The organism is Litorimonas taeanensis (assembly GCF_003634015.1).
GTDB classification, from domain to species: domain Bacteria; phylum Pseudomonadota; class Alphaproteobacteria; order Caulobacterales; family Maricaulaceae; genus Litorimonas; species Litorimonas taeanensis.
Window position 1 is genome coordinate 456,955 of the sequence record NZ_RBII01000002.1, and the last position, 115,343, is coordinate 572,297.

At 47.7% G+C, this 115,343-nt stretch carries 111 protein-coding genes, 1 tRNA gene and 2 riboswitches (2 of these 114 only partly in view); of the genes, 65 read left to right on the plus strand and 47 right to left on the minus strand.

The genetic code is table 11. The features are described 5' to 3' along the window. A protein-coding gene (locus DES40_RS10090; RefSeq protein WP_121101589.1) for a dihydrolipoyl dehydrogenase family protein crosses the window boundary here: on the minus strand, positions 1-258 show its beginning. Its footprint begins 1,182 nt before the window's first position; only the first 258 of its 1,440 coding nucleotides appear in the window; the start codon lies at positions 256-258; the stop codon falls past the left edge of the window. A gap of 10 nt (positions 259-268) precedes the next feature. Further along, positions 269-1,024 (minus strand): TVP38/TMEM64 family protein, encoded by a 756-nt coding sequence (locus DES40_RS10095; RefSeq protein ID WP_121101592.1) that lies wholly within the window; start codon positions 1,022-1,024, stop codon positions 269-271. Positions 1,025-1,394: 370 nt separating this feature from the next. Here DES40_RS10095 and rpmH point away from each other — a divergent pair, with 370 nt between their 5' ends. The 12 genes from rpmH to truA all read left to right on the plus strand — a co-directional run bounded on the left by rpmH (position 1,395) and on the right by truA (position 10,769). Beyond that, positions 1,395-1,529, plus strand: a complete 135-nt coding sequence (rpmH, locus tag DES40_RS10100) for a 50S ribosomal protein L34 (protein WP_121101595.1) — start codon at positions 1,395-1,397, stop codon at positions 1,527-1,529. 31 nt (positions 1,530-1,560) lie between these two features. Beyond that, complete coding sequence (gene rnpA, locus DES40_RS10105) at positions 1,561-1,974, plus strand: ribonuclease P protein component (protein ID WP_121101598.1); 414 nt, start codon at positions 1,561-1,563, stop codon at positions 1,972-1,974. Further along, positions 1,971-3,755 carry a membrane protein insertase YidC gene (gene yidC / locus DES40_RS10110; RefSeq protein WP_121101601.1) on the plus strand — a complete coding sequence of 595 codons (1,785 nt, stop codon included), beginning with the start codon at positions 1,971-1,973 and terminating at the stop codon, positions 3,753-3,755. The genes rnpA and yidC overlap by 4 nt, the downstream gene beginning before the upstream one ends. A 44-nt stretch (positions 3,756-3,799) precedes the next feature. After that, on the plus strand, positions 3,800-4,465 hold the full coding sequence (gene yihA, locus DES40_RS10115) for a ribosome biogenesis GTP-binding protein YihA/YsxC (protein WP_121102912.1): 666 nt from the start codon (positions 3,800-3,802) through the stop codon (positions 4,463-4,465). A 5-nt stretch (positions 4,466-4,470) separates the two neighbouring features. Beyond that, positions 4,471-5,331, plus strand: a complete 861-nt coding sequence (argB, locus tag DES40_RS10120; RefSeq protein ID WP_121101604.1) for an acetylglutamate kinase — start codon at positions 4,471-4,473, stop codon at positions 5,329-5,331. Then, on the plus strand, positions 5,328-6,455 hold the full coding sequence (locus tag DES40_RS10125; protein WP_121101606.1) for a DUF1036 domain-containing protein: 1,128 nt from the start codon (positions 5,328-5,330) through the stop codon (positions 6,453-6,455). Before argB ends, DES40_RS10125 begins: the two co-directional genes overlap by 4 nt. 66 nt (positions 6,456-6,521) lie before the next feature. Next, a complete protein-coding gene (locus DES40_RS10130) occupies positions 6,522-7,232 on the plus strand; it encodes a pyrimidine 5'-nucleotidase (RefSeq protein ID WP_121101609.1) in 711 nt (236 codons plus the stop codon). Positions 7,233-7,656: 424 nt separating this feature from the next. Next, the gene (locus tag DES40_RS10135) at positions 7,657-7,962 is read left to right on the plus strand and encodes a hypothetical protein (RefSeq protein ID WP_121101612.1); all 306 of its coding nucleotides are present in this window, start codon (positions 7,657-7,659) and stop codon (positions 7,960-7,962) included. 104 nt (positions 7,963-8,066) lie between these two features. After that, entirely contained in the window at positions 8,067-8,585 is a 519-nt protein-coding gene (def, locus tag DES40_RS10140; protein WP_121101615.1) for a peptide deformylase, read from the plus strand. Positions 8,586-8,596: 11 nt separating this feature from the next. Next, on the plus strand, positions 8,597-9,514 hold the full coding sequence (gene fmt, locus DES40_RS10145; protein ID WP_121101618.1) for a methionyl-tRNA formyltransferase: 918 nt from the start codon (positions 8,597-8,599) through the stop codon (positions 9,512-9,514). Continuing rightward, positions 9,511-9,990, plus strand: coding sequence for a GNAT family N-acetyltransferase (locus DES40_RS10150; protein ID WP_121101621.1), 480 nt, complete (start codon positions 9,511-9,513; stop codon positions 9,988-9,990). The genes fmt and DES40_RS10150 overlap by 4 nt, the downstream gene beginning before the upstream one ends. A 14-nt stretch (positions 9,991-10,004) precedes the next feature. Then, the gene (gene truA / locus DES40_RS10155) at positions 10,005-10,769 is read left to right on the plus strand and encodes a tRNA pseudouridine(38-40) synthase TruA (protein WP_121102914.1); all 765 of its coding nucleotides are present in this window, start codon (positions 10,005-10,007) and stop codon (positions 10,767-10,769) included. Positions 10,770-10,783: 14 nt separating this feature from the next. Here truA and DES40_RS10160 read toward each other — a convergent pair whose 3' ends face one another. The 7 genes from DES40_RS10160 to gcvT all read right to left on the minus strand — a co-directional run bounded on the left by DES40_RS10160 (position 10,784) and on the right by gcvT (position 19,403). Further along, a complete protein-coding gene (locus DES40_RS10160; protein ID WP_121101624.1) occupies positions 10,784-11,350 on the minus strand; it encodes a hypothetical protein in 567 nt (188 codons plus the stop codon). An 89-nt stretch (positions 11,351-11,439) separates the two neighbouring features. Beyond that, complete coding sequence (locus DES40_RS10165; protein WP_121101628.1) at positions 11,440-13,410, minus strand: Hsp70 family protein; 1,971 nt, start codon at positions 13,408-13,410, stop codon at positions 11,440-11,442. Next, a complete protein-coding gene (locus DES40_RS10170; RefSeq protein ID WP_147405894.1) occupies positions 13,407-14,333 on the minus strand; it encodes a hypothetical protein in 927 nt (308 codons plus the stop codon). The genes DES40_RS10165 and DES40_RS10170 overlap by 4 nt, the downstream gene beginning before the upstream one ends. Before the next feature lie 502 nt (positions 14,334-14,835). Beyond that, positions 14,836-16,410 (minus strand): aminomethyl-transferring glycine dehydrogenase subunit GcvPB, encoded by a 1,575-nt coding sequence (gcvPB, locus tag DES40_RS10175; protein WP_121101636.1) that lies wholly within the window; start codon positions 16,408-16,410, stop codon positions 14,836-14,838. Further along, the gene (gene gcvPA, locus DES40_RS10180) at positions 16,407-17,744 is read right to left on the minus strand and encodes an aminomethyl-transferring glycine dehydrogenase subunit GcvPA (protein ID WP_121102916.1); all 1,338 of its coding nucleotides are present in this window, start codon (positions 17,742-17,744) and stop codon (positions 16,407-16,409) included. The genes gcvPB and gcvPA overlap by 4 nt, the downstream gene beginning before the upstream one ends. Before the next feature lie 115 nt (positions 17,745-17,859). Next, positions 17,860-18,231: a glycine cleavage system protein GcvH gene (gcvH, locus tag DES40_RS10185; RefSeq protein WP_121101639.1), complete on the minus strand. Its 372-nt coding sequence runs from the start codon at positions 18,229-18,231 to the stop codon at positions 17,860-17,862. Continuing rightward, positions 18,228-19,403, minus strand: a complete 1,176-nt coding sequence (gene gcvT / locus DES40_RS10190; protein WP_121102918.1) for a glycine cleavage system aminomethyltransferase GcvT — start codon at positions 19,401-19,403, stop codon at positions 18,228-18,230. Before gcvT ends, gcvH begins: the two co-directional genes overlap by 4 nt. Positions 19,404-19,563: 160 nt before the next feature. Beyond that, a riboswitch (glycine riboswitch) is annotated at positions 19,564-19,671 on the minus strand. A gap of 121 nt (positions 19,672-19,792) precedes the next feature. On the opposite strand from gcvT, the gene DES40_RS10195 reads away from it, so the two are divergent. Further along, positions 19,793-20,161, plus strand: a complete 369-nt coding sequence (locus DES40_RS10195; RefSeq protein WP_147405895.1) for a hypothetical protein — start codon at positions 19,793-19,795, stop codon at positions 20,159-20,161. A gap of 8 nt (positions 20,162-20,169) precedes the next feature. Here DES40_RS10195 and argS read toward each other — a convergent pair whose 3' ends face one another. Both argS and DES40_RS10205 read right to left on the minus strand, forming a co-directional pair. Next, on the minus strand, positions 20,170-21,948 hold the full coding sequence (argS, locus tag DES40_RS10200; RefSeq protein ID WP_121101646.1) for an arginine--tRNA ligase: 1,779 nt from the start codon (positions 21,946-21,948) through the stop codon (positions 20,170-20,172). An 82-nt stretch (positions 21,949-22,030) separates the two neighbouring features. After that, positions 22,031-22,630 carry a hypothetical protein gene (locus tag DES40_RS10205; RefSeq protein ID WP_233345565.1) on the minus strand — a complete coding sequence of 200 codons (600 nt, stop codon included), beginning with the start codon at positions 22,628-22,630 and terminating at the stop codon, positions 22,031-22,033. A gap of 178 nt (positions 22,631-22,808) precedes the next feature. Between DES40_RS10205 and ispH the strand changes: the two genes are divergently transcribed. Together ispH and rnhA are read left to right on the plus strand one after the other, a co-directional pair. Next, positions 22,809-23,816 (plus strand): 4-hydroxy-3-methylbut-2-enyl diphosphate reductase, encoded by a 1,008-nt coding sequence (gene ispH, locus DES40_RS10210; RefSeq protein WP_121102921.1) that lies wholly within the window; start codon positions 22,809-22,811, stop codon positions 23,814-23,816. Between the two features lie 12 nt (positions 23,817-23,828). After that, on the plus strand, positions 23,829-24,302 hold the full coding sequence (gene rnhA, locus DES40_RS10215) for a ribonuclease HI (RefSeq protein ID WP_121101649.1): 474 nt from the start codon (positions 23,829-23,831) through the stop codon (positions 24,300-24,302). 51 nt (positions 24,303-24,353) lie between these two features. Here the strand turns inward: rnhA and DES40_RS10220 are convergent, their stop codons facing one another. The 3 genes from DES40_RS10220 to DES40_RS10230 are packed head-to-tail and all read right to left on the minus strand — an operon-like array spanning position 24,354 to position 26,282. Then, positions 24,354-24,830: an NfeD family protein gene (locus DES40_RS10220; RefSeq protein WP_121101651.1), complete on the minus strand. Its 477-nt coding sequence runs from the start codon at positions 24,828-24,830 to the stop codon at positions 24,354-24,356. Beyond that, positions 24,827-25,753, minus strand: coding sequence for an SPFH domain-containing protein (locus DES40_RS10225; RefSeq protein WP_121101656.1), 927 nt, complete (start codon positions 25,751-25,753; stop codon positions 24,827-24,829). Before DES40_RS10225 ends, DES40_RS10220 begins: the two co-directional genes overlap by 4 nt. A 40-nt stretch (positions 25,754-25,793) precedes the next feature. Further along, the gene (locus DES40_RS10230; RefSeq protein WP_121101660.1) at positions 25,794-26,282 is read right to left on the minus strand and encodes a peroxiredoxin; all 489 of its coding nucleotides are present in this window, start codon (positions 26,280-26,282) and stop codon (positions 25,794-25,796) included. A 103-nt stretch (positions 26,283-26,385) separates the two neighbouring features. Between DES40_RS10230 and DES40_RS10235 the strand changes: the two genes are divergently transcribed. Beyond that, entirely contained in the window at positions 26,386-26,976 is a 591-nt protein-coding gene (locus tag DES40_RS10235) for a YqgE/AlgH family protein (RefSeq protein WP_121101663.1), read from the plus strand. Positions 26,977-26,982: 6 nt separating this feature from the next. Here DES40_RS10235 and DES40_RS10240 read toward each other — a convergent pair whose 3' ends face one another. The 9 genes from DES40_RS10240 to coxB all read right to left on the minus strand — a co-directional run bounded on the left by DES40_RS10240 (position 26,983) and on the right by coxB (position 34,263). After that, positions 26,983-27,555, minus strand: a complete 573-nt coding sequence (locus tag DES40_RS10240) for a GNAT family N-acetyltransferase (protein WP_121101667.1) — start codon at positions 27,553-27,555, stop codon at positions 26,983-26,985. Further along, positions 27,555-28,301, minus strand: a complete 747-nt coding sequence (locus DES40_RS10245) for an SURF1 family protein (protein ID WP_121101670.1) — start codon at positions 28,299-28,301, stop codon at positions 27,555-27,557. The genes DES40_RS10240 and DES40_RS10245 overlap by 1 nt, the downstream gene beginning before the upstream one ends. Continuing rightward, positions 28,301-28,696: a DUF983 domain-containing protein gene (locus tag DES40_RS10250; RefSeq protein WP_121101673.1), complete on the minus strand. Its 396-nt coding sequence runs from the start codon at positions 28,694-28,696 to the stop codon at positions 28,301-28,303. The genes DES40_RS10245 and DES40_RS10250 overlap by 1 nt, the downstream gene beginning before the upstream one ends. Positions 28,697-28,714: 18 nt before the next feature. Then, a complete protein-coding gene (locus DES40_RS10255) occupies positions 28,715-29,671 on the minus strand; it encodes a cytochrome c oxidase subunit 3 (RefSeq protein WP_121101676.1) in 957 nt (318 codons plus the stop codon). 148 nt (positions 29,672-29,819) lie between these two features. Beyond that, positions 29,820-30,395, minus strand: a complete 576-nt coding sequence (locus DES40_RS10260; RefSeq protein WP_121101678.1) for a cytochrome c oxidase assembly protein — start codon at positions 30,393-30,395, stop codon at positions 29,820-29,822. 31 nt (positions 30,396-30,426) lie between these two features. Beyond that, complete coding sequence (locus DES40_RS13240) at positions 30,427-30,576, minus strand: hypothetical protein (RefSeq protein WP_170144958.1); 150 nt, start codon at positions 30,574-30,576, stop codon at positions 30,427-30,429. Then, positions 30,576-31,526 carry a heme o synthase gene (gene cyoE / locus DES40_RS10265; protein WP_407656791.1) on the minus strand — a complete coding sequence of 317 codons (951 nt, stop codon included), beginning with the start codon at positions 31,524-31,526 and terminating at the stop codon, positions 30,576-30,578. The genes DES40_RS13240 and cyoE overlap by 1 nt, the downstream gene beginning before the upstream one ends. A 205-nt stretch (positions 31,527-31,731) precedes the next feature. Continuing rightward, complete coding sequence (gene ctaD / locus DES40_RS10270) at positions 31,732-33,357, minus strand: cytochrome c oxidase subunit I (protein ID WP_121101685.1); 1,626 nt, start codon at positions 33,355-33,357, stop codon at positions 31,732-31,734. A 54-nt stretch (positions 33,358-33,411) separates the two neighbouring features. Continuing rightward, a complete protein-coding gene (gene coxB / locus DES40_RS10275; RefSeq protein ID WP_121101688.1) occupies positions 33,412-34,263 on the minus strand; it encodes a cytochrome c oxidase subunit II in 852 nt (283 codons plus the stop codon). A gap of 173 nt (positions 34,264-34,436) precedes the next feature. On the opposite strand from coxB, the gene tldD reads away from it, so the two are divergent. Together tldD and DES40_RS10285 are read left to right on the plus strand one after the other, a co-directional pair. After that, a complete protein-coding gene (tldD, locus tag DES40_RS10280; protein ID WP_121101691.1) occupies positions 34,437-35,852 on the plus strand; it encodes a metalloprotease TldD in 1,416 nt (471 codons plus the stop codon). Between the two features lie 421 nt (positions 35,853-36,273). Further along, on the plus strand, positions 36,274-36,951 hold the full coding sequence (locus DES40_RS10285; RefSeq protein ID WP_233345566.1) for a DUF937 domain-containing protein: 678 nt from the start codon (positions 36,274-36,276) through the stop codon (positions 36,949-36,951). Between the two features lie 73 nt (positions 36,952-37,024). On the opposite strand, the gene DES40_RS10290 is transcribed toward DES40_RS10285, so the two are convergent. Continuing rightward, positions 37,025-39,148 carry a peptide MFS transporter gene (locus tag DES40_RS10290; RefSeq protein ID WP_233345568.1) on the minus strand — a complete coding sequence of 708 codons (2,124 nt, stop codon included), beginning with the start codon at positions 39,146-39,148 and terminating at the stop codon, positions 37,025-37,027. 238 nt (positions 39,149-39,386) lie between these two features. Between DES40_RS10290 and DES40_RS10295 the strand changes: the two genes are divergently transcribed. Together DES40_RS10295 and DES40_RS10300 are read left to right on the plus strand one after the other, a co-directional pair. Beyond that, positions 39,387-41,489, plus strand: a complete 2,103-nt coding sequence (locus DES40_RS10295) for a TonB-dependent receptor plug domain-containing protein (protein ID WP_147405896.1) — start codon at positions 39,387-39,389, stop codon at positions 41,487-41,489. A 97-nt stretch (positions 41,490-41,586) separates the two neighbouring features. Continuing rightward, on the plus strand, positions 41,587-43,698 hold the full coding sequence (locus tag DES40_RS10300; protein WP_121101696.1) for a TonB-dependent receptor plug domain-containing protein: 2,112 nt from the start codon (positions 41,587-41,589) through the stop codon (positions 43,696-43,698). On the opposite strand, the gene DES40_RS10305 is transcribed toward DES40_RS10300, so the two are convergent. Then, the gene (locus tag DES40_RS10305) at positions 43,695-45,062 is read right to left on the minus strand and encodes a glutamate--cysteine ligase (protein WP_121101699.1); all 1,368 of its coding nucleotides are present in this window, start codon (positions 45,060-45,062) and stop codon (positions 43,695-43,697) included. The two genes, DES40_RS10300 and DES40_RS10305, sit on opposite strands and share 4 nt — an antisense overlap. 104 nt (positions 45,063-45,166) lie before the next feature. After that, entirely contained in the window at positions 45,167-45,910 is a 744-nt protein-coding gene (locus DES40_RS10310) for a 16S rRNA (uracil(1498)-N(3))-methyltransferase (RefSeq protein WP_121101701.1), read from the minus strand. A 42-nt stretch (positions 45,911-45,952) separates the two neighbouring features. On the opposite strand from DES40_RS10310, the gene ubiA reads away from it, so the two are divergent. The 9 genes from ubiA to DES40_RS10360 all read left to right on the plus strand — a co-directional run bounded on the left by ubiA (position 45,953) and on the right by DES40_RS10360 (position 54,632). Next, entirely contained in the window at positions 45,953-46,942 is a 990-nt protein-coding gene (gene ubiA / locus DES40_RS10315) for a 4-hydroxybenzoate octaprenyltransferase (protein ID WP_121101704.1), read from the plus strand. A gap of 108 nt (positions 46,943-47,050) precedes the next feature. Next, on the plus strand, positions 47,051-47,602 hold the full coding sequence (gene msrB, locus DES40_RS10320) for a peptide-methionine (R)-S-oxide reductase MsrB (RefSeq protein WP_121101707.1): 552 nt from the start codon (positions 47,051-47,053) through the stop codon (positions 47,600-47,602). 41 nt (positions 47,603-47,643) lie between these two features. Then, positions 47,644-48,216: a hypothetical protein gene (locus tag DES40_RS10325; protein ID WP_121101710.1), complete on the plus strand. Its 573-nt coding sequence runs from the start codon at positions 47,644-47,646 to the stop codon at positions 48,214-48,216. 449 nt (positions 48,217-48,665) lie between these two features. Continuing rightward, positions 48,666-49,100 (plus strand): MarR family winged helix-turn-helix transcriptional regulator, encoded by a 435-nt coding sequence (locus DES40_RS10335; protein WP_121101716.1) that lies wholly within the window; start codon positions 48,666-48,668, stop codon positions 49,098-49,100. 86 nt (positions 49,101-49,186) lie between these two features. Beyond that, positions 49,187-49,870 carry a DsbA family oxidoreductase gene (locus tag DES40_RS10340; RefSeq protein ID WP_121101719.1) on the plus strand — a complete coding sequence of 228 codons (684 nt, stop codon included), beginning with the start codon at positions 49,187-49,189 and terminating at the stop codon, positions 49,868-49,870. 10 nt (positions 49,871-49,880) lie between these two features. Continuing rightward, on the plus strand, positions 49,881-50,285 hold the full coding sequence (locus DES40_RS10345; RefSeq protein WP_121101722.1) for an MAPEG family protein: 405 nt from the start codon (positions 49,881-49,883) through the stop codon (positions 50,283-50,285). 49 nt (positions 50,286-50,334) lie between these two features. Beyond that, positions 50,335-51,714, plus strand: coding sequence for a TldD/PmbA family protein (locus tag DES40_RS10350; protein WP_121101725.1), 1,380 nt, complete (start codon positions 50,335-50,337; stop codon positions 51,712-51,714). Positions 51,715-51,730: 16 nt separating this feature from the next. Further along, the gene (locus DES40_RS10355; protein ID WP_121101728.1) at positions 51,731-52,834 is read left to right on the plus strand and encodes an inositol monophosphatase family protein; all 1,104 of its coding nucleotides are present in this window, start codon (positions 51,731-51,733) and stop codon (positions 52,832-52,834) included. Further along, positions 52,827-54,632 (plus strand): ABC transporter ATP-binding protein, encoded by a 1,806-nt coding sequence (locus tag DES40_RS10360; protein ID WP_233345570.1) that lies wholly within the window; start codon positions 52,827-52,829, stop codon positions 54,630-54,632. Before DES40_RS10355 ends, DES40_RS10360 begins: the two co-directional genes overlap by 8 nt. 25 nt (positions 54,633-54,657) lie before the next feature. On the opposite strand, the gene DES40_RS10365 is transcribed toward DES40_RS10360, so the two are convergent. From DES40_RS10365 to DES40_RS10375, 3 genes are read right to left on the minus strand one after another with little or no spacing between them, the layout of a single operon-like run. Continuing rightward, on the minus strand, positions 54,658-55,554 hold the full coding sequence (locus tag DES40_RS10365) for a class I SAM-dependent methyltransferase (RefSeq protein WP_121101731.1): 897 nt from the start codon (positions 55,552-55,554) through the stop codon (positions 54,658-54,660). 40 nt (positions 55,555-55,594) lie between these two features. After that, positions 55,595-56,581 (minus strand): complex I NDUFA9 subunit family protein, encoded by a 987-nt coding sequence (locus tag DES40_RS10370; RefSeq protein ID WP_121101733.1) that lies wholly within the window; start codon positions 56,579-56,581, stop codon positions 55,595-55,597. Positions 56,582-56,641: 60 nt separating this feature from the next. Continuing rightward, complete coding sequence (locus DES40_RS10375) at positions 56,642-57,106, minus strand: low molecular weight protein-tyrosine-phosphatase (protein ID WP_121101736.1); 465 nt, start codon at positions 57,104-57,106, stop codon at positions 56,642-56,644. 8 nt (positions 57,107-57,114) lie between these two features. On the opposite strand from DES40_RS10375, the gene DES40_RS10380 reads away from it, so the two are divergent. From DES40_RS10380 to dapD, 4 genes are all read left to right on the plus strand, one after another. Further along, entirely contained in the window at positions 57,115-57,831 is a 717-nt protein-coding gene (locus DES40_RS10380) for an NAD-dependent deacylase (RefSeq protein ID WP_121101739.1), read from the plus strand. Positions 57,832-57,915: 84 nt separating this feature from the next. Then, complete coding sequence (locus DES40_RS10385; RefSeq protein WP_121101741.1) at positions 57,916-60,369, plus strand: zinc-dependent metalloprotease; 2,454 nt, start codon at positions 57,916-57,918, stop codon at positions 60,367-60,369. A gap of 3 nt (positions 60,370-60,372) precedes the next feature. After that, complete coding sequence (locus tag DES40_RS10390; RefSeq protein WP_121101744.1) at positions 60,373-60,819, plus strand: YaiI/YqxD family protein; 447 nt, start codon at positions 60,373-60,375, stop codon at positions 60,817-60,819. Positions 60,820-60,935: 116 nt separating this feature from the next. Next, a complete protein-coding gene (gene dapD / locus DES40_RS10395) occupies positions 60,936-61,766 on the plus strand; it encodes a 2,3,4,5-tetrahydropyridine-2,6-dicarboxylate N-succinyltransferase (RefSeq protein ID WP_121101747.1) in 831 nt (276 codons plus the stop codon). An 86-nt stretch (positions 61,767-61,852) separates the two neighbouring features. Here dapD and DES40_RS10400 read toward each other — a convergent pair whose 3' ends face one another. Both DES40_RS10400 and DES40_RS10405 read right to left on the minus strand, forming a co-directional pair. After that, positions 61,853-62,383, minus strand: coding sequence for a hypothetical protein (locus tag DES40_RS10400; RefSeq protein WP_121101749.1), 531 nt, complete (start codon positions 62,381-62,383; stop codon positions 61,853-61,855). A 227-nt stretch (positions 62,384-62,610) separates the two neighbouring features. Further along, complete coding sequence (locus tag DES40_RS10405) at positions 62,611-62,850, minus strand: DUF5710 domain-containing protein (protein WP_121101752.1); 240 nt, start codon at positions 62,848-62,850, stop codon at positions 62,611-62,613. 176 nt (positions 62,851-63,026) lie between these two features. Here DES40_RS10405 and DES40_RS10410 point away from each other — a divergent pair, with 176 nt between their 5' ends. The 3 genes from DES40_RS10410 (at position 63,027) to DES40_RS10420 (ending at position 66,162) form a co-directional block, all read left to right on the plus strand. Then, entirely contained in the window at positions 63,027-64,235 is a 1,209-nt protein-coding gene (locus tag DES40_RS10410) for a vanadium-dependent haloperoxidase (protein ID WP_170144960.1), read from the plus strand. Positions 64,236-64,289: 54 nt separating this feature from the next. Further along, a complete protein-coding gene (locus DES40_RS10415) occupies positions 64,290-65,144 on the plus strand; it encodes a phosphodiesterase (protein WP_121101758.1) in 855 nt (284 codons plus the stop codon). Between the two features lie 76 nt (positions 65,145-65,220). Further along, positions 65,221-66,162, plus strand: a complete 942-nt coding sequence (locus tag DES40_RS10420; RefSeq protein ID WP_121101761.1) for a bestrophin family protein — start codon at positions 65,221-65,223, stop codon at positions 66,160-66,162. A gap of 24 nt (positions 66,163-66,186) precedes the next feature. Here DES40_RS10420 and DES40_RS10425 read toward each other — a convergent pair whose 3' ends face one another. From DES40_RS10425 to DES40_RS10440, 4 genes are all read right to left on the minus strand, one after another. Continuing rightward, positions 66,187-68,487, minus strand: a complete 2,301-nt coding sequence (locus DES40_RS10425) for a CHASE2 domain-containing protein (protein WP_121101764.1) — start codon at positions 68,485-68,487, stop codon at positions 66,187-66,189. Between the two features lie 55 nt (positions 68,488-68,542). Further along, complete coding sequence (locus DES40_RS10430) at positions 68,543-69,454, minus strand: FecR family protein (RefSeq protein ID WP_121101767.1); 912 nt, start codon at positions 69,452-69,454, stop codon at positions 68,543-68,545. 19 nt (positions 69,455-69,473) lie between these two features. Further along, the gene (locus DES40_RS10435; RefSeq protein WP_147405897.1) at positions 69,474-70,868 is read right to left on the minus strand and encodes a hypothetical protein; all 1,395 of its coding nucleotides are present in this window, start codon (positions 70,866-70,868) and stop codon (positions 69,474-69,476) included. A 312-nt stretch (positions 70,869-71,180) separates the two neighbouring features. Next, positions 71,181-71,264 (minus strand) — tRNA-Leu (locus tag DES40_RS10440). 120 nt (positions 71,265-71,384) lie between these two features. Here DES40_RS10440 and DES40_RS10445 point away from each other — a divergent pair. Continuing rightward, positions 71,385-71,990, plus strand: coding sequence for a YqaA family protein (locus DES40_RS10445; RefSeq protein ID WP_121101773.1), 606 nt, complete (start codon positions 71,385-71,387; stop codon positions 71,988-71,990). Between the two features lie 7 nt (positions 71,991-71,997). Here DES40_RS10445 and murI read toward each other — a convergent pair whose 3' ends face one another. Then, on the minus strand, positions 71,998-72,819 hold the full coding sequence (gene murI, locus DES40_RS10450; protein ID WP_121101776.1) for a glutamate racemase: 822 nt from the start codon (positions 72,817-72,819) through the stop codon (positions 71,998-72,000). Positions 72,820-72,950: 131 nt separating this feature from the next. On the opposite strand from murI, the gene DES40_RS10455 reads away from it, so the two are divergent. Then, positions 72,951-74,432, plus strand: coding sequence for an ArnT family glycosyltransferase (locus DES40_RS10455; protein WP_121101779.1), 1,482 nt, complete (start codon positions 72,951-72,953; stop codon positions 74,430-74,432). 15 nt (positions 74,433-74,447) lie between these two features. On the opposite strand, the gene msrA is transcribed toward DES40_RS10455, so the two are convergent. The 3 genes from msrA to DES40_RS10470 form a co-directional block, all read right to left on the minus strand. Then, positions 74,448-75,089, minus strand: a complete 642-nt coding sequence (gene msrA, locus DES40_RS10460; protein ID WP_233345572.1) for a peptide-methionine (S)-S-oxide reductase MsrA — start codon at positions 75,087-75,089, stop codon at positions 74,448-74,450. A gap of 128 nt (positions 75,090-75,217) precedes the next feature. After that, complete coding sequence (ubiE, locus tag DES40_RS10465) at positions 75,218-75,982, minus strand: bifunctional demethylmenaquinone methyltransferase/2-methoxy-6-polyprenyl-1,4-benzoquinol methylase UbiE (protein WP_121101782.1); 765 nt, start codon at positions 75,980-75,982, stop codon at positions 75,218-75,220. A 37-nt stretch (positions 75,983-76,019) separates the two neighbouring features. After that, positions 76,020-76,985 carry a LysR family transcriptional regulator gene (locus DES40_RS10470; protein ID WP_121101785.1) on the minus strand — a complete coding sequence of 322 codons (966 nt, stop codon included), beginning with the start codon at positions 76,983-76,985 and terminating at the stop codon, positions 76,020-76,022. Positions 76,986-77,158: 173 nt separating this feature from the next. Here DES40_RS10470 and DES40_RS10475 point away from each other — a divergent pair, with 173 nt between their 5' ends. The 13 genes from DES40_RS10475 to ilvA all read left to right on the plus strand — a co-directional run bounded on the left by DES40_RS10475 (position 77,159) and on the right by ilvA (position 91,418). After that, positions 77,159-77,548 (plus strand): DUF983 domain-containing protein, encoded by a 390-nt coding sequence (locus DES40_RS10475; protein ID WP_170144961.1) that lies wholly within the window; start codon positions 77,159-77,161, stop codon positions 77,546-77,548. A 63-nt stretch (positions 77,549-77,611) separates the two neighbouring features. Continuing rightward, positions 77,612-77,735, plus strand: a riboswitch (SAM riboswitch). Between the two features lie 74 nt (positions 77,736-77,809). Further along, positions 77,810-78,781 (plus strand): homoserine O-succinyltransferase MetX, encoded by a 972-nt coding sequence (metX, locus tag DES40_RS10480; RefSeq protein WP_121101791.1) that lies wholly within the window; start codon positions 77,810-77,812, stop codon positions 78,779-78,781. An 81-nt stretch (positions 78,782-78,862) separates the two neighbouring features. After that, positions 78,863-80,008 (plus strand): cystathionine gamma-synthase, encoded by a 1,146-nt coding sequence (gene metB, locus DES40_RS10485; protein WP_121101795.1) that lies wholly within the window; start codon positions 78,863-78,865, stop codon positions 80,006-80,008. 154 nt (positions 80,009-80,162) lie between these two features. Further along, positions 80,163-80,306 carry a hypothetical protein gene (locus DES40_RS13245; protein ID WP_170144962.1) on the plus strand — a complete coding sequence of 48 codons (144 nt, stop codon included), beginning with the start codon at positions 80,163-80,165 and terminating at the stop codon, positions 80,304-80,306. 79 nt (positions 80,307-80,385) lie between these two features. Further along, the gene (locus DES40_RS10490) at positions 80,386-82,077 is read left to right on the plus strand and encodes a dihydroxy-acid dehydratase (protein WP_121101798.1); all 1,692 of its coding nucleotides are present in this window, start codon (positions 80,386-80,388) and stop codon (positions 82,075-82,077) included. Positions 82,078-82,121: 44 nt separating this feature from the next. Continuing rightward, on the plus strand, positions 82,122-83,150 hold the full coding sequence (gene ilvC / locus DES40_RS10495; RefSeq protein ID WP_121101801.1) for a ketol-acid reductoisomerase: 1,029 nt from the start codon (positions 82,122-82,124) through the stop codon (positions 83,148-83,150). Between the two features lie 72 nt (positions 83,151-83,222). Beyond that, positions 83,223-84,959 (plus strand): acetolactate synthase 2 catalytic subunit, encoded by a 1,737-nt coding sequence (ilvG, locus tag DES40_RS10500; RefSeq protein ID WP_121101804.1) that lies wholly within the window; start codon positions 83,223-83,225, stop codon positions 84,957-84,959. A 1-nt stretch (position 84,960) separates the two neighbouring features. Further along, entirely contained in the window at positions 84,961-85,266 is a 306-nt protein-coding gene (locus tag DES40_RS10505; protein ID WP_121101807.1) for an ACT domain-containing protein, read from the plus strand. Positions 85,267-85,291: 25 nt separating this feature from the next. Continuing rightward, positions 85,292-86,851 carry a 2-isopropylmalate synthase gene (locus DES40_RS10510; protein WP_121101810.1) on the plus strand — a complete coding sequence of 520 codons (1,560 nt, stop codon included), beginning with the start codon at positions 85,292-85,294 and terminating at the stop codon, positions 86,849-86,851. Positions 86,852-86,859: 8 nt separating this feature from the next. Further along, positions 86,860-88,254: a 3-isopropylmalate dehydratase large subunit gene (gene leuC / locus DES40_RS10515; RefSeq protein ID WP_121101813.1), complete on the plus strand. Its 1,395-nt coding sequence runs from the start codon at positions 86,860-86,862 to the stop codon at positions 88,252-88,254. Next, a complete protein-coding gene (gene leuD, locus DES40_RS10520) occupies positions 88,251-88,835 on the plus strand; it encodes a 3-isopropylmalate dehydratase small subunit (RefSeq protein ID WP_121101816.1) in 585 nt (194 codons plus the stop codon). The genes leuC and leuD overlap by 4 nt, the downstream gene beginning before the upstream one ends. A 2-nt stretch (positions 88,836-88,837) precedes the next feature. After that, positions 88,838-89,893, plus strand: coding sequence for a 3-isopropylmalate dehydrogenase (gene leuB, locus DES40_RS10525; RefSeq protein ID WP_121101819.1), 1,056 nt, complete (start codon positions 88,838-88,840; stop codon positions 89,891-89,893). Continuing rightward, positions 89,880-91,418 (plus strand): threonine ammonia-lyase, biosynthetic, encoded by a 1,539-nt coding sequence (gene ilvA / locus DES40_RS10530; RefSeq protein ID WP_121101822.1) that lies wholly within the window; start codon positions 89,880-89,882, stop codon positions 91,416-91,418. Before leuB ends, ilvA begins: the two co-directional genes overlap by 14 nt. Before the next feature lie 6 nt (positions 91,419-91,424). Here the strand turns inward: ilvA and DES40_RS10535 are convergent, their stop codons facing one another. Together DES40_RS10535 and DES40_RS10540 are read right to left on the minus strand one after the other, a co-directional pair. Continuing rightward, positions 91,425-92,531: an MBL fold metallo-hydrolase gene (locus tag DES40_RS10535; RefSeq protein ID WP_121101825.1), complete on the minus strand. Its 1,107-nt coding sequence runs from the start codon at positions 92,529-92,531 to the stop codon at positions 91,425-91,427. Between the two features lie 253 nt (positions 92,532-92,784). Beyond that, positions 92,785-93,396, minus strand: coding sequence for a nitroreductase family protein (locus tag DES40_RS10540; protein WP_121101828.1), 612 nt, complete (start codon positions 93,394-93,396; stop codon positions 92,785-92,787). 254 nt (positions 93,397-93,650) lie between these two features. On the opposite strand from DES40_RS10540, the gene DES40_RS10545 reads away from it, so the two are divergent. Beyond that, on the plus strand, positions 93,651-94,118 hold the full coding sequence (locus DES40_RS10545) for a RidA family protein (RefSeq protein WP_121101831.1): 468 nt from the start codon (positions 93,651-93,653) through the stop codon (positions 94,116-94,118). A gap of 83 nt (positions 94,119-94,201) precedes the next feature. On the opposite strand, the gene DES40_RS10550 is transcribed toward DES40_RS10545, so the two are convergent. Then, positions 94,202-95,473 (minus strand): aspartate kinase, encoded by a 1,272-nt coding sequence (locus tag DES40_RS10550; RefSeq protein WP_121101834.1) that lies wholly within the window; start codon positions 95,471-95,473, stop codon positions 94,202-94,204. A gap of 188 nt (positions 95,474-95,661) precedes the next feature. On the opposite strand from DES40_RS10550, the gene DES40_RS10555 reads away from it, so the two are divergent. The 8 genes from DES40_RS10555 (at position 95,662) to DES40_RS10590 (ending at position 103,877) form a co-directional block, all read left to right on the plus strand. Next, the gene (locus DES40_RS10555; protein ID WP_121101837.1) at positions 95,662-97,122 is read left to right on the plus strand and encodes an RsmB/NOP family class I SAM-dependent RNA methyltransferase; all 1,461 of its coding nucleotides are present in this window, start codon (positions 95,662-95,664) and stop codon (positions 97,120-97,122) included. Between the two features lie 112 nt (positions 97,123-97,234). After that, entirely contained in the window at positions 97,235-98,095 is an 861-nt protein-coding gene (locus DES40_RS10560; protein WP_121101840.1) for a hypothetical protein, read from the plus strand. A gap of 221 nt (positions 98,096-98,316) precedes the next feature. Then, a complete protein-coding gene (gene rpe, locus DES40_RS10565) occupies positions 98,317-99,006 on the plus strand; it encodes a ribulose-phosphate 3-epimerase (protein ID WP_121101843.1) in 690 nt (229 codons plus the stop codon). A gap of 18 nt (positions 99,007-99,024) precedes the next feature. Further along, a complete protein-coding gene (locus DES40_RS10570) occupies positions 99,025-100,785 on the plus strand; it encodes a heparinase II/III family protein (protein WP_121101847.1) in 1,761 nt (586 codons plus the stop codon). Positions 100,786-100,916: 131 nt separating this feature from the next. Beyond that, complete coding sequence (gene purH / locus DES40_RS10575; RefSeq protein ID WP_121101850.1) at positions 100,917-102,548, plus strand: bifunctional phosphoribosylaminoimidazolecarboxamide formyltransferase/IMP cyclohydrolase; 1,632 nt, start codon at positions 100,917-100,919, stop codon at positions 102,546-102,548. A gap of 89 nt (positions 102,549-102,637) precedes the next feature. Continuing rightward, positions 102,638-103,003 (plus strand): hypothetical protein, encoded by a 366-nt coding sequence (locus DES40_RS10580; RefSeq protein WP_121101853.1) that lies wholly within the window; start codon positions 102,638-102,640, stop codon positions 103,001-103,003. A 145-nt stretch (positions 103,004-103,148) separates the two neighbouring features. Next, positions 103,149-103,523 (plus strand): lecithin retinol acyltransferase family protein, encoded by a 375-nt coding sequence (locus DES40_RS10585; RefSeq protein ID WP_121101856.1) that lies wholly within the window; start codon positions 103,149-103,151, stop codon positions 103,521-103,523. 9 nt (positions 103,524-103,532) lie between these two features. Further along, entirely contained in the window at positions 103,533-103,877 is a 345-nt protein-coding gene (locus tag DES40_RS10590; protein ID WP_121101859.1) for a DUF3703 domain-containing protein, read from the plus strand. Between the two features lie 70 nt (positions 103,878-103,947). On the opposite strand, the gene DES40_RS10595 is transcribed toward DES40_RS10590, so the two are convergent. The 5 genes from DES40_RS10595 to zapE form a co-directional block, all read right to left on the minus strand. Then, positions 103,948-104,277 carry a hypothetical protein gene (locus tag DES40_RS10595; RefSeq protein WP_121101862.1) on the minus strand — a complete coding sequence of 110 codons (330 nt, stop codon included), beginning with the start codon at positions 104,275-104,277 and terminating at the stop codon, positions 103,948-103,950. A 168-nt stretch (positions 104,278-104,445) separates the two neighbouring features. Beyond that, entirely contained in the window at positions 104,446-105,516 is a 1,071-nt protein-coding gene (locus DES40_RS10600) for a helix-turn-helix domain-containing protein (protein WP_121101865.1), read from the minus strand. 109 nt (positions 105,517-105,625) lie between these two features. Beyond that, entirely contained in the window at positions 105,626-107,413 is a 1,788-nt protein-coding gene (locus tag DES40_RS10605) for an NUDIX hydrolase (RefSeq protein WP_121101868.1), read from the minus strand. Positions 107,414-107,740: 327 nt separating this feature from the next. Next, a complete protein-coding gene (gene mdh / locus DES40_RS10610; protein WP_121101871.1) occupies positions 107,741-108,709 on the minus strand; it encodes a malate dehydrogenase in 969 nt (322 codons plus the stop codon). Positions 108,710-108,831: 122 nt separating this feature from the next. Then, a complete protein-coding gene (gene zapE / locus DES40_RS10615) occupies positions 108,832-109,935 on the minus strand; it encodes a cell division protein ZapE (RefSeq protein ID WP_121101874.1) in 1,104 nt (367 codons plus the stop codon). Between the two features lie 102 nt (positions 109,936-110,037). Here zapE and DES40_RS13460 point away from each other — a divergent pair, with 102 nt between their 5' ends. From DES40_RS13460 to DES40_RS10640, 5 genes are all read left to right on the plus strand, one after another. Then, the gene (locus tag DES40_RS13460; RefSeq protein ID WP_267896629.1) at positions 110,038-110,160 is read left to right on the plus strand and encodes a hypothetical protein; all 123 of its coding nucleotides are present in this window, start codon (positions 110,038-110,040) and stop codon (positions 110,158-110,160) included. Between the two features lie 117 nt (positions 110,161-110,277). Continuing rightward, positions 110,278-111,507: a mechanosensitive ion channel gene (locus DES40_RS10620; protein ID WP_121101877.1), complete on the plus strand. Its 1,230-nt coding sequence runs from the start codon at positions 110,278-110,280 to the stop codon at positions 111,505-111,507. A gap of 114 nt (positions 111,508-111,621) precedes the next feature. Continuing rightward, on the plus strand, positions 111,622-112,644 hold the full coding sequence (locus DES40_RS10625; protein ID WP_147405898.1) for an SRPBCC family protein: 1,023 nt from the start codon (positions 111,622-111,624) through the stop codon (positions 112,642-112,644). Positions 112,645-112,682: 38 nt separating this feature from the next. Then, positions 112,683-113,477 carry a 1-acyl-sn-glycerol-3-phosphate acyltransferase gene (locus DES40_RS10630; protein ID WP_121101883.1) on the plus strand — a complete coding sequence of 265 codons (795 nt, stop codon included), beginning with the start codon at positions 112,683-112,685 and terminating at the stop codon, positions 113,475-113,477. Between the two features lie 303 nt (positions 113,478-113,780). Beyond that, positions 113,781-115,343, plus strand: partial view of a sodium-translocating pyrophosphatase gene (locus DES40_RS10640; protein ID WP_121101889.1) — the 5' portion only. 579 nt of this gene lie beyond the right edge of the window; 1,563 of the gene's 2,142 nt are visible here — the first part of the coding sequence; the start codon lies at positions 113,781-113,783; its stop codon lies off the right edge, out of view.

The following is a 115,343-nucleotide window of genomic DNA, read 5'->3' on the forward strand; positions in this document are numbered from 1 at the left end:
CACGGCTTCAAAGTCGACCTTGGGTTTGACAGGCTTGATGCCGAAGACTTTTCCCGCGGTCTGAGCATGTGCTGCTTTACCAGCCGCAATCATGGCCTTTGAAGGAACGCAACCCGTATTCAGGCAGTCCCCGCCCATATCTTCGGCTTCGAACAAGACCACAGACCGACCCAGCTGAGCCGCACCTGACGCAACAGACAGACCCGCAGAGCCAGCACCGATGACACAAATATCAACATTATAAAGTGTTTTAGTCATTTCAATTCTCTTATTTTATCGCAGGTTTTTTAAATAATTTCTTATAGAGAGTCGGCAATAACGCGACCAAAGCTAAAGCAAAAAAGGCAGGAAGGAAATTAGCGCCGGCCTCTTTGACTAAGGCCCCGACATTTGCCGTCTCGCCTGCTTCTGCAGCGGCTAATAACGTCCCCCGCAAGCCAGACCCAATTAAAGTATAGGCAATCGTTCCCGGAATAATGCCTAGGGCGGTTGATATAAAATAGTCGCGAAACTTCGCGCCCAAAATAGCAGGTGCAATATTGACGACAGCAAAAGGGAAAATAGGGATGAGCCTTAGAGTAAACATATAAGACAAAGCATTTTCATTAAAGCCTTTTTCCATCTTGGCGAGGAAAGGGCCGGCAATGGTTTTTAAGGTCGCGCCAATTGAAGACTTAGCCGCAAGGAATAAAATACAAGCCCCTATTGTAGCCCCTATAATTACGGCGGGCGCGCCAACAAACACACCAAACAAAAAACCGCCCCCAATAGTCAAAGCACTCGCAGGGACCATAAATGCTGTCGCTGCAACATAAATTCCTATGAAAGCAATCAGGACAAGCCAAAAATTATTCTCGACAAGAGTGTTCAAATACACTGCGTTTTCACCAAGCGCTTGTGGCGACAACTGATTTTGCCAACCTTGCGACAACGCCAAGGCAAGCCCGGCCAATATAATGTAAAGCGGCCAGAGCTTCACCCAGAGGGATGCGGGCTTGACTGCGACCTGTTGTTCTTCTGTCATTTTCCTACCTGTATTTATATTATGCCGTCTCGTCTTTCAGTCGAACAGGCAAGCCTTCTTTGTATAACGTCGTTACGAGCGAAAAGCCTCATTCAAATTTGTAGCGCTACATAAAGGGGCTTTTCTCATTTGGCTTCTCACAAGCGTTCACCTTTTTGTGTTAAACTGTTCAACGGGTATTCAAAGGAATGTGAGCCATGCCGACCGTTATATTGTCATTTATTCCCTGCTTTTCTCGAAAGGCTATGCTTGACAGCGCCCGCGCATCCTCTTATGGGACGCCTCTTGAATTCAGATGTTTACTGATATGGGCTTTAGGCCGTATGGATAACATCTATATTAGCCTTTTTTATGCTCCTTGGAGACTGAAATGAAACGTACATTCCAACCTTCTGTTTTGGTTCGCAAACGCCGCCACGGTTTCCGTTCGCGCATGGCTACCAAAGCGGGTCGTCAAATTCTTTCACGCCGTCGTGCAAAGGGCCGTAAGGTCCTTTCCGCATAAGCGTAACCTAGACGGTTCAGGCTCACCGTTTATGACGGGTGCCTCAAAAGAAATTTCAAAACTCGGCGTGCTGAAAAAGCGGGCCGAGTTTTTGTATGTCCGAAACGGAGTTTATCGCGCGCAAGGGGGGCTGGTTATTCAAATGCGCGCGAATCCTGAGCAATCAGGTCTCCGCGTTGGCTTCACTGCCACCAAAAAAATCGGTAATGCCGTTAGGCGAAATCGGGCCAAACGCCGTATGCGAGAGCTTGCCCGAGCTCTCTTACCGCAATATGGCCTTGCTGGGCATGACTATGTTTTCATCGCCCGCGACAACACAACCACACGAGAATGGACAGCTTTGCTTGACGACGCGCAAAAAGCCCTCATAACGCTTGGCAAACGCCATGGGCCTAAGAACCCTATGAATTCTATTATTAAAGACACGAAAAAAGCAGACAGATGAACGAACAAAGAAATTTCATCCTTGCCATGGTGCTCTCAGCACTGGTTTTGATCGGATATTGGGTGTTTTACCAAGGTCCCGCCGTTGAAAAAGCAAAAGCCAATGCAGAACAAGAAATGGCGCGCGCTAAAGCCGAGCAATCCCTTAATGGTACTGTATCAAACGAAGTCTCTTCGCCGATTAAGCTCCTGCCGCGTGAAAACCTTGTTGGACAAGGCACGCGTATCAAAATCGACTCGCCGAGTATTCGCGGTAGCTTTTTGACCACAGGCGCCCATTTGGATGATGTCACCCTAAAAAATTATGATGAAACATTAGATGCCGCGGATGGACAAGTCTCATTATTGTCTCCGGAAGGTTCTGAAAAAGCGGCATATATCACGGATAACTGGGTGAAGGCTGGATTAGGCACACAAGGGTTTGATACACCTTGGGCTGTGATTTCTGGCACAACCCTAACCCCTGAAACTCCTGTAACGCTTGGCTATACGGGCGATGGTTATGAAGTCCGCCGCACTATGAGCATTGATGATCGTTACCTCATCACTCTTGAGGATGTTGTCACCAATACATCAGGCAGCGAAATTGCCCTGCAGCGCAAAGGCGTCACACGTCAACACAGCTTACCCGATGACTTGACCAATTTCTTTATTATTCAAGAGGGCCCAATTTCCATCGTCGATAATGGCTATAGTGACATGAAATATAAAAGCCTGCGTAAAAAAGGTGACTGGACAGAAACAGGCACCTCTGGCTGGGTTGGTTTGACGGATAAATATTGGCTTTTGGCGGCCATCGCTCCGCAAGAGAAAACTATCACCGCAGAGCGCCGATTCAGAACCATAAATGATCAAGACGTATACGAAACATCCTATACATTAGCCGCCACAACGCTCACCGCTGGCGCGTCTATCACATCAAAGGGGTATATGTTCTCTGGCGCGAAAGATCGCGACGTATTGAAGACTTATGAGAAAGACCTTGGCATTGCCCAAATGGAACGGGCCATTGATTGGGGTTTTGTTGGCATTTTAGTGAAACCTATTTACTGGGCGCTGTCGCGCCTTGGCGAACTCTTTGGTAATTTTGGTATCGGTATCTTGGCGCTGACCTTAATTATTAAACTCTTCATGTTCCCGCTCTTTAATAAACAATATGAGAGTCAGGCAAAAATGAAAAAAGTTCAGCCTAAACTCAAGAAACTGCAAGAGCGCTACAAAGAAGACCGCGTAAAGCTACAACAAGAAATGATGGCGCTATATAAGCGTGAGGGAGCAAACCCTGTTGCAGGGTGTCTGCCCATTATTCCAACCATCTTTGTTTTCTTTGCGCTATATAAATCTGTCTTTATCAATATTGATATGCGCCACGCGCCATTTTTTGGCTGGATCCAAGATTTGTCCGCGAAAGACCCATTATCTATTCTAAACCTATTCGGCGCTCTACCGTGGAGCGGAGACCCATTTGGCATCGCTTTCCTCGCCATTGGGCCACTGGCCATTCTCTACGGTATTTCAATGAGCCTTATGTACACGCTCACCCCTCCAGCAGGGGGCGGAGAACAGGCCGAGATGATGCAAAAAATGATGAAGTGGATGCCTTGGATATTCATGTTTGTTTTGGCGCCATTCCCTGCAGGCCTTCTGCTTTACTGGGTTTGGAACAATGTTCTCTCATTCGGCCAACAATATTACATCACACGTAAGTTTAAGGTTGATACCCCAATTGATGCTTTCTTTAGAAAGCTTACAGGTAAGGCAGAACCTGAAGCGCCCAAATAGGCGCTTTGGTCAACCCCGTGACGGAGACACCCACATCTGAACATATGGCCCCTGAGGAAGAAATACTTTCTCAGGAAGATATTGAACGCGGCCGCCTTCTGTTTGCACGTGATGTCGATTTTATGCGTAGCGCGGTAAGCCTTGAAACCTTACCGCCGCCTGACCTGCCCGAAGTTTGTTTTGCAGGCCGGTCAAATGTAGGAAAGTCCTCTTTGATTAACGCCCTTACAAACCGTAAAGGTCTAGCGCGCGCCTCTAATACGCCGGGCCGTACACGAGAGCTGAATTACTTTAATGTTGATGGACGTCTATTTCTCGTGGATCTACCCGGATTTGGTTATGCCAAGGCCTCAAAATCAGACATTGCGCGCTGGCAAATTTTGACCAAGGCCTATTTACGGGGCCGTGCGGGTCTGCGCCGTGTCTTTTTATTGATAGATAGCCGCCACGGAATCAAACCTTCCGATATCGAAGTTATGGAAATGCTCGACGAAGCCGCTGTAACCTATCAATTGGTCCTGACCAAAACCGATAAGTTAAAAAAGGGCCAGTTAGAAAAAGTTTATAAGGCCACGCAAAAACGAATTAAAAAACGCCCTGCCGCCTATCCAAATGTGATGAAAACAAGTTCTGAGAAAAAAGACGGGCTTGATTCATTACGGGCTGAAATTGCTGACTTGGCGCTGCCAGAGAATTTGGCTAAGAAGTGAGCCTTATGAAACGCCGCGCCAATGAAAACAGCTGGAATACTGCACAAGTCCTTTCAGAAGCCTTGCCGTTTATCCAGCGCCATGCCGAACGCACAATTGTCGTAAAATTTGGTGGCAATGCGATGGGCGATGAAGAGCTAACCCAACAATTTGCAAATGATATTGTGTTGCTGCGCCAATGCGGCCTGCGCCCTGTTGTCGTCCATGGCGGCGGGCCACAAATTGGGTCCATGCTTAAGCGCCTTGATATCAAGTCAGAATTTGTTGACGGGCTTCGCGTAACAGACATGGAAACTGTTGGTGTAGCAGAAATGGTTCTCTCGGGTGCCATTAACAAATCTATTGTCGCAGCTATCAATCAAGCCGGCGGACGCGCCGTCGGATTTTCTGGACGTGATGCAGGATTAATAACGGCCGAAGCCGTTAATGCTGACCTTGGCTTTACAGGGCACCCTATCGCCGTTGACCCGCTTGTTATTCATACATTAGCAAATGCGCGACCCGGTTTTATTCCTGTTATTTCGCCTATCAGCGGCGGCAAGAATGGTGAAAGCTTTAATGTCAATGCTGACACTGCCGCTGGCGTCATTGCCGGAGCTCTGAATGCCGCGCGGTTGATGCTGTTAACTGATATTGAAGGCGTGATGGATGCGAATAAGAACCTTCTGACAGATTTGTCTATCAGGGATGCTCGCGGCTTAATCGAAGACGGAACAGCCAATGGCGGTATGATTCCAAAACTAAATACGGCGATTGACGCCATTGAAGATGGTGTGGAAGCCGTTGTCATTTTAGACGGAAGGCGCGCGCATGGGCTTTTGGTTGAACTCTTTACCGATATGGGTGCAGGGACATTAATTAGATGAGAAAACAGGTCACATTAGCCTTAACACTCGCTTTTGCATTGAGTGGTTTTCCTGCCACAGCTTCTGCCCAAACGTCCGAAACAGACACAAATTCCGTCGAAATCATTAATCCCGCCAACACGGCATCGTGGAATATTTGCAATGAAACCTCTTTCATTCTCCGCCTTGCCCACGCCACCCTTCGAGATGGTCAAATCAAAGCCAAAGGGTGGCGCGAAGCCCAGCCCGGTCAGTGTATAGTAGAGACCATCGTCGAAAATGCTCCACGCTTTTTATATGCGGAAAGCAGCCCCATCCATCGCGGCGGCATTCGGGAATGGAAAGGCGAAGCCACTCTATGCGCCAAAGATACGGATTTTGAATCCGCCGCGACAGATAATTGCCGCGTTCAAAATCTAGAAACACGGCCATATTTTGCTGTTAAGCCCGGCGAGGACACAACAACATTAATCGAACCCGCCGATTTTGGTGAGAACGCCCTAACCGCAGGTACACAAAGGTTACTGCGCGATGCAGGGTATAAAATTACTGCGATAGACGGCATGCCAGGGCGCCGTACTGCAAGGTCTCTACGCGAATTTCAAAAGAAAGAGGCGTTGGATGATTTACCCGAGGGCGAGGCCTTAATTTCCGCTTTGGCTATCTCCGCGGCAGCCAAAACTAAAGAGATCGGATTAGAATTTTGTAATAAGAGCGACAGCCGCATTTATACGGCCATTGGCTTGCAAGAGGACGGAAACTGGACCTCGCGAGGGTGGTGGGAGCTAGCGCCCGAAAGCTGTGTCAGACCCGTCACGGAAGACTTAAAAGGCCTAGACGTTCACTATTATGCTTTGAAAGAATCTCTGCCGGGGCCTGCCAATGACGTTACGGCTATTCTGACAGGTACAGGGGATGCGGCCATTAATGAAAGAGCCGATCTGAAACTTCGTTCCATCGCCACCATTCCTGCACAGTTCTGTATTGCAGAAGCACAGTTCTCGGCTCTGGGGCGCGAAATGTGTCTGGAAAGCGGATATGGCGTAGCCAATTTTCGCCCGTTACCAACGGATAAAGAAAGCCTGACAATTTCGCTCACAAATGAAGATTTTGCCCAATCTGGCCCCGCAGGATTGCGGCAATAAACCCTCTTTTATCTCTGGCTGGTCTTGCGCCTTGCCCCTCACGGCTTGCCCGTCTAAGCGAAGCTTATGCCTGATACATCCCACTTTGATTCCTCGGACCTTGCCCATATCCGCCATTGGATATTCGATCTCGACAACACGCTTTACCGCGCAGATGCCAAGTTCTTTGGTCAAATTGACACCAAGATTACGAACTATATTTCGCGATATTTAGCGCTGCACGCTACGGAAGCGCATGCCTTACAAAAATCTTATCTCGCTGAATATGGAACATCACTCTCAGGTTTGATGGCCGTGCATGGAATGGACCCTGCCGAATTTCTTGATTATGTCCATGATGTTGATTTAACCGTGCTGAAACCTGACCCAGACTTACGTAAACATATTGAGGCTTTGCCCGGGAAAAAATGGATATTCACAAATGGATCCAGAGGCCATGCACGAAATATAGCAGGACACTTGAATCTCTGGGACCTCTTTGACGGAAGCTTTGGCATTGAAGATGCCGATTATATCCCCAAACCGAAACGCTCTCCTTTCATCAAATTTTGTGATGTATTTGATATCGACCCAAAACAGGCTATTTTTTTCGAAGATAGTGTTCGAAATTTAGAAGTCCCGAAACATATGGGCATGAAAACGGCATTAGTCACATCCGATGAAGACTGGGGCGATGAACCAGAGATTACGCGGCCCGCAGGGAGTACGACACGAGCTGACTGGGTAGATTACACGATTAATGACCTGACTGGCTGGCTTGGTAATCTAACAGTCTAGCTCTAAAAACTGTGGGGCTTGGTTGAAAAACCTATATGTCCTCTTACATTATAATTATGAGCGATAAAACGAAGTCAGCTATTGCCTTGAACTTAAACGCTGTGAACTGCCCGAAATGCAGCACACGTCAGCCGCGTTTTCGCTTTCCCTTAAATATGCGTCAATTTCTCTTTGGCGGATGGACGTGTGCGCGTTGTCAGACTGAGATGGATAAGTTTGGGCGTCCTATTTTTTAATGCTCCATTTTCCTCAGGTTTTTAGCATTTTCTTTAACCCTTCGCGCTAAGGTTATTTTTCAGACATAGCGTGGTCGAGCACGGCACCCATCCCTCTAAATTTACCCAACCTTCATTATATTCTTTAGCGTCGTTTTAGAGTTTTCACTTTATTTCAGGACTGTAATTAGCAATTTTGGGAGGCGGCTATGGGCCCTTCTAGTAATTTGCCAATCATGCCTTATCCGGCGTTCCAAATCGGTCGCTACGAGGCAGTGGCAACAGAAATCGTCGACACAACAAAAGCCATTAATGCGGCGCAAAACACATCGACTATATCCGAAGATTCAAACGCACGGTCAGAGCCAACGCGATTAGCCGTTATGGATAATATTAGTTCGGCCGGAGCGGTAGACAGCCAAGAGGCAGTTTCAAATGCGCCTTCTATAGCTTTAACGCAGAGTTTGGAACAGACGACGCTTAAGGGTGATAAAACCCTCGATATTTATACGTAAACTATCAAGCGCTAAGGCCTAATCACAATGCGAACACAGTCACACCTCGTATCTATACGGGGTAGTGTCTTGACCTATACAGCCGGGGCTCTTATCTGCACACCATGACTATTCGCCCCATATTGACGGTTCCAAACCCAATTTTGAAACAGATATCCAAACCTGTAGAGGCCGTGACCGATGAGATTCGGGCGCTAATGGATGACATGCTTGAAACCATGTATGCTGCACCTGGAATTGGTTTGGCGGCCGTGCAAATCGGAGAGCCAATTAATGTCATCGTTATGGATCTCGCCCGTGAAGGCGAAGCCCCGCAGCCACGTTATTTTGTAAACCCTGAAATTCTGGAAGATGTCGAAACCGTACAGCCTTATGATGAAGGCTGTTTATCTATTCCCGATGTCTATGAAACTGTTGAGCGTCCGGAACGCGTTAAAATTACCTATTTAGATTATAATGGCGAACGCGTGACAGAATGGGCGGAAGGGCTCTATGCAGTCTGTATTCAACATGAAATGGATCATTTAAAAGGCATAGTTTTTCTTGACCATCTGTCCCGCCTGAAACGTCAACGGGCCATTAAAAAAGTAGTCAAAGCCGAAAAGCTAAAAGCGGCTTCTTAAAGGCGCAAAGAATGAGCTTAAATGTTGTTTTTATGGGAACGCCAGAATTTGCTGTTCCCTCTTTGGCTGAACTCGTGTCAAATGGGTATAATGTTGTTCGGGTATATACCCAACCGCCCCGCAAATCTGGACGCGGACAAAAGCTTACTAAATCCCCTGTCCATCAATTTGCCGAACTTATGGGGCTTGTGGTTGAAACACCTGAGAGCTTCCGAAAACCCTCCGTCATAGATGATTTAGAAGCCCTGAACGCTGATGTGGCCTGTGTGGTCGCTTATGGACAGATTCTCCCGCAGCGCGCGCTAGAAGCAACTGAATTTGGCTGTTTAAACCTTCATGCCTCTCTCTTACCGCGTTGGCGCGGCGCGGCCCCCGTACAGCGGGCTATCATGTCTGGCGACAAACAAACGGGCGTACAAATTCAACAAATGGAAAAAGGGTTAGATACTGGCGATATCTTACTCTCTGAGACAGTTGATATTTTGGATACAGACACCGCGGCGAGCCTATTCGAGCGCTTGTCACATATTGGAGCGGGCATGTGGCCGCGCTGCCTCGCAGCTTTGTCTCGCGGTGGTCTTTCAAGAACCCCGCAAACTGGTGAAGCCTGCTACGCCCATAAAATTGATAAGTCAGAATCCAGAATCGATTGGACGAAAACCGCTCAAGACCTAGACTGTCACATTCGCGGTCTCGCGCCTTTTCCAGGAGCGTGGTGCGAAATCAATGGACAGCGCCTAAAGATACATATGGCATCAGTCGTCAATGCCGATGGTAAAGTAGGTGAGGTTTTGGATGAAGCTTTGCTCGTTGCTTGTGGCGCGGGGGCGTTACGTTTGACCGAAGTACAACCCGCTGGTAAACCAAAAATGAGCGCTGAGGATTATCTACGCGGAAGCCCGCTTGGCATAGGTACTATTCTCTCATGAAAATACGCCGCGTCGAACTTGCCGATTTTGATGCTATAGCCACGCTCACAAACAAAGCTTTTGGCAGTACATCTGAGGCAGAAATCATAGCCCGCTTACGGCGTGACAATGATGATGCCGGCGCTTGGGTTGCAGAACAAAATTCTAAAATCATGGGACATATTCAGCTCTATAAAATTGACCTAGAAGGACAAAGTGTTATTGGGCTTGGCCCCATTTGCGTACACCCTGACAGTCAAAATAAAGGCATTGGGAAAGCGCTGGTAAAACACGCTATCAAAGCCCTTAAGGCCCAAGACATATACCCGCTTTTGTTCGTGTTAGGGCATGAAACCTATTATCCACGGTTTGGGTTTTCCTCAGCCCTTGGGGCGAAATTTGAAGCCCCTTGGTCAGGGCCTTCTTTTATGGCATTGGCGCTTCGGCCTGCTCATTCACAATGTGGGCGCCTTATATTTCCAAAAGCCTTTGGGTAGAAAGCTCCGTTACAATGCCGCGTTATAAGCTCACAATTGAATATGATGGCGCCCCCTATCAAGGGTGGCAATGGCAAGATCACGGCCCGTCAGTGCAGGGCGCCGTAGAGGCGGCAGGCAGCAAGCTAAACTCCGCGCCTGTAACCGTCTATGGCTCTGGCCGGACGGATAGCGGCGTTCATGCGCTTGGCCAAATTGCCCATATGGATTTGGACAAAGATATTCGACAAGATAAAGTCCGCGACGCCCTTAACTTCCACCTTGGTCAACACCCCATCAGTATCTTAGACGCAGAGTTAGTCGATAATGAATGGCATGCGAGATTTGACGCCATTGAACGGCGGTACCTGTATCGTATTCTTGACCGCCGTCCACGCCTCGCATTGGACAGAGGCCGTGTTTGGCGCCTGCCCGTTAAACTTGATGTCGATGCCATGCAGGACGCGGCCAATGTGTTAATCGGAAAACATGACTTTTCGACATTCCGTGACACACAGTGTCAGGCAAAAAGCCCGGTAAAGACACTTGATGAAATATTGGTCCTGCGTGCAGGGGCAGAAGTACATTGCCATTTTCGAGCGCGGTCATTCCTTCATAAACAGGTACGAAGTCTTGTCGGTTCCTTAGCAGAAGTCGGTATGGGCAAATGGGATGCCGAAGATATGCAAGCGGCTTTGGAGTCCCGAGATCGACGTGAATGCGGCCCTGTTGCACCGCCTGATGGGCTTTATCTTACGCAGGTTATATACCCTGAAAACTTAGAAAGCTTAGAAGGCTGAACAAAAATAAGCCTTTAAATGAAATAAGAAAGCCCCGTGAGTAAGAGGCTTAACCCTGTCACGGCAATTATACACCCTGTCAAAACGGCCCCGTTCCAATCAAAGCCAACGATACGTTTGGCCAGCCGAATATCTATAAAAAGCAATCCCATAAATGCGGCAAAGAAGACACCATTTGCGGCCATAAAGGGAAAAATCTCTAAAAGATAAAGTCCGAATCCTAAAGCAGAGACCCACGCCAAAAAGAATACACTCCAATGGCGAACGATGACCCAAGGTCGCAGTCTATCTTGCTTATCAAAGACCATAACCATCATATAGGCGACGGCTGAAAAGCTCAGTAAATAAACTAAGCCTAGTGTTATGATAACGGGGGTATTCACTGCCACTTCGACATTCCCTAATGCCGTAGACCGCCCTTTAGCAACAGATAGAGACATAATATAAAAGGCGGGTAAGATAAGTATTTGCGCGGCAAAAGACACGCGTAATGCCTGCTTCGATAAGTCAAAGAAGCGCTCCCAGTTCGGAATACGGCCAACAGCCGCCATACAGCCTTTTAAATAAGATATGGGGTTCATATGTTGATTGCCCTTAAAATATTAGGGTTTCGTCTTCAGACTCTTTAGAGTGGGGACGTCATATCTTGCAAGAAAGAAGCCGAATATCTTTATATTAAAAACAACACAGCGCGTTCATCAGCCCGCTCGACTAAGGCTTTTTCCAACATTTGTGTAAGCTCCGCACTAAATCGAGAGGCCGCCGCCGTATCCCAAGCGGCCGCCACGGCTTTAATCATATCGGCTCTTTGCCGTTTAATCGCAGACTTCACACGTTTATCGGTCAATATTTGACGGGTCAGCACAGGCAGTTTGGAACGCCGCATTTTACCCGAAATTGCTTTGCGCCCAAAAAGATACCCGCCGCCCAATAATGCGCTGCCAAGAACAATGCCAATTGGATTGACGAAAAGAGCAGCAAATAAATTAGCTTTGGCCAAAAGCCCGCTAATCAATAAAGCGCTGACCCCCGTTCCTACTAGCGCAGTATCTGATTCAAGAGACGTCATACCCGGTGCGGATACAGATAATCCTTCGAGGTGACGGCTAACATGCTCGCTCCCATCAAGGCTTAGAACCATTGCCGGTAATCCATGGGCACGGCAAAGCGGATCAGTCTGCGCTTCAATATCGCGTTGTAATCCCGCAAACCAACTGTCGATTACGGGACGCAGAGCCTCTTGGGCATGCTGTGATTCAAGCCACGCTTTCACTTTGACTTCCAAAGCAGATTCAACCGCGTCTAATGTATCAATCGCGCCTGAGCGCCACTCCCGAAAGGCGGGCAATATACAGTCTTCTGCCATGGCGTCGACCAAGACAGGCGAAATTTTGGCGCCCAAGCTCTGAGCGGCTGATTCTGCGCGGAGGCGTACCTCTCCTGTTTCAGAGAGTAATGCGGCCGTTTCTGATTTGAAACTCCCGTGTAAATACTCAAATCGGCCAAGCCATGCCAAGCCACGAGCAATAGCGAATTCAGGTTCAGCCCCACGAATAACACGGGCCTTGGGAAAGGCTTTCTGCGTCGCAGGTAAAACCAGAGGCAACCGCGAAGCCCCGCCCGTTAATAAAATAGTATCCGGCGCCCGAAGCGTGTCGCTGCCTTCACTTAAACTTTCAATGGTTTCGCGTAGAGCGTAATCAAAAGCCGATTTCCAACTATAACCATTCAGACTTTCCAGCGGGGATTCCAATATTGTTTTGGCATCTTTTTTATCAATCCGAATATCGAAGAAGACCCGTTTGCCAGCTGGTAATCTTTTAATCATCTCAACGGGTACATCTTCTCCGGTAAAATAAGCTTCTTTGGCTTGGCGGCACCAATAGGTTAAAATGGCTTTATAGTGCGGATAGGCTTCAATTAATTTTTCTATCTGCTTCCTCGATTTTTGACGTGAGAGATTAAGTTTAAATATCTCATCATCCAGTAAGCCTGAACCGAGTTCATTATGACCAACATCATCTGCCTCTAAATCTCGGCAATAGGTAAAGTCCGTTGTCGATGACCCTATATCCACGATTAATACAGAGGCGCGTGTATCCTCTATGGAGACATAACCTTGCTCTAATGCTGTCATTAAAGCCGCGCGGCTCTCTGGAACAATACGCACAGACTGTAGGCCCGCATGTTCAAAAACATGACGATATGCCTCACGCGTTGGTATATCCCACCCCGAAGGACAGCCAATGATAAAACGGCTTTCTTTTGCGCCTCTTATCGTACCTTCCTCTGAGAGTCCCGCAATAAGCGCTTGAGAAAAATAAGTGATAGGTTCGGCGGCCTGCGCGTCTAAATGCCGAGTTTTAAATTTTAGCCAGACATCAGGTTTATGATGTGCAAAAGATAAGCTGAGCGCATCGGCTCCAATCTTTATCTCTTTCCCGTCTTTGGCGATAGCTGTCACAAAACTTCTCTGACCCCGATATTCTAGAATTTCGGGTTCCCGCATAGTAGCGCCATAAGCACGCCCCAAAGCAGATTCACCATGGCCTAAATCAAAGCCAATAAATTCCTCATCCGTCGCGAGTCGTGTTTTTAAGGGCGTAGAAATTTCAGTTTTCTTTTTCATGGGTGTCATCATGGCCGCCTGACCCAAACAGTACCGCGCTTTAAGAGGCGACCTTCTTTTGTAACCAGCGCAGGGGCTGCCATCTCTATTTCGGGGTCGCCTTCATTAATAACGAGAGCAGGTAATTCATCGAACCAATGTGCAGACGTTTTATCATAGTCTATAGCTTCAACGCCAACCCCCATTAAAAGGGACTTCATTTCTTTCCCGATGACTTCAAGGGCATATTTCCCATCATCTGAACTGCGTGCCTCTAGCAAGTTTTGAAACAGAGCCATGAGAGCTGCATTCTCATGCCATTGGCTTTCTGGTTCTGTTTGCACCATTCGAGCCAATATATGGTCGGCTGTCGCTAAGGCATCGCTGATTTGATTCAAAAATCCAGCGGTGTCGGTGCGAATAAAAGCTTCTGCTGATAAATTACGCCCGTCAGGAGCGGGCAGGCGGTTTTGAGTTTTAAAGAATGGGATCCGCTCTAACACATTCGACTTAAGTGTCGTAACGGCATGTAAACCCGCTAATAGACCCGCGCTAACCACGACAAGCCCCGTGCCTTGTAACAGACCTAAGGTCGCTAAGCCGGCCGCGCTGATATAAAACACACCCGGCCGCCAGACTTTTAGACCATCTAACAGGCTTGTCTTTGGGGCTATCTCAACAATCTGCACATCCGCTTGGGTGGCCCGATCTAATACCCCTGCCCCTGACTTAATAATCTCTAAAAGCCACAGGCCTGATTTTTGTATCTGAGGATCAGTCACGCTTCGCGTAAAACTCAGCCCCGTACGGTCCAAGGCGCGCCGCGCCTCCCCAACTACTTGTGCCGGTGTTAAATCTGGCTTCAAAGCCTTGCGTAAATATGTGCGCTCTTGCGCAAAGTGAAGTGCCAAAGAGGGGGGCGTTATAAGGGTGGTATTTCCCGTTTCTTTCTGCACATTTTTGCTCATAGGGTTTATGTCGGGGCGAGGTCGTGAAGAGTCAAGGCGTCTAGCGCTCTGATACCAATATGAGGCCCAGCAATAGGCCGGGAAAAACCCAAGGGTTTACGGTCGGATTTTATGGACTGTACTGAAATGAAAAACGGCCCTGTTAAGACACAGCCTTCCCCCGAAGACGTAATCCTAACAGAGCCTTCGGATAAGAGCCAGATTACTTCGGGGCAGTGAACTAACCTTGGCTGATTATCCGATATTTGAAGGCGTGTTTAGGGAAGCTTTTCAGTGCCTGCCCTACACATCCTAATCCGATGAGGTCTCTCTACAGGCACCAAAATGAACACTATCTGAATCCGGCATGTTTTGAACTCTGCCACACAAATGTGTTCATTTTGCGTTCATAAATAAGAATAAGTTTTTCTTGTGGCTCAATTTTTTAAATACACGCCTCACAAAAAAACCCGCCATAATGGCGGGTCACAACCTTTACAAATACACAGGGTTATTCAGCCGCTTGCGCCTCATCCGCTGGTGGTGTCCACCGCAAAATCGGTTTTCTTGCGGCCCTTGTTTCGTCCAAACGACGAAGCGGAGCATATACGGGCGCGTTTTTAAAACTCTCAACCATGCCTGCCTTGGCCCGCAAAGCCAAAGAGCGCATTGATGAAATAAATCGGTCTAATTCACCCTTTGATTCAGATTCCGTCGGTTCGATTAACATTGCGCCATGAACGACTAATGGGAAGTACATGGTCATAGGGTGATACCCCTCATCAATCATAGCCTTAGCAAAATCGAGTGTTTCAACACCCGTATCCTTTAGGAAACGATCATCAAATAATGCCTCATGCATACATGTACCTTCGAATGCAGGTGTCATGACATCAGAAAGTGAGGCTTGTATATAGTTAGCATTTAACACGGCATCTTCCGTGGCTTGCTTTAACCCGTCAGAGCCGTGGCTCATCATATATGTCAATGCTCGGCTATACATGCCCATCTGGCCATGGAAAGCGCACATTCGGCCAAAGCTGTCGCTCGCGGCGCCTTTAGCGGTTTCTACAAGTTTGAACTGTTCTCCATCTTTCACAACATATGGCAAAGGCGCATAGTCTTTCAGAGCATCAGATAACACTGTGGGCCCAGAACCGGGCCCGCCGCCGCCATGCGGCGTCGAGAAGGTTTTGTGCAAATTGATATGCATCGCATCCACACCCAAATCACCTGGGCGTACGCGGCCTACAAGCGCATTAAAGTTGGCTCCATCGCAATAAAAATATCCGCCTACGCCATGAATCAGATCGGCGATTTCGATGATGTCGCTCTCAAATAACCCGCATGTGTTAGGATTAGTCAGCATAATGCCTGCAATATCAGAGTTCTCACCTGACTCTGATATTTTGGCGCGTAACGCTTCCATATCGACACGTCCGCCTGAATTTGCAGGAATTTCATCCACCGTGAAACCACATTGCACAGCCGTAGCGGGGTTCGTTCCGTGAGCGCTTTCAGGCACAAGAACGCGGCGTTTGTGAGAGGCCCCATCTGCATCGAGACGCGCCCGAATAGCCATCATCCCGCAAAGTTCACCATGTGCGCCAGCTTTGGGAGTCAAAGCAACAGCCGGCATATTGCATAGCGTCATCAGCCAATGCGATAGCTCATGCATTAATTCCAAAGCGCCTTGAACTGTGCTTTGCGGTTGCAAAGGATGAACATCTGCAAAGCCCGGCATGCGCGCGACTTTTTCATTCAGGCGCGGGTTATGCTTCATCGTGCAAGACCCTAATGGATACACGCCGAGGTCAATCGCATAGTTCTTTTGGCTAAGACGCACATAATGGCGTAGGGTTTCGGGTTCTGACAATCCTGGAAGGCCAATTTCACCTTCGCGTTCTTGTCCGCCTAAACGCGTCGCCCGTCCTTTTGGTTTTGGAAAGTCGATACCAGTTCGGCGCGGCGTTCCAACCTCGAAAATTAACGGTTCCGTTTGTTGCAAACCTTTAGAGCCAGAAACTGTTTCTCGTTCGTTCATATTGACGGCAACTGGGGCTGTTGGGCGGCCTTGGTTTTTCATGACAAAATCTCCGCTAAAGCTTCACCAAAGACATGCATGTCCTCGTCAGTTGAAGTTTCCGTTACACAAACAAGGAGTAAATCATCCTGTCCATCCGTTAAGCGAGACACAGGAACACCGCCAAGAATACCTTTATCGGCCAGTTGTTGCACAACCTCCGCCGCGGGTTTATTTAATTTGACAGTAAATTCATTAAAGAAAGTTTCATTCAAAACTTCGGCGCCCTGAATCCCGTCAATGATGTCTGCCATGTGGCAAGCATATTCATGATTTAAAACCGCCATTTGTTTCAATCCTGCATCACCGAGCAGACTCATGTGAATCGTGAAAGCGAGGCAACAAAGGCCTGAATTCGTACAAATATTCGATGTCGCCTTTTCTCGGCGAATATGTTGTTCACGCGTTGACAGCGTAAGTACAAAGCCACGATCACCATTTGCATCAACCGTTTCGCCGCAAACACGGCCAGGCATTTGACGAACAAGTTTTTGACGACAAGCAAAGAGACCAACATGCGGCCCGCCAAAATTAAGACCAACACCGAGGCCTTGGCCCTCGCCAACAACGATATCTGCCCCTTGTTCACCCGGAGATTTAATTAACCCAAGGGCAACGGGCTCGGTAAACACAGCGATCAATAGAGCCTTATGAGCATGAGCTTTTTCAGCAATTGGCGCAAGGTCAATAATCTCGCCAAATACATTTGGAGACTGAACGACCACACAGGCCGTTTCATCTGTAATATGGTCGATGACGTGACTATCACGGCCAGGTCGGCAGTCACGTTCATCAATCTGAATATCAAGTGTTGAAGCCAAGGTTTGCGTTGCCGCCGCATAATGCGGGTGCAGGCCAGGGGCAAGAATAGCTTTAGACTTTCGTGTCACGCGTTTGGCCATAACAACTGCTTCGGCACAGGCCGTGGAACCATCATACATAGAGGCATTCGCGACATCCATACCCGTCAACAACGCCACTTGTGTTTGAAATTCAAATAAAGTTTGAAGCGTGCCTTGCGAAATCTCAGGCTGATATGGCGTGTAAGCTGTTAAAAACTCAGAACGCTGAATCAAATGATCCACAGTGGCAGGGATATGATGTTTATAGGCGCCTGCACCGCAAAAGAACGGCACAGAAGACGCGGATACAGACTTCGCAGAGAGCTTTGCCATATGCCGCTCTACGGCATGTTCGGATTGATGCTGCGGTAAATCGACAAGTCCTTTCAAACGCGCTGACTCAGGCACATTATGGAATAAAGCATCGATGTTATCGACGCCTATTACATCGAGCATCGCCGCCCTATCATTCTGGTTTAGCGGTAAATAACGCATTTGATTGTCTTTCTTATCCATTAAACCCTGTTTTACGTAACAAGGCGCTATTCATAGCCAGCCTCGGCTGTTTTCATTGCACAAGTCATCAAATTGATGACCTATGCCCTGTTGTTTAAAGTCCGTCGCAATAGGTTTTATACGCGGCTTCATCCATAAGAGATTCGAGTTCTGAAGCATCAGAGATTTTGATTTTCAAAAACCAACCGTCACCGTCGGCAGAAGCATTAACTGTTTCTGGCGCATCTTCGAGGGCTTCGTTTACGGCAATAACTTCGCCCCCAACTGGCGCATAAACCTCAGAGGCGGCCTTTACAGATTCTACGACGGCGGCTTCATCGCCTTTATCCATCTCGCGTCCAATTTCAGGCAATTCAACAAAAACAACATCGCCAAGCTGTGTGGCTGCATAAGGGGAAATACCGACAGTACCCGTATCACCGTCGACTTTTATCCATTCGTGGTCTTCTGTGTATTTTATGCTCATGATGAATGTCCTCTGAAATAATTATGCGGAGAAAAAGGAAGTCTAACGACGGTTGCCGGGCGCGCTTTACCGCGCACGATAAGTTGGACGGGCGTTCCCGCCTTGACAAATTTACGCGTGACATAACCCATAGCAATGGGGCCTTCGACAGTTGGACCAAAACCACCTGATGTGATTTCGCCAATCACATTACCGTCCATGTCCTGAATTTCTGTGTGTTCGCGAGCGGGCGCTTTACCATCAGGCTTGATGCCGACAAGGCGTTTCGTTGTCTTATCCGCGAGATCGGCCGCGACGCGTTTCGCGCCTAAATAGCCTGCCTTGGCATCACGGCGATGTTTTTGTACCGACCAGATAAGACCAGCCTCAATCGGAGAAACAGTCGTGTCAATATCATGACCATAAAGACAAAGCCCAGCCTCGAGGCGAAGACTATCCCGCGCGCCCAAACCAATAGGCTCAACATCATCATATTTCAAAAGCTCTTCGACCAAGCGTACCATGTCTTCATGTTTGGCAGAAATCTCATATCCATCCTCACCTGTATATCCCGAACGTGAGACATGCGCCCAGACAGGCTCAGCCAATGTGCCTTTTAATTCCAAATCTGTATGTGTCATGAAAATGAGGTCTTCAACCTCAGGCGCAAAACATCCCAATATGGCGGCCGCCCTCGGCCCCTGCAAAGCAATCAAAGACAATGTGTCATCTTTGATCATGACGTTCACGCCCTTTGGCATATGTTTCTTTAGATGTTTATAATCAGCCTCTTTGCAGCCTGCATTAACGACTAAATAGAGCGCATGTTCATAGCCCTTCATCGCAAGGCGGGAGATCATCAAATCATCGAGAATACCGCCATCTTCATTCAAAAATTGTGAATAACGCTGCTGCCCCGGCTTAAGGGATTGAATGTCCGCTGGGACTAATTTCTCGAGTGCTTTTGCGACTGTAGCAAAGTCTTTATCATCTGACATGAGGAAAACTTGCCCCATATGGGAGACGTCAAACAATCCTGCCTTTTCCCGCGTGTGAAGATGCTCTCCTTTCACGCCGAGCGGATATTGCACGGGCATATCATAGCCCGCAAAAGGTACCATTTTAGCACCAAGCGCGACATGTGTTGCATGAAGCGCTGTTTGTTTTAATTCAGTTGTCGTGTCGTCAGACATAAGCACATCACGGCTCTCGCCGCGCCCAGTGCCACCTGCTGTCTCTTTGGGCCTGAGAGATTCACGAATACCACCCTTTCCCGAATGGCGTCTTCGCTTACTCCGTCGGCGGGGTCTTTCACCATGCCTTTTGAAAAGGCGACCCGCTTTCCAGCGTTTTAATATCCAAACGGTCCTTTTACCTGAGCGTTTCCGGGGCGGTTGCGCCTTCGGTGGCTACTGGTCCTTTTTCTAAGGCTCTGACGTAGCTCTCTCCCACTTGGATATGATGATTCGGAATTGCGCGATAATGAACAAAGAGTCAATCTTTACCCTATAGGAATTCTGTTAAGTCTTCTGTGTTAGAAGAGCCTTAAGTTCAGACAAAAGCTATAATGATGGAGCAGCCTGTGTCAGGGAAGTCTAAAGAAGAAATCGCCTTCGAGCTTGTATCAAAACTCAAAGGCGTTGGAGTATGGGGCGAAAATAACCGCGCCGAAATTCTTGATATGTATGCCGAGTGCCTAGAGGCGACATCAGGCCTGCGCAAAGTCAAAGGCGTGACATCAGCTGCCGCAATTAGCGCGCCTGCACCGCAGCAATTTGCACCGCAACAAGCCCTGCAAACGGCCCCATTACAAGCAAACTCTCCACAGGGCGCAAACCCACAAAGACAACAACAAGCGGCGCCGCAAATACCTCAACCTTCTGTAAATCAACAAGGAGCCATGGCCGCGCCTATGGCTCAAGGGTATAATCCGGCCGCGCAACAACGCTGAATTTATAATTACATGCGGTCTGGCGCTTCAATTCCAAGAATGTTCAAGCCCATTTCAAGTTGTTTAAGCGTCAACGCCGCTAATCCTAGGCGTGCTGATTTCACATCAGGATCAACATCATCGGCAAGAATATGGCAATCTGTATAAAACCGTGAAAAGCTCTGCGCGACACGGTAAATATGGTCACATAAAATATGCGGAGCATATTTTTCAGCAGACGCCGCAACGGCCCGGCCAAAGGCATCCAATGCTAAAACCAGTTGTTTCTCTGCAGGCGCAGCCACATTGATTTTACCGACTGCAACACCTTGCTCTTCTGCACGGCGCAGCAAAGATTTAATTCGCACGACGGCATATAAAAGATATGGCCCTGTTTTACCTTCGAAAGCTGTGAATCGTTCAGGATCGAAAATATAATTTGTAAGGCGCTGATTTTGAAGGTCAGCGAATTTTAAAGCGGCAAGGCCTACTTTTCGAGCAATTTCCGAACGTTCTTCCGCGTCAAAATCTGCGCCTATACCCGACTCCGCAAGTCGTTTCGAAGCGGCTTCATTCATAATTTCAATAAGGTCCTCTAGACGTAAAACACCGCCCTCTCGGGTCTTAAATGGTTTGCCATCCTTACCATTCATTGTTCCAAAACCCGCATGATAAAGCTGTTCTGATGTGTACCAACCTGCCTTTACGGCGGCGCGGAAAACTTGTTCAAAATGCAAGGCTTGACGTTGATCGACGACATAGAGAACAAGGTCTGGGTCATTCTCTTTTTTTCTATCGACCAGCGTCGCCAAATCCGTTGTATGGTATAAAACAGCCCCTGAACGCGCGAGAAGCATGACAGGTGGGACGTCTTTTTTTTCGTCCTCTTCTTCAACTCGGATAATCAAAGCGCCATCATCTTCTTCGGTAATACCTTGCGCGCGAAGACCTTTAATCATGTCTGGAATAAGAGGGTCAACACAAGCCTCGCCTTTCCATAAATCAAACTCGACGCCTAAATTTCCATATCCTATTTTTAAGGCTGCTACGGACACATTGATAAAATGTTCTAATAAAGCACGATAACCTGGGCGGCCTGATTGCAGTTCAGCCGTAGCCACGCGAGAGCGTTCCATACGTTCAGCGTCGCCCTTCGCCGCATTACTGGCCTGCGGGTAGAGGCGAGCCAAATCATTCATGTCGACGGGCGAAATGTCTGGATACCCTTCCGTCTTATTCACATCGAAATAAGGCAGGTCTGGTTGTTCTACTTCAAGCTCTGAAATCAGGTGACCCATTTGCAGTCCCCAATCACCCATATGCACATCACCTAAGACATGATGACCTTGGGCGCGCAATAATCGCTTAAGCGCCTCACCAATAACAGCAGATCGCAAATGCCCCACATGCATAGGTTTGGCCACGTTCGCGCCGCCATAATCCACAATTATTGACTTCGGGATTTCTTGCTCAATGCCTAGGCTATCGCTTTCAGCTATGTCTTGCGCGCGCGCGGACAAAGTCGCGGCTGTTGGCGCAAAGTTGATAAATCCAGGCCCGCCGATTTCGATCGATTCAATTGCGTCATGGTCTTTGACCTGAGCAACAATTTTTTGTGCTATCTCTCGGGGATTCGCTTTCTCGCCTTGTTTTTTCAATGCGCCTGCGGCTGCCATTGCCCCATTACACTGAAAAGGCGCCAAATCTGGACGATCTGATTCACGAACCGCCCCAAAATTCGGGTCTAAATCAAGAGCTTTGAAAGCAGACATAAACGCGGCTTCAAGCGTTTGTAAAATTGACGACATAGGTTCTTTGGCTCTTAATCGTTTGTAGCGCTGTGGGCCCCCATCAACAGAAAGCCCCACTTAGCGGTAAAATGTTAAAGGACTAGTTTTGCCCAGCAGAAATCCGGAAACGACGGCCTTCAGCATTGAACTGCCTTTGTTTCGACGTTAGCTCAAACCCTACAACAATCTCAAAGTTCTCACCCGATGTCGTTTCCGTCGCCCGAGGGATAGTGAAATTATCAATTTTTTCTGTGACACGGACACGATCTGCCCCTGCTGGAAATGTTACCTGTAATGGGAATGTTTCTTTGTTCATAACGGCAATGTTTTTCCGCATGATTGCGACAAAATATTCATAAGTCGCTGTGTTTTGTGTCGCCGCAGGGCCACGGCCAAAATCGAACGTAATCTCAATGTCACCTGTAATCGGCTCCGCATTATAATAACGGCACAGGCTACGCACATTCGCAATTTCGCCTGTGAAACCGACATTGGCAAACGCCTCTGCTTCGCCGCGAAACTCTACGATACGCGCCGCATCATAAATCGCAAATGCACGTGGACAGGCCCCTGCATTCTGTTTGGTCGCCGCATCGCCAACATTTAACACATCAGCTGTGCTTTTGCAGCCAGCCATTACTGTCGTAACACCAAGCCCTACCAGAGCTGTCATCATCAAAGCACGAAAACGCATCATCATTGTCCCATCTTAGGCCTTCAAAAAGCCCGCTTTCATTCTCATATACGTCAAAACTGACGGCATGGCGAAAACGGAGAGTGTGCAAACCACTACCATTCTGCTAGAGCAGGTCATAGACAGATAAGTACGAAGCCGCAACGCCAAGATGACAGCTTTGCATCTGCGTGAGGAGAATTTAATGTCCGTTCAAGCGACAATAAGCACAAACGTGGCAGACGCGTTAAAAACAAAGGCAGAAACGCCGCGAAAAAAGAAGCGAGTTTTCTTGGCCGCGCCGCGTGGGTTTTGTGCGGGCGTTGACCGTGCAATCCAAATTGTAGAGAAATCTATCGAGACTTATGGCGCCCCCGTCTATGTGCGCCACGAAATTGTGCATAATCGACATGTCGTTTCCCGCCTCGCAGACCTCGGGGCAATCTTCGTGGAAAGTTTGGATGATTGCCCTGATGACCGACCGGTTGTCTTTTCAGCGCATGGCGTTCCTAAATCCGTTCCGCAGGCAGCAAAAGCTCGCGAAATGAATTTCTTGGATGCGACCTGCCCCTTGGTCTCTAAAGTCCATATCGAAGCAGAAAGACATGCCAAAGAAGGCCGGCATATTCTCTTAATCGGGCATGAGGGCCACCCAGAAGTCATAGGCACAATGGGCCAGTTACCAAAGGGTAAAATGACCTTAATTGAAACAGCGGATGATGCCCGCGAATTTGAACCCAATGATGCAAGCAATCTCGCTCTTGTCACACAAACCACATTAAGTGTGGATGATACAGCAGAGCTTATTGCCATCTTGCAGTCACGTTTCCCAATGATTGCCCTGCCTTATAAAGAGGATATTTGCTATGCCACGACAAACCGCCAATTGGCCGTTAAAGCCATTGCCGAACGCTGCGACCTATTAATGGTAATTGGCTCTGTGACGTCGTCAAACTCAAAACGGCTCGTTGAGGTTGGCGCAAAAGCAGGCTCTAACAAATCTATGCTGATTTCCTCGGCTGAAAGCATTGATTGGGCTTTAATTGATGAGGCGGAGACCCTTGGCCTTTCTGCGGGTGCCAGTGCACCTGAATACCTAACAGATGGCGTTTTGGCCGCACTTAAATCCCGTTATGACATCAAAATCGAAGAGGTTGAGGTTACTAAAGAAAAAGTCGTTTTCCGCTTGCCCAGACAGCTCTTAAATAAATAGCCGGTCACTTACATGCCAAGAAAACAAAAAAAATTAGAAGCTGGAGCCCTAGAGGGAGCCCTCGTTATCTACACGGACGGGGCCTGTTCGGGAAACCCTGGCCCCGGCGGGTGGGGCGCTGTCTTATATCATGGAAAACGCTCGAAAGAACTTTTCGGAGGAGAAAAAGAAACCACCAATAACCGTATGGAGTTAATGGGTGCTATCAAAGCGCTTGAGGCCATAAAGCCCAGCTTTCAAGGCCCCGTCATTTTATTCACGGATTCTACTTATGTCCTTAAAGGTATCACAGAATGGATACATGGCTGGAAAAAACGGGATTGGAAGAAGAGCGATAAAAAGCCCGTCATCAATAAAGACCTTTGGCAAAAATTAGACGCGTTAAATGCTGCCCGAGAAATACGCTGGGAATGGGTAAAGGGCCACGCCGGAGACATAGGTAATGAAAAAGCCGATGAACTTGCGAGGCGAGGCATACCCAATTAAACCTCGCCTTTTCGTATAAAGCCCACTTTCAAACAAGACCTTCTACAAGTTTTATGGCGTTAAAGACTCTACCTGCAAGGTCGTGCCGCGAACTGAAATAATTCGGAGCTCATCACCCTCTGATGCATTCCCTTCATCCATAACGGCTTGCCACTGGGTATCACCCACTTGCACACGGCCGCGCCCTGTTTCGAAATTCGTAACAGCCTTCACGCGCTTGCCAACCATAGCTCTAGCACGGTCATTCAAATCAGAAGGCTCTCCGCCTTTCATCATGGGCTGGAAATATTTATGCCCAACGAACAAAAGAACCGTACTGATAAGGAAGAACAATAAAAATTGAAGTTCCCATGACAGCGGCAAAATAAAGACCAGAACTCCTAGCACCAAAGCGGCAACGGCAGGCCATAGAATATAGGTCGTGCCTGTTAAAACCTCAAGCGTGAGTAGCAAGACGCCAAAGATGAGCCACTTTGTCCCGCTCATCCCCTCTAGGAGTTGAACGAATATATTGCCCTCGCCGCTCATTTCTTAGTGACTTTCGCGCCGCCGGCTTCCAACAAGGCACCAATACCGCCCACAGTGGCCGCCAGACCAGATAGCTCAGCCGGAACGATAACCGTTTTTTGGTTGGGCGAGACAGCCAGTTTTTCAAACGCTTTCACATAGTCTTGCGCTACGAAATAGTTCACTGCATTCACATCCCCTTTAGAGATAGCAACACTGACCATTTCTGTTGCTTTTGCCTCGGCTTCTGCTTCACGTTCACGACCTTCGGCATCAAGAAACGCCGCATCCCGGCGGCCTTCTGCCTCTCGAACAGCGGCTTCTTTTTCACCTTCTGCCCGTAGAATTTGGCTCTGCTTTTGACCTTCTGCCATTAAAATATCGGCACGCTTCTCACGCTCGGCCTTCATTTGCTTATTCATAGCTTGCGTAATATCGGCTGGCGGAGACAGATCTTTAATCTCGATACGGGTGACTTTCGTACCCCAAGGATCTGTAGCGCTGTCGATAACGGTCAATAGCTTGGCATTGATTTCGTCGCGGCGTGACAAAACTTCATCCAAATCCATAGACCCCACTACTGTCCGGACATTTGTCAAACAAAGGTTCTTAATCGCATTGTCGAGACTATTGACCTCATAGGCGGCCTGCCGCGCATCAATGACCTGAATAAAGACCACAGCATCCGCTGTGACCATCGCATTATCTTTGGTAATTACGTCCTGAGACGGAATATCAATAACGCGTTCGCGCATATTCATTTGATACCCAATACGGTCAACGAAAGGGACAATAAAAGTCAAACCAGGCTTTAGTGTCTTTGTATAGCGACCGAAGCGCTCAACCGTGTACTCCATCCCTTGCGGTACTGCCTTGACAGCTTTCAACGTAATAAAAACGATGAAGGCCACAAGGGCGATGAGTAATATTTGGTCTGTTGTCATAAGATGTCCCCTTTATAATGACCGTAAGATAGATTTTCCTTTAAGACTTCAAAGCATTCAGCATATGCTCAGCAGAACTCACTTTAAATTCGCCTGGGGCTTCCACAAATAACTGCTCGACCACACCATCATTAACAACCATAGCGTATCTCTGTGAGCGCTGCCCCATACCAAAACCCGTCCCATCAAGTTCCAAACCGATTTCTTTGGTGAAATCACCATTACCGTCAGCCAACATAGCGACTTCTGTGCCGACCTCTTGTTGCTCGCCCCAAGCCCCCATGACAAAAACATCATTCACCGAAAGACAGGCAATATCATCAATTCCCGCAGCTTTTAGCGCTGCCGATTGCTCAACAAAACCAGGCAAATGCTTAGCCGAACACGTCGGTGTAAAAGCGCCCGGGACAGCAAAGAGAGCGACTTTTTTTCCTGAAAAGATATCATCTGTCGATTTAGGCTCCGGGCCATTCTCGCCAAATGTCATAAAGCTAGCTTGAGGTAATTTATCGCCGGTTTGAATAGTCATAAGGAGTCTCTTTCTAAATTTCTTTCCCCTTTAGATATGGGGCGCGTGAACAGATTTGACAAGACGGGTTGAAACAAATTCAAAACGCAACCATTTAGGGAGGATGACGATAAGGCCTCCAAACACAAAAACACAAACCGCCTACTTTAGTGGTCGATTTCTTCTTGCAACGCCAGCGATGGGTGACCCTCGATTTTCAGACGCCCTTATTTATATCTGTTCGCATGACGCCAGCGGCGCTATGGGCATTATCATCAACAAATCTAAATCAGGCCTTCACCTCTCTGACTTACTGGATCAAATTGGCGTAGAAGGTGACATACGGGTTGCGGACACCCCGGTCTTAAACGGTGGCCCTGTTGATATTGATCGTGGCTTTGTTTTGCATTCTGCTGATTATTTCAAAGACGATACGAGCTTAAAGTTATCAGATACACTTACGCTCACCTCGACAAAGGATATTTTACAAGCTCTCGTCGAAGAAGAAGCACCAAAGAAAGCCATGCTCGCCATTGGTTACTCTGGTTGGGGACCAAAGCAGTTGGAGACTGAAATTGCTGACAATGCTTGGCTTGTCGTCGATGTGGATGAGGGGATTATCTTTAATGCGGATTTGGATATGAAAAAAAATCAGGCTTTAAAAGCTTTGGGTGTTTCGCCTGAAGCCCTGTCCTTTATAGGCGGCCGCGCCTAATTGGCCTTAATCTGAACTGAGCTTAGCAAAGATCACATGGTCTCGCCAAACCTTATCTATTTTCAAATAACCGCGTGAAATACCCTCTCTGGTAAAATTCTGGGATTCAAGAACAGAGATTGACGCCAGATTCTCAGGTTGAACGGCCGCCTCGATTCTATGTAGTCCCAATGTTTCAAAACCAAAGCGTGTCACGGCCTCAACGGAGCTACGCGCAAAGCCATTCCGCGCAAATTTCTCCCCTATCCAATAGCCAAGTCGTGCGCTTTGCGCACTACCACGTTCAATATGACTAAGGTTACAAGCCCCAATGAGAGTCTCATCTACCCCATAAAAAACATGGAAAGGATAGGCCTTCCCAGTTTGGACAAATTTCTTATAGCGTGAAAGATGCGTACGATAGGTGATGCGAGTAATGTGGCTGTCTGACCATCCCGGCTCCCACGGCGCGAGCCATTCCTTGTTGTCGCGCCTTAAATGTGACCAGCTCTCATAGTCAGCCCAACGCGGATGACGTAAAGTTAGCGCCCCGCCAGAGGCGTGCACTTTTAATAGCGTATGGATAGAAGCTTGCGGCATCAAACAAACTGTAAACGCCCAGCCCGTCTATGCAGGATGAGATAGATAACCACGAATATTAGTGCGAAGGACCACCATGTTAACATGTAATCAAAATGGTTATTGGCAATTTCAGGGCGTTTGACGGGTAAAGTTTCAGCGCTTTGAGCCTTTTCGACAACATCTATGTAATACCCTTCGAAGTTTGGCGTGGGTAAAGTTTCATACCAATTCTTATTCTGGTCAAAATAGAAATACCGATTACTTTCAATATTGGCTTTTGGCTTCACCCATGATTCTACACGGCCCATTGGATATGTTTTCCGAATATAGCCTATATAGCTTTGTGGCGCTGACAGACTATCAGGGGCTATCACTGTGTTTGGCGCGGTGGTCTTTTGTTGCGCATTAACTTCAGAGGTCTTCGCCAAAATATATCGGCCCTCAGACTTTATCGGCTCAATGATGTCCCAGTAAATCCCGCCCGTTTGAGAGCTATAAAGGTGATAGATAGACCCGCCATTTTGCGGCTTTCCTGTGAACGCAATACGGCGGAAATCTATTGGGGCCTCTTGCCTAATGGCTTCTGATAGAGCGTCTAAGCCCTTCAAGGGCGGCGCAGAAACCGATGCTTCTACCTCAGCCAAGAGTGCCGTCTTCCATTGTAATCGCTGATATTGCCAAACGCCCAGACTGATGAGAATAGTAACACATATCACCAGAACAATCGTCAGACCCGGCATGGGTTGGAACTTAATTTTACGCATTATTGTGGGGGTGTCTGTTTTTGGTTTTGACGAATTTGATTATTCCGAATTTCACGTGCCTTATGTGTCCAAGCAAGATTAAACATAACTCCGCGGAGCAAACGTAATAATCCCAAGCAAACCAGAATGATGATTGGCGTCCAGATGACTAGGGTCAGCCATGTAGGTGCATTTGTTATAAGCTGGAAAGCCAAAGCCATTGGAATTATAAAAATCCCGACAATGAAAATCACGAATACGGTTGGGCCATCCCCTGCATCTTCGTCGCGAAAGTCAGCGCCGCAGGCTTCGCACCCATGCGCAAAACGCAGAAAGCCTGCAAAAAGCAGGCCTTCACCACATTCAGGGCATCGGCCTTTAAGACCAGAGCCTACTGGAGGAGGACGTCTCGCCATGCGAGAACCGAACGGCGCTTACGCGCCGGTCGCAAAGACTACATAGACAAAGGCAAACAAGAAGAGCCAAACAACGTCTACGAAGTGCCAGTACCAAGCGGCCGCTTCGAGACCGAAATGTTTATCCGCCCGTAGGCCGCCTTTCATCAAGCGTGCCCAACACACAAAGAGGAAGATGGCACCAATCAAAACATGCAAACCGTGGAAGCCAGTCGCAAGGAAGAAGGCTGAACTATAGGCGTCATGTGCAAGCCAAGGATGGCCGCCATGTGTACGCTCTACAAACAGTTCGATATATTCTAGAGCTTGCAGACCGATAAAGAAGACGCCGAGCGCAACAGTAAGTCCTAGACCCCATTTCGCGCTTTTCCGATCACCGTGAATTAAGGCATGGTGAGCCCAAGTCACTGTTGTCCCTGAGAGCAACAAAATCAAAGTGTTCATCAACGGTAAGTGCCACGGGTTTACGGATGTAATTCCAGGGGCAATATTATCAGCATAAGCCGCAGCATTTTCGAGAATGTCGGGGTTCCACTGGGCGCGCATTTTTGCGAACAAACCTGTCTCAAAGAACATCCAGAACCAACCGACAAAAAACATTGCTTCTTGCATGATAAACATAATCATGCCGTAGCGCAGACCAATATCAACAACGGGTGTGTGGTCACCCGCTTCGGATTCACGCGCCACATCACGCCACCAACCATACATGACGAAAGCGCCGAATAGAGACCCAATTAAGAGGATGATCCAACCCCCCGAAATCGAACCATCACCGACTAATGTTGATGTCCATGTATCAAGGCCCTTCGCAAAGAAGAACTCCATCATATTATTGTCGCCAGTGCGCGGGGTAAGCCCTGCAAAGAATGTTACCATACCCAAGCCCCATACAAGGCAGGCTACGCCCGATAGGAACGGCCAAGGGCTTGGAGGAATAAGATGATAGTCGTGTTCGACGGCGTGTCCGGCCATGATATTTATCCCTTTTGGGTCTGTTTTCTTCTGTTCAGACTGCACGAAGCAGAGCCGAATAATCTTTTACAGCCTATAAACAAGGCAAGAGAGCAAGACAATATGCTTCATAGCCTTATTATGCCGCCTTTTGACGCATTTTTATAACTTAATTCAAACTCGTATCTGAATTGGAACCTTTACTGAGGCTTGCAGCCTGTGCCTGCTTGTCGGATTCAAAGAAAGTATAGCTGAGCGTAATCTCTTTCACATCGTCCAAGCGCTTATCTTCATCCAATTGTGGGTCAACAAAGAACAAGACGGGTAGCGGCAATTCCTGACCAGGTTGTATAGTTTGTTCTTCAAAACAGAAACAATCTGTTTTCACGAAAAAAGGCGCAGATTTGATTGGTGTTACATTAAAGTTAGCAACCCCTACTATTGGCACTGAGCCTTCATTTTTCACAGTATAATATGCCAAACCAGACTGACCGAGTTGTATTTCCATTTGGCGTTGATCAGGTTTAAATTTCCATGGCAGTCCACTAGCGACATTGGAATCGAATTTTACAACCACTTTGCGATCTATAACTTCTGATAGATTTTCATCGGCTTGTTGGGTTGTACCTGCATAGCCTGTCACTTTACAAAATGTATCGTAAAGCGGATCTGAAGCAAAACCCAAGCCTAACATCGCTAAGCCTACACCTGTTAATATATAGAGAGTCTTCTTATTCGCTTCCATTTCACTCACCTCTTTGGGCTTGATGTCTCCGCTATTGAGCGGATGATATCATGGTGACAAATACAAACACCATAAAAGCCGCTAACGCCACAGCAATCCCAACATTGCGACGATTTCTCGCTTTTAGCTCAGCAGCTGTAGGCTCCACAAAATCTTTCGGAGCATCACGATATTCTTGCATTATACAAATCCTCTGAGCAGACCTTCAGCCGCCAAAACGCCAAAAATCGCAAACAAATAAATTATTGAATAGGCAAATAGATTGCGAGCCGCGCGGTCCCCTTTTTGCACATCATAAAGTGAAGCCTCATCCGAAGCTTCAGCGCGTTCCCCTGCCCGAGACTTCCACACTTTAAAAGCAAGCGCAACAAATCCAAGGTTTAATCCAATCGCCGCAACGGCATAAAGCGGCCCGCCCAACCCCGTATATAAGGGGACAAGACAAACGACAAAAAGAACAAGTGAATAGATGAACATTTGCAAGCGCGTGCTTTTCGCGCCTGCCACATTTGGCATCATTGGTATTCCCACGCGGCCATAATCCCCCGTCTTATAAAGGGCTAACGCCCAAAAATGGGGCGGAGTCCACATAAAGGTAATGAGGAATAAAACTACACTATCAACCGTGATACTTCCCGTTACGGCTGCATAGCCAATCATAGGGGGGAAGGCACCTGCCGCCCCGCCTATGACGATATTTTGCGGCGTACTTCGTTTTAGCCACATCGTATAAATGACGAGATAAAAGAAAATCGTAAAAGCCAATAGCGCAGCCGCTACCCAATTAGACGCGACATAGAGCATCCATACAGAAGCGGCCGAAATAATAATACCAAAGCCAAGTGCATTTCTTGGGCGCATCTTACCTTGCGGTAAGGGGCGTTTTTTTGTCCGTGACATTTCCGCATCTATATCGGCATCATACCACATATTCAGGGCGCCTGAGGCCCCTGCCCCCGCTGCGATACAAATGATAGAGGCAATTGCTTTCCACATGGGCATGACGTCTGGCGCGCAAACTAAACCCGCCCATGCTGTAAAGACAACAAGGCTCATGACGCGCGGTTTCATCAACGCAAAATAATCGCGCGGTTCGGCCAAACTTAGACCTGCCGCTTGCGAGACAGGCATAAATTCTTCTGGATTACTGTCTATGGAGGCCGGTTGGCTCATAATACATCGCTCTTCTTTGCCGGGTCTCTATCCCCTATTGGCCACTTTTTCACAAGCGTTTCTCTCATACCGCTGAATTTGCCGCAGTCAAAACTCAGCTAAAGAAAAAGCCGCATCAAAACTGATGCGGCTTTTAATTCTACAGCGAGTAACCGCTTATCACTTAATGATGATCATTATCTTCAATGCGCGGAAGCACGTTGAATTGGTGATAAGGCGGCGGTGAAGACAATGTCCATTCCAATGTTGTCGCACCTTCACCCCAGTAATTGTCAGTGACCTTGCGGCGAACGATAAACGCTTCAAGCAACATAAGGAAGAAGAAGGCAACACCCGCGAGTGTAATCAGCGCGCCCATAGATGACACATGGTTCCAAAGCGCAAACTCTTCAGGGTAATCCACATAACGTCGCGGCATACCGTTCAGTCCCAAGAAATGCTGAGGGAAGAAAATAACATTCACGCCGATAAAGAAGAGCCAGAAATGTGCGCCTGCGAGCCACTTATTATACATGATACCGAACATTTTACCGAACCAGTAATAGAAGCCTGCAAAGATACCGAATACAGCCCCCATTGACAGAACATAATGGAAATGCGCCACAACATAATATGTATCATGCAAGTAAGTATCGACACCCGCATTCGCTAGAACCACGCCTGTAACGCCGCCAATAACGAAGAGGAAGATAAAGGCCAAAGCCCACTGCATTGGAATTGTGTAACGAATAGATCCGCCCCACATTGTTGCAAGCCAAGAGAAGATTTTCACCCCTGTTGGCACCGCAATCACAAGAGTCGCGGCCAAGAAATAGGCTTTCAAATCAACATCCATCCCCACCGTATACATATGGTGAGCCCAAACCACGAAACCAACAACACCAATGGCAACCATCGCATAAGCCATTCCGAGGTAACCAAAAATAGGTTTACGTGAGAATGTTGAGATGATGTGAGAGATGATACCAAAAGCAGGCAAAATCATAATGTAAACTTCTGGGTGACCAAAGAACCAGAATAAATGCTGGAACATTTGTGGGTCACCGCCACGGGCTGGATCAAAGAACCCTGTACCGCCGTCAATTCGGTCTGTGAACAACATAAAGAGTGCAGCCGCCAAAACAGGTAGCGCCAAAAGAAGCAAGAATGCTGTTACAAGTACAGACCATGCAAATAACGGCATTTTATGCAACGTCATGCCCGGTGCACGCATGTTCAAAATTGTCGTGATAAAGTTAATCGCGCCAAAGATAGACGAGAAACCCGCAGCCAAAAGACCTATGATAATAAAGTCAAAGGATGGCCCAGGAGACCCCGTCGTCGAGAGCGGCGGATACATCACCCACGCGCCACCAAATCCATTCCCGCTCGCCGAGCCGGGCACCGCAAAACTGATAAGCAAACAAATAAGCGCTGTTGGGAGCAACCAGAAAGAGAGGTTATTCATACGCGGGAAAGCCATATCAGGCGCGCCAATCATAATCGGCACAAACCAGTTACCAAACCCGCCGATCAAAGCCGGCATAACCATGAAGAAAATCATTATAAGGCCATGCATTGAGACATAGACCAAATAGGTGTGCTCATTAGAGAAGATTTGAATACCCGGCTCAGCCAGCTCCATCCGCATCATAAAGGAGAGGAAGCCACCAATAAGACCCGAGATAATCCCGAAAATCAAATAGAGTGTTCCGATATCTTTGTGGTTTGTAGAATAAAACCAGCGAGCAAAAAAGCCCGGCTTGCCATCATCATACATACCTTCGTCATTGTCACTAATTGCAACCATGATGTCTGTCCTTCGTTCCTAACGTCTTTTTTGCGTTATTCGTATGGGTTATTATTAATCTCTGGCAGCGATTGCTGTCGATATCGCTGATGTATTAGTCGCTATAGAATCACCGAATGAACCATCATTGGCAACCCAACGTGCAAATTCAGCTTTGCTGACGACTTTGACTTCGATCGGCATTTTATAGTGAAGAATGCCGCAAATTTCTGAACACTGACCGTAATATGTACCTTCATCATAAACTTCGAACCATGTCTCGTTAATGATACCCGGAACGGCGTCCATTTTAACGCCAAAACTTGGAACGGCCCAAGCATGCATATTATTGACAGACGTCACCAAGACTTTGACTTTAGTTCCAACGGGAACAACCAAAGGCGCATCTGTTCCTAATAGGTAAGGTTTATTTTGCTCTGTCGCTTGGGTCTCATCGAGCGGGTTTGAGATAATTTCATCAATATTCTCAAAATCAGGATATGTGTATTGCCAGTTCCAAGTGTTTCCTGTGGCTTTTACAGTAATTTCAGTCTCTGGAAGGCGATCTTGCATATAGAGCAACTGCATTGACGGCACGACCATAAAGAGTAGCAAAACAACAGGAGCAATTGTCCAAATCACCTCAATCAACACATTATGAGACGTTTTTGAAGGCACAGGGTTCGACTTCTCACGGAAACGGATCATGATGTAGGCCATCAAGATTGTCACAAAGGCGACGATCGCGCAGATAATCCAAAAAACTAGGCTGTGAACCTTTAGAAGTTCATCCATGACAGGCGTGGCAGATTCTTGGAACCAGTAGCCGCCCTCTGAGGGTTTCCCTGCAACATCTTGGGCTTGCGCTGTTATAGCACTTAAACCTGATAATGACGCCGCGCCAAGTAATGCTTTGAAAAACCGCATCTGGTCCTCTTAAACTTAATCAGACGCAGGTCAGTCTGCGTCGGTTGAGACTTACATACAATAATATCACGGAAAGTCGTGCACTGACTCCGCCGCGTATTGTCGCATTTCGCGGTTGTCTATCCCGACAGAGCGCTTAGATAAAGAGGCAATAGTAAAAGAAAGCCCTGTAAATGTCAGATTTTGTCTTTGAAGACAGTGAATTAAGCGCTGAACAAGCGCAACTCATTCTTAATAACACTTTAAAGGGGGCTGATGATGGAGAACTCTTCGTTGAGCGCTCGGCCTCAGAGTCCCTAACCTTTGATGATGGCCGCTTGAAAACAGCGAGCTTTGATACGTCACGCGGATTTGGCCTTCGATGCGTGGCGGGCGACACATCAGGCTTTGCGCAAGGCACTGAAATGAGCACAGGCGCCCTGACGCGCGCCTCTCAGGCCGTCATTATGGCCAAGCAAGGCTATGATGGCACAGCCGCCGAAGCTCCTAGTCGGAACAACAGACGTCTCTATCCTGATATTGATCCGATTACGCACCCTGGTTTTGGCGTGAAAGTCGAATTGCTGGAAGAAATTGACGCCTACTGCCGTGCCCTCGATCCATCTGTCGTGCAAGTCACAGCTACCTTGTCGGCGACCCGGCGTAATATCGCCATTTTACGGGCTGGGGGTGAACGCTATAACGACATCCGCCCCCTTGTGCGTCTTAATATTGCTATCGTCGCCGAGATGAATGGCCGGCGCGAACAGGGCTATGCAGGGGCGGGGGGTCGCAAAGCCTATGATGGATATATTGACCCTCAATTCTGGAAACCTCTTGCAAAAGAAGCCTTAAGACAAGCCATAGTGAATCTCGATTCTGTACCAGCGCCCGCAGGACAAATGGATGTTGTCCTCGGCCCGGGCTGGCCTGGCGTGCTTCTTCACGAAGCCATGGGGCACGGATTAGAAGGAGACTTCATTCGCAAGGGCACTTCGGCCTTTTCCAATATGTTGGGCCAACGCGTGGCCGCACCTGGCGTCACCGTAGTAGATAATGGTACATTAGAAGGTCGCCGCGGCTCGCTCAGTATTGATGATGAAGGTACACCGACATCAAACACTGTTCTTATCGAAGACGGCATTCTCAAGGGTTTTATGCAAGACCGATTAAATGCGCGCCTGATGGGTGTAGCCGCAACAGGTAATGGCCGCCGAGAAAGTTTTGCTCACGCGCCAATGCCGCGCATGACAAACACCTATATGCTTGGCGGCGATAAGGACCCGAAAGAAATGCTCGCTGACCTCAAAGACGGAATATACGCAACGAATTTCGGAGGCGGTCAGGTTGATATCACTAGCGGTAAATTTGTTTTCCAATGCACTGAAGCTTATCGCGTACGAAATGGTGAAGTGGGTGAGGCTCTGAAAGGTGTGACCTTGATAGGGGATGGGCCGTCTGTTTTGACCCAAATTCGTCATGTCGGCAATGATATGGAACTTGATCCTGGAATTGGTGTCTGCGGCAAGGCAGGTCAAGGCGTGCCTGTCGGTGTAGGCCAGCCAAGCCTTTACGTAGAAAACCTGACAGTTGGGGGCAGCGCGGCTTAACAAAAACGGCGCTTGTACCGTCTCTAATTTATATCCGTAATTAATTGCAATCCAGTTAAACGCCTTGCGTAGATTATCTGCAAAATCATTTCAGAGAATTTGTGTCGACGGTTTAAATTTATAGCATAGGCTTTGTATTGTTTGTATCGGGCCTAGCCATTGGCGCCCATATGATTGGCGTACCACATGTCTGGATTGGTGTGGGCGCGTTAATTATTGTTGGTCTAGGCATGTTTTCAGGGGCGGCCAAGACACGTCAAAAAGATGTCCATTCTAAATGATGCCCACATTCGAAAGCCAGCCAATCGTCGGCCGAATAGACTTGGTGAACATGACATGAACGGTCATTGACGGATTTTGAAATTGACTCGCATAGAGCGCTGCCCATCGCTATATAGATTCCAAATCACATTGGAGAATTATGATGAGTGGATTAAACCTTATGGACATGATTATGTCTGCCGCAGGGGGCCAAGCCCCTCAACAGATGGGCCAACAATTCGGTCTGGATGCCCAGCAAAGTCAAAGTGCCATTGCTGCACTTTTACCCGCAATCTCTTCAGGCCTTAAGCAAAATGCTTCGACCCCACAGGGCTTGGCGGGTCTTTTGGGCGCTTTGCAAAAAGGGTCACACAGCCAATATATGGATAACCCTGAACAACTCGCTGCACCGGCTGCTGTCGCCGAAGGGAATGGTATTTTGGGGCATCTATTTGGATCCAAAGACGTCAGCCGCGCCGTTGCGGGCCGCGCAGCAGAACAGTCTGGCGTAAGCCCTGACATTTTGAAAAAGATGTTACCTATGGTCGCCATGATGGCGATGGGTAGCCTTGGGAAGCAAACAAACGAACAGCAAGGCGGCGGCATGCAAGCCATGCTTGGCCAAATGGCGATGCAACAATTAATGGGCGGCGGCGCAAAAGCTGGCGGAATTGGCGGTATGCTCGGCGGACTACTCGGCGGCGGCGCGCGCAAGGCCCAAGCACAGCAGCAACAAGCGCATCAACAAGGCCTTGGTTTCCTCGGGAAAATGCTCGATGCTGATGGCGATGGCAATACAATGGATGACCTGCTCGGCATGGTAATGAACAAACGCTAATTGCGGCGTTTACTGAAAAGAAAAAGCCCGCTCAATTTGAGCGGGCTTTTTTATGCGTTAAAAATCATCCGGTTTAAATAACGGGCGTTTCGGACTCTTCAGTTTTTAACAGCTCAACCTCTTCATCCATCCATTTTTTAATTAGGGGTGAGATTAGAAGCATTAAGAATCCAATCCCCATTCCAATATAACCAATGGAAGAAAAGACCTGAATATAATTCGCCTTCGCGCCAGCCACATCAACAATTTGGCCGCCCACAGTTTCCGCGCCAGCCGCTGCTGCGATAACGCCAGAAAGTGCATTACCTAGGCCAGAATAAACGAACCAAGCCGCCATAAAAAGACCCACCATACGTGCAGGAGCCAGTTTGGTCATCGCTGACAATCCAACAGGGCTGAGCATCAGTTCTGCCATTGTATGCACCCAATAGATAGCAAAGATAAAGAAGACTGGCGTCATGGCTGCTGGGCCAACTGTCTTCATTCCCCAGACGAGGACTAAATATCCAAGACCCGCGCCAAACACGCCAAAAGCAAACTTAACAGGCGTTGAAGGCTCGATCTTGCGCTTTGCTAAAAAGACCCAAAGCCATGCGACAATCGGAGCAAAGATAAAGATAAAGCCCGCATTCAATGATTGGAACACAGGTGTAGGCACATCCCAACCCGCAATATTCGTATCGACCAAACGACTTGTAACCAAAGTTAAAGATGAACCAGCTTGCTCAAACAATGACCAGAAAGGAATTTGCGCAACAGCAAAATACAAAGCCGCCCACATACGTGAACGCTCCCGCCCTTTTAGTTTTACGAAAGAGTAAACAACAAACAGGATAAAGAAGGCGATGCCAACAAAAGCGGCCAATGGCCCAATGACGTCTGCATAATTCAACAAAGCCATGCAAAGTATCACAACGATAACGGCTGAGAGGTAACAAGCCCACTCCACCGAAATCGGGCCGAATACTTTTTCTTTTAGTTTTTCAAGAGAGGGCGGCTCTGCGACATCGCCTAACCATTTTTGTCCCCACTGGAACACAATCAGGCCGAGAAGCATACCGATTCCCGCTAGGCCAAAGCCCCACGCCCAACCATAAACAATCCCCAAAATTCCGCATGACCAAGTCGCGAGGAAACTACCCAAGTTGATGCCCATATAAAAGAGTGTGAAACCGCCATCACGCCGTGGATCACCTTGCGGATAAAGATCACCGACGATGGTAGAAATATTTGGCTTCAAGAAACCAACACCTGCAATAATAAGAGCAAGAGAGAAGAATAGAATGTTGACATAGAGAGACTGTCTTTCAATCGCCGTGCTATAATCACCCTGGTTTACGACAGCATAAGGCGCGCTAATATCTGCGGTCTTATCTTCACTATTTTCAAAAGCCAGAACCTGAGACGGGGCACCATTCGCGTCACGTTTAATTTCAATTCTGTCACGACTATCTGTTCCCAACAATACAATATCACTCGAAGTTGTTTCCTCAAACTGAAGAGATTGACCATTGTAAGCGATAAACATCGCTGTCTCGCCAGTCTCAGCATTTAGGACGCGTTTCTCAACAGGGTATTCAACACCATTAATGACGATCTCTGTAGACGGGTTGGGACCCGCACATGCCATACCAAAAACATTACAAGCATTCTGTAAAAGGCCTCGGGTTGTTCGGTTAATGACGTAATCACCTTCGCCCGCATCATTGATTGGCACTAAACGTTGACCGCCAAGGTTCACAAATTTGTCGGTGTCAAACACCATGCGCCGTGTCTCGCCCTCATACTCAATGTAGAGCTTACGGCGGTCGTCACGACCTTCGTCCATAATGACATAATCGCCACCATTGAAACTTAGTGTTTCTTCAGAGCCTGAACCCTCAAAGGCCATTCCGAAATGTCCCGCAACCAAAAGTATAGCCCCAAAGGTTACGGCCTTTCTTTGCCCAAGATATTTATCAGACAAGATGCCGCCCACAATCGACATAATATAAACGAGCGCAATATAGCCGCCATAGATTAAATTGGCTTCTGTATCTGAAAATAAGAAATGCTGAATAAGATAAAGAGATAACAATCCGCGCATTCCGTAATATGAGAACCGCTCCCACATTTCAGTTAGAAAACAAATAATGAGTCCGCGCGGATGACCAAGAAATGTCTTCTCGGGTTCAGCCGCCATACTATTGCCAACCATAAAACTCCCCTTTTGGGTATAACAAGAAATGAGGCGCCGTCCCCTGGCGCCGAATTATCCCAACCTTTGACACAAAGAAATCTTGGGCGCAAACCCCTAACGGGGCATCACACGCAATAATTTACCGTCGCTTTAATATTGCGCGCCTATAGTTTTAGAGATTACCTTCAACTCCAGGGCGAAATTTTTGACTTGTGGCTTTCAAAATTTCCCCTTAAGGCCCTCTGAAAAAATAAATGTGGGACTTATTTTGCGTCGTAGTGGCTTTAAACCTTTTTCAAGCTCTGCCTTGGGGCTTGTTCTCTGTGCTTTGGTCGCTCCTCAACTTTATGCGCAACCCGCTTTAGAAACCGATACAGTTGCAAACGCCTCTGCGGTGCAGGGTGTTTATGACCCCCATTATTTCAATCAATTCCAACCCCGCACCGCCTATGACATGGTCGTACGCATTCCGGGTTTTAATCTACAAGAAGACCACACGGATGAGCGGGGTTTTGGACAAGCCACTCTGAACATCTTAATCAATGGGCGGCGGCCTTCGTCAAAATCATCAAGCGCCAATGACATTCTAGGTCGCATCCCTGCGGATACGGTCACCCACATTAAAATTATTGATGGTGCCTCTCTCGATATTCCCGGCTTATCAGGACAGGTGGCCGATATTGTCGTTTCAGTTGATAATTTAAGCGGCAATTGGCGTTATGCTGCACGCTTCGAAGAGGGCACTGAACCGCAATTACTAGAGGGCGCTGCCAATTTCTCTGGGAAACGTGGGAATTTAGAATACACTATAGGTCTCGAAGCCTATCAATTTACGTTCACAGAAGAAGGGCCAGAGTATTTTTACGATGGTACCGGAACTTTAATTCAAAACCGCTATGAAGATGCGGCGCTTCAACAGCAACAGCCTCGAGCCAACATCAATTTGACACTTAATCGTCCTAATTCTGATGTTGCGAATCTGAATATTTCAGGGGCTATTCTGAATCAGAATGAATTCATTCATGAAACCTTTTCAGGTATAAATAATGCCGCGCCATCTGGAGATTCTGTCGGGCGCAACGGAGTCGATAGACACGAATTTGAGATTGGGGGAGATTACGCAACGCCGATAAACCTTTGGGGGGATAAAGGTCAATTCAAATTCATTGGTCTATATAGTGAAACCCATACCGATTCTACGCGGCGATTTCTCTTTGACGCGGATAATGCCCCATTGACGCTTTCCACTTTTTTACGTGATGATTTTTCATCAGAATATATAGGACGGGCAGAATATACTTGGTCTCAAGGCAATAACCAAGATTGGGTCTTATCAGCAGAAGCCGCCTTCAACCGTCTGGAGAGTGATACCGAACTTTTCATAGACTCAGGCCCTCGTGCTTTAGACCATGTCGAGGTTGAAGAATCCCGATACCAAGCCAATATCACCCAAAGCTGGGCGCTTACGCCTCAATTAAATATTCAAACCTCATTAGGCGCTGAATATTCAGAGATTAACGTACCAACATCTGATGATGCAAAGGAATCCTTTTTTCGTCCTAAAGGTTTCTTAAGCGCCTCTTACACCGTTTCACCAACCTATGTTTGGCGCGGAAAGATCGAACGCTCCGTAGGGCAATTAGATTTTGGCACTTATGTCTCAACGGTTAGTCTGACCGAAGGTAGTGCCAAACAAGGCAATGCAACGGTTCCCGATCAAAGGTGGAAAGCGGAACTCGAATTAGAGCGCCAAGACAGCAAGGCCTTATCAGGCAAGATAAAGGGCTTTATTAATTTCATTGATGATCCACTGGATAACATACCCATTTTGCTCAGTAATGGTAGCATCGTCGAAGGGCCTGCTAATTTGGATTCTGCGACCACCTATGGCGTCAGCGCGAACCTTACTTGGATACTTGATTCTATTGGCGGCAAGGGCATGCGCCTATCCATGGACGGTCAAATAGCTGACAGCCGTATAGAAGACCCCGTAACATTTGAAAACCGATCGCTAAATTCGACTCTGTTATGGTATTATGAAGTGGAGCTTCGCCAAGATATTCCTGGCACGTCCCTCGCCTGGGAAGTCGAGCTTGAGCAAAGCCGTAATAGCGAACTTTATCGAGTCAGCGAGGTTTTCGACACGCGATTTATTCGCCCTGAGGCCAGCCTTGCTTTCATACACAAAGACTTATTGGGTTTGAAATGGGCCTTAACTCTCTCAAATCTCTTAGACTTTAAAGCCCAACGAAATCGGCAAGTCTTTTCGACTAATCGCGCTGAAACCCTTATCCGCCAAGAAGAGTTTAATAGACAACGCGGCCGCCGTGTGTCGCTCGAAATATCAGATACATTTTAAGTGCAACCCGTTTCTTACAGAAGTTTCACAAAACAACATTTGTTGTGACTACAACTGTAGTCTATGGAGTTTGCAAACATAATCGCGGGGAATTTGAATGCGAAACTCTTCTTGGCTAGCGGGCTGCAACCTTGCCCTAATTTTGTCTTGCTATCCGAATATAGTAAAGGCGCAAACAGCACCTGAATCAAATGAAGTTAACGTAGCCGCGCAAAGCTCTATTTCCACTCAAGACGCCAAAGAAAGCTACACCCCCCAATATTTTGAAACCTTCGCTCCAGCCACGGCTTATGACATGGTCATCCGTATTCCAGGGTTCACTCTAGCTGGCGCAAATTTTGGACGGGGTTTGGGCCAAGGCGGTGCGAATGTTTTGATTAATGGGGAGCGGTTGACCGGCAAAACCGATGTGGGTGAACAGCTTTCCCGTATTGCCGCAAAGAATGTCGTTGAAATTGATATTGTTGATGGCGCCTCGCTTAACATTCCAGGTTTGTCAGGACAGGTCGCAAATATTACAACGAAGTCCACAGGCATATCGGGCACTTTTGAATGGACACCTGAATTTCGCCCTAGATTAGAACCTAATTATCTACGCGGGAATGTCAGCCTCTCGGGCGAAACGGGCAACCTCACCTACACGCTGGGCCTTCGAAATAACGCCTTTAGACAAGGGAATTATGGCCTTGAAACCCTTGTCGATAGCAATGGCACCTTATTTGAAACTCGAGATGAGATTGGTCGTGACTATGGCGAAAACCCGGGGGCAACGGTTGATTTAACATGGAAGCCTCAGGCCAATCACATCGCGAACCTAAACTTTGAAATCAATCAATTCACCTATGACGGGAGAGAAAGCTCGCGGCGGGACGCTATCACCCCCCGCGGAAGGGATCTCGTCACCTATTTTAAAAATTCAGAAGATGAGTGGAATATGTCTATCGGCGGAGACTATGAGTTTCCGCTTTCGATAGGGTCTATGGATGGTAAGCTTAAAACGATTGGCTATTATCGATTTGAGAGTTCACCCACCGTGTCTCAATTCGAAGCCTTTGAAAATGATATGCGAGTATTTGGTGATCGTTTCGAGCGGCAAGCAGATGAAGCCGAAACCATTTTACGTAGTGAATATTCTTGGTCGCCCAAAACAGGGCGGGATTGGCAAATAGGCTTGGAAGGCGCCTTCAACTATCTCGATATTGAAGCGGCTTTGAGCGAGTTGGAAGATGGCGTTTATGTGGCGCGGAACCTGACAGGTGCCAGCGACCGCGTTGAAGAAAAACGCGCCGAAGCCACACTGACCCATAGCCGTAAATTGTCAGACACATTAGATGTGCAAGCCTCTCTTGGTGCCGAATATTCTGAAATTTCTCAGTCAGGAAATGATGGTGTTGTTCGGAACTTTATACGCCCAAAAGGGTTTATTTCCGCAAGCTATAAGGCAGGCGCGAATAAACTTTGGCGCGCCAAGATTGAACGCCAAGTGGGTCAGTTAAATTTCTTTGACTTTATTGCTTCGACTGACCTTAACAATAAAGAGACTCGCGATTCTAATTCCGCGCTAAAGCCTTCGCAAACGTGGCGTGCTGAAATTGCCTATGAACGTAGTTTTGGCACAGGGAACCAATGGAACACCACTTTGGACGGGACAATTATTAGTGACCTTGTTGATCGCATCCCAATTGGCGATTCTGGCAATGCTATTGGGAATATTGACTCGCCTGCATACACTTATTCTTTGCATAGTGATATTACGTTGAAAGGCGAAAATTGGGATATGAAAGGCGTAGAACTGAATGCAGGTTTCGGGCTTCACTTCTCACATGTTGATGACCCTGTGGAAGGCTTTGATAGACGTTTAAGCGGTGATAGTCTCTGGCATTGGAACGCGAATATTCGTCACGACATACCGAAAACAGATTGGGCCTATGGCGTGAATGTTTCCCAAGAACGAAATGCCCGACAGTACCGCGTATCCACAACGCAAAAATATACCTTTAAAGGCCCATTCGTCAGCACGTTCATCGAGCATAAAGACGTATTTGGCATGCGCCTTAACTTGCAACTTAGCAACTTATTGAAAAGCAGCGACGATTTTGAGCGTGAAATCTATACCGATCGGCGTGACATCGGCGTATTAAACTTCACCGAAAGCCGGAAACGTGAATTTGGAATGTTATTGCGAGCAAACCTCAGCGGTACCTTTTAATAAATACACACTTTGTAGCTTCTCATAATATCACCGTCCCAAGCCCCTTTAAACTGGCGAATAAGACGATCGGCATTGCTTTCGCCTAAAAGCGCCATACGATCGAGGTCTTGTAGGAATACAGTTTCATTTTCGCCATGCGCATTTAATTTATGCCGCGCTTTTAATCCTGAACGGGATATAGACAAAATATCTTTGGCAACATCTTGGAGAGTTTTATCACGGAATGGCGTTTGAAAACCTAATCGCGCCACATCCGCTCTCAACTGTTGACGTTCTTCTTCAGTCCAGTCTTTCACATAATCCCACGCCGCATCGAGGGCGTTTTGGTCATATAATAAACCAACCCAAAACGCAGGGAGCGCGCAAAGCTCATCCCACGGCCCTGTATCGGCGCCGCGCATTTCGAGAAATTGCTTTAATCGCACTTCAGGAAAAATCGTGGAGAGATGGTCTTCAAAATCAGAAAGGGTTGCGACTTCCCCCGGCACAACATCTAAGGTCCCATTCAAGAAATCACGGAAAGACTTCCCCGCCGCGTTCAAATACTCACCCTTTCTATAAACAAAATACATGGGTACATTGAGCGCGTAATCTACATATTGCTCGAACCCAAAACCCTCTTCAAAAACAAAAGGCAACATACCTGTTCTATCAGCGTCCGTATCGAGCCATACGCGTGATCGATACGACTTATAGCCATTTAACTGCCCTTCCTTAAAAGGGGAATTGGCAAAAAGGGCCGTCGCGATTGGCTGCAAGGCCAAGCTCACTCGGAATTTTTTGACCATGTCGGCTTCGGAGCCAAAATCTAGGTTTGTTTGGACTGTGCAGGTGCGGAACATCATTTCTCGGCCATGAGTGCCAACGGTTTGCATATAATCCCGCATAATTTTGTACCGGCCTTTAGGCATTACGGGTACATCTTCAAGTTTTGTATCAGGCCGAAAACCCAGCGATAAAAAGCCCGCACCGATTTCATCAGCCACTTCACGGACTTCGCGAAGATGGCGGCTTACTTCGCCGCAAGTCTGATGAACATGTTCTAGCGGCGCACCTGATAACTCTAGCTGCCCGCCCGGTTCTAATGATACAGAAGCCCCCTCTCTTTTAAGGGCAATCAGTTTTCCACCCTCTGTAACGGGCTCCCAGTTGAAACGTTGCAAGCCTTCAAGCATCGCATAAATTGAACACGAGCCATCATAAGGCAATGGCTGAAAGTCAGCTTGAGAAAAGCCGATTTTTTCATGCTCTGTGCCGATACGCCATTCGGATTTGGGTTTGGAACCCGCCGCCAAATAGTCAATCATCTGTGCTTTATTTTCTAAAGGTTGGGCGTTTCCGCCGGCACTTGGTGCGGCCATGAGGGTTCCTGTTTACTCACATATCGGGGGGCACACATAGCCCCTTCAATCAACCCTCACAAGGTTACACTCGGCTCGTCACCACACATTAATGTGAAATTGTGTTATTTTAGCGAATTGTTCCAATCCCCATGAAGTGACTGCCATAGCGTTAATAGAGACAAAGCCGCCGTATCAGCGCGTAAAATACGGGGCCCCAAAGACACAGAAAGAACGGATTCTTGTTGACGTAAAGCTTGCCTTTCATCCTCAGTAAAACCGCCTTCAGGTCCAATCAATAAGGTGGCACGCGGCTGACCAGATTTTAAAGCCTCTCTCGCCGGCAAGGCGTCACCGGCCTCATCTGCGAATATAATCTGACGCCCGGCCTGCATGCCTATCCAATCCAAGAGCCGCACGGGTTTACACACATTTGGTACATCCAAGCGTTCTGTTTGCTCAGCGGCCTCAATGATTTGCGCTTGGGCTTTTTCAAGACTTAATTTGGGGAATTGTGTACGCGCCGTTATGACAGGTTCAAATCGGGAAACCCCTAACTCAGTGCCTTTTTCAAAGATAAATGACGTACGATGTCGCCTTATAGGGGCGAAGGCCAAAGCAATATCTGGCACCTCCGACATCGCACGAAGAGGTTCAACCAACTTCACATCGGTATGTTTTCTTGAATGCGATATAATCTCCCCCCGCCATTCACCCTCACGGCCATTAAACAAACGAAGACTATCCCCTACTCCCATGCGTAAAACCGTACCAAGATAATGAGCCTGAGCCTTTGGTAAGACAGCAATTGCTCCCTCTGAAAAGGCTTGATCACAATAGAGGCGTTTCAGTGTATAATTTTCGCGCATAGGATTGTCTTACCCGAAGGAATAGCGTTAATCACGAAGCAAATGAGCGAACCGTTAGAAAATACGACAATCAAAGACTCTGACAAAGGGCATTGGGTCAACCGTAGCCCCGGGGCCATACAGCCTTATCTCCAACTCTCTCGGCTCGACCGCCCTATTGGGTATTGGCTGTTGACCTTGCCGGGGTGGATAGGGCTTTCCTTTGCAGCGATTTCGCATGGCTTTGCCGTGTCAGATTTAAAATGGGCCGCTCTCATTTTAATCGGTGCCATCGCCATGCGCGGAGCGGGGTGTACCTATAACGATATTGTCGATCAAGATTTGGACAAACAAGTGGAGCGTACTGCCCTTCGGCCTCTTCCTGCAGGCACAGTCACAAATAAACAAGCCTGGTTCTGGCTAGGCATGCAGTGTTTAATTGGACTCATGGTGCTGGTCTGCCTGCCGCGTTTCGCACAAATTATTGCCCTGTGCTCCCTGCCTCTAGTGGCGGCCTACCCTTTCATGAAACGTATCACATGGTGGCCACAGGCTTGGCTGGGCCTGACTTTTAATTGGGCGATTCTCGTCGCCTATGCTGCAAAAACAGGTGACATCAGTTTACCCGCCCTCATCCTCTATGTGGGATTAATATTCTGGACAATTGGCTATGATACAATTTACGCCTGTCAGGATATAGAAGATGACGCCGTTATTGGCGTAAAAAGTACAGCGCGACGATTTGGGGATAAGGTCGTCACGGGCATCGCTATCGCCTACAGTCTAAGCTTTCTCTTTGTCTTTGCGGCCTTCATGACTTCTTTGATTACCACCAATATTGCAGCAATTGTGTTCTTCTGGGCGTTCTTCATTTTCTTCCCCTTAGGCTATGGCTGGCATTTAAAATGGCAGACGCAAACCCTGAAAACTAAAGGAGAGGAAACGGCCCTAATGCTTTTCAAATCTAATTTTTGGGCAGGGCTTAGCTTGATTGCTGGGTTTTCGTTGGCAAGCTATACTTTACATGGAAACATCTTTAAAAGTTTTCTTTAATTTCAACATTTTTGTTTGGCAGTAACTCACTCAAATGTGATGGCAACTTCAATGGGGGTTGGCGCGTAGTGTTTTATATAGGGTTATGTACGCCTATTGGAGAACACGATGTTGAAGACTAAATTAAACCGCCGCACCTTAGGGTTATCAAGCGCTGCCTTTGCTATATCAGCATGCACAGCGTCAACGACAGCCACGAAGGCCAATGCCGATGAAAGACAAACATCAGCAGGAAGAGACAACGCGAAAGGACAGATTATGAGTGACGAACAATGGGCTAACCTTTCTGAATCAGAATGGAAAGACCGTCTAACCGAAAGTGAGTTTTATGTTCTTCGTAAAGAAGGAACAGAACGGGCCGGCACATCCCCGCTAAACAATGAGAAGCGCAAAGGCACTTATGTCTGCGCTGGATGCGGCTTACCCTTATTTAAATCCGAAACAAAATATGAAAGCGGCACAGGCTGGCCCAGCTTTTACACTTATATTGACGGCGCACTTAAAACGAAAGTCGATAGAAAATTGTTCATGACACGCACAGAATATCATTGCGCTCGCTGCGGCGGCCATCAAGGGCATGTTTTCGAAGACGGCCCTCGCCCTACAGGACTACGGTATTGCAATAATGGTGTCGCTTTGGACTTTGTAGAAAACGGTTAATATTTATGGACTGCAAATGTAGAGAATGCTACCTCTACGTTATGCGCTCATTCATTCTTATTCTCTCTGTTTGGCTCTTATCAGGTGCTGTCGCTTTGGCGCAAGCTGGTACAGCCTCCTCAAGCACTGAGGCGCCCGAATGGTCACATACTTCATTTCGGATGCAGTTCACAGGAAATGCGGTAAAGCTTGATAACTTAGGTCAAGTTTTCGAGGGTGAGGCCCTTTTTACAAACTATCCTGAAAAAAAAGGCAATGTTGCGTTTAGTTGTCTTACAAGCACATTGACCGCTAATATTGGATTGGTTCCGGTTGATTTCGAAGCTTATTTCCGAGAGTTTCCACGGTCCCGGCGCGGGAAGGTTAAACTCCCCTATCTTTACATTAACGGGGAAAAAGTGAAATCAGGCCAGTGGATTTATGCGCCCAACCTGAAGATTTACATGCCCCGGAAAAAACATGTGGTAGGGAAACTATATAACGCCGCCATTCGAGGTGATAGCGTGACACTTTCAACAAATGACAAAGATCATATCCCGCTCATTTTACCGAAACCAAATGCTAATTTCGCTAATTTTGGAGCGGGGTGCGGCATTGGGAAACACGCAGCATAACCTTTTAGCTCTCTAAGCTGAACACGTGAGATTACGGTGATTAGACCTAAGCTAAGAGAACGCGAATCCTCTTCGATTACGGTTAATCAGACCTTAATCGTCATTGAAATTTCATAAAATTTTCAGTCTTGCCAAATCACTATTCTTGACTAATTTTGAATTATCAATTGCCGTTCCATGGTGGAGCCGCGTTTATGAAAGGAGGTGTGATTTGTTTATCTGTTTTGAGGGGTCTGCCCGAAGCTGTTAGATCAGCCCTTTCGTAAAAGCGAAATTGGGTAATTAAGCTATCTATTAATGAAACCGGCATGACGTCCGGTGAGACCCAAACTTCAAAAAGGAGCCCTCTGATACTGTCAGAGGGCTTTTTTATTATCATCCTTTTTTATTTGCGCTCTATGTTTATAGATAACGCAAAGTTAGATAGCTTGAGAGAAAGATAATTAATTATGGCTATTGCCCGCACAGTTGACCGGCGTTTATTTTTTGTCCTCGACCGCGTCCATACACGCCTCGCACAACAAGCCGAAACGCTCCTTTCAAAAGGCTCAAATGTTAGCCGCTCCCAAGCCTTAGTCCTCGTCTTCCTTGGTTATAATGATAACTGCCGCATGAGCGATCTAGCCGATGGCACTGGCCGAAATAATGCTGCGGTTTCGGGATTAGTGGAGCGTATGGAAAAAGCAGGACTCGTAGAACGCAGGCCCTCTTATGGCGATCGACGCGTGAAAACAGTGGCGCTTACACCCCAAGGCTGGGCTAAACGTGAAGATGTGATGAATGATGTTCGGGACTTTAATGCGCAACTTGTAAAAGGCTTAAACGAAAAAGAGGTTGAAACCGTTTTGAAATTCTTACGGCTAGCCGCAGAGAACGTGTCCTAAAACCTCTGATGTTGAGCGGTAGAGTTTCACAATTTGAGCATAGTTTCTGCCATTTACAGAAGCACAGGAAAGGTTAAACTCGCGCTATGGCCCGTAGTAAAAAACAATCCCTTTCGCCTCAACCAGTTCAGGTGGATATTGTCTCTGATGTAGTTTGCCCTTGGTGTTGGTTTGGCTATCGCCTGTTTGACAAAGCACGGCGGCAAAGCAAAATACCTGTCGATCTAACATGGCGTCCCTATATGCTAGACCCCGAGGTCCCTTCAGAAGGCGTGGATTATAAAGCCTATATGAAGAGTAAATTTGGCGACAGCCCCTCTAACCAATTTAAAGCGATGCGAGAAAAGCTTGAAGAGGGAGGCCCTGCTCTAGGTATAAATTTCCAGTTCAATAATATTTCAAGGCGCCCCAATACTTTAAAGGCACACCGCCTGATACGATGGGCTCAAAATAATGAAGCTGCCGGCACAGAAACCGCAGAAGCTATTTTTCAGGCTTTTTTCACGGATGGCGAAGATATTGGCGATACAGCTATACTAACGCGCATTGCAGGCGAAGTCGGTCTAGACGCCGCGTTAACCGCCGAATTGCTGGACACCGATAGAGACGCTAATGCTGTGCGCGAAGAAATTTTCTTCTTTCGTAACCTAGGCATCTCAGGTGTGCCCACTTTTATCTATAACGGACAATTTGCAGTGCAAGGTGCACAAGACCCTGCGGCGCATATACAAGCCATTCAACAAGCTGCCTCTGCTGGAACAGAAGCCTAAGGATTTATTCATGACAACATTTCAAATCGTTGCGCTTTACATCGCCTTAAATATAATCTTGGCCGTGTTTTTCACATATCGCGTTATTTCAGTTAGAATTGGCAACCGGGTGAGTATGGGGGACAATGGTGACACGTCACTTCTGGCGCGTATTCGTACGCACGGCAATTTTACAGAAAACGCCCCCTTGGCCTTACTAGGTCTTTTAGGTCTAGCAATGTTAAACGCCCCAGTCATCTTACTCCATATTTTTGGCAGCATGTTTATATTTGGGCGAGTCTTACACGCATTTGGTATGGCCGGAAAACATGCCTTAGGGAAAACACGCCCCATCGGCATGATGATGACCTTAATTGTTCACCTTGGGCAAGCTATCGCCCTACTTTATCTCGTTTTCACATTTAACGTCATATAAATGTACCTTTCTAGTGTCAGGATGCATTCGCTCTGTTAACAGTGTCTTTATGCAAAAAACCAACACACCCAGCGATGCGCTTTTAACGGAAGCCCTTGCACCCACATTAGAGACTTTACTTGGCTTTGCGAAACAAGCTGGCGCGCAAAGCTGTGACGCCGTTGCGACGCATGGCCGTTCTCTTTCAGTCGCTGTCCGTGAAGGCGAATTAGAAGATGTGGACAATAGCGAAGGCCGCGACGTTGGCTTACGCGTTATAATTGATGGGCGCCAAGCCTGCGTCTCCAGCTCGGATATGTCGGAGGCATCATTGAAAATGCTGGCCGAGCGAGCCGTTGCAATGGCCAAGCTCGCACCAAAAGATCCATATTGTGGTCTCCCGGACAAAGCCTTGCTTTCAAGTCTTGAATCACGGCCTGACCTCGAATTATTTGATCCTACCCTACGAAGCCCCGAGGCGTTGAAAGAGAAAGCGCTTGAAGTAGAAGCCGCAACCTTAGCCGTTAATGGCGTCAGCCAAGCCGAAGGGGCGAGCGCAAATTGGGCAAGCTCTGCTATTTATTTTGCGACATCTGATGGATTCGGCGCAGGATGGAAATCCTCCAGACATGGGTTATCAGTCACAGCCATTGCTGAACGCAATGGCGAGATGGAACGGGATTATGACTATGACGGGACACGTTGGCTTTCTGACTTACGCACCCCCGATGAGATCGGACGTCATGCGGGCGAACGAAGCGTGGCGCGATTAGGCAGCCGCCAAATCAGCTCGGGCACCTATCCCGTCATATTTGAAGAACGGTTATCTGGCTCTTTAGTGTCCGCTTTTCTGGGGGCTATTAATGGCAATGCCATTGCCCGAGGCGTCTCATTTTTAAAAGACAAAATGGGTGAAGAGGCTTTTGGAAAACACATTCAAATTATTGACGATCCCCATATGGTACGCGGCCAAGGATCACGGCCTTGGGACGGTGAAGGTTTGGCAGCCCGTAAACAGCAATTAGTAAAAGATGGCATTTTGCAAACATGGCTATTAAATAGCGCGGCAGGGAGACAATTAGGTCTCGCCTCTACAGGGCATGCGACACGCGGTATTGGGGCGCCCCCAGGTATCAGCGCCACAAATAGCTTTTTGGCGCCGGGCACACATACATTGGATGCGCTTATAAAGGACATGAATGAGGGCCTTTTGATAACGGAAATGTTTGGCCCGTCTTTAAATTCAAATACGGGTGATTATAGCGTCGGTGTCGCGGGCGTTAAAATCGAAAATGGAGAGCGAGCTTACCCCGTTTCCGAAGTCACAATCGCTGGCAATTTGAATGATGTGTTTAAAACTTTTATTCCTGCCAATGACATACGGTTTGACGGCGCAACCAATGCGCCCAGCCTTCTGGCCGAAGGCATGACCGTTGCTGGATCATCATAAAGGCAAGGCAAATAACATGACTGTGCCGAACCCTCTTTGCCACCCCCTTTCCGAAGAACGCGCCTTGCTTGAGCAAGTCGTCAAACAAGCCGGTCAGATTGCCAAAGACGCTTTTCATGCAAATAATTCTAAAGTTTGGGACAAAGAGAAAGGACATCCCGTCACAGATGCGGACATTGCCGTTAATGACTTTCTTTATAAAGCGCTTATGGCGGCCCGCCCTGATTATGGCTGGTTATCAGAAGAGACCAAGGACGATCATTCTCGGCACGCTTGCCCTCGAAGCTTCGTTGTCGACCCGATTGACGGCACTCGCGCCTTTATCGACAGAACCCCTAACTTTGTCGTTTCCGTTGCCATCATAGAAGACGGAAAACCCATGGCAGGCGCAATTTTTAATCCCCTAAAAGGTGAATTATTTAGCGCGCATCTGGGCGGAGGAGCGAAACGCAATGGGACCACCATTTCGTGTTCAACACGGTCGGCCCTCGAAGGGGCTGAAATGATTGGTTACCCCCGCAAGTTTCGCCGTATGGGTTTCCCGCCTATGCAAGTTCGCATCGCTAACTCTATGGCTTACAGAATGGTTCTTGTTGCCTGCGGCGAAGCAGACTGTACGGTAGCCTTCACGCCAAAATCAGATTGGGATATTGCAGCCGCCTGCCTTATCGCCACAGAATCAGGAGCGCTTGTTACTAATCTCCGAGGCGCCACCCCTCAGTTCGATAAAGACAGCACATCGGGATTTGGCGTTATTTGTGCTGGCCCCTCCTTACAGGCTTTGTTATTGGAACGCGTGAAACCACTCGTTGCAGAGTTCGATGCGAGTGTTAATAAAACCGAAGACTTCAAACATATGGGAACAAAAATGGCTGATCGGGAAATGAAATCCATTCAATTATTGCACATCGTTATTGGCGGAGAACTTGTTGATCCCATGCGAACTGAGTTCAAAGATTTGAAAAAGGTCGACTTCGTTGGCGCCTTTCCTACTTTCGAAGCCGCACAAGCCGCATGGAAAGCAGCCGCTCAACGCACCGTAGATAACGCACATACTCGTTACTTTATTTTACACGCCCATGATTTATTAGATCCCGATGGGGACGGCATTATTGGCTAAGCCCAAAAACTTCATGCCTCCAAAGCCCCTCAAAAATACGCAAAGTGACCGATATTATTTGGGACGGCTTTGGCGGGATTATATTTGGCCGCAAAGAGGGAAACTTTTCGCGGCCATTTTTTTTATGGCGCTACTGGCTGCCGCGACGGCAGCGTATACTGAAGTCATTAAACGCGTCGTCGATGAGGCTCAAGATCTTGAGACATCGGGTAAAGCTCTCACCTCGGCAATGGAATATGCCAAAATCATCATTCCATTTTTAATCGGCGTTCCGATAATTTCGGGCATTGCGAATTATGCCCAACGTATATTGACGAATTCTATTGCCCTTCACGCCATTGGAAATATGCAAAAGGCTATGTTTCAGAGTGCGCATAATGCGGATTACGCCGCTTTTTCGCGCCAGCCTACGGGAAACCTAATTTCAAAATTCACCAATGACGTTACAATTATTTCCAATGCGATTATTCGTGTGTTGGGGAATTTGTTTCGCGATGTTCTCGTCGTCATTCTTTTAATTGGCGCCATGCTATATCACAATTGGCAATTATCGCTTGTGATGGCGGTCTTCTTAATTGCCTTTCTCCCAATTATTCACATCTCAAGAAAGATGCGTGGAAATGCACAAGACGTTCAGCAACATAATGGCCTTATCACATCACAATTAAAAGAAAGCTTTACGGGCGCACGCTTAATTAAAACCTATAACCTAGAAGCCTCAGAAGCTAAGCGCCTTCATCAAAGTTTCGATAAACGCATTGACCTCTTTCTTAAGCTTATTACCCAGCAAGCTCGCGTTGACCCCATATTAGAAGTTATAGGTGGTTTAGCTATTGCTGGGATTGTCATATTTGGTGCTTACCTCGTAAATGCAGGCGCAGGAACGGGTGGTTCAATAGCCGCCGTACTGGTCGCTCTTTTACTCTTATCCCCAAAGCTACGCGCTCTAGGAACGCTAAATAATGTCCTGCAAGAAGGCCTTTCAGCCTCAGCTAGAATTTTTGAGGTTATTGATACTCAGCCCACAATTACTGATGCAGCAGGCGCAGTGTCTCTAGGCGCTGTTAAAGGGTCGCTCTCATTCAAAAATGTGAGTTTTTCCTATGAGGACGGCACTCAAGCTCTGTCTGATATTTCATTTTCCGTTCAAGCCGGAGAAACAATTGCTCTTGTCGGGGCCTCTGGCGGCGGAAAGTCGACTGTCGTCAATCTTATACCTCGACTTTATGATGTTGACGCAGGAGAGATTACGCTTGATGGTCTGAATATCCAAAAAGTGACTCTTCAAAGTCTTCGCCAAAACATTGCCTTAGTCAGCCAAAATGTAACTTTGTTTGATGACAGCGTCATGAATAATATCGGTTTAGGGAATATTGATGCCTCAGAAGAGGCCATTATCAAGGCGGCAAAACAGGCCGATGCCCATGACTTTATCATGGCCTTGCCCCAAGGTTACAATACGCGTCTGGGCGAGGATGGCCTCAGTCTCTCAGGTGGCCAGCGGCAACGACTTTCGATAGCTCGCGCCATCTTGCGCGGCGCCCCCCTCTTACTCTTAGATGAAGCGACATCTGCTCTCGATGCAAAATCAGAATCAAAAGTCCAAGCCGCATTAGAACTTTTGATGAAAGACCGGACAAGCGTTGTCATAGCTCATCGACTATCTACGGTGCGAAATGCTGACCGCATTTACGTTTTGGATGCAGGCCGTATCATTGAAAGTGGAAAACATGAGACTTTAAAAAAGAAAAAAGGCGGAGCCTATGCCCGCCTTTTATCCTTACAAATGCATTCCTAAAATAGGGAAGATCTATTTCAGTGACTTACCGCTTTTTGAATTTAAGTGTCATGCGGTGACTTTCGCCAATCGCCTGCATTTCAGCTCTTAACTCATCATCGTCTCGTGATGTTCCTAATGTTGGCGGCAAACGCCATACGGCATCCCCTTCTTTGGCTTGATCCATCGGGTTTTCATTAATGTCGCTTTCCGCAACAAAATCAAAACCGGCCGCGTCAAACTTTGCGATAATAGCTGACTTCTTAAGGTAACCATTAGACCCATCAGCCCAGTCATCCTGTCGGTCTTCACGGGCTTGATGCTGAACCACACCCACTATGCCGCCGGGTTTGAGCATAGCATGCACATCCGCCAGGGCTTGGGTTAAATACCCACCTTCATCTTCAAAACGTGCCAAGTTATGTAAAGCGCGAATGAATAACACAGCATCTGCTGTGCCATCTAGTTCAACATTACGATTTCCGAAGGCGAATGCAGAAACGCCCGCGGCGTCATCACTGCGCCATGCCTCTGCGCTTTCAGTCCAAGTCGCAGGCCAAGTTTTTTTATTTTCAATAAATTCGGGCGTCGCGAACCCTCCAAATTCAGGCCACATTTCAAGAGCATAATCCACGCCGATGACGGTTCCCTCATTCCCTAAATAAGGAAGTAATATCTTAGTGTACCAGCCGCCCCCTGGCAGGACATCCACGACTGTCATTCCGGGCGTTATGCCGAAAAACATCAAAGTCTCTTTTGGATGACGTTGGTCAAAACGTGCCTTAGCGGCTTCATCGCGCCCTTCTAATACCAGATCAAGCTTGGCACTATTGGCCTGCGCGGCCAGATCAACTGTTTTTGACTCTCCTTCTGGAGTAGTATTCCCGCAAGCAGTGAGAACCGCTGCCGCAAGGCCCATCAGTAATATATTTTTGAATTTCATTTTCATTCTCTCTCAAGTGGCAAAAGCCGAAATGGCTTAATTAGGCCCCTGTTTCTTCTGGCCAGCTATCTTTGCCGGGCTGATGAAACTCACCGTATTTTCTGTATTTCACCAAATATGTCGGAACAATTGCTTCAACAGTTTCAGGCGTAATGCCTAAATCAGAAAGACCTAATGCGTTATCTGATACGACATTATCTGTTTTCAACGACTTCACTTGATCACGGGTCAAAAAAGGTTTCATAAATGGAACGAGGCCAGATAATTCACCAACCAGACCAAATAGACCGGCACCAAACCAAGGTATGGGCGCTAAGATACGTTTCTTTGCAATCACCTCTAACATATATTGTAACAGCTCTTTAAACGAATAAGTCCGAGGGCCACCAAGCTCATAAGTTTTGCCGTCTGAGCTCTGAGCGATTTTTGTTGCAATGGCCTGCGCTACATCACCGACATAGACTGGTTGAAACTTTGTATCGCCGCCGCCAATAAGAGGTAGAACGGGAACATATTGCGCCATCGTAGCGAAACGATTGAAGAAAGAATCTTCAACACCAAACAAAATTGATGGGCGCATAATATCAACAGTCGGAACGAGATTGCGGATGAGGGTTTCAGCTTCACCTTTTGTCCGTGAATATTCACTGTCTGCGTTTTCATCCGCGCCAATGGCAGACACATGTACAAAATTTGTAACTTTGTGCGCCGCGACGGCCTTAGCAATCGTTTCTGCACCGCGAACATGCACCCCTTCAAAAGTCTGTTGGCCTTCTTCGTAAAGGATAGCCGCGAGGTTAATAACAGCATCAGCCCCCTCTACAGCGCGCGCAACGGATTTTTCATACCGCAGATTGGCCTGCATCAATTGCACTTGTCCTACGCCGCCAATAACTTTTAAGTCCATGCCCGTATGTGGACGTCGCATAGCAACCCGAACGCGATAGCCTTTTGCGACGAGCGCACGCACCACATGTTTACCCAGAAAGCCGGAACCGCCAAAAACCGTGACTAAACCCTTATTCATTTTACACCTGACTGCCTTAGAAAAATTTGGCTGATGATTAGTCTGATTACAGATGAATGTCTATGCGTTTGCTTTGATATCCGCAATCAAGCCAACACAGGCCGCTTCTATGAGATCTAATACATGGTCGAAACCTGAAACCCCGCCATAATAGGGGTCTGGCACTTCCACAACGTCAATGTCGCTGGCAAATTTCAGAAATAGCTGAGGCTCTGTTATTGCATCAGCGGGTTTTACCTTGCGCAGGTTTCGCAAATTGCTTTCATCCATAGCGAGAATATAGTCAAAATCATAAAAGTCAGTCTTAGTAACCCGCCGAGAAGTTTGACCGGAAAAGCTATAACCACGAATTTTCCCTGCCGCAATAGAACGCCTATCTGGATTCTCTCCGCTATGCGCGCCCGATGTACCGGCACTATCTATATGAACATTTAGACCCGCCTCCGCGGCATATCGCCGAAAAACAGCCTCAGCCGTTGGAGAGCGACAAATATTTCCAAGACAAACGAATAAAATAGAGGGCATAAGGGATTATGACCCAAGCTCCCTCCATTGTCATCCTTACAGGCGCCGGTATTAGCGCTGAAAGCGGAATTGATACATTTCGCGATAAAGGCGGCCTGTGGGAACAACACCCGATTGAACAAGTCGCGACCCCCGAAGGGTTCGCAAAAGACCCGGCCTTAGTGCATCAATTTTACAATTTACGACGGGCGGCGCTGAAAGACGTAGAACCTAACGCTGCACATATAGCTCTTGCGAGGTTGCAATCAGGCCTCTCCCTTAAGGGCGGAAAGCTGACTCTTATCACGCAAAATGTCGATGACCTACACGAACGCGGCGGGGTCAAGACTGTTATTCATATGCATGGTATCTTAACCTCGATGCGGTGTCAGTTTTGCAAAGCCTTTTGGCCTTGGACCGAGGCGGCATCTCCAGAGCTATCCTGTCCTCATTGTTATGTTAAATCAGGCCCACGCCCAGACATCGTATGGTTTGGGGAAATGCCTTACTACCTTGACCAAATAGATGACGCCATGACCAAGGCGGATTTGTTTGTTTCTATTGGGACTAGCGGCGCCGTTTACCCTGCCGCAGGATTAGTCGGAGAGGCCAATCGGCGTGGCATAGAGACCTTGGAACTTAACTTAGAGCCCAGCCAAGGTAGCGCTTTGTTTGATGAAAGCCGACTTGGGAAAGCTGGAGATATCGTTCCTATTTGGGTCGATGAGATTTTGGCATCAATTTAGTGCCGCGCTTATCAGGAAATCACCTCTGAACTCTGGCTCGACAAATTGGCCTTCGAACCGTATCAATTGATAGTAGGAGGCCTCATGCGTATTATTTTTCTGTTTTGTTTAATTATAATGTTTTCAGGGGTTAGTGCCTGCCAACCTGTTGCAAGCTCTAAATCCTCCGACCCATTTGCCGCTTTTGACCACCGCCCTGGCTTCATTGATCTTTACGTCAATACCGACACCAATAAAGTCTACGCGCAATTACCCGAGCCCGATGCAGACGGAGTTTCACTTCGCCTTATTCACACTGCCCGGTTGACGGCAGGTCTGGGGTCTAATCCTGTGGGCCTTGATCGCGGCTGGGGTGATAGTGGGAAGATAATTGTTTTTCGGCGCATGGGAAATAAAGTCATCATCGAAGCCGAAAACTTAACCTATAGGGCAAGCCCTGATAATCCGCTTGAACAACAGGCTGTGAGAGAGAGTTTTGCGCGCTCCTTTATCGCAAGCTTGAACATTAAATCTTATAAGAATGGCCTGACAGTTGATTTAACTGACTTTCTCCAAAGTGATGTTTTAGGGTTAGCGCAATATTTAAAAGATCGTGACCAAGGCACTTTCTCCATTGCCAAAGATAGAACCTTTATTGACACCCAAAATGTTTTTGCTTTTCCCGACAATGTAGAAATGGATGTCTTTTTCACACTGTCCTCCGCAAAACCAGGGAGGGAGTTTTCGACAACAGCCGCGAATGGCCAAGATGCCACATTTATTCAGCATCATTCCTTTGTTCGCCTCCCTGACAATGGCTACACAGCTTTAAAATCAGACCCGCGTTCTGGGGCAATAGAACATGTTTATTATGATTATAGCGCTCCCTTATCAGCGCCTATAGAAACCCGCCTTGCGCGGCGATATCGCCTCGAAAAGGATGAAGCCGGCAAGACCATTAAACCCATCGTTTTTTACATCGATAGCGGCGTACCTGAGCCCATGCTTTCCGCTTTGGTAGAAGGCGCAGAGTGGTGGAAAGAGGCTTTCACGGCAGCAGGGTATCCAGATGGCTACCGTGTTGAAATCTTACCCGAAGAGGCTCACCCGCTTGATGTTCGTTATAATGTCGTTCAGTGGGTCCATCGCCAGACACGGGGCTGGTCTTATGGCGGCGGCGTTTATGACCCGCGTACGGGTGAAATGCTAAAAGGCCATGTTAATTTGGGCTCTCTACGCGTCCGCCAAGATCGCATGATTTTTGAAGGATTAGCCGGCGTTGAAAACACTGATAGCGGCGCAGCAGACGACCCGGTTCAATTAGCCCTCGCGCGCATTCGACAGCTCTCTGCACATGAAGTCGGGCACGCCTTAGGTTTTGCGCATAATTTTGCCGCAAGCACTTATGATAAAGGGTCCGTCATGGATTACCCTGCGCCAGATATCAGAGTTGCAAATGGCACACTTGATTTTAGCCGCACTTATGGCGTTGGTGTTGGGCCATGGGATAAATTTGCGGCGACATGGCTTTATAAGGATATGGATGCTGCTGAGCGTGAAGCCCTTATGCAAAACGCTTTTGACATGGGGTTAGCTTATGTTGCGGATAGTGATGCCCGTTCTATTGGCACAGCACATCCCTTGGGTAATATTTGGGATAATCGAGCCGATCCCATTGTGGGATTAGAAGACGCGATAGCCGTCAGGCAATACGCTTTAGATAATTTTGGTCTTCGGAATATTCAAAAAGGCCAAGCCGTTTCAGACCTTAACAAAGTTCTTGTACCAATATATTTATATCATCGTTATCAGACAGCTGCCGCAGGTAAACTTTTGGGCGGTGTGTCTTTTAATTATAGCCTTAAAGGCGACCAAAGAAATGGATTTGAGCCAGTGTCATCAAATCGTCAACGCGCTGCGCTTGACGCCATTCTTACGACATTAGACCCAAGCTTTCTTGATATTGATGATGAGGTTCTGACGTTACTTAATCCTGGACTTGTCAGCTATTCCATAGCCGATAGTGAGCGTGAATTATTCAAACGCACCGCCTATCCCGTATTCGATGTGACCGCAGCAGCGGATACTGCCGCCGATCTTACCTTTGACGTCCTTTTACACCCCCAGCGCGCCGCACGCATGATAGAATTGAAACGTCGCGATGATAATCAATTGGGTTTTACTGAAATGCTCAATATTACTCGTCAACACGTCATGCAAAGCCCCCCCTCTGGGCGGCAGAACGAAATTGCGAAATCTGTCCAAGCGCGCTTTGCTTTTGCTTTGATGGACTTATCAGAGCAAAGTCAATCTCCTGGTGTTAAGGCGCGTACAGACAATATGTTAAGGCGGGTTCAAACAGACTTACGCGCCAAAGGCTCTGGCCATGGCTCTTGGCTTGATACAAAAATTACAGCGCATCTAAACAAAGCTGCTAAGGCTGCCGACCCTGTACCGCCTGCCAAGGCGCTTCCACCCGGCGGCCCCATTGGGATGGGATTATATTCGGCCCATCAATATGAAACATGTTGGCACTGCGAAACCCCAAGCTCGGAATAGATAATGCCACATATTTACATTGATGGTGATGCCTGCCCAGTCCGCGAAGAAACCTATAAAGTTGCCCGTCGGCACAAGGTCCATGTCACTGTCGTCAGCAATGCTTTCCTACGTATCCCGCGCGAGCCCTTATTTAATTTTGTTTGTGTTTCAGATGCCTTTGATGCGGCAGATGACTATATTGCTGACAAAGCTCATGAAGATACGATTGTTATTACATCAGATATCCTTTTGGCTGAACGCTGTCTGAAATCTGGTGCCCGTGTCTTAGGCCCAAATGGCGAAGCCTTTACAATGAACTCTATTGGCTCCAAAATTGCCATGCGCGCAATTATGGCCGATTTGAGAGCGGGCGCCGAAATGCCTAATATAGGCGGGCCACCTCCATTCAGCCCGAAGGATAGATCGCGTTTTTTAGAGGCGTTGCACTTAATGATAGTAAAGTACTAATCGCTCAAGAACGTGACGAACGGATATTTGAAGTTCTGTGAATTGACTTGCTGGGTCCCATGCCTATGGTGCGCCCGTTTTTAGAAGCCCTCTTTTACTGTTTATGGAATTAACCAATGAAAACTGCCGAACTTGAAATTGCCATCAAAGCTGCATGGGATGACCGAGCCGCACTAAGCCCAAGCACGACAGGTGAACGCCGTGATGCCATAGAAACAGCGATAATGGGTTTAGATAGCGGTAAGTACCGCGTTGCAGAGAGACAAGATGATGGCGAATGGGTCGTTCATCAATGGTTGAAAAAGGCCGTCCTTCTCGGATTTCGCCTCGAAGCCAATACTATTATGAGCGGCGGCCCTGCGGGCGGAAATTGGTTTGATAAAGTCCCCAGTAAATTTGGGACGTGGACAGAAGAGGACTTTACTAAGGCCGGCATACGAGCTGTACCTCCTGCCGCTGTTCGCCGCGGCGCGTTTATCGCCCCGAACACAGTCCTTATGCCTTCTTATGTTAATCTTGGTGCCTATGTCGGTGAAGGCACAATGATTGATACATGGGCGAGTGTAGGGTCCTGTGCGCAAGTGGGCAAAGATTGCCACATTAGTGCAGGGACAGGCATTGGAGGTGTATTAGAACCTTTACAAGCCAACCCAACTATCATTGAGGATAACTGTTTCATTGGCGCGCGTTCAGAAGTCGTTGAAGGCGTCATTGTTCGTGAAGGGTCTGTCTTGGCGATGGGTGTATTTATTTCGCAATCCACTAAAATCTACAACCGCGCGACAGGTGAAATCACCTTTGGTGAGGTTCCAGCCTACTCTGTTGTTGTACCGGGTACACTCCCCTCCAAAGACGGAAGTCACAGCCTAGATTGCGCCGTTATTGTTAAAACAGTTGATGCAAAAACACGCTCTAAAACAGGCGTGAATGAGCTCTTACGCGACTAGGCCTTAAGTATGATATTCCATTTTAAAAAGGCCCTCTATTGGAGGGCCTTTTCTCTGCTTTACAGACTAAGTCTATCGGTAAAAGACTAAAATTCAGTCTTTAGGCCCGTACCAGCCACCGTATATAAGGGTTCAGTATAACGTCCCTCAGGCATGGTCGCTTTACGCACAAAGTTCAGCTTATGTTTCTGAATTTGCTCATCTTCATATTCAGAACGATCTGGCATACCAAAATACACGCCGTCTAAACCATCCAAAGAATAGTTTATGTTTAAGTCTTCCTGAAACGCTTTGTCATCAAATTTTGCAGCGATGAAACCCGGCTTAGATTGAACGGGCTCAATGACTGCCTTTGTATCCACCAGTCCCAAATGGATGACAGGCTTAACATGTTTATAGGTTTCAACACTTTTACGGGCTCTCATATCGATAACTTTCGACGAAGCGGCCGTTTTCTCATAGTAAAAAGTTTTTGAAATTAGAGGGAATTTTTTCTGTACCGCTTCAACTTTCGTAAAAGGCGGAGCATCATTGGCTGTGACCGCGGTAGGCAATATCAATGTCGTCAAAAGTGAGGTAAAACCTACAAGTAAATTATATTTGTGTCGCGTTTTCATAGTTAAAGAACGCCGCTTCACTTAATTTGTTCCCAATCCTCCCTCTTCGCCGCAAGGCATTAAAATATTAACTATTAGGAAAGAATTTTTGGAACCAACGCTAAAAGTAAGCGTATAGTGAGATATAAATTGTTTGCGCCCCATAGATTACCCCCTTTAATCTTGCGCAAATTCAGCCCGGTGATTGATATCCCTTCCAATCATCGGGCTCATTCATTTTAGGCCTATTAAGAGGCCAAAGGCAGTTCAAAATTCTGATTAAGCGCCACTTTTGGCGCTCTTTTAGCAATAACAGGCGCGTTTTTTCGTTCTTCTTTTACTTGGGCCTCTTTCCGCCAAGCAAAGATAGTTTCCAATGCGCTACCTGCAGGACAATACCACCGTTTTACCGAAGGGTCCCATCGCGCACCTAGTTTTTTCGCTAAATCGCGATCTGCATAACTGACATTTAAATACCGTTTAGCCATTTCATTCACTCCTTTGAGCGTGTTCTTTAAAGAGAACATAAGCAGAACAAATATAAAAATCAAGAGATTTGCAAAAAGATTGGCTGAATCTGTCCGCGAAGGAGGCTTGTAAGAGAAGGATGTATTCGCTTCTGGTTTCTCTATTATTATGGCAATATGTAAATTGGGGGGGCAGAATGCGAATATTCATCATTACCTTATGGGTCCTAATTTACGCTTTACCCTCTTCCGCAGTTGTAACAGCGGCGGCACCGCATAGCTCTAAACAGCAAAACGCTGAAAATTTTCTTTCCATCCCTTTTGAAACAGCCATGAGATATGTGGCAGAGGCTGAATTGGAAGCCCCCGCAGCATCTCGTATATATGCCCTACTCGCCCTGTCTCTTTTCAATAGCCATCAATTCGCAATGGGCGGTGACGCTTACAAAATCAGTATATCTCAAGACCGTTATTCTATCTCGCGAGAGGAACTAATTGAGGGGGTCTCGGAAACGCTTTTTTATAAACTGTTCCCTGAAATAGCCAAACAACCACGTGTTTTAACGGCGGACAATCAGGCCGCAATTCAGCACATTGTTTCTCAGTCCTTATCCATTTTACCTCTGCCCGAACCTATCATTCAATATTCTGAAGCCTTCCAAGCAACGCTTATTCACCCTGAATGGCGTGATGCCACCCCCCTTGAGCTCGTCTCAGCCAGACAATTTCGCGCAAAAGGGCCGCCTCCATTCAACAGTCCAGAATTCCTGAAAACCTTAGAACGCGTTCGAATATATGGTGAAGATGTCAGCGAATATCGATTGGCTGACGGCTCTGTCTCGGCGGCATTTTGGGGCAACCCAGCCGGCACAATGACGCCGCCAGGACATTGGAACCAAATTGCGATTGAAGCCATAAAAGACAAACCCTATGAGTTTCAGTTAGAGCTCTTACTGACCTTAAATATTGCACTATATGACAGTGGAATTGCCGCATGGGATACCAAATATCACTACAACTATATTCGGCCTGATAATTATATTCAAAAAACAGACCCTGACAATCCAAACTGGAAAGCTATGGGCGACACACCGCATCATCCTGAATATGTCTCAGGGCATTCAGCCTTTAGCGGTGCAGCGGCGGGGATCCTCACAGCCTATTTTGGTGATACCGCCTTTTGCAGCCAATCAAAATCCATGTGGGGATTAGAGCGCTGTTTTACGTCTTTTCAAAACGCGGCCCAAGATGCAGGGCAAAGCCGTATTTATGGTGGCATCCATTTTGACTTCTCAAATATGGATGGCCTGATATTGGGACAAAAAGTTGCCAATCACACTCTGAGGCGCTTAACCGAGCAAAATGTGATAAGCCTGCCGTCGAAAGCAAGTCAGAAAATTAAATAGCCATACTGTTTAATAGTCTGGACTAAGGATAAAAAGTAAGATGAAAGGCGCATTATGATTATTGCTCAAATCACAGATTTGCACCTTGGTTTTCATGGAGAAAATGCGTCTTGCACTAATCGGGAAAGATTGCGGGCTGTATTGTCTGAAGTTCAATCAAAGATCCAAAGCCCAGACCTTATCCTTTTCACTGGTGACCTAGTCGAAATTGGTGAAGACTGGGCCTATGAAGACCTTCGAGAGGAACTAGAAACTCTTTCAATCCCGTATTACTTTGCCTTTGGAAACCATGACAATCGCAGCGCATTTTCATCTACGTTTCCTGAAGTAAAATTCGATCAGGGGTTTCTTCAATATACAATCGACGACTGGCCCCTACGCATTATTGTTTTGGACAGTTTAGAAGTCGGCCGCCATGGCGGAGGGTTTTGCTCAACACGCGCTAAATGGCTCCATGATCGATTATCAGAACAACCTGACCGCCCCACTCTAATCGCTCTTCACCATCCGCCCATGCGCTCTGGTATAGATTGGATGACGGTCTCTGAAGGGGAGGCTTGGGTAAATCTATTACAAGCAACGCTCGAGCCATTTAATAATGTGGTGCATATTATGGCGGGTCATATTCACAGGTCTATATTTACACAATTTCTAGACATACCGCTTGTCGTGTGTTCCGCTGTCGCGCCCCAAGTCAAATTAGAGCTCGCCGATATTCAAGTAGACAAACCTGACCACCGCATTTTACTGACAGATGCCCCCGCAGGTTACTGCCTCCACCAATGGGATGGACATCAAATCACAACGCATAACGGCATCGCGCCCGATGGAGCCCCAATCATTCGTTATGATGATAAACATGCCTTTGTTATTCGGCACACACTGGATTTACCGCCTAAAGAAGAGTGAGTCGTTTTATGTTTCTGCCTTGAAAATAAAGTGCTAACAGCTTCCCAGACTAGTTACGCGTATGGGGGCAGAGTAAATGGTTGTCGAAAAAACAATTAAATTTCGTCGTTTAATTCCAATCATATGGAAGCGAATGTTAAAAATGGCGCTGCTCTCGGCGATCATTGTCGTTCCCATCGTTTATTTTGATCTCCGGCAATTCACAATTACTATGCAAGCCCCGCTTATTCTTGGTACGGCTATTTCAATTTTCTTAGGGTTTAGAACGAACTCAGCCTATGACCGCTGGTTCCAAGGCCGCGCCTTGTGGGGTGATATTGGTGGCTGCACCCGCAATACAGCGCTCCTCTGTTCTAGGAACAAAGAAGCTTATACGAATTATAAAACAGGCAAGGAATCAAAGCTCGCAGCGATAGTTATGCCGCGTATGATTAAGCGCTCCATCGCCTTAATGTGGATTTTCAACAAGCAATTAAAAGATCTCCCTCCCCTAGAATATGAAGGCCTCGACAATTTGTTAGAGAAAGAGGAAAAAGAAAGCTTAGCACACTCTGTTAACCCCTCCCTTCAACTCCTTTTTAATCAAGGACGTGACTTCCGGATTGCTAATTCTGAGGGCCAATTTGTTGATGGAGAACATTTTGAATTTGTAGCCATTCAACGTGAAATGGCGCTTCTTATGACGCGCTGTAATGGTTTAAAAAACACTCGCTTCCCAACCCACTATACCTATTTCACAGATTTATTTGTGTGGCTGTTAGTGGCCCTTCTATCTATGTCCTTACCCGGCGAAGAAAGCGCAGGATATTGGTCTATCCCGATTGCCGTACTAATCGGCTGGATATTCTCTATGATTGAAGGCATCGGGAACTTTATGGACCATCCTTGGACGAACAACCGAAATGTTGTGCCTATGGACTTCCTTACACGGTCACATGAAATCGAAATTCGTAGCTTTGCTTTCGGTGATACAGACCTGCCTCCGGCTTTCGAACCTGTAGATGGGGCGCTTTACTAGGTCTTTGCGCCATCCAACGGCGTATCACTTTTCATTAGAACGGTAAGCCCCGCCCCAGTTTTTCTCGGGCGGACTCTTTTTATATTGCGCAATGCGCTCTTCCATTGCGAAATAATATTTATGAAGATCATATGGCGCGCTCTGCTCTCTTAGAGTCTCAAGCCCCTGCAAAGCCTCATCCCAATGCTGATTGCGATATTGCTCCAAAAAGATCATATGATTTTTCTGATAGGCTTTAAACTCGGCTGTCAGCGCCAGTTTATCATCCCCTGCCAATAGATAAATAGTTTCGGGGGCTTCTCGTCCTACGACATACACTTTGTCAGCTTCCAAAAAGGCAAAATCTGGAACGGCATTTGCCGTCTCTGAGCCAAAGAGGGAGGCGACCCGATATTGTTTTGTCAGCCCTTCAATTCGAGAAGCCAAATTTGCCGCATCCCCAATCATAGAATAAGAGAATCTCTGTTCTGAACCCAAATTGCCAACACAACAAATTCCTGTATTTATACCTATCCCTATGCTTACCGTATCGGGCCAACGAATTTCTTTTTGGTCTCGATATTTTGCATTTAGGGCCGCAAGTTCTAACTGCATTTGCAAGACGGCACGTGCAGCACATTTTTGATGTTCTGGAACGGCTATAGGGGCGTTCCAAAAAGCTACGATGGCGTCTCCAATATATTTGTCTATGGTTGCGTCATGTGCCTGCAAAATATTGGTCATGGGCGTAAGAAATTTATTTAAGAAGGTGGTAATATCCTGCGGGCGCATAGATTCAGATATGCGTGAAAACGAACGAATATCTAGGAAGAGAATTGAAATCTCTTGCTCCTGACCGCCAAGCTTAAGCAAGGCAGGGTTTTCGCTGACTTGCTGTACCATCTCTGGCGATAGGTAGAGGTTAAAGGCCCCTCTTACGCGGGCTCTTTCCGATTCCGCCATATAATATGACGTTAGCATAACAAAGACATAGCACGTTAACATCGCCAACAGCGGGTAAACTGGATCTAATAAATAATGAAATTCCTTAAAGGCAAAGTTTGAACCCCAGAAAATTCCGTTACCAATCAAAAGAATGACAATCCCCCCCCTTATCGCCTTTAAACGGGGCAAGGTCAGCGTCAGAATAATTCCCAATATAACAATCAAATAAAACTCTAGTGAAGACGCATAAAAAGGGCGGTAGAGATAATCGCCGGTCAATATCTGTTCTGTGGCTTGCGCGTGAACTAACACGCCAGGCTCGCCGCCTCTGAAGGGAGTTTGCACGATATCTTTTAACCCTTCTGCACCCGTACCGATGAATACGATATGCCCCATAATATTCTCCTCCCACCCAAAATCGGAAGGGCTATCAGAGAGTATCTTCCAGGCTGGAATATACCGCTCTGGATGGGGTGGCTGTGTAAAATAGACATTCAGCGATCCATTTGCTGTTGTCGGAATTTCAAAATCTCCGACCCTAATCGCTTTCACCTCAATATTATCGCTAGAAACGCTTTGCGCCTCATAGGAGGCATTACTGCTTCGTATTTGATACGTCGTAGCCCCTTGCACAGTGCGCAGCGCCTCTAGGGCTAGAGACGGATATATTCGATCACCTATACGGCTAATTAAAGGCGCTGTACGGACGACGCCATCACTCTTATCCGGTTGGAAAGATACACTCCCCGCGCCCTCTGCCGTTGCTTCTAAGGGCGGTATAGCGTGTAATACCCCATGAAACTCTGGCACGCTATTCACGGGACTATCGCCAATCATGGCAAATCCAGCTTGGGATTGAGGTTCTGTTAATGTGGGGCGATTAATTAAAAACAGACCATTTACAACACGCGTTTGTTGAAAGCTTTCCGCAAAGATTTCGTCGTGACTCCGTAGAGTCAATATCTCATCAAAATGGCTTTTTGCGTCGGGATTATTTTGCAAGACAGACACCATGTTTTCAGGAGAGGTTCTGTCCGTTTCAGAGAATAAAACATCATAAGCCACTACGGCGGCCCCAGCATCAGCCAAACGTGTATTTAACTTTGCAAGAACCGTTCTGGGCCAGGGCCATTGACCAATGCGCCTGATGGATTCATCATCAATATCAATTATACGCACAGGAACATCTGGATTGAACTCGCGTGGATATTGTTTCTGAAAAGAATCAAAAACAAGATTACTCATTCGCATAATAGCTTGTGGCTGCACCAAATGCGCCCATGCGAAAAACAACACCGTCAGCAGACCAACCATTGTAGGAATTGCCCATTTGCGGCGGCGGCTAACGACGCCGATATTAAACAATGACAGTTTACCAAAAGGCATGGACGGTAATTTCATGTCTTTTTCTATTTCAATATTTTCTGTCGAGTTATCATATGGGCTGAATTAAACTCTATCGATCAATCTCATTCAGCCCATCAATTTCGCCTAAACCTCTTGATGGCCAATCTGCTTCCTCGATAGATTGGAGCGGCGTCATAAAATCGGTCTCCTCTTCATTTAATTGTGGCAGCGGAGTAAACCAACTCTCTTCAATTTTAAACGGTCTGAAATTCCCTTCTCGCGTTGGCTGTGTGCGCAAACGGCGATTAAAATAATTAAAGAGCGAATCCGATACGATAAAAGGTTGAGAGGGCGCGTCGTGCTTACTGGTCACAAGAATAGCTGTCCCACTTTCCGTTAACGTAACTGACTGCCCCGCAGAAACAACCTCAACCTCTCCAACACGATTAGCCGTGCTATTATTTTTACCCGGCCCTCTTAAAATTACGAGGGTCGCGCCCGCATGATCCATTTGAATATCACCGGCCAATAAGCCCTCTTTTTCAGCACATAGAAATGCTTCTGGCCCCACCAAAACTTCCACCATAGTCCCGCGGATTCCCATAGTCGCTGTAGGGGTATATATTTTTATTTCATCCGGATTTGTTTTCGAAACTTTACCCGAGGTAAATCGAAACATACCTTTTCGGACTTTAGCGGAGAGAGAGTTGTTGTTCTTTTTGGGATCATAAACAAATTTATCTATAACCATATCGCATTGCGGGCCAACTGTGAAAGTACTATTATCTTTCAACAAAACTTGAAGGCTAGAACCAATGCGTGAGTTCACATTATCACCGAGGAAAACGGGTTCTTTTACAATGGCTTGGCGCTTTTCGGCTTCACCCGTACTTTGAATTTCTACAGTCCCCTTGACCGCTGAATTGCGGCCAACTTCGATAGTGTCTGCCATTGCTGTGGTTAAAAAAAGACTGCTTAGCCCCGTTACAACGCCTATAGTTGATTTAATTACGCCCTTCATGCTTCACCCCCAATGTGAACTAGAAACTCACTGATAATTTTACATCCGCACCCAAATTATTAAAATCATTTATATCTATATTAGATTCCCGAAGCGTATAATTTAAACCGAGTTCTAATACGGGTTTATTTAATTCAACATTCGCCGCCTTTGACCCGAGCTGAATGGCCATCGCCGTTCGGGCGCTGACCCGTAAATCTGAACGGTCACCACTTAGGCCAATTAAGTTCTCTTTATATCCAAGCTGCCTTGCGCGTAGATAGGATTTTGATGTCAAAGTTTCATTTATTACATGTTCATAGCTCATGGCGGCAACTGGACCTGAATAAGCAAAGGCCTGCAAATCAGCTGATTTAGTTTCATATCCCACAGCCGCTGAAAACTTATGTCTATCTTTTATTTTCTGTAAAAGACCAAACTGCAAACTTGTTTTTAGTCCGTCTCTTTCATCTTCTCTGGAAGCAAAGCTAAGGGGCTTATAATCCTGACTATATACCGATAGACTCACAACAGCACGGCTGTCATCTGTAATGGCTTGGCTAAAAGAGGCGCGCGGACCGATTTGATTCAAATAAGTTTCTCCGCTTACTTTGACCTGCCTTGCATTCACATCAACGGCCATAACCCCGCCTGCTGGACGATAAGTTAGGCCCGCCCGTGCCTCGTATACGTCATAATCAGCTTGGTCATATGTATCATGACGGCGAATATGCCCAACAGCGCCAAGACGCGCCATTACTTTCCTGTCATCAGTTAAAGGCAGGTTCGCTTCGGCCCGCGCTTCTAATGTTACTGAAACATCACCGCGTTCATCAAAGCCAAAACTTTCATCTGTCAGAGCATTGCCCGCATTATCATCGGCTCGAAATCCCACCGTAACTTGAGCGCTTATATCATCTGGAGCGGCATAATTAACCTGTGCTTTTACTGGGTTATAAACCGACCCGGCAGAGGCAATCTCTGGAAAGCTCTTTCGCGGCGGAATAGCAAATGCCTGTTTATATTGCGTATACGTTTCGGTTTGGTCGGGATTTAACGCTTTACCCTCTAGGAGAGCCAATTCCCTTAAGGCGGCTTTTTGGTCATCCAGTCGATATAATACCGCCGCATAAAGCAAACGCACAGAATGCCAGTTTGGATTGGCATAAAGCATACGCTCTAAGGCCGCCCCTGCATTTAACATTTCGCCTTTTTTAATTTGCTGTTTGGCATAGCGAAGGCTGAGGTCGAGATCGTCAAGATTGTCATAGACCTCTTCTTCTGAAATCTGTGGCCCAGTACCCAATGCGCCTATTTGCGCTTTGGCTTGGTATGGAATAATGCAAAGCAGGCAGAGGATTACGCAATACCATATGAGCCGACCAACGCTGAATTGCGTCTGAAAACTATCCTGCGATATATTTAATTGCCCCATTTTGCCCCACATGAATTCAAGGCAAAATAGAATAACTCCGCCCCTACGCTCATTATGCCTCACCTTAGACCCAAACATCATTAAGGAACAATGAAAATCTTACCCCTTGCCCCAAGGCAGCTTAAAGCCTCAATGCCTAGCAGGCTGCACGCTTATAATAGATATAACACTCTTTGAGGCGCATTTAAATTACTTGCGCCTTTCAGGGGAACCTAATCCGTCACCCTCTTCAATCTCATGAATCAGAAAATAACTGCGATATAGTGAAGGCGCAGTGAAACCTCAAATAGGTCCCTATTAAGTGAGAGAGAATGGTACGGCTGGTCGGAATCGAACCGACACTCCAAAGGAACGGGATTTTGAATCCCGCGCGTCTACCAATTCCGCCACAGCCGCCTGTTTCAGACCCAACATAAGGGGGTCTTTGGTAAGGCGCGCAACATAGCTTCGATTTTTTGGACGTCAACTGTTTTGGCCATATACTTTCCCTTAATATATCGTCTATAGCACGCAGCTATGAAGGGTCATTTTGCTTTCCTTGAACGCTGGTATGAAAATACGAAAGCTTTGGCTCGCCATCGGCGCGCTATGCCAGCTTTGGCAATGGTCTCTTTTGCCGAAAGTTCATTCTTTCCTATTCCCGTTGACGTGATGGTCATTCCCATGGTGCAAGCCGCGCCCGAAAAATGGTGGAAAATTGCGGGCGTCGCGGCCTTCTTTTCTGTCTTAGGCGGGATATTCGGATATATGATAGGCATGATGTTTTATGAGGCCCTCGCTCAGCCTCTTTTAGAGGCTTTAGGGAAAACCGAATATGTTGAGCGGTTTCGTGAAAGCATCAATGAAAACGGGCCATTATGGGTGTTCGGGGCTGGTTTAACCCCGTTTCCTTATAAAGTGATAACAATCATGAGCGGCGCTGTTCCTGTGCCTTTTTCTGCTTTTTTAATGGCCTCTATCTTGGCGCGGTCATTACGGTTTTTCGGCGTTGCGGGGGTTGTACGGCTTTTAGGCCCACAAGCCGAAAAGTTCATGAAAGAACGGTTTGGTCTTTTCACTATTTTGCTTTTTATTGGACTGGCCGCGGCATGGTTTGCCTATAAGGCGCTTTCTGGACATTAAGCGACTATCAGGGCAGTAGCCCTATCACGCGTTTAAATCCAAAAGACTGAAACGCTTTAACGCGCGCCGCGCCCGCATTAGGCCCCATAAGAAACGCAATATCTTCACGGGTTTCACAGGGATGTTTGTCAATCTGCCTCAAGACAACCTCCACCCGCTTGGCAATGGCCGCGCCGCTATCTATCCAATGAATTGACTGACGAACGGATTGCTTCAATTCATGCGCTAAAAGCGGAAAATGCGTACACGCCAATACAACAACATCAATATCCGCGCCGCGGCGGCCTTCGAATAGAGGCGCTAATTCTCGTTGAAAATACTCTATCGACAAGGATTCTCCAGCAAGTTTGCCTTCGGCCCATTCCACCAGATTAACTGATCCTTGCAAGACCACCTGGCAATCCCCCGCAAATTGAGTGATTAAACTATCAACATATTTTCGACGCACCGTCCCCGGAGTGCCCAAAACTCCGATCGTCCGTGTTTTAGAGAGCTCAGAGGCCGGTTTTATTGCAGGCACAACACCAATAACGGGCGTTTCTACTACCTCACGGATAGCTTCTAATGCAGTCACAGAGGCCGTATTACAGGCAATGACTATCGCATCAGGCTTCGTCATGATGTCTAAACTTGCCAACAACCCCGGCAACCGGGCCATTAAAGCGTCTGCAGATTTTTCTCCGTAGGGGCGGAAGGCATCATCGGCAACATAATCCAGACATAAATTCGGCAAGCGTTTGCGAATTTCGCCAACGACAGACAACCCCCCAACGCCAGAATCAAAGACCAAAACTCGGCCTTGCGGATTAATTTGCGGTACTTCCGCCATTTTACCTCTTAAATTTACGTTCTGCTTGTGTCCTTGTGACGCCCCCGCGTCAATAAAACCTTATAAAACCAAGAAAGACTGTAAGATAAAGTGAGTTTCTTTTAGGGCGGAATAACGGCATAGCAAAGACTATGTCCGTGGTTCAAAATAAATCTGTCAATTACACTAAAATATTACTGGCCATTATTGGACTCACCCTTGTTTTTCGCTGGGTCTTGATGGCGGGATTGCCATTGGGTTTACATGGAGATGAAGCCCAATATTGGTCATGGTCTCGTGATTTAGACTGGGGATATTATTCCAAACCTCCATTAATTGCATGGATTATTGCTGGGTTTACCTCTGTCTTGGGACATGCAGAATGGGCTATCCGGCTCCCATCCGCCTTATTTCACAGCTTAACTGCTTGGTTTATCTTTTTAACCGCCAAACAAGCCTTTGATATTCGCATTGGTTTTTGGACCGCTTGCACATATTTGTTCATGCCAGCTGTATGGCTATCATCAACCTTAATCAGCACAGATGTCCCGCTACTTTTATGTTGGGTTTTAGCCCTCAATGCCTGGGTGGCCCTAAGGGAAAACGCCTCTTGGTTTCGAGCAGCACAGCTAGGGTTTGCGATCGGATTTGGGCTTTTGGCGAAATATGCCATGCTCTTTTTTCTGCCTGTAATCGGACTGGCGGTGATGTTCGATAAACAAACGCGTCAATCTCTTTTGGGCGTAAAAGGTTTATTCGTTATAGTGCTCATAATCGCCCTCTTTGCGCCGAATATCCTCTGGAATTTAAACCATGATTTCGCCACGCTTTCTCATACTGCCGATAATGCAAATCTTTCTGGCCCCCTTTTTAATATTTCAGAGCTACTGACATTTTGGGGGGATCAATTTGGGGTGTTTGGCCTTATATCCCTGCCGCTTTTTTGCCTCGCCTTGCTTAAAATTAAGACCTTGCCTAAATTCTCTTTCTGGTTGGCTTTGCTCGCCACTTTACCTTTATTCGTTATTTCCTTCCAAGCTTTCGTCTCTAGGGCCAATGCCAATTGGGCTGTCACAGCTTATATTGCCGCGCCAATTTTGGTCGCCATTTATGCGGTTACCCGTCCGAAAGCCTTGGCCGTTTTGAAATATGGTTTGATAGGGCAAAGCGTAATTATGATAGCCGCAGCGCTCATTTTACTAAGCCCAGCTTTGACGCAAAAAACGGGATTAGATAGGTCTGTAAAACGGATGCAAGCTTGGCCCGAAACCGTAGAAGCGGTAGAGGCCCTCTATAAAGCGGGCCATAACGGACAGGATTACGAGGCAGTGGCGACAGATAATCGCCTCGTTTATTATGACTTACAATATTACGGCCTAGCTGAATTAGCGCCGCTTTATGTGTGGTCACCTAATATAGTCCCAAATAATCATGCAGAAATGACAGCGCCTCTACCGAAATCGGACGGCCCTATTCTTTTGTTGAATTATTACAACAATTATGAATCCTATTTCGAAGAAAGCTTTGATCGCCTTCTGCCGCAACCTCCGCTCGAAATAGATTTAGGCGGAGGAAGAAAGCGCGTTTTAAAGGTTTGGGTCGGGTATAATCATATCCCAGCAAAAGATAGTTAGCCCTATTTTTATCGTTTAATCTTGTGAGCCCCAGAGTTGTTTTAATCGCCCATCGCGACCACAACTTGTTCTATAATATTTATATCGTAAGGGTTTCTTTTTATAATAGTCTTGATGATACGCCTCTGCATCATAAAATGGTGACGCAGGTAAAACAGGGGTTACAATTGGCGCTGAAAAAGGCTTAGCCTGTTTAATCTCTTCCAAGGAAGCTTGGGCCATTTCGATTTGGTCAGGGCGCGCAAAAATCGCGGTTCTGTAGCTGTCGCCTTTATCACAAAATTGACCTGTATCATCCGTTGGGTCAACTGACTTCCAATAGATATCTAGCAAGCTTTCATAAGATATTACCGTGGGATCAAATGTGATTTTCGCGGCTTCATAATGGCCCGTATCTTTATAAGACACCTGCTCATATGTCGGATTTTTCGTGCGCCCTCCCGTATAGCCTGACACGGCTTCAATTACGCCGTCTATCTTTTCAAAGTCTGATTCGACGCACCAAAAACATCCACCCGCCACAATCATTGTGTCCAACGTTGCTGATTTCACATCCTGACTATCAGGCCCCATTACATCCTGTGAGACAGTTTGGCTTTCTGCGGCGCTACACCCTGCAATAAGAATGCCCGCACTTAAGAGTATAAATTTTTTCATAATTCATTTTCCCATAGCCCAAGCTCACACACCAATCACGTCAGTGTTATGCGCTGTATTTATAAGGCTACGTCTCTAAAGGCAGAGACGTTGCACGACAAAATAAAAAAAATGAAGAAACCCGAAGCTTATACTTTCCAACCCGTGTGGAGCGCAGCGATACCGCCGCTATAATCATCCCACCCTACGCGAGAAAATCCAGCCTCCTCGACTAATTTTGCGAATTGGGCTTGTTTTGGAAAACGCCGGATAGACTCAACCAAATATTGATAGCTATCGCGATCATTGGCTAAAAGCTGCCCCATTGGCGGTATAACAGCAAAAGAGTAGCTATCGTAAAATTTACGCAACCATTGCGTTGGGGGCGTCGAAAACTCAAGAACCGCCAAACGTCCACCCGGTTTTAAAACGCGATAAAATTCTCGCAAAGCCAATGACCTATCAGTTACATTCCGAATGCCAAAAGCTATCGTGACAACATCAAAACTTTCATCTGGAAAAGGCAAAGCCTGAGCATCGCCGCAAATGCGCGATAAATTAAGCCCTGCATCTTTACTGGCATTGACCCCTGCCAAGAGCATTTCAGCATTTATATCACAAATTACAGATTGGGCCGGCTCACCTCCGCGCCGTAGACGCACATCATCTGCCGCGCGGATAAATCGACGCGCTAAATCTCCTGTGCCTCCTGCCACATCCAAATGTCGCTCCCCTGGCTGCGGGTTCAGCTTGGCCATTGTCATATTCTTCCAGACGCGGTGAATGCCAAGGCTCATCGCGTCATTCATCAAGTCATAATTCTTGGCTACGGAGTCAAATACACCGCGCACTCGGGAGGCCTTCTGGCTTTCCGGAATATTTTCAAAGCCGAAATCAATGGTTTTCTCTGTCATGGATACGACTCTATCAGTCAGAAATAGAAACCGCTAGCTATTCCGCCACATCTAAGAAATCGATGGGTTCTGGTAGACCTGTACGGAATGCAGATTGTCCCCCATTGAGGAAGAAATCCTGATCTTGTTTAAAGGCCTTAACGAGGAAATCGAAAACTGCCCTTATCCGGGTGGACCGTCTTAGATCTTGGTGAGCCACTAAATATAGCTCTTCTGTCACCGTGACATCTGGCAATATGCGTACCAGTTGATTTTTTTGTTTTTTCCTCGCGCCCCGCGTAATCGGCTGCATCCCAATACCGTAGCCATGCTCCATAGCTTCATCAAAGGCCCAAATAGAGTTTGTCTGGAATGTTATGCGCTTAGGAGAATGAATCATCACGTCTCCATCGCGTACCCAAAGCTGTTTGCCGTCCATAATATTGGCAATGACGCCGTCATGATCTGACATATCATCCAAAGTTTCAGGAGAACCCATTCGTTTAACATATTCTGGAGCCGCATAGAACCCAAATGAAACCGTCGCAATCTTACGACCAATCAATGAATTTTGCTCGCCCGGGCCTTCCCAGCGCAGTGCTATATCGGCCTCTCTTTGCGCCAAGTTAAAGTCTCTGAAGCCAATGCCCAAATCAATCAGAATATCGGGATGAGTTTTCCGAAAAACCTGCATCACACCTGGCAACCAAGCCGTTCCGATGCCCTCTGTCGCAGAGAGACGAACGACACCTGACAAACTATCCTCTAAGGTCGCAGAACTACGGTCAATCGCCGCGGCTTCATCTTGCATACGCTGGATATGATCGAGCATAGATTGACCAAACCGTGTCGGAACAAGAACCCCGTCTTCTCTTCGCAATAAAGGCGTTTTAAAATGGTCTTCCAGAGCTCTTATCCGACGGCCTACCGTGGGCTGGCTCATACCGAGCTTTTTGCCGGCGGCTGTTAAGCTACCGACCTCTGCGACTGCCAAAAATATAGGGTAATCCGACCAATTTTTCATAGAACACCCCTAACAGATATGAACGCATAATGTCAATTTCATTCAGTTTTATATGACAAAAAGTTTACACTTCATAAGCCTTGCCTCCGCAAGAGGGGCTAAGAGGCGCGGCGCAACGCCGCGATATGCAGACGGGCTTTGTCAGAACGGGTCATTCCGATTACCATCTCTACATGTCGACACTTTTAGAACCCGCTACACTTCCGCATAATATCTGGGCCGCTATTCGGCGCGGTATCAGATTAAAATGCCCTCGCTGCGGGCAAGAAAAACTCTTTAGATCCTATTTAAAGCCCGTTTCAACGTGTCCAAATTGTCAAAAAGACTGGGAAAATGTACGCGCAGATTTGGCACCAGCTTGGGCCGCCATGACATTCTCGGCGCATTTCATTATACCCCTTTATCACTTCTTTATATTTGACGGCCCCTTACCCAATTGGGCGGCAACCTTGCTCATGATAATTATTGCCACTTCTATTTGTCTGGTCACTCTACCTTCTTTCAAAGGTTTATTTATGACCATTGTTTGGTGGCATAAAATGGAAAAAGAGCAACAAAGCTAAGCCGAAGCGCAAAGCGCGCTTCAAAAGCCTTGACGCCAACAACTTAGGCAAGCATATCGCTATTACTCATTAAGACCGGTGGAGGGACAGGCCCTAGGTTTTTATTGCGCAGACGGCACAATGGAAACGAGATACCGGGGCAACCCAGATGGTGCCAAATCCTGCGACGTTAGTCGGAAAATGAGGCAAAGGGCAAAAGCCTGTGTTTGTTTTCCGTAAAACCGTTCGTATTTTTGGCCCGACAAATGTAAGATCGGCATTATGTCGCAAGATGGAATAAAAGACATTACCTTAGAGCGTGGCTCCGTTGCACTTGAGCGCGGGTGTGACATTGCCAATGATACGGTGCGTGGCCGACTTTATGGCAATATGGACGGCCCTTTATTAATTGTCTTGGGCGGCATTTCCGCCACGCGCTTTGTCGCGGATGGCGGGAAACTGAATCGCGGATGGTGGTCACGTCTGGTGCGTAAAGGCGGCCCCATTGATCTGAATAAATTCAAAGTTTTAAGTGTTGATTTCGCGCCTGAAAAGGGCGGCATTGACTGCCCTGACACCATAACAACAGCAGACCAAGCGAAGCGTATTGTAGATTTGCTTCAAGCTGAAAATCTAGGCCCCGCACGAGCTATGATTGGGTCATCTTATGGCGGCATGTGTTCACTGGCCCTCGCCCAAAATCACTCAGAATGGGTTGAGAATCTTTGTATAATCGGTGCAGCCCATCGACCCTATCCGATTGGCGTAGGCTGGCGCGGTATTCAAAGACGCATTGTCCGTTTAGGAATAGACGCCGGGCAGCCCGAAACAGGGTTAAGATTAGCTCGAGAGCTCGCTATGACGACCTATCGAACGCCCGAAGAATTTGCGGATAGATTTGCGCTAAACGAGACCAGCACAAACCCCTTCAGTTTTGATATATGCGATTATCTGGGATCACGCGGAGATGTTTTCGCAAAATCTATGGACGCTCAACGTTTTCTGGCCCTCTCAGAATCAGTAGATTTGCACCGCGTGGAACCTGAGAATATTACGACGCCAACATTATTAATGACAGCGATATCTGATCAGCTCGCTCCCTTACCTGATATGCGTGAACTGCGTGATCGGTTAGCGGGGCCTAGCGAGCTCTTCACATTTACCAGCCTTTATGGTCATGATGCGTTTTTAAAAGAATATGACGCTATGAGTCCAAGGCTTGAATCATTTTGCAAGGGTTTACACACAAGGTGATAGTCTGGCCTTACAAGCACAGTTTTGTCGCATTTGTTATTTTGGCCCTATCGTTTTTGAAGGTTATTTGAAAATAAAATCATGACAGACAAACCTCATATACAAACACAAATCGTCCAAGCTGAAATTGGATCTGACCCTGCTTTTGGCGCCGTGGCCCCGCCATTATATACATCCTCAACATATCTTTGGCCCAGTGTAGAAGAAAAAGGACCTTATGATTATGGCCGCACTGCCAACCCTAATCGCGCCGGACTCAGTAAGGCCTTATCCATATTAGAAGGCGGTTCTAGCACCGTAATTACTTCATCAGGAATGAGCGCAATCGACCTTTGCCTAAACCTTATTAAGGCTGACGACCTTATTATTGCCCCGCATGATTGCTATGGCGGCACGCATCGCTTGCTAACGCACCGCGCAGCACAAGGCCGCGTTCGCGTATTATTTATTGATCAATCAGACCCTGAAGCACTTCACGAAGCGCTAGACGAAAAACCTGCAATGGTTTTAATAGAAACCCCATCCAACCCGCTCATGCGCCTTGTTGATATTTCTAAAATCGCAAAACTATCCAAGGCTTGCGGCGCCATCGTCGTGGCTGATAATACATTCTTGTCTCCTGTACGTCAGCAGCCGCTCTCACTAGGGTGCGATATCGTAGTACACTCAACAACCAAATATCTGAACGGCCACAGCGATGTTGTGGGCGGCGCCGTTATCGCAAAATCGGCTGAGCACGGCGAAACACTCGCTTGGTGGGCTAATTGCGCAGGTGTAACAGGGTCCCCCTTTGACGCGTGGCAAACTTTGCGCGGCCTAAGAACTTTATCAGCGCGAATGGACATTCAAGAAAGTAATGCCGAAGCGATTGCTAAATATTTGAAAAAACACAAAGCTGTCACCAAGGTTTACTACCCTGGTCTACGCTCTGACCCTGGGTATAAATTGATGAAAGCGCAACAGTCAGGCCCCGGCGCAATGCTGTCCTTTGAACTCGAAACGCCTGCCCTTGCCGCTAAAGCCCTTAATTCAATTGAAATCTTTCAACTTGCAGCCTCGCTAGGCGGCGTAGAAAGTCTCATCTGTCAACCGTCTACTATGACCCATAGAGGTATGGCTGAGTCAGCTCGACTGGAAGCCGGCATAACAGATAATTTATTGCGGTTATCCGTTGGAATGGAGACTGAAAACGACTTAATCAAGGCCTTAGACAAAGCGCTAAGCTAAGAACAAGCCTTTAAAAAGGATGTTTTTGCCTTTTGCGATATCAGTAGGACAAAAATTACCTATTATTTGCTGAAAAAGTTATAGTGAGGAGCAAAATTTCCTCTTGAGGAGTCTCTCGCAATAACCTAAAGAAAGAATTCGAGGAAAAGGTATTATGCATCCATTTCAGAAACAAGACGAAGTCCAAGCAAAAGTTGCGGCGAAATCCGTGACTGTTGAAGACTTGCCGTCTGTGGCTGTGATGCTTGTGCTGATTCTGGCTGTGCTACTGATTAGCGGAGTCGCGAGCGGGATTTAGGATAAAGATAACAAGCCTAATATTCACCCGCTCCAACCAGAGCGGGTTTTTTATTGGGTTTAATTTTGTGAATTAAACGATGACAAAACCAAAGAGCACCCCACAAGCAAAGCGTAGTGACGCGATTGTTAAAGGCCCGAGCCGCGCCGCTGCGCGCGCCATGCTTCGTGCCGCAGGTATGGATGATGACAATTTTGAAGGCCCAATGATTGCGGTCTTCAATACGTGGACCAATATGGGGCCCTGCAATATGGACCTTGATAAGTTGGCCGTACCCGTGCGCGCCGGCATTCGCGCCGCTGGTGGCACACCTGTTGATTTCAACTCTATCGCTGTTTCAGATGGCATTACGATGGGAAGCGAAGGCATGCGGGCCAGCTTAATGTCCCGCGAAGTTATTGCAGACTCAATCGAACTCGCCGTCAAAGGTCATAGCCTTGACGGCGTTATTATTTTGGTGGGTTGTGATAAAACAATTCCCGCGGCAGGTATGGCTCTGGCGCGCATGAATGTACCCGGCGTTGTGCTTTATGGCGGCTCCATCATGCCCGGCAATCACAAGGGTAAAGACCTGTCAGTCCAAGACGTGTTCGAAGCTGTAGGCGCGTGTGCGGCCGGCATTATTGACGAAGACGAATTGAAAGACATCGAAAAAGCAGCTTGTCCCGGAGCCGGGGCTTGTGGTGGTCAGTTCACAGCAAATTCAATGGCTATGGCCATGACCTTTTTAGGGCTGTCTCCAATGGGCGTTAATGATGTTCCTGCGGTTGACGAAGAAAAGAACAAAGCGGCCTATCGCGCAGGACAAATTGTTGTCGACTGCGTAAAAGACAATCGTCTGCCTCGGGAAATGATAACCCAGCAAGCCTTGATGAACGCAGCAATTGCCCTTTCGGCAACAGCGGCCTCCACGAATGCTATTTTGCATTTGCTCGCTATTGCTACAGAGGCAGAAGTGGAAGGCTTTGACATCGATGCTTTTGATACGATTTCGCGCACGACGCCCGTTATTGGTGACTTGAAACCAGGCGGGAAATATATGGCGTTTAATTTATATGAAGCCGGCGGCTCGGCGCTTATTGGCAAACGCCTCGTTGAGGATGGGCGTATCAAAGACAGCCCAACGGTAACAGGTCGCAGTCTTTTTGAAGAGATTAACGACGCCAAAGAATCAGAAGGACAAGATGTTGTCCGTACCTTCAATGACCCTGTTAAGTCTCGCGGCGGTTATGGTATTGTCTATGGCGACCTAGCCCCTGAAGGCTGCGTCGTGAAACTTGCGGGACATGGCGCTTTATTTTTTGAAGGCAAGGCCCGCGTCTTTGAATCAGAAGAAGCGTGTTTCGAAGTTGTTCAAAGAAATGAAATCAAAAAAGGCGATGTGATTATCATCCGTAATGAAGGCCCCGCAGGCGGCCCAGGGATGCGCGAAATGCTTGCGGTTACTGCGGCTCTTGTTGGACAAGAGATCATCGATGACGTTGCTCTTATAACTGATGGCCGTTTTTCAGGGGCGTCATATGGTTTTGTGATTGGCCATGTCGCACCAGAGGCCGCACATGGCGGACCTATTGCCTTTGTACAAGACGGAGACACTGTCACGATTGATGTAGAAGCTCGAACAATTAATGTCGACGCTGACCTCGTGGCTCGTTCAAAAGATTGGACGCCGCCGAAACCTAAATATCCAAATGGCGCCTATGCTAAATTCGCAAAGCTTGTTGGCAGTGCCTCAAAAGGCGCCGTAACCTCTTTCCCATTTGACACCTAATTAAAAGACTCTTTTGAAAACCTAGAACTTAAGGACGAAAACCCATGTCATCTCTCGATATTTATTACGACAAAGATTGTGATCTTTCGATTATCAAAGCCAAAAAAGTAGCTGTCCTAGGCTATGGTTCACAAGGGCGAGCACACGCGCTTAACCTTAAAGATAGCGGCGTTGATGTTGTCGTTGGTTTACGCCCAGAAAGCTCCACAAACAAAAAAGTTCGCGCAGATGGATTGACGGTCAAGCCAACGGCAGACGCGGTTAAAGGCGCAGATGTCGTCATGGTTTTAACACCAGATGAACTTCAAGCTAAAATCTATCGTGAAGATATTGAGCCTAATATTAAAGAGGGCGCTGCGCTTGCTTTTGGTCATGGCTTTGCCATCCATTATGGTCAGGTTGCGCCGCGACGCGACCTTGATGTTATCATGATTGCCCCCAAAGCTCCGGGTCACACCGTCCGCAATGAATTTACAAATGGTCGCGGCATTCCTGACCTTATTGCGGTTGCCCAAGACGCCAATAGTGGCTTCGCACTTGACCTCGCTAAGTCCTATGCGTCCGCTATTGGTGGTGGCCGGACAGCGATTATCCATACAACCTTCAAAGACGAAACAGAAACTGACCTCTTTGGGGAACAAGCTGTGCTTTGCGGCGGTGTTGTTGAACTTATCAAAATGGGTTTTGAAACCCTTACAGAGGCTGGGTATCCGCCTGAGCTAGCATATTTTGAATGTCTGCATGAAACCAAATTGATCGTCGACCTTATTTATGAAGGCGGCATTGCCAATATGAACTACTCTATTTCCAATAATGCGGAATATGGTGAATATGTCACCGGTGAAGCGGTTGTGAATAACAGCTCTCGCGAAGCGATGCGCACAGCCCTTAAGAACATCCAAAATGGTGATTATGCAAAATCCTTCATCCAAGAAGGCGCACTTGGCTATCCTTCCATGACAGCCCGTCGCCGCAATATGGAAGCACATCAAATCGAGCAAATTGGCGGAAAGCTTCGTGAAATGATGCCGTGGATTGCCGCGAATAAAATTATCGACAAAGACAAAAACTAAACGCCCGACTTAAGCTCTGCCGCTTTTCTCCTTTAGAGCGGCAGATCAAAGCGGCGCGATAGGAACATAACGATGACCACAGCGAAACAATTTAACCGTCAACAGACGGAAATATTGGAAGACAGAGCCCCAAAATCTGGGTCTCAGCTCTTGCTTGAATCTATAGCCGCTCAGGGCGTGGATTTAATCTTTGGTTATCCAGGCGGCGCCATCATGCCCGTTTATGACGTCCTGCCGAGCATTCCACAGCTCCGCCACATTCTTTGTCGCCATGAACAAGCCTGCGGCATGGCGGCCATTGGTTATGCCCGCGCTACGGGTAAGGTCGGCACAGCCTTTGCAACATCTGGTCCAGGGGCGACCAACCTCGTTACCGCGATTGCCGATGCTTATTTAGATTCCGTGCCTGTTGTCTTCGTCACGGGGCAAGTGCCTACGAATTTGATGGGAACGGATGCATTTCAAGAAGTCGACATTTTCGGCATAACCCTGCCCATAGTTAAACATAGCTATATTGTACGCGATCCGGCTGACCTTCCAGGTATGATCGCCGAAGCCTATTTCATCGCCGCAGAAGGGCGGCCAGGCCCCGTCTTAATCGACCTTCCAAAGGACGTTGCCAATGCGGTGACAACGGAGCGCCATAAATGGCGCCCTTACCCTAAAGTTAAACCTGAAATGGGTAAAAGTTCTGAAATAGAAAAGGCCGAGCAGTTAATTCGAGAGGCCAAAAAACCTCTCTTTTACATTGGCGGCGGCATAGCTCAGGGTGACGGGGTAAAAGAGTTACGTGACCTCGTTGAGCGCACACAGATACCTGTCGTTTCAACGCTTAAGGGGCTTGGCTCACTTCCTTCTGATCACCCAAATTACCTAGGCATGCTCGGTATGCATGGTTTGAAAGCCGCCAATTACGCGGTGCAGGAATGTGATTTATTAATTGTCGCTGGTGCGCGTTTTGATGACCGCGCCACAGGCAAGCTAGATACGTTCGCCCCGCATGCAAAAGTTATCCATATGGATATTGATATTGCTGAAATTAATAAACTACGCCGCGTGAATGTTGGTCTTGATGGGTCATTGAAGAAGAACCTCGCCGCTCTGGACCCTTTTGACGGCGGCGCAGCAACAGGCATTAATGATTGGCTAGAACTTTGTTATTCTCGTCGCGCTATGCATGAATGGGATTATGAAGGCGCGCAAGAAACAGCCTCTCCCGGCGTTTACGCCCCTAAATTATTACATGATCTCTCTCGACGCGCAGATGATAGCGCAATTTTCACCTGCGATGTAGGACAACATCAAATGTGGGTCGCACAGCATTGTTATTTCGACGATCCCAAAGACCACATTACATCAGGCGGCTTGGGAACAATGGGCTTTGGCCTTCCGGCGGGGCTTGGTGCAAAGCTTGGCGCGCCTGAACGCACCGTCATTACTGTGTCAGGTGACGGTTCAATCATGATGAACATTCAAGAACTCGCCACATTAAACCGCTATGGTATTCCGCTGAAAATTGTACTGTTAGACAATTCGGTTTTGGGCATGGTGCGCCAGTGGCAAGAAGTATTCTTTGACAAAAATTATTCGGAAACAAATTTGGATGACAACCCAGATTTCGCGGAAGTTGCCAGAGCCTTTCAAATTGAGGCTTTCACCGTGAACACAGCGGATGAAATGGATGCTGGCATTGACCGTCTTCTTTCAACAGACGGCCCTGTCCTTATGCATGTAAAAATTGACCCCAATGAAAATGTTTGGCCACTCGTCCCGCCAGGGCGCAGCAATGCCGACATGATGGAGCGTTAAAATGACTGAACTACAACGTGATAAAATCTTTGAACCCTCTGGCGTTCAAGGCAAATTAAAAGTCGTCCTGCACGATGTGTCTGGCACATTGTTACGCGCTCTTGGCACAATAGAACGCCGCGGTTATGACTACCGGGATGTACACTGTACACAACGCGTCGATGGCGATTTTGACTTGCTTGTACATGTTGAAGATACAGGCGGCCCGAATGATTTGCACACTCTCTGCCTCCAACTGGAGCGACTGTATAATGTCGTCTCCGCCGAGCGCGTTGGACGACGGACAAGAGCTGAGCACGCAGGGTAAATCATTTAATTTAACAGACATCATTATGACCAATCACGTCAAAATTTTCGACACAACTTTACGCGACGGCGAACAAGCGCCAGGCTTTTCTATGACTTCAGGCCAAAAACTGAAGATGGCGAAAGCGCTCGAAGGTCTGGGCGTCGATATTATGGAAGCAGGGTTTGCGGCAGCATCTCCCGGTGATTTTGAGGCCATTAAAACCATCGCTACAGAAGTCAAAGACTCCATCGTTTGCTCTCTCGCCCGATGTAATGAGGGCGATATTCGCGCAAGCGGCGAAGCCATCAAACCTGCAGCAAAATCAGGGCGCGGCGGACGTATTCATACCTTTATTGCAACCTCTCCGCTCCACAGAGAATTTAAGCTTAAAATGTCTATGGACGAGATCGTGCGCCGCGCCACTGCCGGCATTGAGCTCGCCCGGCAATATACTGATGATGTTGAATTTTCTTGTGAGGACGCGATCCGAACGGAACGAGATTATCTTAAACGTGTTGTCGAGGCCGCTATTAAAGCCGGCGCGACAACGATCAACATACCCGACACGGTCGGTTATACAACGCCAGAAGAAATCCAGAGCCTGTTTGAATTTTTGGCGTCTGACATTGAGGGTGCGGACAGCGTAACCTTCTCAGCCCATTGCCATGACGACCTTGGCCTCGCCGTTGCGAACTCTCTCGCCGCCGTGCGCGGCGGCGCGCGGCAAGTCGAATGTGCCCTTAACGGCATTGGTGAACGCGCAGGTAATTGTGCCCTCGAAGAAGTTGCCATGGCACTTCGCACGCGGAAAGATTTCTTTGGTTTATCAACACAGTTAAAAACTGAGGGCCTTTATGGGGCGTCAAAACTTCTAGCGACCATAACCGGCAACCCTGTTCCACGTAATAAAGCCATCGTCGGCAAGAACGCCTTTGCCCATGAATCGGGTATCCACCAACACGGCGTTTTGGCGAACCGTGAAACTTATGAAATTATGAAACCCGAAGATGTCGGAGTGAGCACCGACAACCTTGTTCTCGGGAAGCATTCAGGACGTGCTGCGCTTAAAAATCGAGCGGAAACATTGGGTTTTGAATTGGGTGACAATCAGCTTCAATCACTTTTCGTTAAATTCAAACATTTGGCCGATGAAAAAAAAGAAGTCTTCGATGCTGATATCGAAGCCTTGATATTGGGCGAGGCTGTTGGTGAAATTGGGCCTTGGGCTTTGGAAAGTCTATATGTTTCGGCAGGGTCAGATGACGGGAAACGCCCCGTCGCCACGGTCAGACTTCACCATGAAGATGGTCGCAAAGAGACATGGAGCCAAGAAGCGGCAGGGCCTGTAAACGCAACCTTCCTCGCCATTTCACATATTACCGGCCAACCATTACACCTTGATAGTTTCTCTGTTCAATCTGTCACAGAGGGCGAAGACGCTATGGCCGAAGCCTCGGTAATGGTCAGCACTGAGTTTTCTAGCTATCATGGTCGCGGTACGAGCACAGATACAGTCCTCGCAGGAGCCCGTGCTTATCTTGATGTAATCAACCGTATCGAACGGCGCGCAGACAGACAAAAATCCATTGCTGCGCAACATTAGGGTGATTTATGACACAAACTCTCTTTGATAAAGTTTGGAACAGAAACGTTGTTGTTCCAGAAAGCGATACGCAGCCCGCTACACTTTATATCGGGCTTCACCTGATCCACGAAGTGACATCACCGCAAGCCTTTACGGTTCTGCGCGAACGTGGCCTAAAAGTCCGGCGTCCTGATCGTACTTTGGCAACCATAGATCACTCTACGCCGACTCTCATTAATCCTGACGGCTCTCGGCCATACGTCACCGAACAGGCGGAAAAACAAGTCCAAACACTCCTCGCCAACGCTAAGGAATACGGCATTGAAACACATGGGTGGGATAGCGATAATCGCGGCATTGTACATGTCATGGGGCCAGAGCTTGGCGCCACGCAGCCCGGCATGACAATTGTTTGCGGAGATAGCCATACATCTACCCATGGCGCCTTTGGTGCAATTGCTTTTGGAATCGGGACGACACAGGTCGGCCATGTCTTAGCCAATCAATGTATCCTGATGCGAAAACCCAAAACAATGGCTATCCATGTAAACGGAACGCTTCAAGACGGCGTTACGCCCAAGGATGTTATCCTCGCTATTATTGCGAAGATTGGCGTCGGTGGCGGCACAGGTTACGCGCTGGAGTATTGCGGTAATGTGTTCCGCGAAATGAGCATGGACGGCCGTATGACGGTTTGTAACATGTCTATCGAAGCGGGCGCACGGTGCGGCATGATCGCCCCTGATGAGACCACATTTGCATATTTAAAGGGCCGGAAATTTGTTCCCGAAAACTATGCGGCCGCCTGTAAAGATTGGGCCTCTTTGGCGACAGATGAGGGGGCGGTATATGATAAAGAAGTTCATTTACGTGCCGAAGACATCAAACCCATGGTAACATATGGCACCCATCCTGGCATGGGCATTTCAATTGATTCTCTTGTTCCTGCGGCCGCAGATGATGCTGATGAAAGCGCTTTACGTTATATGCAATTAAAGGCGGGGCAAACTATAGCCGGCACTAAGGTTGATAAGGTCTTTATCGGGTCTTGTACTAATTCACGAATGGAAGACCTTCGCGCCGCTGCAAATATTTTCAAAGACCGCCGAGTCGCTGAAAATGTCACCGTTATTATTGTACCGGGATCCGTCTTGGTAAAAGCACGTGCCGAAGAAGAAGGCCTTGATAAAATTTTCATCGCAGCGGGTGCTCAATGGCGAGAGGCTGGATGTTCTATGTGTCTAGGCATGAACGGCGATATTGGGCAACCCGGAGATTTGATCGTATCGACATCAAACCGCAATTTTGCGGGCCGCCAAGGCCCGGGCGTTCGAACGGTTCTTGCCTCCCCGGAAACGGCGGCGGCCGCAGCGGTGACGGGCGTTATCACTGACCACAGAACATTAGGAGCGGCAGCATGAGCTTCAAACCTATGACCGTCGTCACATCGAAAACAGTCGTATTACCTGCGGCCAATATCGATACAGATCAAATTATGCCTGCCCGTTTTTTAACGATGACAACCAAGTCTGGGCTCGGCAAACACCTTTTCAACGATTGGCGCTACGATGAGGACGGCTCAGAAACCGATCATAAATTAAATAGCGAAGCAGCAAAAGCCTGCGAAATTCTTGTCGGCGGTCACAATTTTGGCTGTGGCTCTTCACGTGAGCATGCGCCTTGGGCCTTGACGGATTACGGATTTAGAGTCGTCATCAGTTCAGAAATTGCGGATATATTTCGAGGTAACTCATTAAAGAATGGCCTGCTGCCAATTGTGATTGATAAACGCGCACATGCATGGTTACTGGAAAACCCCAGTGCAGAGGTCACTGTTGACCTAGAGAACTGCGAAGTAAGGCTGCCCCGCAATGGCGGCACCTATAGTTTCGAGATTGATAGTTTTTCACGGCATTGCCTGATGGAAGGCGTCGATGAAATGGGCTTTCTTCAAACACAAGGTGACGCCATTACGGCTCATGAAGAAAAAATAAGTAATTAAATATGACCACTTTGAATTTTACTTACCTACCAGGTGACGGGATAGGCCCCGAAGTAGGGGATGCCGCTATTGCTGTATTACGGGCGATTTCCGATAAATTTGGCCATACGTTATTACCTGAGTTTCACCTGATTGGCGGCGCCGCGATTGACGCTGTAGGCCAACCTCTACCCGCAGAAACTTTTGAATCTTGCGAGCGTACAGGTGCCATTTTATTGGGCGCCGTTGGCGGCCCGAAGTGGGACCATTTAAAAGGGGCAGACCGACCCGAACTTGGTTCGCTTTTGCCACTCCGCAAAGAGCTCAACCTTTATGCAAATATTCGTCCCTGCGCACCTTTTCCTGCGTTGATTGATAATGCGCCCTTGAAACGTGAAAGGCTCGAAGGCGTGGACTTTGTTGTTATGCGAGAGCTCACGGGCGGGATATATTTTGGTCAAAAAGGCCGTGATGTAAATGGGGCTTATGATGAGTGCCGTTACTCTGAAGCTGAAATTCGGCGCATTGCTATCAAAGCTTTTGATTTGGCTGCAACGCGTAAGAAAAAAGTAACTTCAGTCGATAAATCTAATGTGCTTGAGACGTCACGCCTTTGGCGCGAAACCGTCATTGATGTGGCGACAAACTACCCTGATGTTGAACTTGAACATTTACTCGTCGATGCCATGACGATGCACATGCTTACCCACGCGCAAGATTATGATGTAATTTTGACTGAGAATATGTTCGGCGATATTTTAACAGATGAAGCTTCTGTCTTATGCGGATCAATGGGCGTCATACCTTCTGCGTCTTTATCTGATGGCAAAACAGGCATGTATGAGCCTATTCACGGCAGCGCCCCAGACATAGCAGGTGAAGGAAAAGCCAACCCTATTGCCATGATATTATCCGCCGCATGGATGCTCCGTTTATCCTTTGGTTTAGACAAGGAGGCCGCCCTTATCGAAGCCGCTGTAGAGGCCGCTTTGGAACAAGGGCAAACCACAGGTGACCTTGGCGGCACACTGACGACCGCGCAAGTGGGCGACTGGATAGCGAGTCATGTCAGCCAATAAACCGCTCATTGACCTGCATGAATTAAAGGCCCGTATTGAATCCGCTAATGTTTACGCATTGGCCAAACGGACGGGCTGTGAACTTGCGCCCAAATTAAGCCTCGAACTTGGACGCAATGTTTGGCTGAAGCGAGAAGACCTACAAGATGTCTTTAGCTTTAAAATACGCGGTGCGACGAACCGCATAGCCGAGCTCACAGATGAAGAACGCGCCTGCGGGGTCTGTGCTGCGAGTGCAGGAAATCACGCACAAGGTATCGCAACCGCCGCCGCTTATTATAATACCAAAGCCATCATCTTTATGCCCGTCACAACGCCGGCCATCAAAGTCGCTGCCGTACAAAGCCATGGCGCCGAAACACGGCTGGTCGGCGATAGCTATGATGCGGCATGTGAAGCCGCGATTACCTATGCGCAAATGTCGGGCGCCGTTTTCATTCACCCTTTTGATGAGATTTCAGTTATCGCAGGACAAGGCACTGTTGGCCGCGAAATATTAGAGCAAATGCCCCGCACACCAGATGCCGTGTATATCCCCGTTGGCGGCGGTGGTTTAATATCGGGCGTGGGGGCTTGGGTTAAATCTGTCTCGCCCAACACCAAAATCATCGCTGTTGAGCCCGAAGGCGCGCCGACACTGCTGACCTCACTTGAGGCCGGTCAACCCACCACACTTGAAAGCGTAGATAGTTTTGCGGACGGCGTAGCGGTCAAGCGTATTGGTACGCATACATTTGATGTCGCACAGCGCCTCGTTGATGAAGTAATATGCGTTTCGAATGATGAAATTTGCGCCGCCGTAAAAGATGTTTTCGAAGCCACCCGAACTGTTGTTGAACCCGCAGGGGCTCTCGCCCTCGCGGGATTGATTAAACACACACGTTTGGGACAGGCGCCCGAAGGGGATAGCGTTGTAATTTTATCTGGGGCGAATGTAAATTTTGACCGTATTGGTCATATCGTCGAACGCGCTGAACTTGGGGCTGGAGAGGAAATGCTCTTCGCTGCTGCCATTCCAGAAAAGCCCGGCGCTTTTCTGAATTTCTGTAATGCCTTAGGGCGCCGCGCAGTAACAGAGTTTAATTATCGCTACACTGAGAGCGACACGGCACATGTATTAGTCGGTATCAAAACGCGTGATTTACAAGACAGAGAGCAAGTCACTGCTGACATGGCCACACATAATATCTCTATCACGGATTTATCTAATGACCGCCTCGCCAAACGGCATTTAAGACATATGGTCGGGGGCCGCACAAGCACGTCCATTGCAGAGGTCATATATCGGTTTGAATTTCCAGAACGCCCCGGCGCGCTCACTGATTTTTTAATAGCATTAGACGATCGATGGAATATTAGCCTCTTCCATTACAGAAATCACGGCAACACAACTGGCCATGTTCTTTGCGGCTTTCAAGTCCCCAAAGGAGATATGGAAGCTTTGGAAGAAAGCTTATCAAAAACTGGCTATCCAATGTCTGAGGAAACAGACAGCAAAGCCTATGAATATTTTTTAAGAGCTTGAATATGATTAAGCGGGTATAACACCGCGCCGCGTTTTATAAGTGAATTGCCCCGCATCATTTCGGCGACGACTCAGCAAACCTCGCCCTTTTAGGCAATTTAAATGCGCGATGCTTTCGCCCACGGCCATGATGCGATTGCCATCCGTTATTTCACGTCGAAACAATACCGAATACACGCCCGTAGCCAATCGCGGCGTTTGGCAGTGTTCCAGCAAACGCAAAAGCGCTTTTTCATGATGTTCAATTAATTTATCGAGCCGTTTATGCGCGCCGCGGAACGGAATACCATGGGCGGGCCCGATTAAAACGTTCTCGGGCAATTGCGCTTTTAAGACATGACAGGATGTAATCCAATCTTCCAACGGGTTACCCTCGGGTTCCGTTGGCCACACGCTAACATTTGAACTTATATTCGGTAAAAGCTGGTCACCAGTTAGGCACAAATTGAGCTCAGGGCAGTAAAGACAAGCGTGTTCGGGCGAATGACCAGCGCCAATAATAACGCGCCATTCACGGCCCCCTATTTTGCCTAACTCTCCATCAACCAAGCGGTCATAACTTTGCGGCAATTCAGTAATGGCTTTACCAAACCCGCCAAAACGCTGTTTATAAAGTTCAATCTGACCGTCCGTAAAGCCCGCCTTTTTATAAAACCGTAAACTTTCTGGTGGGGCTGCGCGGCCTGTATCTGCGGCCATAAGGCGGCAGAGAAAATACTCCCCCCGCGTCATTAAGAGCGGCGCGCCGAAATGGCGACAAATCCATCCTGCCAACCCTGTGTGGTCTGGGTGTAAATGCGTGCAAATAACGCGGTTCACCGGGCGGCCACCCATCAGATGTTTAAAGTGCTTCTTCCAAATTTCTTTACTTTCCCGATTGCCAATACCTGTGTCGACAATGACCCAACCATCGCCATCACGAAGCGCCCAAAGGTTGATGTGATCAAGGCCCGACATAGGCAAGCCGAAACGCAGCCAAAAAACTCCATCCGCTATTTCTTGCACATTACCCGGCTGAGGTTTTTCTTCTGTTATAAAATCTAATTTTAAACCAGATGTACTCCCTGGAACCAGAGATTGGTCTTGTGGGGTGTTTTTAGGGACTTGGTTCATACGTCTTCTTAAGCGGAAAAGATTGAGATATCTATATCACATTCTGAATTTCAGATATTCAACTGACGAATTGGGAGTTGTGGCTTCCGGTCACACGGGGCGCAATGGTGACCGGAAGCAAGGTCGCGATCCGGAGACCGTCAACATATCGGCTATAGGGCTGTTCTATTTCATTGTCACCATTCAAGACTGCAGACTCACTATTTTGTGATGGTTTTATTGCAGTACTGCGCCCTAAACCCCACAGTTTTATTCATGAACGCCAATGCGTCACTTTAGATTCAACGTCAGGTCGCGCACGTTCTGTCGAAGGCAATTCAGGCGTGCCAATATAAATATAACCCGCCAGCTGTTCCGAATCATTTAGACCCAAAGCACGGTTCACACCCGCATCATAAGCGTACCATTCAGTGAGCCATTGCGCCCCAAATCCAAAGGCCTGAGCCGCAAGACATAAATTGAAACACGCCGCGCCAGCTGATAATTGCTGTTCCCACTTCGGCGTCCCGCGTGGGCACTCTACTGGCGAGGAAATGACGGCCACAACAAGGGGCGCGCGCATCAATCTTTGTCCCTCAAAAACCGTTCTGTCCAAAGGCGCCTCAGGATTATCTCGCATAAACGCGGCGGCAATATGCTGTCCAAAATCAGCTCTGGCTTTGCCCTGAAAAACGACAAAACGCCAAGGCGCTAACTTTCGGTGATCGGGCACACGGGCTGCGATCTCTAAGAGCGCGTTTAACACTTCTTCCTTTGGCCCTGGTTCAGCCATAACTTTCGCCAAATTTGACCGCCGAGTTTGCAAGAAGTCTAGAACATCCGTGCTTTTTGACGGCAAAGGGTAAGTTTTCAATGTTTCTGTCATGGAAGGTCTCTAAACAAACTAATTAGGCCAATATACTTTCTGCTCTGTATCACCTTAAAGGATTAATGTCATTCAAACCTCTGGCAAAGCTTGTCTTTGTTCACAGTCAAAACACCATATAAGATTCCTCTGCATGATATCCGAGCATTGAAAATTTATCGGTAGGTCTATTATCTAACTTGACGTTGCGGGCCCTGTGCAGAAGATATAACCCTCCGAACAAATGCGTATTCATCATTTAAGGTAAAGCGATTATGACAGCTGAAGATAAATTAAAGTCCCTTGGTCTTTCACTGCCCGAAGCAGCGGCGCCTGTCGCTAATTATGTCCCCTATGTTATCAGTGGGAATTTAGTATTTATCTCAGGCCAAATTTCAAAAATCGGCGATGAGGCTATTGGCGGGCGTTTAGGCGAAGACCTAGATATAGAACGCGGGCAATATGCCGCCAAACTTTCAGCGCTGAATTTAATCGCCCAAATGAAGGCCGCCTGCGGCGGGGATTTAAATCGCGTCAAACGCATCGTGAAACTGGGCGGCTTTGTTCAAGCAACACCTCAAGCCACCCAAGCCGATATCCCGAAAGTAATCAATGGATGCTCGGATCTGATGGTTGAAGTTTTTGGCGATGCAGGGCGACACGCGCGGTTTGCCGTCAGTGCGCCAAGCTTACCTTTAGATGTCGCTGTCGAAATAGATGCGGTAATCGAGATTACAGAGTGAAGACCTAAATTTAAAATTATAAAAAATGAGAGGCCTAAAATTAGGCCTCTAAATTGTAACTCTTCACTATCGGCCAAAATGAATTAAGGCGCAGACACTTTAGGCGGCGCCGCTTTATCAAGCTCAAACGCAGAATGCAGGGCGCGAACGGCGAGTTCTGTATATTCTGCATCAATCAAGACTGAAATTTTAATCTCTGACGTTGCAATAACTTTAACGTTAATATTCCGCTCGGCCAAAGCCTCAAACATTGTTTGCGCAACCCCTGTATGTGACCGCATACCAATCCCTACAACAGACACTTTAGTGACATCTGAATCAGATTTCACAGCTTCAAACCCAATAGATTGCTTCGCGGCCTCCAGTGCGGCCAAGGCTTTATCCAAATCGCGCTTACCGACTGTGAAAGTTAAGTTTGCGGCACTATCGCTTTTTGAAATACCCTGAACAATCATGTCCACAATAACATTGGCATCTGCCATGGCCTTACAGACCTTTGCGACCATTCCGGGCTTGTCTTTTAAGCGTAGTAAAGTGATTTGCGATTCATCGCGTGAATAGGCAACGCCGCTTACAACACGTTCTTCCATGGTTTCGTCCTCATGACAAACTAAGGTCCCGGGATTGGGGTCGCCAACTTCGGCCATGCTCGTCAGCACCCGTATTGGCAAATTATTATTCATAGCCAATTCAACAGAGCGCGTTTGTAATACTTTCGCGCCCAATGAAGCCAGCTCTAACATTTCTTCAAAGGCGATACGGTTTAAACGCCGCGCATCTTTGGCAATTCTTGGATCTGTTGTATAAATTCCATCAACATCAGTATAAATATCACAGCGGTCAGCTTTCAAAGCCACAGCAAGAGCAACCGCAGAAGTATCAGACCCTCCGCGCCCCAAAGTCGAAATTCGACCTTCTTCGTTAACGCCTTGGAACCCCGCAACCACGGCAATATTGCCAGCTTTCATAGAAGGTCCAATAGCTGAACTTTCAATCTCAGCAATACGCGCTTTTGAATGCGCCATATCGGTGCGAAGAGGTATTTGCCAACCCAACCAAGAGCGGGCTCTCAGACCTCGCCTGCGCAGGGCAATCGCCAATAAGCCAGAAGTTACTTGTTCTCCGCTGGCAACGATAGAATCATATTCATCTTCGATGGCCGTACCTTGATTGGAATCAGCGTCCAAAGCATCCACAAGGGCGACAAGCCGATTTGTTTCTCCGCTCATAGCAGAGACAACAACAGCGACCTCGTTCCCCTCTTTGGCTTCTTCAGCAACTAAAGACGCCACATGTCGGATGCGTTCTAGGTTGGCGACGGATGTGCCGCCGAATTTCATCACAATACGAGCCATGAGAAGGGGTATCTACCTTAAATAAAATCAGACGCTTACATACGCGGAACAGCAGAATTTTCAACACTTTCCTACTCTAAATCTGCGGATTGCATTGTCTCTGCGGTTTTAACTTTCTTCAAGAAATGAATTATGTGCAGAGACCTCTATGATTGCTAAATTTACCCCCCTCTGCTAGGCGCGGCAGAATGAATGACCGCCCACATAAACCGCGCCCTCGAAATACCTCGTCAGGCAAAGGCTTTTCGCCCCATGGGCGCAAGCGCGGAGACGATAAACGACGCGACGACAATCGAGGAAATGACCGACGTCCTGCCTTTATAGAGCGCCCCCTAAGCTCAGCACAAATGACACGGCAATGCGCGGCTTCGGCCGTTCGAAACGTTAAACAAGATGGCCTGCCCTTGGAAACTGTCTTATCCGCCCTGCCAGAATATAATGACCTTGATCCCCGCGACAGAGCTTTCGCCCGTCTAATCGCCGCGACAACCTTTCGCCGTGCAGGGCAAATAAAAGCGGCCTTGAAACCGCTTATTCGCAAAGCACCACCCGCCTTTATTCAAGCCGTCCTTGAAACGGCCGCGGCTCAAATTCTGTTTCTTGGCACGCCTGCTCATGCGGCCGTTGGGGAAACCGTAGAGCTATTGAAAGCGAAGAAAGCTACAGCTGGTTTTGCTAATATGGCGAATGCTGTCTTACGAAAAGTGGTAACAGATGGCCCGCGCCTCGCAGGTGCCGAAGCACCGCGAGCAAATATTCCGGGATGGATCAGAGGGGCATGGGAGCGTAGCTATGGAAGGCCCGCTGTACGCAAAATCTCTCTGCAGCTTATAAAAGACCCTCCTTTGGACCTAACACTAAAAGATGAAACAAAAGCCAACACAGACAAATGGGCCGAAACCTTAGGCGGCAAGGCTATATCTCCTGGGACGGTTCGTCTGCCAAACATTGGTAATGTCGCGGCGCTAGAAGGCTATTCCACAGGTGAATGGTGGGCCCAAGACATAGCGGCAAGCTTACCTGTTCGGTTTCTATCCGATCACCTCGAAGGCAAACTCCAAGATAAAGCCGTATTAGACCTCTGCGCAGCGCCCGGCGGTAAAACTCTTCAATTGGCTGCAATGGGCGCCAAGGTAACGGCCCTGGACAAATCTGAAACTCGGTTGGAACGTCTTCATGAAAACCTAGAACGGACACAGCTCAAGGCCAATGTCGTTTGCGCGGATGCCCTAGAATGGGAAACGCAGGACCGTTTTGATATTATTTTACTAGATGCGCCCTGCACAGCCACGGGCACATTCCGCCGTCACCCTGATGTGCTTTATAACCGCACGCCTAAAACTCTCAGCCAACTTGTTCGATTACAAGACAAATTGCTGCCGAAAGCAGCAACTTTATTAAAGCCGGGCGGGCTCTTAGTGTTTGCAACCTGTTCGTTACAACCAGAAGAAGGCGAGCCGCGCGTGATTCGCTTTTTAGGAGAAAGGCCTGATTTTCGCCCTATTTCCATAGTAGCATCAAAGCGTATTGAAGCGTTGAAAGACGCAGAAATCGGGTTGGGCGTGCGAACTTTTCCCTATTTTCAGAGTGAAAATGGCGGAATGGATGGCTTTTATATGGCAATCCTGCAGGCCTCGCTGGAAAAATGATGTGGAAATTTAAAAAACACACATTTTTTGTATAATTTAGACCATGTTAATAAAAACTTGGTCTAACCTTTGCAGGAATGCCTTGGTGATGTTTCAAAATGGGAGGCTCAAAATGAGCACGCAAACTTATTTACGCGCTTCAGCGATTACCGCGTTAAGCACTTTGGCTTTTGCCGCAACGGTTTCAACCGCAAGTGCTCAATCTAGCCGCTATGGCGATGTCTACAGCTATGAGAGCGCTCAAAACTGTGGCACTACATGTACACAGACACCTCATAACGTCGAGCGTTATGAATCTTCACGTTACGGTCACTTAGCCACGGCACCGGTTGTGCAACACGGCCCGATGATCGGTAATGCAGGTTACGTTGATTGCGGTTACGCATCACCTGTCGCAGTTGCGCCAGTTGGATGTGCGGCGCCGGCGCCTGTCTATGCACAGCCAGTTCAGACATATACTGGGCCAACAACAACTTATACCGAATCTTATGCGCAATATGGTTCTGAGCCTGCAAATTGCCCTGCAGGTACTTCGCTGCAAGCGGATGGTACATGTCTTCAAGGTTCAAGCTCTTACAGCTCAACAACCACTTACTCAGCGCCTGTAACATCGACTTATACAGCGCCGACTACGACATATTCTACAACAACTTCAGCCGCTGATTGCCCTGCTGGCACAACAATGCAAGGCGACGGTACATGTATGCAGCACAGCTCAAGCTATTCATCTGGGACGACATACTCTAGCGGAACAACCTACACAGGAAGCACCTCTAGCTATAGTTCTGGATACAGCGCTTCAAACGTATCTTGCCCAGCTGGTACAACACAGCAAGCTGACGGAACCTGCCTACAAAGCGGAAGCACATATACAAGCAGCTCAACGACAACCTATTCAGGTGATGCTGGCGCAACTTATGGCTATTCTACTGGGAGCTATAGCTCATCAGATTACCGTCCAATCCGTAAATAAAATGGTTTAGCCTTTTACGAAGATTTAGAATTTTAGACCCGCCTTGAGCGGGTCTTTTTTATGGCCACATAGTTGTCTCTCGAGACTAAACGAAGGCACTCTTTCTTGTCGCTTTTACGCGCAGGTAAACAGAGCGATAATAACAGAGTGGCTCCACACTTATCTTGCGTGAATTTCTTGCGGCTGATAGGAAAGAATACATTTAAAAAAGAGCTGTCTTCATGCCGCGTTCTCAACCTCCATTAATTTCCCCTTCAATTCTTTCCGCTGACTTTTCAGCCCTAGGCCAGGCCGTCAAAGATATTGATATCGCAGGGGCGGATATGATCCATATTGATGTTATGGATGGTCATTATGTGCCCAATCTTACCATTGGGCCAATGGTCGTTAAGGCCCTTCGTCCGCACACAACCAAACCTTTTGATGTTCATTTAATGATATCTCCCGTGGATACGTTGATACCTGCGTTTATCGAAGCTGGAGCTGATATCATCTCTATCCACCCCGATTCCGGCCCGCATTTGCACCGTAGTTTGCAATCCATCAAATCTGCAGGAAAGAAAGCTGGTCTTGTACTCAATCCGGGCACGCCTGTTGATGTTGTTGACCCCGTTATAGACCTTCTCGATCTTATCTTAGTTATGAGTGTAAATCCGGGTTTTGGCGGGCAAAGTTTCATTGAATCCCAAGTCGATAAAATCAGACGCCTCCGTAAAAAAATTGACGCGACAGGCCGTGACATTATTCTAGAAGTTGACGGAGGGGTTAACCCGAAAACGGCTATAGATTGTATTGAGGCCGGTGCAACAGCACTTGTCGCAGGCAGCGCTGTATTCAACGGTAGTGGCAGTTATGCCGAAAACATTGCGGCCATTCGCGATGCAAATAGATCCACGACAAAGGTTGCTTAAGGTAAGAGAATCGCGCCCGTGTCTACTGTTCGCATATCCACGCCTCGTTTGTTTTTCAGGGCTGTTTCAGGAAAACTGAAATCTCTTCGCTCTGGGTTGACGGAACCTTTGCGGCCTATGCGCCTCAGGGCTGGCCGGCCTGGAGCCTTTCATGTCATGACACCCGGCTATCACTATGGCGACAAAAAAATCGGGCAAGATATACTCTCTGGTCAGTTTAACTATAGCGGCCAATCTGTCGATGTCGGCTCTCAAGGGGACCCTTGGACCGTCAATATGCCTTCGGTCTCTTATGCCGCTTGGCTGCATAGCTTTACATGGATGAATGACCTCCTATCCGTAGGGCCCAAAGCTAAGGGTAAGGTCGAAGAAAAAGCTGCCGCCATTCGTCTGCGGGGTTTAGTTGATAACTGGATTACCCATTATGGGCAGTGGAATAATTTCAACTGGGACACAGCAATATTAACGCCGCGTCTTTGGTATTGGATGGTACATTGGTCCCCTGTTTTGTCATCGGACAATGCCAGCGCAAAAGCGGCAACACGGCGCGCGATAGTTATGCGTCAGATGAAATATTTGCGCCAACATTATAAACCCCTGCCCTCATCCTTTCTCAAACTTCAAGCGGCCGCCACCCTCACATTATTTGGAGCCCGGCTAACTGAAAAGTCTGACGGTTATCTTGCCCGTGGGTTGGATTGGCTGGACGATGAAATTGAAAAGCAAATTTTACCTGATGGCGGCCATATATCGCGCAATCCAGAGACGACCCTGAATTGCTTGGACGTCCTTTTGACCCTAGACCTTTTATTGGCGGATAGAGGCGTCGAAGGCTCCCGCACTCTCAGCCGTGCAATCGATAGAATGGTGCCAATGGTAGCCTTTTTCTGTCATGGGGACGGCGCTTTAGCCTGTTTTCAAGGAGGCGGGCCCAATGATGCGAACCGCATTTCAACCATTTTACAAGCTGCCCCGGGTGAGGCGAAACCCTTTGCATATGGGCATCATACAAAATATCAACGCTTGGCGGCAGGGCAAACCATACTCATTCTTGATGGGGGAACAACGCCGCCCGTAGGTTATGATACAGAAGCTCACCTAGCGCCTTTAGCCTTAGAAATATCAACAGACCTTGGGCGTTTACTCGTCAATTGCGGGTGGAATGAAAGCCAAGCTCTAGGTTGGCGCAGACCTATCCGCTCATCCGCAGCGCACTCTACCTTAACGCTTGATTCAAGCTCCCCTGGACAGTTACTTCCGAAAAACTGGATGAGTAAATATTGGGGGGAAGCTGTGCTAAAAGAAGCCGGCCCCGTTAAAGCCCAACACAAAGAACAAGAGGCAGGCATCTGGGTTGAAAGCACCCATAGCGGTTATGTGCCTAGCACGGGCCTAGCGCATCGGCGGCGGCTCTTTATGTCTACGGATGGCATGGATATTCGCGGTGAAGATAGTCTTTATGTTCCGCTCGGTCATTCACCGCTTTCACGAGAAGAACGCCCCTTTGACATACGGTTTCATTTTCATCCAGATGTACGCGTCAGCTTAAGCCAAGATCAATCTAGCGCCCTTATCGTCCATAAAGGTCAGGCAGGTTGGCGGTTTCGAACGGATGGCGGCCCTCTTACCTTAGAGGACTCCGTTTATCTGGGCGAGGGCCATAAGCCCGTTAAATGCCAACAACTTGTTATCTCAGGGCGAGCCCTTTCTGATAATGACGGCGAAGGCCGTACCAATCGTGTACGCTGGTCTTTCCGGCGGCTCGAAAATAGGCATTAAAGCGCTTAATACGCTTAGAATTACCCCCTATTCCAATTGTCTAGATGCGAAAGGGTTTCCCTTTATCACACGCCATGTTAGGGGCGCGGGTAAATTCATAGCCGCTTCGGTTTCGTTATAAAGGTTGAGCCATGCCAAGCCCAAATCCTGACCTCCCCGATTTTGACCCTGCTCGCCTCTCCGCTGTCAAAAGGGCCCTGATTTCAGTCTCGGACAAATCCCGTCTCATTGATCAAGCCAAAGCTTTGCATGAACGCGGCGTAAAACTAGTCTCTACAGGTGGCACACACAAAGCCATTCTGGCCGCAGGCATTCCCGTTAAAGACGTTTCAGAATTAACAAAATTTCCAGAAATGATGGATGGCCGCGTCAAGACATTGCACCCTATGGTGCATGGCGGGCTTCTTGGTGATCGGGATCTAGAATCTCATAAGGACGCAATGCACACGCATGGTATTCTTTCTATCGACCTCTTGATTGTTAATCTCTACCCATTTGAAAAGGCCGTGGCTTCGGGCGGGTCTTATGAAATGTGTGTAGAAAATATTGACATTGGCGGGCCAGCAATGATCCGCGCCGCGGCCAAGAACCATGCTCACGTCGCTGTTTGTACAGATGCGGATGATGTTGACGCCGTTTTATCTGACATGGACGCAAATGATGGAATGACCACAGGGACCCTGCGCCAAAAACTCGCCGCCAAAACCTATGCACGCTCTGCGGCCTATGACGCCGCCATTGCTAATTGGTTTGCTTCACAGCTTAGCGGAACGCCAGCTTTTAGCGCCCAAGGTGGCACGTTGAAACAAGAGCTTCGTTATGGGGAAAACCCACATCAAACTGCGGCCTTTTATACAGATGGATCAAACCGGCCCGGAGTGGCCACAGCCACCCAGTTTCAGGGCAAAGCTTTATCTTATAACAATATCAATGATACAGATGCCGCCTATGAACTCGTCGCCGAGTTTGGCCGCGCCGATGCAGGCGATAAACCCGCTGTGGCCATTATCAAACATGCTAACCCTTGCGGCGTCGCCGTAGCGAACAGCTTTGTCGAAGCCTATAAAAACGCCCTGGCCTGTGACCCCGTTTCCGCTTTTGGTGGTATTGTGGCTTTGAACGGCCGCCTTGACAAAGACACCGCAAAAGAAATCTTAAAAGTCTTTACCGAAGTCGTCATTGCGCCAAGTGCAGATGATGATGCTATTGCCCTATTTGCAAAAAAGAAAAACTTACGCCTCTTAATAGTAGGAGATCTCCCCGACCCGAAAGCGCCCTCTATGACGCAGCGTAATGTCGGCGGCGGTATTTTGGTTCAAGACCGGGACAATGGTTATGTGGCCGATGAAGATTTAAAAGTTGTCACCAAACGGGCCCCAACCGAGACGGAAATGGCAGATCTTCGTATGGCTTGGAAAGTGGCGAAACACGTAAAATCTAATGCTATTATTTATGTCAAAGACGGGTCAACGGCGGGCATCGGAGCCGGCCAAATGAGCCGTATCGATTCCGCTCGTATTGCGGCGCGCAAAGCAGTTGACGCGCAAGAATCGGCAGGATGGGAAACTCCGCATACGCATGGCTGTGCCTGTGCATCCGATGCATTCTTTCCTTTCGCGGATGGTATGCTCGCCGCCGCAGCGGCAGGGGCAACGGCCATTATTCAACCCGGTGGGTCAATTCGTGATGACGAAGTCATCAAAGCCGCTGATGAGAATAATATCGCTATGGTCTTTACGGGAATGCGCCATTTCAGGCATTAAACACACTTTAGAATTACCGCGTCTAAAATTTGGGAACTAAATTAGGTAGCAGCCGTTAATCTTTCACATAACAAGGAAGGAATTCTGCTATGTCTAATATTAAGGTTATTTCGGCTCTTACAGCCCTCTCACTTTTGGCCGCACCCAATGCCTTTGCCGGTGATAAGGCTGCTAAAGACTCACAAGCATTGAAAGCTGAGTCGCAATCTTCTGCGCAAGAAGACCAACGCGCGAGCGTTACATATATTGAAATGGACAAAAAGTCCGAAGTGTTAGGCGCGATTGCCACGGGTGATATGATCCGCGTCACAGACGAAAATGGTAATGTTTATATCAATCAAACCATTCCTGTTGAGGCTTTGCCTGACCCCACATTGAACGTGACAACCCTCAACACGGAAACATATCAATATAAAGGCCGGGTTTATACTAATAAAACCGTCCAAGTGAATTAAGCGCTAGCTCTCTTCACATAATTATCTATTTGAGCCTCAACCCCTTTATTGGTTGGGGCTTTAATATTTTTGCTTGGCTTTGCTTAGCTCTCTCTTTTAATTGCCCCACTTTCAAATTGAGGTGAAATAGCTTATATATAGCTTCATGAGCGATTACCCATTCGAGCGTACAAACACTGTCTATCCAGCAGGCACCCTTTTACAGGTGAGGGCTTATGGCTTTATTCGGCATTATGGAATTGCAACAGGCTACGGCACAGTCATACATTCCTCAGCGCGTTTTGGCCGCGTAGAAGAAACAGATATGCAAGATTTTTCTAATGGGAATAAGGTCTTTCCTATTAGTGGCCAGGCAAATATAGATGGCGCAGAATTAGTGGCGCGCGCACGCCTTAGAAAAGGGCAGCGCTATAATGCGCTCTTTAATAACTGCCAGCATTTTGTGACATGGGTCATAGAAGGAAAAAGCCGAAGTGAGCAGCTCGGTCCTTTAGATGCTCGGCGACTCTCTCGTGAATAATATAGTGCCATGCAGCCTATCCTAAAAGCGGGGTTCCACTCGGAAATGACGGCCGCGCGTCAAGCTTATGAAAACCATGCATGGAAGACGGCCTTTTATCATTTAGAGCGCGCTCATATTTTGGGTCAGCGCTATTTCTGGCCACACTTACAAACCCACCTTTGGATGTTTCGCTTTGGATTGAAACGCCGAGACGTCAAAGAAATCACCGGTCAAAGCCTCCGGATATTAGCCGTGTTTCCAGCGGCGCTATTTAATTGGGTGCCAGAAGGCAATACTGGCGGCGCGAATATATCAGCGATTAAAACCCTGCCTATTCCAACAGATTTACAAAAGTTACTTGATTCTGAATAAAAAACACGCCGCATCTAAGATACAGCGTGCAAGTTTCATCAGAAATTAAATAAAGTCAGATCAAGAAAGGTTATGACTTTGAGTTGGCCGCCATAAGCTTAACTTCGCCGTTACCCGCATTGAGTGAGATAACTTTTGTACGCTTTAAGGTACAGGTCACATCCAAAGCTTCTGTGCGGTCATGCGGGATAGCCGTAAAATGAATGGTTTTTGTACGTTTGCCTTCCTCGCGTTCATAACGAAGACGGTATTGAGACATGTCGAGATCACCGCTTTCTGTAAAGGCTGTGCGGCACTTTTGAACCTCTTTGTTAGAGGCTGCGAATGCAGGTGTGGCGATAAGGGCTGCAGATGCAATAGCCGACAAAAGAACGGTCTTAGAAATTTTAATATAAGTCATTTTGACACTCCATTTAGGCTCGGGAACGGAGCCAGAAACCACCGCAATATTACGGCTATAATTTGTGTGAATAGATACTAGGTCAGAGAGGAGATATCTTATCAATGTTGAAAATTTACAGTCGATTTTAAAATCAATCAGACCTTTTCAGTTTCAATCAGTCAGGGCTTATGGGGCGGCGGTTTCGTTCTGTAACCGTTGTTGCCGATAGGCCGTTGGCGTCATGCCCTCAATCGCCCGAAAAGCGCGATTAAAGGGCGCTAATGAGTTATATCCAACATCCATTGCCAAAGTCAGAATAGGAATACGGAGCTTATCTGGGTCGCTTAACTGGTCTTTCACGGCCTCAATTCTATAACTGTTTAGAAAGGCCGAAAAATTACGGTAGCCGAGGCCTTGGTTAATTAAGCTACGCAGACGATGTTCAGGCGTATTTAAATGTTCCGCAAGTTCCCGGATCGTTAAACCGGCCTCACGGTATATTTTCTCGACTTCCATCGCCGATCGCAGCTCCGTTAAAAGCTGAGTATCTCGCGGGTCAATCGGCGTCTCAACGGCTTCAATTTCGGCTTCCGTCTCAAAACTGAGATTCTCAAGATTTAATTGGCTCAGCCATAAATTAAACCAGAGCGCCAGAGGGAAAACACTAAAGGACTTAATGATGCGGGCTTCCTCAATTGAAATAGGAAACCAGCCTTGCGCCGCCCCTTGGCTCGTCATCGAAGAAATGATGACAGAGGCTAAAAGCGCCCCAATAAAATAAGCCCGCGAATCCCGCCTCGTCGTCACCAAATCATCGCGGCCTTCGCGGATAATCGCGACAGCCAAATGCACCATCATACCCAAAACGACGACTTCGCACAAAATGGCCAGAATAGGGGGATAACTAATCACATCAGATAATTGCGTTATATTCTGCGGCAATCTGAGACCGACCGTGACGGCGAGTATCACCCAATGCGGCCATTTTAATTCAAATCCATCACGAAATAAGGCAAGTCCGAACCACCAAATAAAAACAACGCTCGCTGATTCAACGATGAGAGCAGGCCATAATACTGCTAAAGGCGGCATTAAAGCCTCGGGCGCGGATGCTATCAACATGGCTGACACGCTGATGGCGACAAGCACGATATAGATAGCGGGCCGCCACGTCAGGCGGTCGCGCACCGACAAAATAGCGGACATAGAGAGGAGCATAATCGCGCCAATCCGCAAAAATGCATCAAGCCATAACATCTGGGTAACAAGCCTTTTTAAAGCGGTTTCGTCAAGTCACAAAGCCGTCGCACCCTGCATAGCAGCTGTACAAAACTTATAGCTGAGCCGGCACCTTTGCGCCCGCCTCTTATTCTCCGAGAGCCTCGTAGGTCACGAGACGAAAGCGTGATGTTTCAGAGGCTTTCATCGCCGCCCCTATAACGCCATGTAAATCTTTATCCCACGCTGTCCACTCATCCACGAAAGCCGCCGCGGCCTCTCGATTACCTTGATATTGAAGGTTTAAAACCTCAGTCAAAAGCGATTCCACGGCCGCAGGGTATTTATCATAATGAATACTGAGCTTACCCTCATCAAACGTCAAAACGCCTTTATCCAAAAACCAATTCCATTGAACCAGCTGCATGGTGCCATAGGCCTGCTCGCGGCGCGGTCTATTTTTATTCAGGACCCGTAATATTCCGCCCGCATAAATAGAGCGAAGTTGCGCCTCTGTATAATTCCCTGCTTTATATAGTTTCAGCGCCGAGAACAGAGAGACTAAATCCGCTTTCATCTCTTCGATCAGATCAGCATTGTCTTGTAAGGCCGCATCAATGTCCTCGCCAATCTTTGTCTGGTCTGGCCCCATATAATGTCCAATTTCGTGCCAAAGCGTTCGGTAGAAATTCCCATTTATCCCCAAATCATCGTGATGATTTGCTGAGGTTGCTGCGCGAAACGCAGAGAGAGATTCTTCAAATATCTCTTCATTTCGCAACACCGTCGAACGGATCAGTATAGTCCGTCCGAATTGACGCGATAAATGCCCCTCATTTGGTAAAATTGTCGCTGTATTCGTTCCCCTAGCCTGTCCGAAGTCCGCAATGATATTATAGACGCTCACCGGAATATTTGAACGTACCGTTTTATTCGCGGCATAGGGCAAGCTGTCTTCAATCTCTTGAATATCCCCAATGCTAGAGGCCAGCTCCTCACTCTTTTCTTTGTCCCGCTGAAGCAATGACAGGCTGAAAAAACTTTTCACCCCATAAAGCGCATCGTCATAAGTTTCGTAGCTGCCAATTTGCGCATTAAGATTGCCCGTAAAATTACCCGTCACCCATGTCGCATCGCCGCCATCATAATCATCAGCCAAGAGATCGCGTGCCCTTAGGCGTAGGAAACGCGCAAATGACACATCATCATTTTCAATAGCTGACGCCGCAGCCATCAAGCGGTCATAAACAAAGAGAATATCTTCGGCATAGGCCACGGAATATGGCAAAGCAAAATACCCTTCAGCCTGTTTAATTGTCTCGATCAGACCTGGATGTAGAACCTCTAATGCGGGGTGCGCGTCTAATGTTGCCAAGGCTTCGGCTTTATTCGCGTCATTGGCATTTTTCACAACGGAGCGTAGATGTAATAAATCACTCTTTTTTTCGGGATGCGCCGCGATGAAAGCATCCAACGCCTCGCGGCTACTGTCCGAAGGGTAGACATTGCGCGGCGTCGTCGAGGCTGCAACATTTAAAAAAGGTTCCCGCGTGTTCTCTAATGTCGTCGCAATCGGGCCCTTCATCATACGGAAAAGATCTTTTAAATCTTGTCTGTCAGTTCCCGCCATCGCCGCCTCTACGGCGCGTGACTGCGGATGCACTTGGTCAAGATATAATGAATGTAATCGTGCACCCGCCGCCAATAATTCTTTGACAGCCTCTTGTTCACCGGCGCTAAGCAAGGACGCGTCATAAGGAAATCTCAAACGCATAGTCTTATCAAGAAGAGGCCCAGTTTGCTGAGGCGTCCAAGCGCCTTCAAAATAATCTATCGTTTGCGCCATATCTATCGGCGCGGCGGCCTGTTTTTCAGAACTGGCAGGCTGGCATGCCATTAAGAGTGCAGCCGCACTGATACCTATAAGACGTTTCACGTTACCTCCAAATCAGAGCAAAATTCTCGCTTTGCTAAATCGGGGAACCCATGATGTCTATAGGTCATACAAAGCCGGGGTGCAGGATAGAGACTGTTTTATAACTAAGATAGGCTGGACAGGTGAATACCCTCGCTCGCCATCCAGGGTCGAGCTCATTAGGGAAACCTGATAAAGAGGACATCTCCGCGGGACGGTCACCTGACCAGAGACCTATACATACGAACGACACGAAGCGTAGCGAAATTAGTGAGGATGCTAATAAAAAAGCGGCCCCAAAGAGCCGCTTTCATCATTCAAAATTAAATGTTTTGCCTCTTATAGGCATTAGTCTTTCAATGAAGGTTCCATTTCCTGACAATCGGCGATGATTTTCTCAACCGCTGCGACTGAGTTCATGAACATTTCGCGTTCATCGGCTTTCAGACGGATATTCATGACTTTTTCAACGCCGCGCGCACCGATCATAGCGGGTGCGCCAACATAAAGACCGCGAACACCTGCGATTTGACCAGAAAGACGAACCGCACAAGGCAAGATACGTTTCTTATCGCGAAGATATGATTTCGCCATTTCAATAGCAGATTCAGCTGGAGCATAAAATGCAGAACCATTGCCAAGAAGGCCAACAATTTCGCCGCCGCCTTTACGTGTACGTTCAACAATCGCGTCAACGCGTTCCTGTGTTGTCCACTTCATTTTGATAAGATCTGGCAGAGGCACACCGTTCACGGTTGAATAGCGTACGAGCGGCACCATTGTGTCGCCGTGGCCACCCAGAACAGAAGCGTGAACGTCTTCGACCGAACAGCCAAATTCATCTGCAAGGAAATAACGGAAACGCGCGCTATCAAGAACGCCGGCCATACCGACAACTTTGCGCGGCTGAAGACCAGAGAACTTTTGCAAAGCCCAGACCATAGCGTCTAGCGGATTAGTAATACAGATAACAAAAGCTTTTGGAGCATATTGTTTAATACCTTCTGCAACTTGTTTAATGACGCCCAGGTTTTTCCCGATAAGCTCTGAACGGTCCATGCCTGGCTTACGCGGGAAGCCCGCTGTGATGATGCAAACATCTGCGCCTGCAATGTCGGCATAATCATTTGTGCCTTTTAGGTTTGAATCTTTACCAAAGACTGGCGACGCTTCGGACAGGTCAAGCGCTTTACCTTTGGCTGTGCCTTCGAAAATATCGAAAAGAACAACATCTCCAAGCTCTTCGCGTGCCGCGATGTGAGCCAAAGTTCCGCCGATCATACCGGCGCCGATAAGGGCGATTTTTGCGCGTGCCATAGGTGTCTCCATTAAGGCAAAAGAATTTGGGTGGGGTTTAGACCTATGGCCGTGTGGATGCAATGGTGAGTTACTCAGTCCTAGTCTTCAATTTTGTATAATATCGCCTGTGTTCATTCGGTTTATTCTGACGTCCCGAGAACCCGTCTCTCGGCTAAATATTCTGTGCTTCGCATCTCAACCAATCGGCTGACAGTGCGTTCAAATTCAAAAGCGCCGTCGCCTGCAGGATAGAGATCTTGGGGCTCGGTTGCGGCGCTCATCACTAATTTTGTGCGAGTTTCATAAAGGGCGTCAACAAGCGTGACGAAACGTTTGGCTTGGTTACGGCTATCGGGGCCCATTTTGGGGACGTTTTCTAATATCAGTGTTTGAAAAGCTTGAGCGAGGCGCAGATAATCCGCCGCGCCGAGATTATTATCACAGAGCCGAGCAAAGCCCGCCCGCGCCGTACCCGCCGCCGTTCGGCGTAAAATCAGCTCTCGCCCCTGTACGGTCAAGACCGTCTCTCGCGGTGTAGCTCCGCCAATCAACCTTTGCCACGCCGCTTCGACACCTGCGTCTGCCGTCTTGCCAAGCGGGGTATAATAAACTGGCGCGGATTGCAGCTGTCGCAGGCGGTGGTCTGTCTCGCCTGCAAATTCATGTATGACTAAATATGTCGGCATCCGCGCTATGAACGGTTCGAAAAGGGCACGGTTCAGGCCATTTTTATACAGGTCTTCGGGTGGGCGGTTGGATGTCGCGACGACAATAACGCCTTCGGCCCATAGCGCATCAAACAAGCGCGAGAGTATCATCGCGTCGGCGATGTCCGTTACATGGAACTCATCAAAGCATAACAGCTCGGCTGCTTTGGCGATATCTTTCGCGACAGGGACAATCGGGTCGCCGTCATTGTCTTTGGATTTACGCCGCGCATTTATTCGCGTGTGAACATCCAGCATAAAGGCATGGAAGTGAACGCGCTGTTTCGCCTCTATCGAAGCCTTATCAAAAAACCAATCCATCAACATGGATTTACCGCGGCCGACGCCGCCCCAAAGATACAACCCTTTTATCACATCAGCCCGCCCGCCAAATAGCTTACCAAAGAAACCCGGGCGCGGCTTCGTCTCTAAACGAGTCAATAAATCATCCAGCGCGCTGGCCGCAGAAAGCTGCGCAGGGTCTCGTTCTAATTGACCTTGGTGAATACAGTCTTCCAGTTGCACGCGAACGGACATAGTTACTACTTAATTGTGATGAGGATAATCGCCAAAGCCAAGACGCCAAAAGACAAGGCACAAAGCCCATAGAAAAGCGGTTTGTTACGGATAGGAGCCATAATGGCGTCTTTGCCTAAGCTTTTTGCAGGGTCAAGCCTCTATAAAGCCTGCGCACGCCTCGTCGGCACCGAGATTTTCAAAAAAAGAGAAGAAAACGCAGTCTTTGCCAAACTCAACCCGTGATTTTACCTTAAATTATTGTTAAGGTAACGTTCAGGCGCGAACTTCGATAAGGCGCGTATCTTTATCATTCCCAGTCTTTTGGGAATCTGAACCTATTATCCTTGGAGGGAGAAAATTATGGATCAATTTAACGCCATGTTTGAGAACATGCCGCTGGGCAACTATGTTGCCGCCGCTGTCATTTTGATAGTCGGCATCGTTGTCGCTTATGTATTAAAAGGCCTTGTTGCAGGCGGTATCAACCGCACAAGCTTTGGTAAAAATGCTCAGACAACAGGGGGTAATATCGGGAATTCAATCGGCAAAGCCATCTTCTGGCTAGCTATTCTTTATACGCTTTATCTGGCTCTCTCACGCCTAAGCATGGGCGCCTATCTAGAGCCCGTCGAAACTTTGTTCCGTAATATTGCGGACATTATTCCAAAGCTTATTGGATTTGGTTTCACACTGTTCATTGGTTACATTATTGCAAAAGTTGCCAAGAACGCGACGACTTCAACTTTGGAAGCCGCGCAAGTTGATACGCTTATGTCGAAAACTGGCGTTGCGAATGCCTCTGGTTCAACGGGGTCTTTGGCAAAAGCTTTGGGAACTTTGGTATTCGTTCTTATTATCGTGCCTGTTATCGTGGCTGCGCTTGGTATTTTGGATTTCGAAGAAGTCTCTATTCCGCTTTCAAATATGCTTGAAGGCTTCTTAGGGTACATTCCACAACTCGTCGCTGCGTCGCTTGTTTTGGCAGCCTCTATCTTTATTGGTAAGTTTGTTTCCAATTTCTTGGCCAGCTTCTTGCCAAGCCTTGGTTTTGATAACTCTGTCAACCAAGTCATGATGCTCGACGATGGTGAAGGTCTTAAGACGTCACCCTCTAAAACAGCAGGCTATGTCGCTTTCCTTATCATCTTGGTCATCGGCGTCTCTGCCGCTGTGAACATTCTCGGTAATGACAGCTTATCTCGCGCCTTTGGTGCTGTGCAAGAATTTGGTGGTGAACTTCTACAAGCCGCTATCCTCATCGTTATCGGTGTATTCTTGGCAAACTTCATCAGCCGTTTCATGGCGTCAATCATCAGCCCGAAAATCGCGACTTTGGTAAAATATGTTTTCATGCTGATCTTTATCTTCCTTGGTTTGTCTAGCCTTGACCCGAATGGCGATATCATCCCAATGGCCTTTGGTGCTTTGGTTATCGGCTCTGCTGTTGCTGGCGCTATTGCTTTTGGTATTGGCGGTCGCGACTGGGCAGGAAAAGTGCTAAACAACGCTTTCCCGCCTGCAAATGTTAAGCCTATCGGCAAGACAACTGCGGCAAAGAAAGCACCTGCAAAACGAGCGACACGTAAATAGTCACTGCGTTAAATAAATTTTTGAAAGCCGCTCTTTTAGGGCGGCTTTTTTTATGGCCGCTAAAGACTCAAATTAAACATTCATCGTCTTAAGATAATTAAGTAAACTGATTATATGTCCAAGAGATTCAACCCTAAATTTACAAGTCATCCTGCGGGATATGTAGTGTGGCGATTAGGGTTAATATTTTTATGCCTCTTGGCCGTCGCTCTAGGTTTGTATGCATTATCCGGCGTTGCCCGCGGATGGTCAGCCTTAGCCAGTTCTCTGACGGTTCTTATTGCCATTCCTTATACTATTGGAGCGTGGGGTGTCTTTCTAATCGACCCCAAAGGCACAAAATTACGGCAAGGACACACCAAGCTCTACATTACCGCGCCAACACTATTCATGCTTGCCGTGCTTTTTCTTGGTAGCCTTATACTGGGTGAAGGCGTTATCTGTATGGTCATGCTGAGCCCCATATGGCTGCTGAGTGCCATTGCAGGCGGCTTAACGGTTCGCAGCCTTCATAAGAAATTTATCAATCAGTCTACTTTTCTTTGCTCAAGCCTTATGCTCATGCCTATTTTGGCCCTCATTATTGACAGCACCACCCCGCTTTCAACCGATTATCGCCAGGTCAAAAGAGCCATTATAATTGACGCGCCCACGGAAGCCGTTTGGAGCTATATACATCACATAGACAATATAACTGCCGAGGAAGGCCGTTGGAATCTTTCCCAAGATGTTATTGGCCTGCCTCGGCCGGACGCGGCGCGCATGGTCGGTCATGGCATCGGCGCGATACGGACGAGTTATTGGGGCGAGAGTATTACGTTTGAAGAACATATCACGCGTTCCGATTTTCAAAAAACGTTGGAATGGAATTTTGTGTTTCCTAATGACAGCCTGCAACACCACACAGACCGCCATATTTCACCGGATGGCGAGGTATTAAAAATACAAAGCGGTGGTTATAAACTCGTAGCTTTGGCCGAAAACAAAGTGCAATTAGTTCTTCATACAGAGTATAAAATGACGACACCCCTTAATGGATATAGTGCGCTATGGGGCGAATTATTTTTAGGCGATATTCAAAATAATATTTTACAGGTCATCAAATCCCGATCTGAAACCTTACCCCATAAAAATTAGCCTTTTAATTTTCTAACGCTTAGGCTTTATACCTCCCTATGCATATTGTCGAAGAATTGATAGCCGAACGCGCGCCCAAATTAATGGCGCGCCCCCGCCTGTTTAAGGTCGTTCGCCCAGCCCTTTACCGAATGCTCGCCTATGATGCAGCCGTGTTCTTAGCTGATTCCATAAGAAACCTGACTGGCTATCAAGCTTTTAAACGCGTGGCGGATCACATCAGCCCCCGTACCGCTGTTAAAGGATTGAGTCATTTACCAAGCTCTGGGCGCTGCATCATTATCGCCAATCATCCAACCGGCCTGGCTGATGGGTTAGCCGTGTTTCAAGCCATTAGCGATCGCCGTCCAGAACATTGCTACTTGGCCAATGCTGATGCCCTGCGCGTTATCCCCAAAGGGCACGATATCATCATCCCAGTAGAATGGGTCAAAGATAAACGCAGTCATGCCAAGGCCCGGCAAACCCTAGTAGATATGAAAAAGGCCCTAGAGGCCCAGCGCTGCGTCGTCATTTTCCCATCGGGCCGACTGGCGCAAATGACGTGGCATGGGCTCGAAGAAAAGCCGTGGGAAAGCTCCGCGGCCATGATCGCAAAGAAGTATAACGCGCCGATTATCCCACTTAATATCAAAGCGAGAAATTCAAGCCTCTATTATCTTTTTTCTCGGCTGAATCCTGAACTTCGTGATATCACCCTATTCCACGAACTTTTAAATAAGAAAGGTAAGACCTTTCGCCTGACTTTCGGGGAGCCTATTCATCCGCAAAGCCTGCCGAAAAATGCGGATATAGCGATAGCAGATATCCGCCAAAAAGTGATGAACCTATAATTCATACTATAGCCCCACCGCCATTTAGGGCCGCTTGCGTTATAAAACTCTTGCTTGACGACAAGAAGATGTTTTGCAACTGTGAACATACGCGAAGGGAAGCGTCCGAAAAAGAGTGCAACAAATAGCATTGGGGCGGACGGCCAACTTCATTACTCGCGAGGGGAAGCGTGTCGCCACATAAAAAACAAGGCGACACGGCCAACTTCATAACATAGCCGGAGACGTCTTTGCGACCATCAGAATGTCGCGAGGGTAAATCCGTATAATGACGCCCGGCGTAAAGCATAGGGAAGAGCTGTTATGAACACTCTATATTTAATTATCGCAGCGGGCTTGCTCGCTGTGGTGTACGGGATTGTCACCCGTGCGGGCCTGATGAAAGCCTCCACGGGCAATGAACGTATGAATGAAATTGCTGGCGCTATTCAAGAAGGCGCAAAAGCTTATCTAAACAAACAATATAAAACGATTGCGATAGTCGGGGTGTTTGTCACCATCCTACTTTTCATTCTCTTTAGAAATGCCATTGCCCCTGTTGGCTTTGTCTTGGGTGCATTTTTGTCTGGTATTGCGGGCTATGTCGGCATGCTTGTTTCCGTACAAGCGAATGTGCGGACAACTGAAGCCTCGCGTAAAAGCTTAGGCGCTGGTTTGAATGTGGCCTTTAAAGCAGGCGCCATTACTGGCATGCTTGTGGCCGGTCTCGCGCTGTTGGGTCTTGCCGTTTATTATATGATTTTGACGGGGCCGATGGGCGCGGATAATCGCGGCGTTATTGACGGTCTTGTTTCGCTGTCTTTGGGCGCGTCATTGATTTCTGTTTTTGCTCGTCTCGGCGGCGGCATCTTTACAAAAGGCGCTGATGTTGGCGGAGACCTTGTTGGTAAAGTCGAAGCTGGAATTCCCGAAGATGACCCCCGCAACCCCGCCACGATTGCCGATAATGTCGGTGATAATGTCGGGGATTGCGCTGGTATGGCGGCAGACTTATTTGAAACCTATGTTGTGACCATTGCGGCCACAATGGTTTTAGGGTCTATCCTATTCCCATCAGCAATTGATCTTATGCTATATCCAATGGCGATTGGCGCGGCTTGTATTGTGACCTCTATCATTGGGACCTTCTTTGTCCGCCTTAGCAAAGGTTCAGACAATGTTATGGGCGCTTTATATAAAGGCCTTATCGCAACGGGGGTTTTATCGGTTGGCGCTATTTATCTCGTCACTCTGTTTGTGCTTGATAATGGCATGAATGCCATTGATGAAGCCGGACGAATTACCGCATCAGGCGCAGGCGACACCTTTACAGGGATGGAATTATTCCTCTGCTCAGTTGTGGGTCTCGTGATTACCTTTTTGATTGTTATGGTCACAGAATATTACACGGGCACGAAATATCGTCCTGTGCGTTCTGTTGCCGAAGCTTCTGAGTCAGGTCACGGCACTAATGTTATCCAGGGTCTTGCAGTGTCTATGGAAGCCACAGCCCTCCCTGCCCTTATCATTGTTGCAGGCATTATCATTACTTTTAGCCTCGCCGGTCTTTATGGCATCGCAATTGCTGTGACAGCCATGCTTGGCGTTGCGGGTATGATTGTAGCGCTCGACGCCTTTGGCCCTGTCACTGATAATGCCGGCGGCATTGCTGAGATGGCAGAACTTGACCCAGAAGTCCGTAATACAACGGATGCTTTGGATGCTGTGGGCAATACAACCAAAGCTGTGACCAAAGGCTATGCCATTGGTTCTGCAGGTTTAGGGGCCTTGGTGCTCTTTGCAGCCTATTACCAAGACATTCTGTACTTCTCTAATCAACCCGATAATCCTTTATCTGGCGTCTTGGTCGATTTCAGCCTGACAAAT

Bases quoted from the DNA above. Each gene is read 5' to 3' on its own strand.
- DES40_RS10095 (WP_121101592.1), bottom strand. From the start codon at position 1,024: ATGACAGAAGAACAACAGGTCGCAGTCAAGCCCGCATCCCTCTGGGTG.
- rpmH (WP_121101595.1), top strand. From the start codon at position 1,395: ATGAAACGTACATTCCAACCTTCTGTTTTGGTTCGCAAACGCCGCCAC.
- rnpA (WP_121101598.1), top strand. From the start codon at position 1,561: ATGACGGGTGCCTCAAAAGAAATTTCAAAACTCGGCGTGCTGAAAAAG.
- yidC (WP_121101601.1), top strand. From the start codon at position 1,971: ATGAACGAACAAAGAAATTTCATCCTTGCCATGGTGCTCTCAGCACTG.
- yihA (WP_121102912.1), top strand. From the start codon at position 3,800: ATGGCCCCTGAGGAAGAAATACTTTCTCAGGAAGATATTGAACGCGGC.
- argB (WP_121101604.1), top strand. From the start codon at position 4,471: ATGAAACGCCGCGCCAATGAAAACAGCTGGAATACTGCACAAGTCCTT.
- DES40_RS10125 (WP_121101606.1), top strand. From the start codon at position 5,328: ATGAGAAAACAGGTCACATTAGCCTTAACACTCGCTTTTGCATTGAGT.
- DES40_RS10130 (WP_121101609.1), top strand. From the start codon at position 6,522: ATGCCTGATACATCCCACTTTGATTCCTCGGACCTTGCCCATATCCGC.
- DES40_RS10135 (WP_121101612.1), top strand. From the start codon at position 7,657: ATGGGCCCTTCTAGTAATTTGCCAATCATGCCTTATCCGGCGTTCCAA.
- def (WP_121101615.1), top strand. From the start codon at position 8,067: ATGACTATTCGCCCCATATTGACGGTTCCAAACCCAATTTTGAAACAG.
- fmt (WP_121101618.1), top strand. From the start codon at position 8,597: ATGAGCTTAAATGTTGTTTTTATGGGAACGCCAGAATTTGCTGTTCCC.
- DES40_RS10150 (WP_121101621.1), top strand. From the start codon at position 9,511: ATGAAAATACGCCGCGTCGAACTTGCCGATTTTGATGCTATAGCCACG.
- truA (WP_121102914.1), top strand. From the start codon at position 10,005: ATGCCGCGTTATAAGCTCACAATTGAATATGATGGCGCCCCCTATCAA.
- DES40_RS10160 (WP_121101624.1), bottom strand. From the start codon at position 11,350: ATGAACCCCATATCTTATTTAAAAGGCTGTATGGCGGCTGTTGGCCGT.
- DES40_RS10165 (WP_121101628.1), bottom strand. From the start codon at position 13,410: ATGATGACACCCATGAAAAAGAAAACTGAAATTTCTACGCCCTTAAAA.
- gcvPB (WP_121101636.1), bottom strand. From the start codon at position 16,410: ATGAAAAACCAAGGCCGCCCAACAGCCCCAGTTGCCGTCAATATGAAC.
- gcvPA (WP_121102916.1), bottom strand. From the start codon at position 17,744: ATGCGTTATTTACCGCTAAACCAGAATGATAGGGCGGCGATGCTCGAT.
- gcvH (WP_121101639.1), bottom strand. From the start codon at position 18,231: ATGAGCATAAAATACACAGAAGACCACGAATGGATAAAAGTCGACGGT.
- gcvT (WP_121102918.1), bottom strand. From the start codon at position 19,403: ATGTCTGACGACACGACAACTGAATTAAAACAAACAGCGCTTCATGCA.
- argS (WP_121101646.1), bottom strand. From the start codon at position 21,948: ATGTCGTCAATTTTACAAACGCTTGAAGCCGCGTTTATGTCTGCTTTC.
- DES40_RS10205 (WP_233345565.1), bottom strand. From the start codon at position 22,630: ATGATGATGCGTTTTCGTGCTTTGATGATGACAGCTCTGGTAGGGCTT.
- ispH (WP_121102921.1), top strand. From the start codon at position 22,809: ATGTCCGTTCAAGCGACAATAAGCACAAACGTGGCAGACGCGTTAAAA.
- rnhA (WP_121101649.1), top strand. From the start codon at position 23,829: ATGCCAAGAAAACAAAAAAAATTAGAAGCTGGAGCCCTAGAGGGAGCC.
- DES40_RS10220 (WP_121101651.1), bottom strand. From the start codon at position 24,830: ATGAGCGGCGAGGGCAATATATTCGTTCAACTCCTAGAGGGGATGAGC.
- DES40_RS10225 (WP_121101656.1), bottom strand. From the start codon at position 25,753: ATGACAACAGACCAAATATTACTCATCGCCCTTGTGGCCTTCATCGTT.
- DES40_RS10230 (WP_121101660.1), bottom strand. From the start codon at position 26,282: ATGACTATTCAAACCGGCGATAAATTACCTCAAGCTAGCTTTATGACA.
- DES40_RS10235 (WP_121101663.1), top strand. From the start codon at position 26,386: ATGACGATAAGGCCTCCAAACACAAAAACACAAACCGCCTACTTTAGT.
- DES40_RS10240 (WP_121101667.1), bottom strand. From the start codon at position 27,555: ATGCCGCAAGCTTCTATCCATACGCTATTAAAAGTGCACGCCTCTGGC.
- DES40_RS10245 (WP_121101670.1), bottom strand. From the start codon at position 28,301: ATGCGTAAAATTAAGTTCCAACCCATGCCGGGTCTGACGATTGTTCTG.
- DES40_RS10250 (WP_121101673.1), bottom strand. From the start codon at position 28,696: ATGGCGAGACGTCCTCCTCCAGTAGGCTCTGGTCTTAAAGGCCGATGC.
- DES40_RS10255 (WP_121101676.1), bottom strand. From the start codon at position 29,671: ATGGCCGGACACGCCGTCGAACACGACTATCATCTTATTCCTCCAAGC.
- DES40_RS10260 (WP_121101678.1), bottom strand. From the start codon at position 30,395: ATGGAAGCGAATAAGAAGACTCTCTATATATTAACAGGTGTAGGCTTA.
- DES40_RS13240 (WP_170144958.1), bottom strand. From the start codon at position 30,576: ATGCAAGAATATCGTGATGCTCCGAAAGATTTTGTGGAGCCTACAGCT.
- cyoE (WP_407656791.1), bottom strand. From the start codon at position 31,526: ATGCCTGTCTCGCAAGCGGCAGGTCTAAGTTTGGCCGAACCGCGCGAT.
- ctaD (WP_121101685.1), bottom strand. From the start codon at position 33,357: ATGGTTGCAATTAGTGACAATGACGAAGGTATGTATGATGATGGCAAG.
- coxB (WP_121101688.1), bottom strand. From the start codon at position 34,263: ATGCGGTTTTTCAAAGCATTACTTGGCGCGGCGTCATTATCAGGTTTA.
- tldD (WP_121101691.1), top strand. From the start codon at position 34,437: ATGTCAGATTTTGTCTTTGAAGACAGTGAATTAAGCGCTGAACAAGCG.
- DES40_RS10285 (WP_233345566.1), top strand. From the start codon at position 36,274: ATGATGAGTGGATTAAACCTTATGGACATGATTATGTCTGCCGCAGGG.
- DES40_RS10290 (WP_233345568.1), bottom strand. From the start codon at position 39,148: ATGGTTGGCAATAGTATGGCGGCTGAACCCGAGAAGACATTTCTTGGT.
- DES40_RS10300 (WP_121101696.1), top strand. From the start codon at position 41,587: ATGCGAAACTCTTCTTGGCTAGCGGGCTGCAACCTTGCCCTAATTTTG.
- DES40_RS10305 (WP_121101699.1), bottom strand. From the start codon at position 45,062: ATGGCCGCACCAAGTGCCGGCGGAAACGCCCAACCTTTAGAAAATAAA.
- DES40_RS10310 (WP_121101701.1), bottom strand. From the start codon at position 45,910: ATGCGCGAAAATTATACACTGAAACGCCTCTATTGTGATCAAGCCTTT.
- ubiA (WP_121101704.1), top strand. From the start codon at position 45,953: ATGAGCGAACCGTTAGAAAATACGACAATCAAAGACTCTGACAAAGGG.
- msrB (WP_121101707.1), top strand. From the start codon at position 47,051: ATGTTGAAGACTAAATTAAACCGCCGCACCTTAGGGTTATCAAGCGCT.
- DES40_RS10325 (WP_121101710.1), top strand. From the start codon at position 47,644: ATGCGCTCATTCATTCTTATTCTCTCTGTTTGGCTCTTATCAGGTGCT.
- DES40_RS10335 (WP_121101716.1), top strand. From the start codon at position 48,666: ATGGCTATTGCCCGCACAGTTGACCGGCGTTTATTTTTTGTCCTCGAC.
- DES40_RS10340 (WP_121101719.1), top strand. From the start codon at position 49,187: ATGGCCCGTAGTAAAAAACAATCCCTTTCGCCTCAACCAGTTCAGGTG.
- DES40_RS10345 (WP_121101722.1), top strand. From the start codon at position 49,881: ATGACAACATTTCAAATCGTTGCGCTTTACATCGCCTTAAATATAATC.
- DES40_RS10350 (WP_121101725.1), top strand. From the start codon at position 50,335: ATGCAAAAAACCAACACACCCAGCGATGCGCTTTTAACGGAAGCCCTT.
- DES40_RS10355 (WP_121101728.1), top strand. From the start codon at position 51,731: ATGACTGTGCCGAACCCTCTTTGCCACCCCCTTTCCGAAGAACGCGCC.
- DES40_RS10365 (WP_121101731.1), bottom strand. From the start codon at position 55,554: ATGAAATTCAAAAATATATTACTGATGGGCCTTGCGGCAGCGGTTCTC.
- DES40_RS10370 (WP_121101733.1), bottom strand. From the start codon at position 56,581: ATGAATAAGGGTTTAGTCACGGTTTTTGGCGGTTCCGGCTTTCTGGGT.
- DES40_RS10375 (WP_121101736.1), bottom strand. From the start codon at position 57,106: ATGCCCTCTATTTTATTCGTTTGTCTTGGAAATATTTGTCGCTCTCCA.
- DES40_RS10380 (WP_121101739.1), top strand. From the start codon at position 57,115: ATGACCCAAGCTCCCTCCATTGTCATCCTTACAGGCGCCGGTATTAGC.
- DES40_RS10385 (WP_121101741.1), top strand. From the start codon at position 57,916: ATGCGTATTATTTTTCTGTTTTGTTTAATTATAATGTTTTCAGGGGTT.
- DES40_RS10390 (WP_121101744.1), top strand. From the start codon at position 60,373: ATGCCACATATTTACATTGATGGTGATGCCTGCCCAGTCCGCGAAGAA.
- dapD (WP_121101747.1), top strand. From the start codon at position 60,936: ATGAAAACTGCCGAACTTGAAATTGCCATCAAAGCTGCATGGGATGAC.
- DES40_RS10400 (WP_121101749.1), bottom strand. From the start codon at position 62,383: ATGAAAACGCGACACAAATATAATTTACTTGTAGGTTTTACCTCACTT.
- DES40_RS10405 (WP_121101752.1), bottom strand. From the start codon at position 62,850: ATGGCTAAACGGTATTTAAATGTCAGTTATGCAGATCGCGATTTAGCG.
- DES40_RS10410 (WP_170144960.1), top strand. From the start codon at position 63,027: ATGCGAATATTCATCATTACCTTATGGGTCCTAATTTACGCTTTACCC.
- DES40_RS10415 (WP_121101758.1), top strand. From the start codon at position 64,290: ATGATTATTGCTCAAATCACAGATTTGCACCTTGGTTTTCATGGAGAA.
- DES40_RS10420 (WP_121101761.1), top strand. From the start codon at position 65,221: ATGGTTGTCGAAAAAACAATTAAATTTCGTCGTTTAATTCCAATCATA.
- DES40_RS10425 (WP_121101764.1), bottom strand. From the start codon at position 68,487: ATGAAATTACCGTCCATGCCTTTTGGTAAACTGTCATTGTTTAATATC.
- DES40_RS10430 (WP_121101767.1), bottom strand. From the start codon at position 69,454: ATGAAGGGCGTAATTAAATCAACTATAGGCGTTGTAACGGGGCTAAGC.
- DES40_RS10435 (WP_147405897.1), bottom strand. From the start codon at position 70,868: ATGGGGCAATTAAATATATCGCAGGATAGTTTTCAGACGCAATTCAGC.
- DES40_RS10445 (WP_121101773.1), top strand. From the start codon at position 71,385: ATGAAGGGTCATTTTGCTTTCCTTGAACGCTGGTATGAAAATACGAAA.
- murI (WP_121101776.1), bottom strand. From the start codon at position 72,819: ATGGCGGAAGTACCGCAAATTAATCCGCAAGGCCGAGTTTTGGTCTTT.
- DES40_RS10455 (WP_121101779.1), top strand. From the start codon at position 72,951: ATGTCCGTGGTTCAAAATAAATCTGTCAATTACACTAAAATATTACTG.
- msrA (WP_233345572.1), bottom strand. From the start codon at position 75,089: ATGAAAAAATTTATACTCTTAAGTGCGGGCATTCTTATTGCAGGGTGT.
- ubiE (WP_121101782.1), bottom strand. From the start codon at position 75,982: ATGACAGAGAAAACCATTGATTTCGGCTTTGAAAATATTCCGGAAAGC.
- DES40_RS10470 (WP_121101785.1), bottom strand. From the start codon at position 76,985: ATGAAAAATTGGTCGGATTACCCTATATTTTTGGCAGTCGCAGAGGTC.
- DES40_RS10475 (WP_170144961.1), top strand. From the start codon at position 77,159: ATGTCGACACTTTTAGAACCCGCTACACTTCCGCATAATATCTGGGCC.
- metX (WP_121101791.1), top strand. From the start codon at position 77,810: ATGTCGCAAGATGGAATAAAAGACATTACCTTAGAGCGTGGCTCCGTT.
- metB (WP_121101795.1), top strand. From the start codon at position 78,863: ATGACAGACAAACCTCATATACAAACACAAATCGTCCAAGCTGAAATT.
- DES40_RS13245 (WP_170144962.1), top strand. From the start codon at position 80,163: ATGCATCCATTTCAGAAACAAGACGAAGTCCAAGCAAAAGTTGCGGCG.
- DES40_RS10490 (WP_121101798.1), top strand. From the start codon at position 80,386: ATGACAAAACCAAAGAGCACCCCACAAGCAAAGCGTAGTGACGCGATT.
- ilvC (WP_121101801.1), top strand. From the start codon at position 82,122: ATGTCATCTCTCGATATTTATTACGACAAAGATTGTGATCTTTCGATT.
- ilvG (WP_121101804.1), top strand. From the start codon at position 83,223: ATGACCACAGCGAAACAATTTAACCGTCAACAGACGGAAATATTGGAA.
- DES40_RS10505 (WP_121101807.1), top strand. From the start codon at position 84,961: ATGACTGAACTACAACGTGATAAAATCTTTGAACCCTCTGGCGTTCAA.
- DES40_RS10510 (WP_121101810.1), top strand. From the start codon at position 85,292: ATGACCAATCACGTCAAAATTTTCGACACAACTTTACGCGACGGCGAA.
- leuC (WP_121101813.1), top strand. From the start codon at position 86,860: ATGACACAAACTCTCTTTGATAAAGTTTGGAACAGAAACGTTGTTGTT.
- leuD (WP_121101816.1), top strand. From the start codon at position 88,251: ATGAGCTTCAAACCTATGACCGTCGTCACATCGAAAACAGTCGTATTA.
- leuB (WP_121101819.1), top strand. From the start codon at position 88,838: ATGACCACTTTGAATTTTACTTACCTACCAGGTGACGGGATAGGCCCC.
- ilvA (WP_121101822.1), top strand. From the start codon at position 89,880: ATGTCAGCCAATAAACCGCTCATTGACCTGCATGAATTAAAGGCCCGT.
- DES40_RS10535 (WP_121101825.1), bottom strand. From the start codon at position 92,531: ATGAACCAAGTCCCTAAAAACACCCCACAAGACCAATCTCTGGTTCCA.
- DES40_RS10540 (WP_121101828.1), bottom strand. From the start codon at position 93,396: ATGACAGAAACATTGAAAACTTACCCTTTGCCGTCAAAAAGCACGGAT.
- DES40_RS10545 (WP_121101831.1), top strand. From the start codon at position 93,651: ATGACAGCTGAAGATAAATTAAAGTCCCTTGGTCTTTCACTGCCCGAA.
- DES40_RS10550 (WP_121101834.1), bottom strand. From the start codon at position 95,473: ATGGCTCGTATTGTGATGAAATTCGGCGGCACATCCGTCGCCAACCTA.
- DES40_RS10555 (WP_121101837.1), top strand. From the start codon at position 95,662: ATGAATGACCGCCCACATAAACCGCGCCCTCGAAATACCTCGTCAGGC.
- DES40_RS10560 (WP_121101840.1), top strand. From the start codon at position 97,235: ATGAGCACGCAAACTTATTTACGCGCTTCAGCGATTACCGCGTTAAGC.
- rpe (WP_121101843.1), top strand. From the start codon at position 98,317: ATGCCGCGTTCTCAACCTCCATTAATTTCCCCTTCAATTCTTTCCGCT.
- purH (WP_121101850.1), top strand. From the start codon at position 100,917: ATGCCAAGCCCAAATCCTGACCTCCCCGATTTTGACCCTGCTCGCCTC.
- DES40_RS10580 (WP_121101853.1), top strand. From the start codon at position 102,638: ATGTCTAATATTAAGGTTATTTCGGCTCTTACAGCCCTCTCACTTTTG.
- DES40_RS10585 (WP_121101856.1), top strand. From the start codon at position 103,149: ATGAGCGATTACCCATTCGAGCGTACAAACACTGTCTATCCAGCAGGC.
- DES40_RS10590 (WP_121101859.1), top strand. From the start codon at position 103,533: ATGCAGCCTATCCTAAAAGCGGGGTTCCACTCGGAAATGACGGCCGCG.
- DES40_RS10595 (WP_121101862.1), bottom strand. From the start codon at position 104,277: ATGACTTATATTAAAATTTCTAAGACCGTTCTTTTGTCGGCTATTGCA.
- DES40_RS10600 (WP_121101865.1), bottom strand. From the start codon at position 105,516: ATGTTATGGCTTGATGCATTTTTGCGGATTGGCGCGATTATGCTCCTC.
- mdh (WP_121101871.1), bottom strand. From the start codon at position 108,709: ATGGCACGCGCAAAAATCGCCCTTATCGGCGCCGGTATGATCGGCGGA.
- zapE (WP_121101874.1), bottom strand. From the start codon at position 109,935: ATGTCCGTTCGCGTGCAACTGGAAGACTGTATTCACCAAGGTCAATTA.
- DES40_RS13460 (WP_267896629.1), top strand. From the start codon at position 110,038: ATGGCGTCTTTGCCTAAGCTTTTTGCAGGGTCAAGCCTCTATAAAGCC.
- DES40_RS10620 (WP_121101877.1), top strand. From the start codon at position 110,278: ATGGATCAATTTAACGCCATGTTTGAGAACATGCCGCTGGGCAACTAT.
- DES40_RS10625 (WP_147405898.1), top strand. From the start codon at position 111,622: ATGTCCAAGAGATTCAACCCTAAATTTACAAGTCATCCTGCGGGATAT.
- DES40_RS10630 (WP_121101883.1), top strand. From the start codon at position 112,683: ATGCATATTGTCGAAGAATTGATAGCCGAACGCGCGCCCAAATTAATG.